The organism is Mycobacterium sp. BK086 (assembly GCA_004362315.1).
Classification (GTDB): Bacteria; Actinomycetota; Actinomycetes; order Mycobacteriales; family Mycobacteriaceae; genus Mycobacterium.
Genome location: SNWL01000005.1, coordinates 790,187 through 903,780 on the forward strand (window position 1 = coordinate 790,187; position 113,594 = coordinate 903,780).

Annotated in this window: 114 protein-coding genes, 1 tRNA gene and 1 rRNA gene (1 of these 116 cut by a window edge); 45 read left to right on the forward strand and 71 right to left on the reverse strand. The window is 66.1% G+C overall.

All coding sequences use genetic code 11. The annotated features are described in order from the left end of the window. The 5 genes in view from EV580_RS20340 to EV580_RS20360 are tightly spaced (at most 10 nt apart) and all read right to left on the reverse strand, a layout consistent with a single transcriptional unit that may run on beyond the window. On the reverse strand, positions 1-145 hold the 5' end (the start) of the coding sequence (locus EV580_RS20340; RefSeq protein ID WP_133692988.1) for an ABC transporter substrate-binding protein. 1,436 nt of this gene lie to the left of the window's left edge; 145 of the gene's 1,581 nt are visible here — the first part of the coding sequence; its start codon is at positions 143-145; its stop codon lies beyond the left edge, outside the window. Then, positions 142-783 carry a cysteine hydrolase family protein gene (locus tag EV580_RS20345; RefSeq protein WP_133692989.1) on the reverse strand — a complete coding sequence of 214 codons (642 nt, stop codon included), beginning with the start codon at positions 781-783 and terminating at the stop codon, positions 142-144. Before EV580_RS20345 ends, EV580_RS20340 begins: the two co-directional genes overlap by 4 nt. A gap of 5 nt (positions 784-788) precedes the next feature. Next, positions 789-1,793 carry an ABC transporter permease gene (locus EV580_RS20350; protein ID WP_133692990.1) on the reverse strand — a complete coding sequence of 335 codons (1,005 nt, stop codon included), beginning with the start codon at positions 1,791-1,793 and terminating at the stop codon, positions 789-791. Between the two features lie 10 nt (positions 1,794-1,803). Further along, entirely contained in the window at positions 1,804-2,673 is an 870-nt protein-coding gene (locus EV580_RS20355) for an ABC transporter permease (RefSeq protein ID WP_133692991.1), read from the reverse strand. Continuing rightward, positions 2,673-4,673, reverse strand: a complete 2,001-nt coding sequence (locus EV580_RS20360; protein ID WP_133692992.1) for a dipeptide ABC transporter ATP-binding protein — start codon at positions 4,671-4,673, stop codon at positions 2,673-2,675. The genes EV580_RS20355 and EV580_RS20360 overlap by 1 nt, the downstream gene beginning before the upstream one ends. 218 nt (positions 4,674-4,891) lie before the next feature. On the opposite strand from EV580_RS20360, the gene EV580_RS20365 reads away from it, so the two are divergent. The 6 genes from EV580_RS20365 to EV580_RS20390 all read left to right on the forward strand — a co-directional run bounded on the left by EV580_RS20365 (position 4,892) and on the right by EV580_RS20390 (position 10,433). Further along, positions 4,892-5,551: a TetR/AcrR family transcriptional regulator gene (locus EV580_RS20365; protein ID WP_133692993.1), complete on the forward strand. Its 660-nt coding sequence runs from the start codon at positions 4,892-4,894 to the stop codon at positions 5,549-5,551. A 9-nt stretch (positions 5,552-5,560) separates the two neighbouring features. Further along, positions 5,561-7,018 (forward strand): serine/threonine-protein kinase, encoded by a 1,458-nt coding sequence (locus EV580_RS20370; RefSeq protein ID WP_133692994.1) that lies wholly within the window; start codon positions 5,561-5,563, stop codon positions 7,016-7,018. A 149-nt stretch (positions 7,019-7,167) separates the two neighbouring features. Beyond that, the gene (locus EV580_RS20375) at positions 7,168-7,575 is read left to right on the forward strand and encodes a hypothetical protein (protein ID WP_133692995.1); all 408 of its coding nucleotides are present in this window, start codon (positions 7,168-7,170) and stop codon (positions 7,573-7,575) included. Between the two features lie 51 nt (positions 7,576-7,626). Continuing rightward, on the forward strand, positions 7,627-8,526 hold the full coding sequence (locus EV580_RS20380; RefSeq protein WP_133692996.1) for a metal-dependent hydrolase: 900 nt from the start codon (positions 7,627-7,629) through the stop codon (positions 8,524-8,526). After that, positions 8,523-9,629: a PDR/VanB family oxidoreductase gene (locus EV580_RS20385; protein ID WP_133692997.1), complete on the forward strand. Its 1,107-nt coding sequence runs from the start codon at positions 8,523-8,525 to the stop codon at positions 9,627-9,629. The genes EV580_RS20380 and EV580_RS20385 overlap by 4 nt, the downstream gene beginning before the upstream one ends. Then, positions 9,630-10,433: a hypothetical protein gene (locus EV580_RS20390; protein WP_133692998.1), complete on the forward strand. Its 804-nt coding sequence runs from the start codon at positions 9,630-9,632 to the stop codon at positions 10,431-10,433. It begins immediately after the preceding gene. On the opposite strand, the gene EV580_RS20395 is transcribed toward EV580_RS20390, so the two are convergent. From EV580_RS20395 to EV580_RS20430, 8 genes are all read right to left on the reverse strand, one after another. Beyond that, entirely contained in the window at positions 10,430-11,197 is a 768-nt protein-coding gene (locus EV580_RS20395; RefSeq protein ID WP_133692999.1) for an alpha/beta fold hydrolase, read from the reverse strand. The two genes, EV580_RS20390 and EV580_RS20395, sit on opposite strands and share 4 nt — an antisense overlap. A gap of 11 nt (positions 11,198-11,208) precedes the next feature. Continuing rightward, positions 11,209-11,766 (reverse strand): hypothetical protein, encoded by a 558-nt coding sequence (locus EV580_RS20400; RefSeq protein WP_133693000.1) that lies wholly within the window; start codon positions 11,764-11,766, stop codon positions 11,209-11,211. 62 nt (positions 11,767-11,828) lie between these two features. Beyond that, a complete protein-coding gene (locus EV580_RS20405; protein WP_286171699.1) occupies positions 11,829-12,392 on the reverse strand; it encodes a TetR-like C-terminal domain-containing protein in 564 nt (187 codons plus the stop codon). Between the two features lie 144 nt (positions 12,393-12,536). Beyond that, positions 12,537-14,249, reverse strand: coding sequence for a DUF3556 domain-containing protein (locus EV580_RS20410; protein WP_133693001.1), 1,713 nt, complete (start codon positions 14,247-14,249; stop codon positions 12,537-12,539). Between the two features lie 5 nt (positions 14,250-14,254). Beyond that, the gene (locus EV580_RS20415) at positions 14,255-15,388 is read right to left on the reverse strand and encodes an epoxide hydrolase family protein (protein WP_133693002.1); all 1,134 of its coding nucleotides are present in this window, start codon (positions 15,386-15,388) and stop codon (positions 14,255-14,257) included. 5 nt (positions 15,389-15,393) lie between these two features. Further along, a complete protein-coding gene (locus tag EV580_RS20420; RefSeq protein ID WP_133693003.1) occupies positions 15,394-16,518 on the reverse strand; it encodes an aromatic ring-hydroxylating oxygenase subunit alpha in 1,125 nt (374 codons plus the stop codon). Positions 16,519-16,526: 8 nt separating this feature from the next. Then, positions 16,527-17,426 carry an alpha/beta hydrolase gene (locus EV580_RS20425; RefSeq protein WP_133693004.1) on the reverse strand — a complete coding sequence of 300 codons (900 nt, stop codon included), beginning with the start codon at positions 17,424-17,426 and terminating at the stop codon, positions 16,527-16,529. Further along, the gene (locus tag EV580_RS20430; protein ID WP_133693005.1) at positions 17,419-19,194 is read right to left on the reverse strand and encodes an N-acyl-D-amino-acid deacylase family protein; all 1,776 of its coding nucleotides are present in this window, start codon (positions 19,192-19,194) and stop codon (positions 17,419-17,421) included. Before EV580_RS20430 ends, EV580_RS20425 begins: the two co-directional genes overlap by 8 nt. Positions 19,195-19,235: 41 nt before the next feature. On the opposite strand from EV580_RS20430, the gene EV580_RS20435 reads away from it, so the two are divergent. Continuing rightward, positions 19,236-20,135 carry an alpha/beta fold hydrolase gene (locus EV580_RS20435; protein WP_133693006.1) on the forward strand — a complete coding sequence of 300 codons (900 nt, stop codon included), beginning with the start codon at positions 19,236-19,238 and terminating at the stop codon, positions 20,133-20,135. 2 nt (positions 20,136-20,137) lie between these two features. Here EV580_RS20435 and EV580_RS20440 read toward each other — a convergent pair whose 3' ends face one another. Beyond that, a complete protein-coding gene (locus tag EV580_RS20440) occupies positions 20,138-22,078 on the reverse strand; it encodes a flavin-containing monooxygenase (protein ID WP_133693007.1) in 1,941 nt (646 codons plus the stop codon). 69 nt (positions 22,079-22,147) lie between these two features. Between EV580_RS20440 and EV580_RS20445 the strand changes: the two genes are divergently transcribed. The 4 genes from EV580_RS20445 (at position 22,148) to EV580_RS20460 (ending at position 26,014) form a co-directional block, all read left to right on the forward strand. Continuing rightward, positions 22,148-23,068, forward strand: coding sequence for a metal-dependent hydrolase (locus EV580_RS20445; RefSeq protein ID WP_133693008.1), 921 nt, complete (start codon positions 22,148-22,150; stop codon positions 23,066-23,068). A 27-nt stretch (positions 23,069-23,095) separates the two neighbouring features. Continuing rightward, positions 23,096-23,767, forward strand: coding sequence for a TetR/AcrR family transcriptional regulator (locus EV580_RS20450; protein ID WP_133693009.1), 672 nt, complete (start codon positions 23,096-23,098; stop codon positions 23,765-23,767). A 21-nt stretch (positions 23,768-23,788) separates the two neighbouring features. Continuing rightward, positions 23,789-24,643 carry a mycofactocin-coupled SDR family oxidoreductase gene (locus EV580_RS20455; RefSeq protein ID WP_133693010.1) on the forward strand — a complete coding sequence of 285 codons (855 nt, stop codon included), beginning with the start codon at positions 23,789-23,791 and terminating at the stop codon, positions 24,641-24,643. A gap of 96 nt (positions 24,644-24,739) precedes the next feature. After that, entirely contained in the window at positions 24,740-26,014 is a 1,275-nt protein-coding gene (locus tag EV580_RS20460) for an MFS transporter (protein WP_370629549.1), read from the forward strand. Here the strand turns inward: EV580_RS20460 and dtd are convergent. The 13 genes from dtd to EV580_RS20525 all read right to left on the reverse strand — a co-directional run bounded on the left by dtd (position 25,992) and on the right by EV580_RS20525 (position 41,041). After that, the gene (gene dtd, locus EV580_RS20465) at positions 25,992-26,423 is read right to left on the reverse strand and encodes a D-aminoacyl-tRNA deacylase (protein WP_133693012.1); all 432 of its coding nucleotides are present in this window, start codon (positions 26,421-26,423) and stop codon (positions 25,992-25,994) included. The genes EV580_RS20460 and dtd overlap by 23 nt on opposite strands. An 18-nt stretch (positions 26,424-26,441) precedes the next feature. Further along, positions 26,442-27,869 (reverse strand): aldehyde dehydrogenase family protein, encoded by a 1,428-nt coding sequence (locus EV580_RS20470; protein WP_133693013.1) that lies wholly within the window; start codon positions 27,867-27,869, stop codon positions 26,442-26,444. A gap of 27 nt (positions 27,870-27,896) precedes the next feature. After that, positions 27,897-29,612, reverse strand: coding sequence for a thiamine pyrophosphate-binding protein (locus EV580_RS20475; RefSeq protein ID WP_133693014.1), 1,716 nt, complete (start codon positions 29,610-29,612; stop codon positions 27,897-27,899). Positions 29,613-29,631: 19 nt separating this feature from the next. Further along, positions 29,632-30,594: an acyl-CoA dehydrogenase family protein gene (locus EV580_RS20480; protein ID WP_133693015.1), complete on the reverse strand. Its 963-nt coding sequence runs from the start codon at positions 30,592-30,594 to the stop codon at positions 29,632-29,634. Beyond that, complete coding sequence (locus EV580_RS20485; protein WP_133693016.1) at positions 30,594-31,760, reverse strand: acyl-CoA dehydrogenase family protein; 1,167 nt, start codon at positions 31,758-31,760, stop codon at positions 30,594-30,596. The genes EV580_RS20480 and EV580_RS20485 overlap by 1 nt, the downstream gene beginning before the upstream one ends. Further along, positions 31,757-32,674, reverse strand: coding sequence for a Gfo/Idh/MocA family protein (locus EV580_RS20490; RefSeq protein ID WP_133693017.1), 918 nt, complete (start codon positions 32,672-32,674; stop codon positions 31,757-31,759). Before EV580_RS20490 ends, EV580_RS20485 begins: the two co-directional genes overlap by 4 nt. Next, the gene (locus tag EV580_RS20495; RefSeq protein WP_133693018.1) at positions 32,671-33,588 is read right to left on the reverse strand and encodes an acyl-CoA dehydrogenase family protein; all 918 of its coding nucleotides are present in this window, start codon (positions 33,586-33,588) and stop codon (positions 32,671-32,673) included. The genes EV580_RS20490 and EV580_RS20495 overlap by 4 nt, the downstream gene beginning before the upstream one ends. Next, positions 33,585-34,742, reverse strand: a complete 1,158-nt coding sequence (locus EV580_RS20500) for an acyl-CoA dehydrogenase family protein (protein ID WP_133693019.1) — start codon at positions 34,740-34,742, stop codon at positions 33,585-33,587. The genes EV580_RS20495 and EV580_RS20500 overlap by 4 nt, the downstream gene beginning before the upstream one ends. Positions 34,743-34,796: 54 nt before the next feature. Next, complete coding sequence (locus tag EV580_RS20505) at positions 34,797-35,954, reverse strand: CaiB/BaiF CoA transferase family protein (RefSeq protein ID WP_133693020.1); 1,158 nt, start codon at positions 35,952-35,954, stop codon at positions 34,797-34,799. Continuing rightward, positions 35,951-36,865 (reverse strand): SDR family NAD(P)-dependent oxidoreductase, encoded by a 915-nt coding sequence (locus EV580_RS20510; RefSeq protein WP_133693021.1) that lies wholly within the window; start codon positions 36,863-36,865, stop codon positions 35,951-35,953. The genes EV580_RS20505 and EV580_RS20510 overlap by 4 nt, the downstream gene beginning before the upstream one ends. Beyond that, on the reverse strand, positions 36,866-38,716 hold the full coding sequence (locus EV580_RS20515) for a flavin-containing monooxygenase (protein WP_133693022.1): 1,851 nt from the start codon (positions 38,714-38,716) through the stop codon (positions 36,866-36,868). Positions 38,717-38,783: 67 nt separating this feature from the next. After that, positions 38,784-40,196 carry an aromatic ring-hydroxylating oxygenase subunit alpha gene (locus EV580_RS20520; RefSeq protein ID WP_133693023.1) on the reverse strand — a complete coding sequence of 471 codons (1,413 nt, stop codon included), beginning with the start codon at positions 40,194-40,196 and terminating at the stop codon, positions 38,784-38,786. Continuing rightward, on the reverse strand, positions 40,196-41,041 hold the full coding sequence (locus EV580_RS20525; RefSeq protein WP_133693024.1) for an SDR family NAD(P)-dependent oxidoreductase: 846 nt from the start codon (positions 41,039-41,041) through the stop codon (positions 40,196-40,198). The genes EV580_RS20520 and EV580_RS20525 overlap by 1 nt, the downstream gene beginning before the upstream one ends. A 154-nt stretch (positions 41,042-41,195) precedes the next feature. Between EV580_RS20525 and EV580_RS20530 the strand changes: the two genes are divergently transcribed. The 7 genes from EV580_RS20530 to EV580_RS20560 all read left to right on the forward strand — a co-directional run bounded on the left by EV580_RS20530 (position 41,196) and on the right by EV580_RS20560 (position 49,241). Continuing rightward, positions 41,196-42,809 carry an SMP-30/gluconolactonase/LRE family protein gene (locus tag EV580_RS20530; protein ID WP_133693025.1) on the forward strand — a complete coding sequence of 538 codons (1,614 nt, stop codon included), beginning with the start codon at positions 41,196-41,198 and terminating at the stop codon, positions 42,807-42,809. Next, on the forward strand, positions 42,806-43,546 hold the full coding sequence (locus EV580_RS20535) for a GntR family transcriptional regulator (RefSeq protein ID WP_133693026.1): 741 nt from the start codon (positions 42,806-42,808) through the stop codon (positions 43,544-43,546). The genes EV580_RS20530 and EV580_RS20535 overlap by 4 nt, the downstream gene beginning before the upstream one ends. Positions 43,547-43,552: 6 nt before the next feature. Beyond that, positions 43,553-45,118, forward strand: a complete 1,566-nt coding sequence (locus tag EV580_RS20540; protein ID WP_133693027.1) for an AMP-binding protein — start codon at positions 43,553-43,555, stop codon at positions 45,116-45,118. Then, positions 45,111-45,893 carry an SDR family NAD(P)-dependent oxidoreductase gene (locus EV580_RS20545; RefSeq protein ID WP_166654783.1) on the forward strand — a complete coding sequence of 261 codons (783 nt, stop codon included), beginning with the start codon at positions 45,111-45,113 and terminating at the stop codon, positions 45,891-45,893. The genes EV580_RS20540 and EV580_RS20545 overlap by 8 nt, the downstream gene beginning before the upstream one ends. After that, complete coding sequence (locus EV580_RS20550) at positions 45,878-47,359, forward strand: AMP-binding protein (protein ID WP_133693028.1); 1,482 nt, start codon at positions 45,878-45,880, stop codon at positions 47,357-47,359. Before EV580_RS20545 ends, EV580_RS20550 begins: the two co-directional genes overlap by 16 nt. Positions 47,360-47,388: 29 nt before the next feature. Next, positions 47,389-48,300 (forward strand): enoyl-CoA hydratase, encoded by a 912-nt coding sequence (locus EV580_RS20555; RefSeq protein ID WP_133693029.1) that lies wholly within the window; start codon positions 47,389-47,391, stop codon positions 48,298-48,300. A gap of 365 nt (positions 48,301-48,665) precedes the next feature. Beyond that, complete coding sequence (locus tag EV580_RS20560) at positions 48,666-49,241, forward strand: peptidoglycan endopeptidase (protein WP_133693030.1); 576 nt, start codon at positions 48,666-48,668, stop codon at positions 49,239-49,241. Positions 49,242-49,322: 81 nt separating this feature from the next. On the opposite strand, the gene fdxE is transcribed toward EV580_RS20560, so the two are convergent. Further along, positions 49,323-49,520 carry a ferredoxin FdxE gene (gene fdxE, locus EV580_RS20565; protein WP_133693031.1) on the reverse strand — a complete coding sequence of 66 codons (198 nt, stop codon included), beginning with the start codon at positions 49,518-49,520 and terminating at the stop codon, positions 49,323-49,325. Between the two features lie 22 nt (positions 49,521-49,542). After that, complete coding sequence (locus EV580_RS20570; protein WP_133693032.1) at positions 49,543-50,742, reverse strand: MCE family protein; 1,200 nt, start codon at positions 50,740-50,742, stop codon at positions 49,543-49,545. Positions 50,743-51,141: 399 nt separating this feature from the next. Here EV580_RS20570 and aceA point away from each other — a divergent pair, with 399 nt between their 5' ends. Continuing rightward, positions 51,142-53,445, forward strand: coding sequence for an isocitrate lyase ICL2 (gene aceA, locus EV580_RS20575; RefSeq protein WP_133693033.1), 2,304 nt, complete (start codon positions 51,142-51,144; stop codon positions 53,443-53,445). Positions 53,446-53,451: 6 nt separating this feature from the next. Here the strand turns inward: aceA and EV580_RS20580 are convergent, their stop codons facing one another. Beyond that, the gene (locus tag EV580_RS20580; RefSeq protein WP_133693034.1) at positions 53,452-54,234 is read right to left on the reverse strand and encodes an SDR family NAD(P)-dependent oxidoreductase; all 783 of its coding nucleotides are present in this window, start codon (positions 54,232-54,234) and stop codon (positions 53,452-53,454) included. Positions 54,235-54,289: 55 nt separating this feature from the next. After that, positions 54,290-54,910, reverse strand: coding sequence for a TetR/AcrR family transcriptional regulator (locus EV580_RS20585; protein ID WP_133693035.1), 621 nt, complete (start codon positions 54,908-54,910; stop codon positions 54,290-54,292). 59 nt (positions 54,911-54,969) lie between these two features. Here EV580_RS20585 and EV580_RS20590 point away from each other — a divergent pair, with 59 nt between their 5' ends. The 7 genes from EV580_RS20590 to EV580_RS20620 all read left to right on the forward strand — a co-directional run bounded on the left by EV580_RS20590 (position 54,970) and on the right by EV580_RS20620 (position 61,117). After that, a complete protein-coding gene (locus EV580_RS20590; protein ID WP_166654784.1) occupies positions 54,970-55,980 on the forward strand; it encodes an aromatic ring-hydroxylating dioxygenase subunit alpha in 1,011 nt (336 codons plus the stop codon). Then, a complete protein-coding gene (locus EV580_RS20595; protein WP_133693036.1) occupies positions 55,967-57,052 on the forward strand; it encodes an NAD(P)H-dependent amine dehydrogenase family protein in 1,086 nt (361 codons plus the stop codon). The genes EV580_RS20590 and EV580_RS20595 overlap by 14 nt, the downstream gene beginning before the upstream one ends. A 246-nt stretch (positions 57,053-57,298) precedes the next feature. Continuing rightward, the gene (locus EV580_RS20600; RefSeq protein WP_133693037.1) at positions 57,299-57,967 is read left to right on the forward strand and encodes a VldE C-terminal domain-containing protein; all 669 of its coding nucleotides are present in this window, start codon (positions 57,299-57,301) and stop codon (positions 57,965-57,967) included. After that, positions 57,960-58,454, forward strand: coding sequence for an Rv2253 family sensor-like surface protein (locus tag EV580_RS20605; protein ID WP_166654785.1), 495 nt, complete (start codon positions 57,960-57,962; stop codon positions 58,452-58,454). Before EV580_RS20600 ends, EV580_RS20605 begins: the two co-directional genes overlap by 8 nt. Positions 58,455-58,472: 18 nt before the next feature. After that, positions 58,473-59,888: an NCS2 family permease gene (locus tag EV580_RS20610; RefSeq protein ID WP_133693039.1), complete on the forward strand. Its 1,416-nt coding sequence runs from the start codon at positions 58,473-58,475 to the stop codon at positions 59,886-59,888. Between the two features lie 106 nt (positions 59,889-59,994). Then, positions 59,995-60,381, forward strand: a complete 387-nt coding sequence (locus EV580_RS20615) for a GNAT family N-acetyltransferase (RefSeq protein WP_133693040.1) — start codon at positions 59,995-59,997, stop codon at positions 60,379-60,381. Between the two features lie 46 nt (positions 60,382-60,427). Next, on the forward strand, positions 60,428-61,117 hold the full coding sequence (locus EV580_RS20620) for an esterase (protein WP_133693041.1): 690 nt from the start codon (positions 60,428-60,430) through the stop codon (positions 61,115-61,117). Here EV580_RS20620 and EV580_RS20625 read toward each other — a convergent pair. Together EV580_RS20625 and EV580_RS20630 are read right to left on the reverse strand one after the other, a co-directional pair. Next, positions 61,106-61,960 (reverse strand): class I SAM-dependent methyltransferase, encoded by an 855-nt coding sequence (locus tag EV580_RS20625; RefSeq protein ID WP_133693042.1) that lies wholly within the window; start codon positions 61,958-61,960, stop codon positions 61,106-61,108. The genes EV580_RS20620 and EV580_RS20625 overlap by 12 nt on opposite strands. 26 nt (positions 61,961-61,986) lie before the next feature. Further along, positions 61,987-62,172 carry a hypothetical protein gene (locus EV580_RS20630; protein WP_133693043.1) on the reverse strand — a complete coding sequence of 62 codons (186 nt, stop codon included), beginning with the start codon at positions 62,170-62,172 and terminating at the stop codon, positions 61,987-61,989. A 142-nt stretch (positions 62,173-62,314) separates the two neighbouring features. Here EV580_RS20630 and EV580_RS20635 point away from each other — a divergent pair, with 142 nt between their 5' ends. After that, positions 62,315-63,475, forward strand: a complete 1,161-nt coding sequence (locus tag EV580_RS20635; protein WP_166654786.1) for a phosphatase domain-containing protein — start codon at positions 62,315-62,317, stop codon at positions 63,473-63,475. 68 nt (positions 63,476-63,543) lie between these two features. Next, complete coding sequence (locus EV580_RS20640) at positions 63,544-64,671, forward strand: hypothetical protein (protein WP_133693045.1); 1,128 nt, start codon at positions 63,544-63,546, stop codon at positions 64,669-64,671. Here EV580_RS20640 and EV580_RS20645 read toward each other — a convergent pair whose 3' ends face one another. Beyond that, positions 64,672-66,330 carry an SLC13 family permease gene (locus EV580_RS20645; protein ID WP_133693046.1) on the reverse strand — a complete coding sequence of 553 codons (1,659 nt, stop codon included), beginning with the start codon at positions 66,328-66,330 and terminating at the stop codon, positions 64,672-64,674. It abuts the gene before it with no gap. Positions 66,331-66,405: 75 nt separating this feature from the next. Between EV580_RS20645 and EV580_RS20650 the strand changes: the two genes are divergently transcribed. The 5 genes from EV580_RS20650 (at position 66,406) to EV580_RS20670 (ending at position 70,331) form a co-directional block, all read left to right on the forward strand. Continuing rightward, on the forward strand, positions 66,406-66,960 hold the full coding sequence (locus tag EV580_RS20650) for a hypothetical protein (protein WP_133693047.1): 555 nt from the start codon (positions 66,406-66,408) through the stop codon (positions 66,958-66,960). After that, a complete protein-coding gene (locus EV580_RS20655) occupies positions 66,957-67,265 on the forward strand; it encodes a nuclear transport factor 2 family protein (protein ID WP_133693048.1) in 309 nt (102 codons plus the stop codon). Before EV580_RS20650 ends, EV580_RS20655 begins: the two co-directional genes overlap by 4 nt. Further along, positions 67,262-68,587, forward strand: coding sequence for a Dyp-type peroxidase (locus EV580_RS20660; protein WP_133693049.1), 1,326 nt, complete (start codon positions 67,262-67,264; stop codon positions 68,585-68,587). The genes EV580_RS20655 and EV580_RS20660 overlap by 4 nt, the downstream gene beginning before the upstream one ends. Before the next feature lie 8 nt (positions 68,588-68,595). Beyond that, a complete protein-coding gene (locus tag EV580_RS20665) occupies positions 68,596-69,597 on the forward strand; it encodes a hypothetical protein (protein WP_133693050.1) in 1,002 nt (333 codons plus the stop codon). Positions 69,598-69,686: 89 nt separating this feature from the next. Continuing rightward, positions 69,687-70,331 (forward strand): hypothetical protein, encoded by a 645-nt coding sequence (locus EV580_RS20670; protein ID WP_133693051.1) that lies wholly within the window; start codon positions 69,687-69,689, stop codon positions 70,329-70,331. Here the strand turns inward: EV580_RS20670 and EV580_RS20675 are convergent, their stop codons facing one another. The 4 genes from EV580_RS20675 to EV580_RS20690 all read right to left on the reverse strand — a co-directional run bounded on the left by EV580_RS20675 (position 70,332) and on the right by EV580_RS20690 (position 73,130). After that, on the reverse strand, positions 70,332-71,036 hold the full coding sequence (locus tag EV580_RS20675; RefSeq protein ID WP_133693052.1) for a zf-HC2 domain-containing protein: 705 nt from the start codon (positions 71,034-71,036) through the stop codon (positions 70,332-70,334). 4 nt (positions 71,037-71,040) lie between these two features. Next, positions 71,041-71,643, reverse strand: a complete 603-nt coding sequence (locus EV580_RS20680) for a TetR/AcrR family transcriptional regulator (RefSeq protein WP_286171702.1) — start codon at positions 71,641-71,643, stop codon at positions 71,041-71,043. A 140-nt stretch (positions 71,644-71,783) separates the two neighbouring features. Continuing rightward, positions 71,784-72,692, reverse strand: a complete 909-nt coding sequence (locus EV580_RS20685; RefSeq protein WP_133693054.1) for a cytochrome c biogenesis CcdA family protein — start codon at positions 72,690-72,692, stop codon at positions 71,784-71,786. 150 nt (positions 72,693-72,842) lie between these two features. Then, positions 72,843-73,130 carry a hypothetical protein gene (locus tag EV580_RS20690; protein ID WP_286171703.1) on the reverse strand — a complete coding sequence of 96 codons (288 nt, stop codon included), beginning with the start codon at positions 73,128-73,130 and terminating at the stop codon, positions 72,843-72,845. 135 nt (positions 73,131-73,265) lie between these two features. Between EV580_RS20690 and EV580_RS33800 the strand changes: the two genes are divergently transcribed. The 4 genes from EV580_RS33800 to EV580_RS20715 all read left to right on the forward strand — a co-directional run bounded on the left by EV580_RS33800 (position 73,266) and on the right by EV580_RS20715 (position 77,763). Continuing rightward, entirely contained in the window at positions 73,266-74,588 is a 1,323-nt protein-coding gene (locus tag EV580_RS33800) for a hypothetical protein (protein WP_166654787.1), read from the forward strand. An 88-nt stretch (positions 74,589-74,676) separates the two neighbouring features. Further along, complete coding sequence (locus tag EV580_RS20705; RefSeq protein WP_133693057.1) at positions 74,677-74,907, forward strand: hypothetical protein; 231 nt, start codon at positions 74,677-74,679, stop codon at positions 74,905-74,907. 28 nt (positions 74,908-74,935) lie between these two features. Beyond that, on the forward strand, positions 74,936-76,420 hold the full coding sequence (locus EV580_RS20710) for an APC family permease (protein ID WP_133693058.1): 1,485 nt from the start codon (positions 74,936-74,938) through the stop codon (positions 76,418-76,420). Further along, positions 76,417-77,763, forward strand: a complete 1,347-nt coding sequence (locus tag EV580_RS20715) for an FAD-binding oxidoreductase (RefSeq protein WP_133693059.1) — start codon at positions 76,417-76,419, stop codon at positions 77,761-77,763. The genes EV580_RS20710 and EV580_RS20715 overlap by 4 nt, the downstream gene beginning before the upstream one ends. Here the strand turns inward: EV580_RS20715 and EV580_RS20720 are convergent. The 3 genes from EV580_RS20720 to EV580_RS20730 all read right to left on the reverse strand — a co-directional run bounded on the left by EV580_RS20720 (position 77,750) and on the right by EV580_RS20730 (position 81,058). Next, positions 77,750-78,235 (reverse strand): pyridoxamine 5'-phosphate oxidase family protein, encoded by a 486-nt coding sequence (locus tag EV580_RS20720; RefSeq protein ID WP_133693060.1) that lies wholly within the window; start codon positions 78,233-78,235, stop codon positions 77,750-77,752. The genes EV580_RS20715 and EV580_RS20720 overlap by 14 nt on opposite strands. Beyond that, the gene (locus EV580_RS20725; protein WP_286171705.1) at positions 78,232-78,687 is read right to left on the reverse strand and encodes a DUF4232 domain-containing protein; all 456 of its coding nucleotides are present in this window, start codon (positions 78,685-78,687) and stop codon (positions 78,232-78,234) included. Before EV580_RS20725 ends, EV580_RS20720 begins: the two co-directional genes overlap by 4 nt. A gap of 136 nt (positions 78,688-78,823) precedes the next feature. Next, a complete protein-coding gene (locus EV580_RS20730; protein ID WP_183504965.1) occupies positions 78,824-81,058 on the reverse strand; it encodes a cadherin-like domain-containing protein in 2,235 nt (744 codons plus the stop codon). Between the two features lie 146 nt (positions 81,059-81,204). Between EV580_RS20730 and EV580_RS20735 the strand changes: the two genes are divergently transcribed. Both EV580_RS20735 and EV580_RS20740 read left to right on the forward strand, forming a co-directional pair. After that, positions 81,205-81,843, forward strand: a complete 639-nt coding sequence (locus EV580_RS20735; protein WP_133693063.1) for a TetR/AcrR family transcriptional regulator — start codon at positions 81,205-81,207, stop codon at positions 81,841-81,843. Between the two features lie 98 nt (positions 81,844-81,941). Then, a complete protein-coding gene (locus EV580_RS20740; RefSeq protein ID WP_166654788.1) occupies positions 81,942-83,030 on the forward strand; it encodes a methyltransferase in 1,089 nt (362 codons plus the stop codon). On the opposite strand, the gene EV580_RS20745 is transcribed toward EV580_RS20740, so the two are convergent. Genes EV580_RS20745 through EV580_RS20765 form a run of 5 tightly spaced genes read right to left on the reverse strand, consistent with a single transcriptional unit; the run spans position 83,027 to position 86,474 of the window. Then, positions 83,027-84,109 (reverse strand): NAD(P)H-dependent amine dehydrogenase family protein, encoded by a 1,083-nt coding sequence (locus EV580_RS20745; RefSeq protein WP_133693064.1) that lies wholly within the window; start codon positions 84,107-84,109, stop codon positions 83,027-83,029. The two genes, EV580_RS20740 and EV580_RS20745, sit on opposite strands and share 4 nt — an antisense overlap. A 9-nt stretch (positions 84,110-84,118) precedes the next feature. Further along, on the reverse strand, positions 84,119-84,397 hold the full coding sequence (locus EV580_RS20750) for a cytochrome C oxidase subunit IV family protein (RefSeq protein WP_133693065.1): 279 nt from the start codon (positions 84,395-84,397) through the stop codon (positions 84,119-84,121). Positions 84,398-84,400: 3 nt separating this feature from the next. After that, positions 84,401-85,000: a cytochrome c oxidase subunit 3 family protein gene (locus EV580_RS20755; protein ID WP_133693066.1), complete on the reverse strand. Its 600-nt coding sequence runs from the start codon at positions 84,998-85,000 to the stop codon at positions 84,401-84,403. Further along, entirely contained in the window at positions 84,997-85,773 is a 777-nt protein-coding gene (locus tag EV580_RS20760) for a hypothetical protein (protein WP_133693067.1), read from the reverse strand. Before EV580_RS20760 ends, EV580_RS20755 begins: the two co-directional genes overlap by 4 nt. Continuing rightward, positions 85,770-86,474, reverse strand: a complete 705-nt coding sequence (locus EV580_RS20765; RefSeq protein WP_183504959.1) for a hypothetical protein — start codon at positions 86,472-86,474, stop codon at positions 85,770-85,772. The genes EV580_RS20760 and EV580_RS20765 overlap by 4 nt, the downstream gene beginning before the upstream one ends. Before the next feature lie 116 nt (positions 86,475-86,590). On the opposite strand from EV580_RS20765, the gene EV580_RS20770 reads away from it, so the two are divergent. Beyond that, positions 86,591-87,229: a TetR/AcrR family transcriptional regulator gene (locus tag EV580_RS20770; RefSeq protein WP_166654789.1), complete on the forward strand. Its 639-nt coding sequence runs from the start codon at positions 86,591-86,593 to the stop codon at positions 87,227-87,229. Positions 87,230-87,276: 47 nt separating this feature from the next. Here EV580_RS20770 and EV580_RS20775 read toward each other — a convergent pair whose 3' ends face one another. Together EV580_RS20775 and EV580_RS20780 are read right to left on the reverse strand one after the other, a co-directional pair. Continuing rightward, the gene (locus EV580_RS20775; RefSeq protein ID WP_133693069.1) at positions 87,277-87,510 is read right to left on the reverse strand and encodes a hypothetical protein; all 234 of its coding nucleotides are present in this window, start codon (positions 87,508-87,510) and stop codon (positions 87,277-87,279) included. Between the two features lie 160 nt (positions 87,511-87,670). Further along, positions 87,671-88,600, reverse strand: coding sequence for a DUF389 domain-containing protein (locus EV580_RS20780; RefSeq protein WP_133693070.1), 930 nt, complete (start codon positions 88,598-88,600; stop codon positions 87,671-87,673). Between the two features lie 98 nt (positions 88,601-88,698). Between EV580_RS20780 and EV580_RS20785 the strand changes: the two genes are divergently transcribed. Next, positions 88,699-89,925: an HNH endonuclease signature motif containing protein gene (locus EV580_RS20785; protein WP_133693071.1), complete on the forward strand. Its 1,227-nt coding sequence runs from the start codon at positions 88,699-88,701 to the stop codon at positions 89,923-89,925. Between the two features lie 11 nt (positions 89,926-89,936). On the opposite strand, the gene EV580_RS20790 is transcribed toward EV580_RS20785, so the two are convergent. Beyond that, the gene (locus EV580_RS20790; protein ID WP_133693072.1) at positions 89,937-90,626 is read right to left on the reverse strand and encodes a maleylpyruvate isomerase family mycothiol-dependent enzyme; all 690 of its coding nucleotides are present in this window, start codon (positions 90,624-90,626) and stop codon (positions 89,937-89,939) included. 166 nt (positions 90,627-90,792) lie between these two features. On the opposite strand from EV580_RS20790, the gene asnB reads away from it, so the two are divergent. Both asnB and EV580_RS20800 read left to right on the forward strand, forming a co-directional pair. Next, a complete protein-coding gene (gene asnB, locus EV580_RS20795; RefSeq protein ID WP_133693073.1) occupies positions 90,793-92,709 on the forward strand; it encodes an asparagine synthase (glutamine-hydrolyzing) in 1,917 nt (638 codons plus the stop codon). A gap of 615 nt (positions 92,710-93,324) precedes the next feature. After that, complete coding sequence (locus tag EV580_RS20800) at positions 93,325-93,717, forward strand: CDGP domain-containing protein (RefSeq protein WP_166654790.1); 393 nt, start codon at positions 93,325-93,327, stop codon at positions 93,715-93,717. 159 nt (positions 93,718-93,876) lie between these two features. Here EV580_RS20800 and EV580_RS20805 read toward each other — a convergent pair. After that, a tRNA-Pro gene (locus EV580_RS20805) sits at positions 93,877-93,953 on the reverse strand. Between the two features lie 77 nt (positions 93,954-94,030). Then, on the reverse strand, positions 94,031-94,798 hold the full coding sequence (locus EV580_RS20810) for a sulfite exporter TauE/SafE family protein (protein WP_502703940.1): 768 nt from the start codon (positions 94,796-94,798) through the stop codon (positions 94,031-94,033). Between the two features lie 81 nt (positions 94,799-94,879). Here EV580_RS20810 and EV580_RS20815 point away from each other — a divergent pair, with 81 nt between their 5' ends. Continuing rightward, positions 94,880-95,563 (forward strand): nitroreductase family protein, encoded by a 684-nt coding sequence (locus EV580_RS20815; RefSeq protein ID WP_133693075.1) that lies wholly within the window; start codon positions 94,880-94,882, stop codon positions 95,561-95,563. On the opposite strand, the gene EV580_RS20820 is transcribed toward EV580_RS20815, so the two are convergent. The 12 genes from EV580_RS20820 to steA all read right to left on the reverse strand — a co-directional run bounded on the left by EV580_RS20820 (position 95,560) and on the right by steA (position 106,810). Further along, positions 95,560-95,862, reverse strand: coding sequence for a hypothetical protein (locus EV580_RS20820; RefSeq protein WP_133693076.1), 303 nt, complete (start codon positions 95,860-95,862; stop codon positions 95,560-95,562). The two genes, EV580_RS20815 and EV580_RS20820, sit on opposite strands and share 4 nt — an antisense overlap. Positions 95,863-95,912: 50 nt before the next feature. Then, a complete protein-coding gene (gene der, locus EV580_RS20825) occupies positions 95,913-97,319 on the reverse strand; it encodes a ribosome biogenesis GTPase Der (RefSeq protein WP_133693077.1) in 1,407 nt (468 codons plus the stop codon). After that, the gene (cmk, locus tag EV580_RS20830; RefSeq protein ID WP_133693078.1) at positions 97,316-97,996 is read right to left on the reverse strand and encodes a (d)CMP kinase; all 681 of its coding nucleotides are present in this window, start codon (positions 97,994-97,996) and stop codon (positions 97,316-97,318) included. The genes der and cmk overlap by 4 nt, the downstream gene beginning before the upstream one ends. Then, positions 97,993-98,736, reverse strand: coding sequence for a pseudouridine synthase (locus EV580_RS20835; RefSeq protein ID WP_133693079.1), 744 nt, complete (start codon positions 98,734-98,736; stop codon positions 97,993-97,995). Before EV580_RS20835 ends, cmk begins: the two co-directional genes overlap by 4 nt. Then, a complete protein-coding gene (gene scpB / locus EV580_RS20840) occupies positions 98,729-99,424 on the reverse strand; it encodes an SMC-Scp complex subunit ScpB (protein ID WP_133693080.1) in 696 nt (231 codons plus the stop codon). Before scpB ends, EV580_RS20835 begins: the two co-directional genes overlap by 8 nt. After that, entirely contained in the window at positions 99,421-100,242 is an 822-nt protein-coding gene (locus tag EV580_RS20845) for a segregation/condensation protein A (RefSeq protein WP_133693081.1), read from the reverse strand. Before EV580_RS20845 ends, scpB begins: the two co-directional genes overlap by 4 nt. Further along, positions 100,239-101,102 (reverse strand): ParA family protein, encoded by an 864-nt coding sequence (locus EV580_RS20850; protein ID WP_133693082.1) that lies wholly within the window; start codon positions 101,100-101,102, stop codon positions 100,239-100,241. The genes EV580_RS20845 and EV580_RS20850 overlap by 4 nt, the downstream gene beginning before the upstream one ends. Positions 101,103-101,196: 94 nt before the next feature. Beyond that, positions 101,197-102,141, reverse strand: coding sequence for a site-specific tyrosine recombinase XerD (gene xerD / locus EV580_RS20855; RefSeq protein WP_133693083.1), 945 nt, complete (start codon positions 102,139-102,141; stop codon positions 101,197-101,199). Then, positions 102,138-102,761, reverse strand: coding sequence for an NUDIX domain-containing protein (locus EV580_RS20860; RefSeq protein ID WP_133693084.1), 624 nt, complete (start codon positions 102,759-102,761; stop codon positions 102,138-102,140). The genes xerD and EV580_RS20860 overlap by 4 nt, the downstream gene beginning before the upstream one ends. Next, positions 102,754-104,502 carry a CTP synthase gene (gene pyrG, locus EV580_RS20865; protein ID WP_166654808.1) on the reverse strand — a complete coding sequence of 583 codons (1,749 nt, stop codon included), beginning with the start codon at positions 104,500-104,502 and terminating at the stop codon, positions 102,754-102,756. The genes EV580_RS20860 and pyrG overlap by 8 nt, the downstream gene beginning before the upstream one ends. A 156-nt stretch (positions 104,503-104,658) precedes the next feature. After that, the gene (locus EV580_RS20870) at positions 104,659-105,600 is read right to left on the reverse strand and encodes a copper transporter (RefSeq protein WP_133693086.1); all 942 of its coding nucleotides are present in this window, start codon (positions 105,598-105,600) and stop codon (positions 104,659-104,661) included. Between the two features lie 25 nt (positions 105,601-105,625). Continuing rightward, complete coding sequence (steA, locus tag EV580_RS20875) at positions 105,626-106,810, reverse strand: putative cytokinetic ring protein SteA (protein WP_133693087.1); 1,185 nt, start codon at positions 106,808-106,810, stop codon at positions 105,626-105,628. A gap of 136 nt (positions 106,811-106,946) precedes the next feature. On the opposite strand from steA, the gene EV580_RS20880 reads away from it, so the two are divergent. After that, positions 106,947-107,897, forward strand: a complete 951-nt coding sequence (locus EV580_RS20880) for a hypothetical protein (RefSeq protein ID WP_133693088.1) — start codon at positions 106,947-106,949, stop codon at positions 107,895-107,897. Here EV580_RS20880 and recN read toward each other — a convergent pair. From recN to rrf, 8 genes are all read right to left on the reverse strand, one after another. Then, complete coding sequence (recN, locus tag EV580_RS20885; protein ID WP_133693089.1) at positions 107,886-109,637, reverse strand: DNA repair protein RecN; 1,752 nt, start codon at positions 109,635-109,637, stop codon at positions 107,886-107,888. The genes EV580_RS20880 and recN overlap by 12 nt on opposite strands. 7 nt (positions 109,638-109,644) lie before the next feature. Beyond that, positions 109,645-110,523, reverse strand: a complete 879-nt coding sequence (locus EV580_RS20890) for an NAD kinase (protein ID WP_133693090.1) — start codon at positions 110,521-110,523, stop codon at positions 109,645-109,647. Continuing rightward, positions 110,520-111,329 carry a TlyA family RNA methyltransferase gene (locus tag EV580_RS20895; protein ID WP_133693091.1) on the reverse strand — a complete coding sequence of 270 codons (810 nt, stop codon included), beginning with the start codon at positions 111,327-111,329 and terminating at the stop codon, positions 110,520-110,522. The genes EV580_RS20890 and EV580_RS20895 overlap by 4 nt, the downstream gene beginning before the upstream one ends. A gap of 8 nt (positions 111,330-111,337) precedes the next feature. Next, a complete protein-coding gene (locus EV580_RS33805; protein WP_166654791.1) occupies positions 111,338-111,514 on the reverse strand; it encodes a hypothetical protein in 177 nt (58 codons plus the stop codon). 8 nt (positions 111,515-111,522) lie between these two features. Then, positions 111,523-112,548: an HAD-IIA family hydrolase gene (locus tag EV580_RS20900; RefSeq protein ID WP_133693092.1), complete on the reverse strand. Its 1,026-nt coding sequence runs from the start codon at positions 112,546-112,548 to the stop codon at positions 111,523-111,525. 1 nt (position 112,549) lies between these two features. Next, positions 112,550-113,239, reverse strand: coding sequence for a tetratricopeptide repeat protein (locus EV580_RS20905; RefSeq protein WP_370581629.1), 690 nt, complete (start codon positions 113,237-113,239; stop codon positions 112,550-112,552). After that, positions 113,236-113,376, reverse strand: a complete 141-nt coding sequence (locus EV580_RS34660; protein ID WP_221218217.1) for a hypothetical protein — start codon at positions 113,374-113,376, stop codon at positions 113,236-113,238. The genes EV580_RS20905 and EV580_RS34660 overlap by 4 nt, the downstream gene beginning before the upstream one ends. 131 nt (positions 113,377-113,507) lie before the next feature. Further along, positions 113,508-113,594 (reverse strand): 5S ribosomal RNA (rrf, locus tag EV580_RS20910); the annotation flags it as partial.

Below are 113,594 nucleotides of genomic sequence, written 5' to 3' on the forward strand. Positions count from 1 at the left end.
GATCCTGCAGGAACGACAGGTGCAGCACCTTGTCGGTCGGCGCGGCGTTGGGGGTGCCGCCACCGCCCGAGTTCGAGCCACCGCACGCGCTCACGGTGAGCACGGCGGTCGCGCCGAGCGCCAGGAGTGTGGTCAGTTTTCTCATCGGGCGGCACCTTCCAGGACGGGCGCCCCGAGTTCCTCGAAGGCGGCGATGATTTCGTCACCGGTGCGCATCGCACCGGACTGCAGGTATTCCATGGCATCCAGTGCGGCCTCGTGCCGGTACACCGACGACCCTCCGACACAGTCGGTCACCACCCGGACATAGAAGTCCCGCTGGTGTGCGTCGGCGAAGGTGTAGTGGACGCACACGTCGGTCAGGCCGCCGATCAGGATCAGTGTGTCGGCCTTCAGCCCGGACAACACGATCTCGAATTCCGTTCCGATGAAACCGGAATAGCGCCGCTTGACGATATGGAATTCGTGGTTGGGCCCGTTGAAGTCGGGCAACAGCCTCGGATGCAGCGGGGTGCCCGCCCGGCCGTCCACGCAGTGCTCCCCCTCATTTCCGTCCAGTTCACGACCGAAGTCGATTCCGCTGGGCCGGTGCACTTCCTGGAAGAACACGATGGGGATACCCGAGGCGCGGGCGGCGGCGATCAACCGCTCGGCCAACTCGATTCTGTCGTCATAGCCGGGCATGTGTTCGATGCCGACTTCGTCGGCGGGCATACCGCCGCTCTCTTGCATGTCGACGACGACCAGAACCGGATTGCCCACGATCAGTGGCTGTTTCGGCACCTAACTTATCCTCCTATTACTGCGATGCGGGGGTCTGCGGCGGCCTGCAGAAGATCCACGGCCGTATTGATGAAGACGTAGAGCGCGCCGAGCATCAGCGTCACACCGGCGATCGCCGGGAAGTCCGCCACCGGGATGCTCTGCGCGATGTACTGGCCGATACCCGGCCAGCCGAACACCTGCTCGATCACCAGCACGCCGGAGAACATCAGGCCCACCTGCAGGCCGGTCATGGACAGCGCCGAGCCGATGCAGTTGCGCAGCACGTGGCCGGCCACGATTCGGCTCTCCGACAAGCCTTTTGCCCGCGCGGTGCGCGCGTAGTCGCTGTCCATGTCGGTCAGCAGGCTCGAGCGCAGCACCCGGCCGATGGCCACCGCCGGGCCCAGCGCGATCACCAGGGCCGGCAGGATCAGGTGGTGCAGTGCGTCGGTGACGACATCGAGGCGGCCGCTGAGCAGACCGTCCACGGTCAGCAGGCCGGTGGGTCCGGTCGGCGGGTTACTGATTCCGGTGCGCCCGTTGGCGGGCACCCAGCCCAGCTTCTGGTAGAAGACGATCAGCCCGAGGATGCCGAGTAGGAACATCGGCGCCGAGGCCCCGGTGAACAGGATCGCCCGCAGCGCAGCCGATCCCCGCCACTTCAGGGTGGTGCTGAACGCCAGCAGGACGGCGAGCACCAGGGCGATCCCGATGCCGTAGAGCGCCAGTTCCAGGGTGGCCGGGAAGAAGCTGCCCAGATCGGATGCGACGGGGTGACGGGTGCGGTACGACGTCCCCAGATCGCCCTGCACGGCGCCGGTGAGGTAGTGCCAGAACTGGGTGAACATCGGGTCGTTGAGGCCCAGCGCTTCCCGGCGGGCAGCCACCGCGGAGGCCGATGACTGCGCACCCATCTGCGCCTTGACCGGATCCAGCGGCGAAATGTGTTGCAGCACAAACATCACCGCGGTGAGTGCGACCAGGATCGCCACCATGGCCGCCAGACGAGAGACGATGAATGTTCTCATCGAAGGCCTCCTAGCTCGTCTTCATCAGGTTGCGCAGGCTGTCACCCGCGATGTTTCCGATCACGGCCAGAACCAGAACGCCGAGACCCGGCATCACCGGAACCCACCACTGCTGCAGGAAATAGCTGAGGTTGCGGGCCGCGTCGGCGCCCAGTTCGGGAGCCGGTGCCGACTGGCCGAGTCCCAGGAACGACAGCGCGGCCAGCGTCAGGATCAGTGTTCCGAGGTCGAGGCTGGCGGCGACCAGCGCGTTGGGTACCGCGCCGGGCAGCAGGTGGCGCAGTGCCACCCGGATCGGTCCCACCCCGGCAAGCCGGGCCGCTTCGACGTGCGGGCGGGCAGCCAGCCGGACGATCTCGCCCCGAACCAGCCTGGCGTAGAACGGCCACCACACGATCGACACCGCGATGAGGGTGTGGATGAAACCGGGCCCGAGCGCGGCGACGACTGCGATGGCGAGGACGGGTGCCGGCAGCGACAGGAACCCGTCGGTGATCCGCATGAGCGTCGCATCCACCCAGCCGCCGGCGGCACCGGCGATCAGTCCGATCACGCCGCCGATCAACAGCCCGACGGCCACCACGACCAGCGCGGCGAACCAGCTGGACCGCACACCGAACAACACCCGGCTCAAGATGTCGCGACCGACGCTGTCGGTGCCGAGCAGGAAACCGTCCTTGCCCGGCGCCTGCAACGGCATGCCGACCGGCACCAGCGGATCGTGCGGCGCGAGGATCGGCACGGCGACCGCGATCAGCGTCACCAGCAGGATCAGGGACACCCCAAGCCAATTCAGGATCATGGCACGATCCTTGGGCAGTGCGGCCATCCGCTTCTCGCGGCTGCGTAACAGGGCCGGGGCAGGGATTGCGATGGCCATCAGCGCGCCTTTCGTTCGATACAGGCGACCTGGTGCGGGCTACCGGGAATGCCTTCGAGTCGCACGTCGAGTTCGGTGTCGCTGCACGTGTCGATCGCGATCGGGCACCTCGGATGGAACGCGCATCCCGTCGGCGGGGACAGCGGGCTGGCGGGTTCGCCGGACAGCACCCGGCAGTCGCGGCCCAGATCGGGGATCGCGTCGACCAGAGCCTGCGTGTAGGGGTGGGTCGGACGTCCGATGACGTCTTCGGCGGGGCCGATTTCGACGATGCGGCCCAGATACATCACCGCGATCCGGTCGGCGACGACTCGGGCCACCGACAGGTCGTGGGTCACGAACACCACCGACATGTCCAGTCCGCGGCGCAATTCGCCGATGAGGTTGAGCACCGAGGCGGCCAGCGATACGTCGAGCGCGCTGGTCGGTTCGTCGCACAGCAGCACCTGCGGCGGGATCACGGTGGCCCGGGCGAGCGACACCCGCTGCCGCTGACCGCCCGACAGCTGGCCGGCCCGCGACTTGACCACATCCTGGGGCAGACCCACCCGCTCGAGCACGGCCGCGACGGCATCCTTGCGCTCGGTGCGCGACATGTTCGTGCCGCGCAGCCGCTCACCGATCAGCTCGCCGACCGACAGCCACGGCGTCAGCGAGGCGCCGGCGTCCTGAAAGACCATCTGCGGGCGCTGGTTTCCGGCCAGCGCGACCTCACCGGTGGTCGGCTTTTCCAACCCGGCGATGATGCGCAGCAGTGTCGACTTGCCGGATCCGCTCTCCCCCACCAGCGCCACCGATTCGCCGTGCGCGACGGTCAGTGACACCCCACGCAGGGCCTGCAGTTTGCTCTGCTTCGCGCCCGAGCGGTCGAGCCAGCGGCGGCGCACGGTGAATGCCTTGGTGACGCTGCGGGCGTCGACGGCAGCCGGCTGTTCGGCGTCGATCTCGGCCCGGTCGGCGAACGCTTCGGTCTCGGCGGCGACGATGCCCGCCAGCTCGGCCCGCATCTGCTCGGGTTCGATGATGCACGCGCTCACCCGGTTCGTGGCGACGGGCACCGGATCCGGTGGCGTGGTGGAACATTCGGGGCGGGCCACCGCGCACCGCGGCACGAAGGCGCAGCCGGGCAGCGGGGCGGTCGGACTGGGCACCTGGCCGGCCATCGCGGCCAGTGGACGGTCGCGGGTGGTCTCCAGCGTCAGGCGTGACTGCAGCAGACCATGGGTGTACGGGTGTGCCGGGGTGGCCAAAACGTCTGCGGTCGGACCGATCTCGGCGATGCGCCCGGCGTAGAGCACCGCGATGCGGTCGGCGATCTGGGCCGCCACGCCGAGGTCGTGAGTGATCAGCACGATGCTGCAGCCGATCTCGCTGCGCAACCGCTGCAGCAACGCCAGCACCTGCGCCTGGACGGTGACATCGAGTGCGGTGGTCGGTTCGTCGGCGATGATCAGCTCGGGATTGCCGGCCACGGCGATTGCGATCATCACGCGCTGCCGCAGACCGCCGGACAATTCGTGCGGGTAGGCCCGCATCCGGCGTTCGGGGTCCGGAATACCCACGGCGGTCAGCAGTTTCAGCGCCTCTTCGCTGCTACCTGCGACCTCTTCGACCTGCTTGCCGATCCGCATGGTGGGGTTCAGCGAGGTCATCGGGTCCTGGAAGACCGCGCCGAGGTCCAGGCGCCGGACTTTGCGCAGCTGCTTGGCCGCGCCGGTGAGCATGTCGGTTCCGCAGACCGCCACACTGCCGCCGGTCTTGGCGCGTCCCAGCAGGCCGAGCATGCTGAAACCCAGCACGCTCTTGCCCGATCCGGACTCGCCGACGAGGCCGACGATCTCGCCGGGTGCGATGGTCAGCGACACCCCGCGCAGCGCGTGCACGTCCTTGCCATTGCGGCGGAACGTGACGCTCAGGTCATTCACCGCGGCGACCACGTCGCCGGCCGGCGCAGTCGCCGGGGCGTCAGGTCGTAGCGCAACACTTGCGGCGCTCGCCATGCAGAGTCTCCCCGAGGGTCGAAAATCACGAGGATGGCCTCACCGGTGAGCCATCAGCCTGTCGATTGACAGTTTTGCGGGCCTCGTGTCGCGATTGGTGTCGCTGGCGTAACCAATCCGTGGCGGCGCGTAACCGATAGGTATCCCGCGTTTCTGTCGTGTGACAGAAAATCCCCGGGTCTGTCTTTTCGCTGGTGATGTGGGTCAACATCGGATCCATGGAGACGACGCGGGCGGGCCGTCCGCGCTTGACCGAGCGGCGCAGGCCGGGCACGACCGCCCGGGAGGAGATCCTCGACGCCGCCGCGGAGCTGTTCACCACCCGCGGCTATGCCAGCACGTCCACCCGGGCGATCGCCGAAGCGGTCGGCATCCGGCAGGCCTCGCTGTACCACTACTTCAAGACCAAAGACGAGCTGCTGTCCGCGCTGCTGCATCAGACCGTCACGCCGACGCTGGTGTACCTCTCCGAGCTGCGGCAGGCCGAGCCACCCGCCGAGCTGAGCCTGCACGCGCTGGCCGCCTTCGACGGCGCCCAGCTGCTGACGTCGCGGTGGAATCTGGGCGCGCTGTATCTGCTGCCCGAGCTGCGCGAAGCACGGCTGGCGACGTTTTGGACCGAACGCGAACGCCTGCGGCTGGCCTACCTCGATCTGAGCCGCGCGATCCTGGCGACGACCGGGGTGGCCGCCGATGCCGCCGACCTGCCGTTTCGTCTGGTCGAGTCGCTGGTGAACATGTGGACACCACCCCCGCGGCCTGACCACACGGCGCTGGCCGGCCACGTTGCCGACGCCTGCCTGCGGGTACTCGGCGTCACCGACGACGCCTTGACCGCACTTCGCGCGTCCGGACCTGCGTGGGCAGGACATTTGTAGGATCAGGCCATGCCGCTGGCCGAAGGCGAGACATTCGCGGGTTACACGATCCTGCGTCTGCTCGGCGCGGGCGGGATGGGCGAGGTCTATCTCGCGGCGCACCCTCGGCTGCCCCGCCAGGATGCGCTCAAGGTGCTGCCCGCCTCGGTCAGCGGGGATGACGAATTCCGGGCCCGGTTCGAACGCGAAGCCGATATCGCCGCCACGCTGTGGCACCCGCACATCGTCGGCGTCCACGATCGTGGTGAGTCCGACGGCCAGCTGTGGATCGCGATGGATTACGTCGACGGCACCGATGCGGGCGAGCTGCTCAAGACCCATCCCACCGGGCTGCCACAGCGCGACGTGCTCAACATCGTCACCGCGGTCGGCGAGGCGCTGGATTATGCACACCAACGACATCTGCTGCACCGCGACGTCAAGCCCGCCAATATCCTGGTGGCCAGGCAGGAGCCGGATGGCGAACGAATCCTGTTGGCGGACTTCGGCATTGCCCGCTGGGACAATGACGCCAGCGGGTTGACACAGACCAATATGACGGTCGGCACGGTGTCGTATGCCGCCCCGGAACAATTGATGGGCCGTGAACTGGACGGCAGGGCCGACCAGTACGCACTCGCCGCCACCGCCTATCACCTACTCACCGGCAAGCCGCCGTTTCAGCACACCAACCCCGCGGTGGTGATCAGCCAGCACCTGTCGGCGTTGCCGCCGAGCCTGGCCGATCACCGGCCCGAACTGGCCGATCTGGACCCGGCCTTGCAAAAAGCGCTGGCGAAGGACCCCGCCGACCGCTTCGACCGCTGCGTCGATTTCGCCAGGGCCCTGTCGCACCACATCACCACACCGCTCTCGGGTGACGGGCTGTCCGACACCGACGCCACCCGGCTGACCCCGATCACCGACGCCGCACCGGGCGACGAACCCGGACCGGGAACGCACAAGTCGTGGCTGCGCCCGGCCATCCTGGTCCCGGTTCTGCTCGTGCTCCTGATCGCGGTGGCCGCGGCGTTCATCGCCGGACGCGACCGTGGTGAGACGGTCGCCACCCAGGACGACGTCCACACCACCACGACCGCGACGACTCCCGCGACCACCAGCGTCGTCGCCCCGCCGCCGCCGGTCACCACCACAACGACCACGACGACCACCAACACCCCGACCGACACCGTCACCGTGGCGCCGACCCCCACCGCGGTGATCGGGTCGGATTGCACCGAACCGGGCGCCACCGGCATCACCGCCGATGGGGCCACCGCGTTCTGCACGCAGCTGCAATACACCAACCGCTACCTGTGGTCGGTCCACCAGGACGTGATCCCGAACCCGGTGGTGACGACCTCGCCCACGGCTCCCATTTCGGCTCCGCCGACCGAGACCGAGTCCCCGGTGCGGGTCTGCATGCAGGAAACCGGGCACACCCGGCTGCGCTGCGCCGAGGAAATCCTGCGCGGCAACGCCCCGTAAACCCACCAAAACGTCGATCTCGGCGCGGGATGAAACGTCTGGGCAGGCCCGTGACGATAGACGTCGCAAGGGGCTGGTGGGACTTGCTCGAACGGCGCGCGTCCAGCGACCTGAGCTATGTTCGACCGGAGACACAGACGGAGGTTCGAGTGAAGAGGCTCATCCTGGTGGCCGCCGGAGCGCTTGCCGCGGGTTCGGCAGCAGCCGCCCTGAGCATGGGTTCCAGCAGCGCTGACCCCAATGCCGGCGGCACGATGAACATCCTCGGCGAGCCGTATTACAAGGCGGTCGCCATCCTGCACGCGCAGGGCGTTTCGACAGTCTTCGGCGGATCAGTCGGCAGCGACGTGCCCCAAGCCAAGTGCATCGTGCAGAGCCAGAAGTACCTGGCCAGCGGCAAGATGCAGCTCATGCTGAACTGCACCAAGGCCGCCCAGCCCGATGCCCCGCCGCCCAGCTCGGCAGGCAGCGCGCCGCCGATCCCGGCCGACGGCGGCAGCCGGCCGACGCCCGGCGCGCCCGGCACCGTTGTGGTGACGCCGACTCAGGTCGGCTGATCGCTCCCGTCCGATAAACTCGCGGCAGCTCACTGCCGGGAGGTTCCGCCCATGCTGCGCCCACGCCGTTTCGAACACGAGATCGATCCCGGCCGGGTGCAGATCCAGGCCCGCAAGGTCGATTTCGACGTCACCGCGGCCCCGCTGCACTGGATTCCCGGCCATCCCGTCGCGTCGAATGTGATCGGGCTGCTCAACGTCGTCCTTCCGGTGGCCGAACGCTGGTTCGTGGAGACGTACAACGAGGCACTCCCGCTGGTGAAAGATCCCCGGCTGGTCGAGGACATGCGTGGCTTCATCGGCCAGGAGGCCACCCACGCCGACGTCCACGAACAGGTGCTCCAAGACCTGATGGTCGCCCGCGGGGTGGACCCCCAACCGATCCTGCGTCAGCTCGACTACGTCTTCGCCCAGGTGCTCTCGCCGAGCACGTCCACCGATCCACGGCGCCGCCTGAACAATCTGTGCGACCGGCTGTGGCTGATCGCGGCGATCGAGCACTACACCGCGGTGCTCGGCGACTTCGCCCTCAACAGCGCCTGGGACGACTACGGCGCCGATCCAACCCTGGTCGACGTGTTCCGCTGGCACGGCAGCGAAGAGGTCGAGCACCGCAACGTCGCCCACGAAGTCGCGGTCTACTTCCATGACAGCTACCTCGACCGGATCCGTTCCATGGGCATGGCGGCCATGCTGATCGCCGGCTTCTTCAACCGCGGCGCCTGGTATCTGTGTCGCACCGATCCCACCCTCGACATGAGCTGGTGGCGGATGCAGAAGCTGCGGGCCGACGACTCCAAGCGCGGTCTGTTGCCCAAGTACCGCAAGCTGTTCGGCTCCACGACCCTGACCTACTTCCGGCCGAACTATTCGCCGGAAGACGTCGGTTCCACCGCGCAGGCCGTCGCCTACCTGGCCAGCTCGCCGGCCGCCCGCGCCGCGCACCTGTGAAACCGTTGTCCCGCTTGCGGTGGTCCCCGCCCAGCGCCTCGGGCCGGACCCGTCACGACGTTCCGCTGGCACTCACCGATGCGGCCATCTCCACCCTGTGGGCGATCAGCGGCGCGATCCGCAGGCCTGCGACTCCCCCGGGCCGTGACCACACGCTCACGCTGCAGATCGTCGAGCGTCAGGTGGTCGCCAGGGATCAGAACGTCGTCGCGCTGACGCTGGCCGCCCCGGACCGGCGACCGCTGCCGCCGTGGCATCCCGGTGCCCACCTCGACATCCACCTGCCCAGCGGACGGATTCGGCAGTATTCACTGTGCGGCGATCCGCACCTGCTCACCTCCTACCGAATTGCCGTGCGGCGCATCCCTTCTGGCGGTGGTGGCTCGATCGAGGTGCATGATGGCCTCGGGGTCGGGACGACGGTGACCAGCAGCGGCCCGCGAAATGCGTTCCCGCTCACGGTGCCCGGCTACGGATCGCCCACCCAGCGGCTGCGGTTCATCGCGGGCGGGATCGGCATCACCCCGATCCTGCCGATGCTTACCCTGGCCGACCGTCTCGGGGTGGACTGGTCGATGATCTACGCCGGACGCAGCGAGGAATCCATCCCGTTCCTCGACGAGGTGCGCCGGTTCGGCGATCGGATAGCGATCCGGACCGACGACGTGCACGGTGTGCCCACCGCCGCCGAATTGCTGGGCGACTGCCCCGACGGCGTCGCCGTGTACACCTGCGGCCCCGCGCCCATGCTGACCGCGATCCGGGCCGCGCTGGCCGGCCGCGACGATGTGGAACTGCATTTCGAGCGGTTCGCCGCCGCACCGGTGGTCGACGGTACGACCTTCACCGCGACGGTGGCCTCGACGGGCGCCGCCGTGACGGTCGGACCCCATGAGACCCTGCTGTCCGCGCTGCAGCGCGAGCAGGTGGCGGCGCCGTACTCCTGTCAGCAGGGCTTCTGCGGCACCTGCCGCACTCGTGTTATCAATGGTGTTGTGCAGCACAGGGATACGCTTCTGACCGAACCGGAACAAGCCGCCGGGATGATGCTCACCTGCGTCTCGCGGGCACCTGAGGGCGGTCATCTCGAGCTGGACCTCTAGATGGCGCGATCACTGGGCCTGGCCCGCTTCGATCTCCTGCGGCCGCTGGACATGCTCTCGTCGGTGTGGTCGTCGTCGGCGGTGAGTTCCGGGGCGGCGGTGGCCTACCGGACGCTGTTCATGACCGTCAAGCGACTCGTGGTCGGGCGAACGATGACCGTGCGGCTGGACGGCGGGGACATCACCCTGACCGTCACCGAATTCGACTCCCGGCTCGACGTGCGCAGGCTGGCCGTCGGCCAGCTCAACGATGTACGACTGGCCGCCACCGACATCCATTGGGACGAAAAGTATTTCGAGCACGCCTCGGTGGTGCTGCACAACGTCCATCTGCGTCCGGGTGTTCCGCCAGTGTTGGTGGCCGCACCGGTCGAGGTGAGCATGGACATTTCCACGCATGCCCTGGATGCGGTGTTCTCCGATGCGCTTCCCCGGCTGTCGGGCCAGGTGGACGACGACGGTGTCGCCCGGTTGCGCTGGGCGCGCAGGCCGGGGCTGGGCAGCGTCGAGGTCGAGGTCGAACTCGACGGGTCGACGCTGTGGCTGCATCCCCGAGCCGTCCAGACCCGCAGGCGCCGGTGGTTGCTGCCGGCCCGCACACCGGCCTACCCGGTGCGCTTGCCGGAGCTGGCCAGCGGCTTGACACTGACGAGCCTGTCGTTCGGGCCGGGCGCCCTGCATCTGACCGGCAGCCTGCCGGAATGGCAAGCCGAGGTGCCGAGGGGACGCATCGAGGACGTCCTGACCCAGCTCAGCGCCGTTGGCCTGCCACTGAATCTGACCGGTAAGCCCCGCCGCGATTAATCCGGTTGCAGCGGCGCCACCGGCTTGGTCGTGGTCGCGTGGACCAGCAGTTCGGCCAATTCGGCAGGGCGGGACAGGAATGGCGAATGCGACGCGTCGATGGTCAATTGCTCGACACCGAGACGCTCGGTGACAGTGTCGGCCAGCCAGCGCGGCATCGACTTGTCCTCGGTGCACCGGATGAAGCTGCGCGGTAAATCCGCGGCCCAGAATTGCGGGACAGACACCGGGGTGTCGTTGACCGCGCCGAACTTCTCCGGCCCCAGCCGCTCGAACGCCCAGCGCGCGGTCTCCTCGTCGCAGTCGTGGTAGAAGTAGCGCCAGGCACCCTGGAAATCGGCGAACGTCATCGCACCGGCCTCGTCGAAATGCAGGTAGCCCAACATCTCTCCGACGTCACCGTCGAATTCGCCGTCCTCGGTGTTGCGCATCGCCATCGCCTCGGGATAGGAGCGTCCTTCGCGCGGCAGTGCCGCGGCGAGGTACACGATGTGGCTGACGTCGTCGACGGCGGCGTCAGCGGCGACGGTCGCGTCAAAGCCGCCGCCGGAGTGCCCGACCAGCACGTCGCCGGGCTCGATCACCTCCAGGATCGCGTCGCGACGGCGCGGAATGGTCCACTCCTCCAACGGATCGTCGACACGGGCACCGTGCCCGGGGAGGTCCACCGCCACCGACTGGTGGCCCATCCGGTCGAGTTCGGCGATGGTGCGATCCCAGCACCAGCTCGCGTGAAATCCACCGTGGACGAAGACGAACCGCACCGTTGTCTCCCTCAGTCCCAGGCCGAGGCGACGGCCTCGGCGACGTCGATGACTTTTGCCTGTTGCGATGCCGGGCTGTCGATCTCGTCGGCGACATAGGCCGCGACGAAGCGGCGGATCTCGGCATCGACCCCGGCGACGAGGCGGATGATCTCACCGCGCATCGATTTCGACGTCACGTTGACGGCGATGTCCGAGGACCGTGGCTTGGCGACGTCGATCACCAGCAGCAGCGGTTCGGCCGCCCGCGCGGTGGCGCGCAGCGCGATATCGCCGTCCACGGTGAACCGCTGCTTGTCGACGCGCAGATCGACGATCAGCTCGATCACCAGCGGGATGCGCACGTTGAAGGTGATGGTGTCGCCCACGCTGCGCCGGGCAGTCGGCTGCTGGATCTTCACCTTGGCGGTGACCTTGGCCAGTCCCGCCGGCCCCTGAGCCATCGGGCCCATCTCGAATTCACCGCCGGCGATTTCGGCGAATGCCGCCGCGACACGCTCCTCGGTCACCGCGACCTCGAAGAATCGGCGACCGAATTCTTCATAGGTGACGAAGCTGTGCGTGTGCATAGAGGTCTACGTTCTCACGCCGGGGGTCGACGGCAGGGCGCGGACCGGTAACAAATGGACAATCAGCGTGCGGCGATGGCGTGCCAGACCAGATCGGCGACGGCCTCGCAGTAGCTCTCCTCGATCTGTTCCCTGGTGTAGAGCGCACGCACATTGATCGGCGCCAGCACCAGTTGCATCGCGGCGATCGTGTCGACGCCGGGCCGGATCTCGCCGCGCTCGGCGGCCCGGTCGAACACCGAGCGGATGGCGCTGAACCGCTTGAACCAGAACGTCATGCGGGTGTCGTTGGCGAAGGCTGCGCGGTCGTCCATCACCATCGCCCGTAACAGGCTTCTGCCCATGTCGGTGTTGACCTGGCGGGCCACCATGAGAGCCAGTTCCTGGAGGTCGCAGCGCAGCGAGCCGGTGTCCGGCGGCGTCAGGACATCATCGCTCCAGAACAACAGCGCGTCGAGGGCAAGCTTGCTGCCATCACCCCAATAGCGCCTGACCAATCCCTCGTCGATCTTGTGGCGGGCACACATCGTGGGGATGTCGAACCGCTCAAGGCCCCACCGGGTCAGTTCGTCGTAGGCAGCGGACAACACGGTACGGCGGACATCGTCGGGGACATCCGCGTCCACATACTCCGAATCGGCTCCGATTTCTCCACCCCCAATCCGTGCATCGTCCGCTCGCCAGTCAACCACTCGGATCCGCGCGATATGAAGGGATCGTGCTGCGATCTGGTACGCGCGTGTGCCAGGACTTGCCTGCGGCCGGCGGGACTAAACGTGCATCGGCACGTCGTCCTGCCACGGCTGGCGGACGACGAGATCGGCAATGTCGAACGTGCCGCGCTCGAATTCTCCGGTCGCGGCGTCGACGAGTCGGTACTGCTGACGTTGCCGGTGGATCGGCTGACCGTCGATCATGATGATGCGGAGCTCACCCGGCTCGAAATGGCAGCGCTTGTGAAGCGCCGCGACCAGGCTCTCGTTGTGCAGGTGCCCGTCGCCGAAACTCCAGCCCAACGCGTAGGCGGCGATCATCTCGCCTTCGACGATCGCGTAGTCGCCGTCCCGCCCGGCGGGCAGCACGCGGTTCAGCAAGGTCACCACCGCGCGGCCGTGCGCATACATCGCCCGAAATGCCAGGCCCCGGTACATGGCGATCTCGGCGTTCTCCGGGCCGACCAGCCCCTCCAGCTGCTTGTGTTGTAACGCGCCGAGGCCGATCCGCTGCGCATGGATCTTCGCCGTTGCGGATTCGGTCAGGCACCACGTCGAGATATCCCAGTTGCCCGCGTAGTAGCGCATCCCGGGCAGGAAGGACACTTTCGGCGGGGCGAGGTTGCCCAATGCGATTGCCACCACGATGACCGCCATCAGCGCCGCGATGGCCCACGGATGGGCGACGTCGCCGAGACCGACGCCCGCGTGGGCGACGAACAGCGAGCCGATCCCGAAGATCATGAACACGTTCCACTCCAGCGGCACACCCAACGGGATCGACGTGAGGATCACCAGATGGAAGATCACCATCACGGTCGCCGCGACGGCGGTGACGACGCCACCGCGGGAGAAGAACAGCACCACCGGAATGCCCATCTCGATGACGGTGCCGCCGTGCGCGAGCAACTGCGGAATAAGACTTGGCTGGATATCCTCCGGGAAGCCGCGATACAGCCTCTTACGCAACCCTTTCCAGCGGACGAGCGGGCTGTTGCCCATCATCGTCGCAACCACGTAGGGAAAGTGTTTGTTCAGTTTCGACGTCGCGGCACCGATCCAGATGGCTACCATCACCAGCTTCGCCCCGACGATCATGTCCGGACCGGGAAGCAGGAAGGTCACGGTCAAGGCGCCGTAGACTTCTCCGCGGCAGGCCAGGAAGATCAGCTTGTCCCGCAAGCCCAGCACCGCAAGTAATCCGATGATGAGGGCGATGTTCCACGTCGGCAGTACGCCAACCGAAGTGCCCAGCGCCGCAACGGGTCCGGTGCCGTCGGCGAGCAGCGCGTAAAGCGTCGCCGCCAGCAGTCCGGCGTAGAGCACGACTTCGAGGACCGTCCGGCGATCCCCCGCGGTCAGCGGAATCCGGTTCGGCCACGGCGGCAGGCGGATGGTGCCGGGGCGAAGCCAGTACAGCACCGAGCCCATCGGTGGCTTGATCTTTCCGGTCAGCGGCCCGAATCCGCAGCCCAGGCCCAGCACCTCGAACAGCAGCGACCACAACACGACCTTCTGGAAGACGATCGGCTCGCTCCACCACGACGTGATGCCGGTCCACCCGTCGATTCCCTTGGTGGACAAGGCAAAGCAGATTCCACCGAGGATGAACAGCCCGATCTTCACGATGTACACCAGGTAGAGGACGTCGGGATTTCCCATGCCTCGCTCGGCGATATGACGCACCAGTGGTTGAAGGCGTTCGGATCGGCTGCCCCGCTGCCAGGCCGGGTAGTCGATCTTCGGTGAGTCGGCTTTGAGAAATCCCATCGGGCTCAGAACACCTTGAGGTCCCGGAGCGTGTCGCCGTAGGTGTTGACGTCGGCGGCGAAGAGTTCCGGTTGTTCGAAGGCGGCGAAGTGGCCCCCTCGGTCCTGCACGCTGTGATGCACCAGGTTGTACCGGCGTTCCGCCCACACCCGAGGTGTCTGCAACAGCTCGAACGGATACACGGCGTACCCGGTCGGGACGTCGACGCGGCCGTGCCAGTCGCTGAGCGCCGAATTGCCCGCTCGGCTCGCTTCGCAGTAGAGCCGCGCCGCCGACGTCGCCGTGCCGGTGAGCCAGTACATCATCAGGTTGTCGATCAGCCGATCGGTGCGGATCGGCATGCCGTCGCGGATATCGCACCAGGCGTGAAACTTCTCCAGGATCCAGCCGGCCAGGCCCAGCGGCGAATCGTCCAGCCCGAAGCCCAGGGAGTGCGGCCGGGTCGACTGGATGTCCATGTACGCGGTTCCGTCCACGATCCGCTGGGCTGAGGAAACAACCGCTGCCAGTTCGGTTTCCGTCACGCCGTTCATGGTCTCGGCGGGGTCGCCATCGAACGGGGAGAACAGCATGTTGGTGTGGATGGCCGCCACCCGTGGCGCGTGGTGCTCGCCGAGATGGCGGACGACGAGTGCTCCCCAGTCACCGCCCTGTGCGAGGTAGCGGTCGTACCCGAGGTGAGCCATCACGTCGTCGACGGCTGCGGCGACCGTTGCGACATCGACGCCTCGTCGGGTGGTCGGACCCGAGAAGCCGTACCCGGGCATCGAGGCGACGACCATGTGGAAGCGTTCCCGCAGCAAGGGCAATACGTCGAGGAATTCGACGATGGAGCCCGGCCAGCCGTGCACGAGCACCATTGGGATCGCGTCGGCATTGTCGGACCGGACGTGCAGCAGGTGCACCCGCTGGCCGGCCGCGGTGGTGGTGTGTGAGCCCCACTGGTTGAGCTCGGCTTCGGTTGCCCGCCAGTCGTATCCGTCGCGCCAGCGGTCGATCACAGTCCGCAGGAAGGCCTGCTCGGTGCCGTAATCCCACCCGCTGTCCGGCAATTCGGCCGGGAATCGCGCGGAGTCGAGGCGGCGTTGCAGGTCGTCGAGGTCGGCTTGGGGAACCTCGATCGGAGACGATGTCAGCATGGCGGTCATCCTGCCAGCGCCTGGTTCCGGACCGATGCCAGATGATGCAACAGCGGCTCGTTTCGCCCGAACACGACATGGTCGACACCGGCCTCGAGCCCACGCTGGCATGCCGCCGCCATCGGGAAGTCCTGGCCGTCCAGCACCTGTGCGGCCCCGTCGATTCCCATCTTGTACCAGGCCCGCTCCTCGTCAGTGGTGATCTCCTTGGGCGCCCCGATGGAGAGATAGAGAACGGTCTCGCCAGGATTCTTGCCGGGGTAGGCCCGCAGCATTTGCGAGGTTCCCGGAGCTTCGATCAACACACAGCTCGGGAACAGCCCGTACACGACCGTGCCGAAGAACTGGTCGGGCCAGTCGGCCTCGGGTTGGTCGCGGAACTGCACGATGTCGCGGAATGGGAAGGACCAGCGAATGTGGCGAGCGTAGATGTCGATGACGGAGTTGTTGGACGCCAATGGATCAAGGGTATCGGCGTGGACGTAGGGAAAGTGGTAGCCCTCGAAGTTCACGTCGACGGCGAGTTTCCAATTGCAGGCAAGGTCGAAACGCCGGGTCTCGACATGGTGATTGTGATCAAAGCCGTATTCCGACAACGGCATTGCGATGTCGCCGAGAGCATCGGAGACGTCGACGTCACTGGAGAGCCCCACGACGAGCAGCCCTGCCTGATCGCTGACCGGCAGCGGGATCAGCCCGCGCTGCTCCAGGTCGGCTCCGGCGAACATTTTTCGCGCTGGTGTCCCGACCAGCCGGCCGTCCAGTCCGTAGCTCCACCCGTGATACGGGCAGCTGAACATTCGTGTCTTGCCGCAATCGGCCGCGACCTGCGCCCCGCGGTGGGCGCATCCGTTGACGAATGCGCGCAGCGTGCCGTCCTTGCCGCGGGCGACGAGCACGGGTACGCCCAGCACGTCTTTGGTGGTGTACTGCCCCGGCGCGGCAACCTCACCCGCCCAACCGATCACGTGCGGCACCCGGCGCAACATCTGCACATCGGCAGCGAAGCGGTCCGGGTCGACGTACGCCTCCCGGGGTTCACACCAGACGTCGTCGGCGACGTCCAGGGTGTCGTTCTCGAAGTGTTTGAGTACCCGGCGTGTCAGTTCCAGGGCTTCCTGTCGCGGCATGGGACACCTCACCTCGTCTCGACGAGAGCCGACCGGACGGCACGGCACTGGCTGGCGAAGAACCGTTGAGAGACAGCGGCATTCGATGCGATGAGATCGAACGCATGGAAGGCGCCGTCGGCGATCTGCTCGTGAACCTGAACGCCGGCCTGACGCAACCGGTCTGCGTACGCGCGGCATTCGTCGTAGAAGAGGTCGCGGCTGCCGACGCCGATCCATGCCGGCGCCAGGCCGGAGAGGTCGGCACGGCGTGCCGGTACGGCCTGCTGCGGGTCGGCACCGGCGAGGTACCACTGCCAGGCCAGCCGGTTGTCGCTCGCGGTCCACATCACCCGACGTGTCCGCTCCCCGGGTGTCCGGTCGTCGAGCATCGGATACACCATCATCTGCAAGGCGAGATCGATCTCGCCCCGGTCGTGGGCCAGCTGGGCCACCGCCGCGGTGAATCCCCCACCGGCGCTTGCTCCGCCGACGCCAATGCGTGCCGGGTCCACCCACGGCTGCGCCGCGATCCACTGCAGCGCGGCATAGCAGTCTTCCAGTGGCGTGGGGTACGGATGCTCCGGCGCGAGCCGATGCTCGACCGCCACCACGGCCACGTCGGTGAAGTTGACCAGCTTGCGGCAGAACCGGTCCTCTTGGGCGGCCGATCCCATGATCGTGCCGCCACCGTGGATCCACAACAATGCGGGGCCAGGAGCCGACTGACCGACAGGACGATGAACCCGCACTGTGACAGCCGGTTTCACGACCGCGACGTCGACATCGCGTACCTTCCCGACCCGGGCCGCGAAACCCATCAGGGCGCGGGGCAGCGTCAAACCCCGGTGCAGTGCGTACCCCTTCGGCAGTACGCGCGCGAATGTCCGGAGTTCCGGATCGAACTGGGCGTAGTCGAGATCACCCACCGGTCGTCGCACCCGCCGCAACCCGGGGTGCCGGAACCTTTCGCCCGGCGCGCAGGAAGCTGCCGGTGCGCTCGGTCCCCACCAATTCGGTCGGGACCCCGTTGCGGAAAACCGTTCGGCCGCCGACGAGAACCGCAGCAACGGTGTCGTCATTGCGATTCACCATGCGACTCAGCCCGCCGTACTGTTCGACGGATTCCTCGGCGTAGACACTCAGTGATTCGTCCAGGTGTGCCGGATCGATGACCGCGACGTCCGCACGGTCGCCGACACGCAGATGCCCCGCGTCCAGCGAATACCAGTCGGCCAGTTCGCCCGTCAGCCGGTGCACCGCATGCTCGACGGTCATGAATTCCGCTCCGGCCTGCGCGCTTTGATGAACATGCCGCAGCAGACACAACCCGCTGTTGTAGAACGCCATATTGCGCAGGTGGGCGCCGGCATCGGAGAAGCCGACCTGGACACCCGGATCGACGGCCAGTTTCTTCAGCACCTTGGGCCGATGGTTGGAGATGACCGTGCGCCACCGCAATGCGCGACCGTGCTCCAAGACGAGATCCAGGAACGCGTCGACGGGATGCAGGTCGCGGTCGAGGCCGATCTGGCCGAAGGTCTTACCCACCAGCGACCGGTCCGGGCACGACACGATGTCGGCATCGAAGAAGTCCTTGTGCCAGGCGCCGATCTTGAACTTGTTGTCGTAGTCCTTCCGGAACTGGCGCCGGTAGGCCTCGTCACGCATCAGCTCGTTGCGCTCGACCTCATCGCGCAGATGCAGCGCTGCCGCCCCGGCACCGAGCTCCTCGAAAATCACCAGGTCGATGCCGTCGCCGTAGACCTCGAACGGCACCGGCAGGTGTTGCCATCGGAAGTCACCGTCGAGCGCATTGATGAGGCGCGCCGCGCCGGTGAGGATCCGGTGCCCGATCGGATTCGACTTGGCGTCGGCGGCGGCCAGGAAGCTGATCTTCAACGGCCGGCGCAGCCCGCCGATCGACCGCGCGAGCTGTGCCGCCACCCGGGGCGGGTGCTGGATGTCGGGCCCGCTCTGCAGGACGCGCCCACGCTTGCGCACCAGCCGGGTGAGCCGACGCATCTCCTTGCGCTTGACGTACGTCGAAGGCAACGTGCGGGACCGGCAGACATCGCCATCGAGCCGGTCGAACAGCAGTTGTTGGGATGACAGCCCGATGAAGCCGGCATCGAGTGCCTCGATGAGCCAGTGCTCCATCTTGGTGAGCTCGGTCTTAGTCGGCTGGTCCGCTTTGGTGGTCGCGCGTTCGAGCCCCATCACCGCGGTGCGCATATCGGAATGACCAAGGAAGGCGGTGACATTGGGCCCGAGCGGACGGGACTCGAGGGCGCGAACGTATTCTTCGGCGCTCGACCAGTTCTTGTGTTGGTCGATGGCGGCGATGACGTAGTCACGCGGAATCGCCTCGACCCGGCCGAACAGGTCGCCGGCGTCGACGCCACCGACGTGAACCGTGGAGATCGAGCAGGATCCCACCACGACCGTGGTGACGCCGTGCCGCAGGGATTCCGGCAGAGCCGGCCCGTTGAGCAGTTCGACGTCGTAATGCGTGTGGATGTCGATCAGCCCGGGCATCACCCACTGGCCGGACGCGTCGATCTCCTCGGCACCCTCGATCGGCTCGTCGGTGACCGCGGCGATGTGCCCGTCGCGGATACCGATATTGCGGATCGCCGACGGGCCACCCGTTCCATCGAAGTAGCGGCCGTTCGTGATCACCACATCGAAGCCCATCGCGCTAACAATACACTTATTCATTATTGTATGGTCAAGAGATGGCCGAGCCTGAGTTGATCGAATTCGACCTCCCCCACTTGCGAATGAGCGCGCTGTCGTGGGGCCCGGCGGACGGCCGACTGGCGTTGTGCGTGCACGGATTTCCCGATAGCGCGTACGGCTGGCACGCCATCGCTCCCCTGCTGGCTGCCAACGGGTTTCGCGTCGTCGCGCCGTTCACCCGCGGGTACGCGCCGACCGGACCGGCACCGGACGGTGACTATCACCTCGGGGCGCTGATGAGCGATCTCGTTGACCTGCATGCCCACCTCGGAAGCCCCGGCGATGCCGTTCTGATCGGCCACGATTGGGGTGCCTTCACCGTCAACGGTCTCGCGGCCTATCCCGGCTCACCGTTCCGCGCACACATCGCGATGGCGATCCCGCCGATCCGGGCCTTCGACAACGTCAGTCGGGGGCTCGCGCAGAACCTGCGGATGACGGCGATCCAGCTGCGCCGGAGCTGGTATGTGCTGTTCTTCCAGCTGCCGTTCCTGCCGGAACGGGTGGTGCACCGGGTGATTCCGAGGCTGTGGAAGGACTGGTCACCGCCGGGAACCGACGTCGCAGACGGGGTCGGCTCGGCGCTCGCGGCGCTACCGTCGACCACACACCGGCGGGCGGCGGTGTCTTACTACCGCTCGATGGTCCGATTCACCCGCGCCGCAGCACAATACGCCGGGCTGCACCGGTTCCGGTTCAAGCTCCCCCACGTCCCGATCCTGGTGCTCCACGGCGAGCAGGACGGCGCCATCCAGCTGGGGTATCTCGACGGGGTGATCGACTCATTGCCGCCGGGCAGCCGAGTCCGCACCATTGCGGGGGCCGGCCATTTCCTTCAGCTCGATCAGCCTGCCGCGGTCGGTGCCGCCATTCTGGACTACCTGAACGTCAGCTGACCTCAGCGCAGGTCGTATTCGTCGGGATCCACACGATTGGTCCATCGCCAATAGTCGAAGATGCGGAAGCCATACAGCGTGGGCAGACCACCGGCAGCGTTCTTGTAGTAGCTGCTGGTGACCGCGGGGTGGCTGTAGACCATCTGGCTCAGCCGCTCCTGGGCACGTCGGTTGTAGTCGTCGCACACGCCCCTTCGCGGGGTCGCCGAGGCAAAGCCGCCGGCCATCACCATGTCGAGACAGCTCATGATGTAGCGCATTTGGCACTCCGAGTTGTAGATGATGCTCGCGCCGTTCACGGCGTTGGTGCCAGGGCCGTACATGCAGAAGAAGTTCGGGAATTCCGGCACCGTGATGCCGAGGTAGGCATACGCGGAATCGCCCCAGACCTCGTTGAGTTCCACGCCGTCGAGGCCACGCACATTGATCGGGCCGAGTTGATGATTCACGTCGAAGCCGGTGGCCCACACCAGGACATCAGCGGGGCGAAATACCCCATCGCCTGTCGTGACACCGTTCGGCATGATCTCCGTGATGCCATCGGTGATCAGCTCGACGTCATCGCGCTGCAACGTCGTGAGCCAGGTTCCGTTGTCCTGCAACGTGCGTTTGCCCATCGGCGGGTAGTTCGGCGTGACCTTGGCCAACAGCGTTTCATCCGAGCAGAACACCCGCATCCAGGCGATGAACATCTCGCGGATGGCGTGGTTGGACTCGTTGCACGACAGACCGCCGTTGTCCCACTCCGGGTCGATCTGCACCTGCTCGTCGAGCGCGTCGGCGATCGGCCACCACGACACGAATCGCAGCCACCGCCCGTAGTACGGAAGATGGCGGATGGCCCACCGGGCGCCATCCGGGATCGCATCGTGATAGATCGGGTTGGGCGCCATCCACTGTGGGGTGCGCTGGTAGACGTCGACGTGCTGGGTCGTGTCCGCGATCGCCGGCACCAATTGGAATCCGCTGGCGCCCGCGCCGATGACCGCCACCCGCTTACCCGCCAGCTCGACATCGTCGCGCCAGTCCGCGGTGTGGAACGACGGTCCACGAAAGGTACTGCCGCCCTTGATCTCCGGGATCACTGAGTTGCTGAATTGGCCAACGGCACAGATCAAGGCCCGCGCGGTGAGGACCTCGACCGCGTTGTCCGAGCCGCGGATGGTCACTCGCCAGGTCGCCGACTCGTCATCCCACACCGCGCCGGTGACAGCAGTGTTGAAGCGCACGTGCGGATCGATATCGTGCCGGGCGGCGACGTCCTGCAGGTAGCGCAGAATCTCCGGCTGCTCGGAGTAGTAGTGCGTCCAGTGGTCGGTCGGCTCGAACGAGTAGGCGTAGTACTGATTGGCGATGTCGACGCGGCACCCCGGATAGCGGTTGGCCAGCCAGGTTCCGCCGACCGCAGACCTCTTCTCGACGATCGTGAACGGCACCCCGGCGGCCTTGAGCTTGATCCCCGCCAGCAGTCCGGCCTCGCCGCATCCGATCACGACGACCGGGAAGTCGGCCCGTTCCTCGGCTGTCGAGGCCAGCGCCGGACCGCACCGATCGGCGTCGCTGAACCGCAGATCCGCCGCGACGTAGTCGACGAACTCCTCGCCCACCGCCCCCGCCGACATCACGTCGAGCATCACCCGCATCTGGTCGGCGTTCGGGACGAATGGGGACGGGCAGCCGCGATCCCGATAGTCGCGGATCACCTCGATCGCGCGATCGCGGACCTTCTGCTTGTCGGGCTCGCTCATCGCCCCTTGCAGGTCCATCGCGATGAGCATGAAGGGTTTCGGCAGTTCCTCGAGCAGCGACAAGTCGCCGGTCATGTGGACCATCGACATCAGCAGAGCCGGGACGCTCGCCTCGGCGACGGCGTCGCGGATCACGTCATCGGAATCGTCGAACGGCAGACCGAGGAGCGCGCTGCTGTCGGTGTGACCAACCATTCGTTAACCATACATAATCAACAAGGCGTATGGTCTAAGAATTCGACCCTCGACCCAAGGAGCTCGACGATGTCGAACCTGCAAGTACGACGTGTCCGATTCGATCTGGGCGGTGACGACGTGCCTTTCAACTGGAATCCGGAACGGCCGGCGTTCTCGATGCAGTGCAACCTGATCACCTTCTTCGCACCAGGCTTCGAGAAACTCATCGTCGATGCCACCCGCGAGGCGATCCCGCTGATCCGCGATCAACGGCAAGCCGACGAGGCGAACGACTACCTGCGCCAGGAGGCGCAGCACTCGGCCGCGCACATGAGTCACTTCCGCGCACTCATCCGGCGCTGGCCGGGCCTGCAGGAGACGATGGACGAGGTCATCGCGTCGTACGACCGGCTAACGGCCACAAAGCCTTTGGCGTGGCGGCTGGCCTATACCGCAGTCATCGAGAACACCTTCACGCCGTACTTCAAGGTGTTCCTCGACCACGAGGACAAGCTGTTCGCGCCGGGCGACGAGCGGGTCGCGTCACTGTTTCTCTGGCACTTCGTGGAGGAGATCGAGCATCGCAGCTCCGCGCTCATGGTCTACGACGCCGTGCACGGCGACTTCTGGTACCGGGTGAAGACGATCGGCGCCGTGGTCAAACACCTCAGTGAAGTCCTCTCGATCGTGTCCCGCGGATTCCAGAAGCATGTGCCGGAGGCCGACGGCGGCCACTACGGCCAGCTCCTGCCCGACACGATGAAACCTCGGGCCATGCGGGCGGCCGCACAGGCCGCTCGGCGGCTCACCGGCCCGGGACAGGCCACGTACGCGGGGGTGCCGAAGCGGGAGATGCTCGCGATGCTGACCGGTCTGGTCCGGTCGCAGGGGCCCAGCCATGACCCCGCCTTCGAAGACCTTCCGCCCTTTGCCGCGCGCTGGTTCGACAGATACGAACACGAGCCCAAGAGCGCGGCCCGCTGGTATTCGGTCGGTGCGCCGATATGATCACGCCATGTCTGAGGTAGGCGCATAGTGGCACGTCGCCATGGGTGGTCGGGCAACACACCGACCTCCGACGAGGAGGCGATCAGCCGAATTCTCGATGCGGCCGACGAGATCGTCGCCGAGCGCGGATCCGCGATGCGCATCGCCGATGTCGCCCGCACGCTGGGCGTGACGCGGCAGACGGTTTACCGCTACTTCCCCGGAACCGAAGCGCTCCTGCTCGCGACGGCCATGCGCTCCGGCAACGGCTTCCTCGAACAGTTGGCCAACCATGTGGGCGGTGAAACCGACGCCGTTACCGCGGTCGTCGAGGGGCTCGCGTTCGCGATCGAGAACCTGTCGAAGGATGACCGCATCGGTTTCATGCTGAGCCAGGGATCGCGCGGCGAGATGGCCCCGTCCTTGACCGCCGACACCGCGCTGGCCTTCAGTCGCTCGATGCTTCACCGGTACGACGTCGACTGGGACGCCAACGGTTTCGACGAGGAGTCGCTCAGCGAGCTCGCCGAGTTCCTGCTGAGGATCCTCTACTCGTTCCTCGTCGACAGCAACCAGGCCCCGCGCGCCGGGGCGAATCTGCGCGTGTTCCTGGCCCGTTGGGTCGGCCCGGCGGTCGTCTACCCGCGAATGACCGGGGCGATGGAATCGGTCGGCAACGCCGCGGCACCCCGACGTTCGGCACGCCGTTCCGCGTCGTAGGCGAACAGAGAGGAGCCGGCGATGAACCGTCTCAGCGGGAAAGTCGTGGCGATCACCGGTGCCGCGCGGGGCCAAGGACGCAGCCACGCGGTGCACGCGGCCGACGAGGGTGCCGACGTCATCGCCCTGGACATCTGCGCCGACATCGCCACGGCCGAATATCCCATGGCAACACCGGCCGATCTGGAAGAGACAAAAGATCTGGTGGAGAAATCCGGCCGACGGGTCGTGACCGCCCAGGTCGACGTGCGCGATCGCGTCGCGCTCAAGAAAGCCTTCGATGACGCGGTGTCCGAGCTCGGCGGCCTTGACGTCATCGTCGCCAATGCCGCGATCATGCCGCTGGGAGAACACATCTCGGCACAGGGATTCATCGACGCGTTCGACGTCGACTTCATCGGCGTGGTCAACACCGTTCACGTCGGATTGCCCCATCTCCACGCCGGCGGCTCCGTGATCGTCACCGGATCGGTCGCCGGGTTGATACCGCCGACCGGGATCGGCGGTGCCACGCTGAAGGGCCCCGGCGGGGCCGCGTACACCCTGTCCAAAACAATGATCAGGGACTACACCAAGGCGCTCGCCCTCACGCTCGGACCACAGCGCATCCGCGTCAACGCCGTGCATCCGACGAACGTCGACACCGACATGCTGCACAACGAGAACACCTACAAGACGTTTCGCCCCGACTTGCCGAATCCGACACGTTCCGACGCCGAGGTGACGTTCCCCTTCATGCAGGCGATCCCCGTTCCCTACGTGGATCCCGCCGACGTCTCGCATGCCGTGGTGTACCTGGCGTCGGACGAATCTCGCTATGTAACCGGCCAACAACTGTTCGTCGATGCGGGCGCGGGCCTGAAGATGGGGTTGTAGACGCCTCAGCCGGTTATGGTGCTGGTGACTTCGATTGCAGGAGAAGACACTTTGCCGACCGGTGATCACATAGCGAACACATCTCCCCTCCGTCGGGTGATCACGGGCGCGTCGATCGGCAACGCGGTCGAGTGGTACGACTTCGCCATCTACGGGTTTCTCGCCACGATCATCTCGGTGAAGTTCTTCCCGCCGGGCAACGAGACCGCCGCCCTGTTGAACACATTCGCGATCTTCGCCGCGGCGTTCTTCATGCGTCCGCTCGGCGGGTTCTTCTTCGGACCGCTGGGCGACCGCATCGGCAGGCAGCGAGTGCTGGCCATCGTGATCCTGTTGATGTCGGGCTCGACGCTGGCGATCGGCCTGCTGCCCACCTACGCTTCCGTCGGCGTGTTCTCCCCGCTGTTACTGCTGCTGTTGCGCTGCCTGCAGGGGTTCTCCGCCGGCGGCGAATATGGCGGCGGCGCATGCTATCTCGCCGAGTTCTCCTCCGATCGGCGGCGCGGCCTCGTGGTGGCGTTCCTGGTGTGGTCGGCGGTCCTGGGGTTCCTGCTCGGTTCGGTCACGGTGACGCTGCTGACCACCGTCCTCCCCGATGGCGCCATGGAGACCTACGGCTGGCGGATCCCGTTCCTGATCGCGGGCCCGCTCGGCCTCGTCGGCCTCTACATCCGGCTGCGACTCGACGACACCCCGGCCTTCGCCGAGCTGTCGGAGGCCGACGAGGTGGCCGCCTCGCCACTTCGGGAGGCCGTCACCAAGGCGTGGGTACCGATCCTTCAGGTGATCGGCCTGATGATCATCCACAATGTCGGCTTCTACGTGGTGTTCACCTATCTGCCAACGTATTTCATCAAGACGCTGCACTTCTCGAAGACGGCCTCGTTCGTCTCGATCACCACCGCGAGCGTGGTCGCGTTGCTTCTCATCCTGCCGCTGGGGGCGCTTTCGGACCGGATCGGGCGGCGACCGCTGCTGATCGGCGGCGCCGTCGGCTTCGCGGTGCTGTCGTACCCGGCATTCCTACTGCTGAACTCCGGATCGTTGGCCACCGCGATCCTGGCGCACTGCCTACTCGCGGCCATCGAGGCGGTGTTCGTCTCGGTGTCGCTGGTGGCCGCGGCCGAGCTGTTCGCCACCCGGGTGCGCTACAGCGGCCTGTCGATCGGCTACAACGTGTCGGTCGCCGTGTTCGGCGGTACGACGCCGTACGTGGTCACCCTGCTGGCCGCCCGCACCGGCAACGACTATGCCGCAGGCATTTACGTCGTCATCGCCGCGGTGGTGTCGCTGCTCGCGGTCCTCACCGTTCGCGAGACCGCCGCCAAACCGCTACAGACGCTGGGGGTTACAGCTCCAGCAGCACGGTGACCGGCCCGTCGTTGACGAGCTCGACCTGCATATCGGCCCCGAACACCCCGGTTTCGACGTGGGCGCCCAGCCCGCGCAGGGCATCGGCGAACACCCCGACCAGCGGTTCGGCGACGGCACCCGGTGCGGCCGCATTCCACGTCGGCCTGCGGCCCTTCATCGTGTTGGCGTACAGCGTGAACTGACTGACCACCAGGATCGGTGCGTTGACGTCGGCCGCCGACCGTTCGTCGTCGAGAATTCTTAACTGCCAGAGCTTTTCAGCCAACCGACGGGCGATGTCGCCGGTGTCGGAATGGGTGACACCGACCAGGGCCAGCAAGCCCTGGCTCGGCGGCCGGATTGCCCCGACCACCTCGCCACCCACCGACACCGACGCCGATGTGACCCGCTGCACCAGCACTCGCATGAGTGCCGATGGTAACGACTACTCCGCCGGTGCGAAGCCCAGGACGGACTTGGACTCGAGGAACTCGTCGAGCCCCTCCTCGCCCCACTCCCGGCCGTTACCGCTCTGCTTGTAGCCACCGAACGGCGCGCTGATGTCGAACGCGTGGTTGATGGTCACCGCACCGGCCCGGATCCGCCGCGCCAGCGCGCGAGCCTGGTCCAGGTCGGCGCCCGAGACATACCCGTACAGGCCGTAGTCGGTGTCGTTGCCGATTTCGATGGCCTGATCAAGGTCGTCGTAACCGAGGATGCACACCACCGGCCCGAAGATCTCCTCGCGGGCGATCGTCATGTCGTTGTTGACGTCGGCGAACACCGTCGGCTTGACGTAATAGCCGGTGGATAGGCCGTCGGGGCGGCCGGTGCCGCCCGCGACCACCGTCGCGCCCTCGTCGATGCCCTTCTGGATCAGCCCCTGGACCTTCTCGAACTGCGCCTTCGAGGCCACCGGCCCGATCGCCGACGTATCCGAGGCGTCCCCGACCTTGACACCCTCGGCGGTCGCGCGGGCCACCGTCACGGCCTCCTCGAGCCGGGTCTTGGGCACCAGCATCCGGGACGGGGCGTTACAGCTCTGGCCCGAGTTCACCATCATCACCGAGATACCGGCCGCAACGCTTTGGGCGAAGGCCTCGTCGTCCAGCACGATGTTCGGGCTCTTGCCGCCGAGCTCCTGGGCCACCCGCTTGACCGTCGGAGCGGCGTTACGGGCGACCTCGATACCGGCGCGCGTCGATCCGGTGAACGACACCATGTCGATGCCGGGATGGCTGGACAGTGCGGCACCCACTCCGGGCCCGTCGCCGAAGACCATGTTGTACACGCCCGCCGGCAGCCCCGCCGCGTCCACGACCTCGGTGAAGATCTGCCCCGAGAACGGTGCGACCTCCGACGGCTTGAGCACCATCGTGCAGCCCGCCGCCAGCGCCGGGAACACCTTGCAGGCGATCTGGTTGATCGGCCAGTTCCACGGCGTGATCAGCCCGCACACCCCGATCGGTTCCTTGACGACCATCGTGGCGCCGTGCGGCTCCTCGAAGGAGTAGTTCTTGAGCACGTCGATCGCGGTGGCCAGGTGAGCCAGGCCCATCATGACCTGCGGCCCCGCGGCCAGCCCCTCCGGCGCACCCATCTCCTCGTGCACCGCGGCCGCGAGATCGCCGGAGCGCTTCTGGTATTCGGCGAGCAGCGCCTGCAGCACGTCGAGGCGCTCTTCCCGCGTCGACTGCGACCAGGTGTTGAAGGCCTTGCGGGCGGCCTTGACGGCCTTGTCCACGTCGGCGTCGGAGCCCAGGGCGATCGTGCCGCCGACCTGTTCGAGGGTGGGGTTGTCGACGTCAAGGGTCTTCAGCTCGACCGGGTCAACCCACTGGCCATCGATATAGAACTTCAGATATTCACGCATGGAAGCATCCTGTCACTGGTCGGGTTTTCACTGAGTGCCTTCGGCGTACCAGGTCCTGAATCGGTCGTATTTCGGCATCTCCTCGGAGTTGGCCTTCGGGTCGATGCACACGTGCACCACACCGACTTTGCCACTGGCGTAGGCGCGCTTGATCGCCGGGCCGATCTCGTCTTCTTTCTCGACGTACTCGCCGTGGCATCCGAAGCCCTCGGCGATCTTGTCCATCCGGACGTCCTTGCTCCAGTGCACGCCGGGCTGCGGCGACGGCTGCTCGAAAGTGCGCTTGTAGACCCCGACTTCGAGGCCCCACTGGTGGTCCACGCCGACCACGCACACCAGCGGCAGGTTCTGGCGGGCCGCGGTCTCCAATTCGGCGATATGGAACAGGAAGGCCGAGTCACTGGTCAGCAACATGACCGGACGCGTGCCGCCCTCGGCCACCGAGGCGCCCACCGCGTACGGCAGCCCGGTGCCGAGGTGGCCGAAGTTCTGGTTCCAGATCACGTCTCGCGGCTTGGTCTGCGAATAGGTCCACTGGAAGATCACGGTCGCACCGCCGTCGCGGACCATGATCCCGTCCTCCGTGTACTCGTCGAACGCCTTGGTGGCTTCGACCACGTAGCGGGCCGGGTGCACCGGGGTACGGCCGCGCGGTGCCTCCTCGGCGACGCGGACCAGCTCGGCGGCGTCGGCCTTGATCAGGTTCTCCAGGTTGGCAGACGGGGCACGCGGGGTGTCGCGAAGTGCCTCGACCAGCTGCGGCACCACACCGCGCAGATCGCCCACCAGCGCGACGTCGACGGGCCGGTTGACACCGATCGCTGTCGGATCCTGTTCGACGTAGACCCACTTGCGGCTCGCGTTGTTGGCCGCCCAGTGCTGAGTCTTGCCGTAGTGCATGGGTTCCCCGAGTTCGGTACCCAGGGCGACGCACAAGTCCGATTCTTCGACGGCCTCGTTGGCCGCCGGTGAGAACAGGTATGGGAACGTTCGGTCCTGCAGGCCGGGGATGAACGACGTGCCGCCCGAGGTCTGGATCACCGGGCAGGCCATCAGTTCGGCCAGCTCCCTGACCTCCTGCTGGGTGCGGGAGGTGTGCACCCCGTGGCCGACGAGCAGCACCGGGCTCTTGGCCTCGCGGATCAGTGCCGCGGCCTCGGCCACCTCACGGCTGCCTGCTCCCTGATTGACCAGCCGGTAGGCGCTGGGCGGCGGTGCGTCGGCGACATCGAGCTCGGAGAGGATCACGTGCGACGGGAACTCGACGTAGGTCGGGCCCGGGGTGCCCGACATCGCCTTGCGGATGGCCTCGTGGATGATCTCGTCGGTCTGATCGGCGTACTCGATGGAGCTGCTGTACTTGACCGACGCCGCGAAAAGTGGTTCCTGCTGGACGAATTGGATGCGGCCACGGCGCACCCGGCGTTCGGTGACGCGGGCCCGCTGTCCGCCGAGGAAGATCACCGGCGAGTTCTCGACGAGTGCGCACTGGATCGCACCGGCGATATTGGCCATGCCCGGACCCAGCGTGCCGATGCACAGGCCGGGCTTGCCGGTCATCCGGGACGCCGCTTCGGCCATGAAACCCGCGCTCAGTTCGTGGTGCGGCGCCACCACCGACCAGCCACGGGCCTCGGCCTCGGTGAACATGTGCACGAAGTTCGGGTCCGGTATGCCGAACAAAGTATTGACACCCTCGGCCTCGAACAGGTCGAGAATGCGCTTGTAAACCGGTACACCCATGCGAAACTCCTTGATTCCTTTACAGATAACGTTGAGCGAGCTGTTGGCGATAGGTCGCGGGCGAGCCGAACAGCGAACGGTTCAGCGCGGCCCGCTTGAGGTAGACGTGGATGCCGCTCTCCCACGTGTAACCGATGCCGCCATGCAGTTGCATGGCCTTGCCTGCGACGTCGACGGCGGCGCCGCAGGCGTACGACTTCGCCATCGCCGCCTTGACACGCGCGTCGGGCCGGTCGTCGGTCACGGCGTGCACTGCGGCACGGACGAGTTGGCGCGATACCGAGATCGCGACGTAGGCGTCGGCACACGCGTGCTTGACGGCCTGGAAGGAGCCGATCGGTCTGCCGAACTGCTGGCGCACCTTGGTGTAGGCGACGGTCGCGGCGAGCATGGCCTGCGCCACGCCGAGGCTGTCGCACGCCACGGCAACAGCGGCGCGGTCGTGCAGCCGGCGGATCTGAGTCGGCGGATCCCCGTCGAACGCGTACGTTTCGACGACCTGGCCAGGTGTCACCACGGCCAGCCGTCGTGTCTCGTCCAGTACGGGCTGTGGTGCGACGGTGGCCTGCGTCTCCACCACCCGGTCGCCGTCGATGACGAGAATCCGGTCGGCGCCTTCGGCATCGGGCACGTAAGCGAGTGGTTCGAACGCGACCGCCACCCGAGCGCTGCCCGCGGCGATCTCGGACAGCAGCCGATCGCGGGTATCGCTGGACTGCAACGCATTAACTACACCGACGGCGAGTACGGCGCTGCCGAGAAAACTGTTTGCGCTGGCCGCCCGGCCCATCTCCTCGCAGAGCACGGCCACCTCGGCGAACGTCGCGCCGGCACCGCCGAACTCCTCGGGCACTTCGAGCCCGACCCACCCCGCGTCGGTGAGCACCGGCCAGGCTGCGGACCTGTCCTTGGCCAGCAGGTCGCCGGCCACCGAGCGGAGCTCGGCATGGAATTCGTCGAAAGCGCCTATCTCCGTGGCCATCACACCGCACTCGGCTCTCGCGGCAAACCGAGTCCGCGTTCGGCGATGATGGTGCGCTGGATCTCGCTGGCGCCGCCGGGGATCGTCCACTCCCACGAGCCGATGAAGTCCAGCATCCACGAGCCGGACTCCCAGCCGCTGGAGGCCGGTTTGGTGAGTTGGGTGTGGGCGGCCATGCCGCCGATCTCGGCTCCGAAATCGGTCATCCGTTGCAGTAATTCGCTGTAGAAGAGCTTGACCACCGAGGCGTCCGCGGGACCGACCGCACCGGTGTCGTGCTGCTGCACCAACTCCCGGCACAGCCCGCGCAGCCCGGCGATCTCGATCTCGAACTGTGCCAGCCGGTCGGCGACCCGCGCATCCTCGATCGGCCGGCAGGCCTGCACCAGCCAGCGGAAGCCCGCATTGCCCAGTCGTTCAGCCAGTTCCAGCATGGTCATGCCGCGCTCGGCGCCAAGGGTGGCCTGGGCGACCTGCCAGCCCTGGTTCTCCGGGCCGATCAGGTTCGCGGCCGGGATCTGCACGCCGTCGAGGAAGATCTCGCAGAAATGCGAGTCGCCGACGGCGTTGCGGATCGGGCGCACCTCCACACCGGGACTGGTCATGTCCAGCAGGAAGTACGAGATCCCCTGGCGCTTGGGGGCGTCCGGGTCGGTGCGGGCCAGCAGCAGGCACCAGTCCGCGTGCAATCCCCCACTGGCCCAGAGCTTCTGACCGTCGACGATGAACGTGTCGCCGTCTCGTCGCGCGGTGGTGCGCAGACTGGCGAGGTCGGATCCCGCCTCGGGTTCAGAGAATCCCTGTACCCAGATCTCGCCGTCGAGGATCGCGGGCAGGTGGCGCTTCCGTTGTTCGTCGGTGCCGGCGACCAGCAATGTGGACGCGGCATGGTGGATACCGACGAAGGCCAGCACCAGCCGCGGCGCGTCGTGGGCCGCCAGTTCGGAATACAGCACGATCTGCTCGTCGACTCCCATGCCGCCGCCCCACTCGGCGGGCCAGTGCGGCACCGCGAAACCAGCCGCATGCAGCTCGGCGAACCACGCCTTCTGGAACGCCGCGAATTCTGCCTCGCCGGCCCCCGTTTGGGTCGCGCGCCAGTCGGCGGGCACGTGGGTTTCACACCACGCGCGGACCGTCGCCCGGAAGTCGTCCAGGTTCGTCATGAGTTGGCCCGCAACTGGTCCATGGTGTGCGCCACCGCCACACCGTCGTCGAACGAGGGGGCGATCTGTGTGCCGGTCCGGATCGCGTCGATGACCTCGCCGAGGAACGACGACAGCGCAGGCGGCGGCGATCGCCGTGGTGCAGGAGGAAATAGAGAAGTCTGCGGATCCTCGCCGGGCCGATACACCACGAGCGACGTGTCGGCGGTCAGCTCGATGGAGCCGGCACTGCCCAGCAGCGTCGCACGCGGTGTGAGCGGAACCGCCCCGGCGAAGCCCGTGTCGTGTGCGGCCGTGCAGCCGTTGGCCATCGTGAACCAGGCCGAGTAGGCATCCTCGGCGGTGGCCTCGGGCGGCGACCCGTCGATACGCGTCACACCCCCGCAGTCGGCCACCTCACTGTCGAACAGCCACCGCGTGAAGTCGATCAGGTGCGACCCGTAGGCGCCGATCCAACCGCCACCGCGCTCGCGGTCGTTGATCCAGCCGTAGCTGCGCCCACGCATACCGCTTCCATAGAACGTCCAGTTCAAATGCGCTGGTGTGCCGATTGTTCCGTCGTCGGCGAGCGTTTTGAGCTTCGCCCACGCCTCGTTGTAGCGGAACTCGAAGTTCAGGAAGTGCAGTACCCCGGCGTCCCGTGCGCGGTCGCGCATCATCTCGGCCTCGGCCGCGTTGCGGCCGAACGGTTTGTCGCACAACACGGCGTGCCCGTGATCGATCGCCCCCAGCACGTGTTCGACATGCATGAACGGCGGCGAATGAACCGACACCAGGTCGACGTCCGACGCCAGAGCGGCTTCCACGGCCGCCTCGTCGCGGGGGCTGATCACCTCGACGTCGAGGCCGAGACTTTCGTACACCGGCGCGGCGGCGTGCTTACCGAACCCGGTGCCGAGCACCACGACCCTCATGCGAACAGTCCTGTCAGCCCGTGCCCACCGACACGGTGCGCCAACAACTCTCGGGTGGCCGACAGCCCCAGCGGCAGGCGGCGCAGCGGCTGGCTGTAGCGCGACAGCCAGGACAACGTCGTCTCATCGCAGAAGCCGACCGCGCCGTGCAGCTGATGGCACACCCGGAACACCACCTCGGCGGCCTCGATGGCGGCCAGCCGCAACGCCAGCGCATCGTCGAGAGCCTCAGGTCGACCGGTGGCGATGCTCCACAGCGCGTACTTGGCGAGGATGTCCACGCCACTGCGCTCCACCTCGGCGTCGGTCAGCTGAAACTGCACGCCCTGGAAACCCGACAGGGTCTGACCGAATTGCTTGCGCAGGCTGACATGGGCGATGGTCAACCCGATCGCGCGATCCAGCATGCCCAGCAGGGTCCAGGCACTCAGCACGAGTGGCAGCGCGATGTCGCCCGCACCGTTCTCGTCGATGTCGGCCAACTCCAGTTCGGTGACGAACGCCGGCCCGGCTACGCCCTGACCGGTCACCGTGCTGCGTTTCCCATCTAGAGTCACTGCCGCCCAACGTGATTGAACTCCGGCGATCGCCGCCGACGGGCGGGGTCCCGCCACGACGACCAGGCCACCGACGTCCAGGTCCGTCGGCGCCGACAACCGCTCCGCGACCGGATACGGCAACGCCCAGTACCCCGCGCTGCGGCACAGTGCCGCGGCCGCCTCCAGGCCGTCGGTATCGGTGCGCGGGTCGAGCTCCCACGCGCCCAGACCCGCCAGGACCGGGCCGACCAGTGACTCCCTGCTGTCGGGTTTGGCTTCGGCCTGCTGTACCAGCGTGTCGCCGCCCGCGGCGTCGAACGCACGAAGTGCCTCGCGGCCGAACTCAATCGCATCCTCGGAGATGTCCAGAATCACTTGACACCTGCCAGCATGCTGCGCGACAACAGGATTCGTTGCATCTCGATGCTGCCGGACGAGACCGTCGATGCCTGCGAGTATTTCCAGTGATCCTCGACCTCGTCGAGAAACCACTTCGCCCGCGGATCGTCGTGTGACACCGCGGCGGCGATGTCCATCAACACCTCGGCGCTGTCCTGATCCAGCTTGGTGACCGCGATCCGGTAGGCGGCGGCGTCGCCGGGGCGAACCTGCCCGGTGTTCTGGAGTTCCACGATGCGGTAGGCCATCAGCCGCGCACGACGGCAGTGCGTCAACATCCGCACCCACCGGCCACGCAGTTCGGCAGGCACTTGGTCCCACCGGTCGCCGAGCACCGCAGGCGCCGCCGTCAGCAGCCGCTCACATCGCGCGTAGCGGGCGATCCCGACCCGCTCGAACGAGGTCACCTCCTGCACGATCGACCAGCCGTCGTCGACGGTGCCGAGCACATCGGCTTCCGTGACCCGCAGATCGTCGAAGAACACCTCGTTGAGGTGATGCGGGCCCAACATGGCGCGGATCGGCCGTACCTGGATCGCCGGATTGTCCATCGGCACCAGGAAGATCGTCAGGCCCTGTTGTTTCTTCTCACCCTTGGTCGTCCGGGCCAGCAGGAAACACCACTGCGCCATGGTCGCGTAGGACGTCCAGATCTTCTGGCCACTCACCAGCCAGCCGTCGCCATCACGACGCGCGGCGGTCCGCAGTGACGCCAGGTCCGAACCGGCCTCCGGTTCGGAGAAGCCCTGGCACCAGATCACTTCGCCATGGGCGATGGGCGGGAGATGTTTGCGCTTCTGCTCGTCGGTGCCGTGTCGCATGATGATGGGCCCCACCCAGTTGACACCCATGTACTGGGCGCCGCGGGGTTCGTGGTGCGCCCACATCTCCTCGCGCACCACGGTCTGCTCCCATACCGAGACGCCACGACCACCGAACTCCTGCGGCCACGCCGGGCAGAGCAACTCGTGCTCGGCCAGTGTCCGGCAGAACTGTTGCGCCACTTCCAGATCGGCGGGGTCGTCGGTGAACGCCCCGAGGAAGGCTTCGGGGACATGGTCTTTCACCAGGCCGCGCAGCTGTGAGCGTAGTGCGTCCGCCGACTCCCCCATCTCAAAACTTAGGCTCATGCGGCGCTCCTCCTCATCGCTCGTGCCTCGCTCTGCATCGTCGCCGCCGCGGGCTCATGCGCTCTCCACCTCCGCCAGCCCCAACTCCGCCAACACCGCGGCGGTGTCGGCCCCGAGTTCAGGGGTCGGTCCGGCGATGCGTCCCGGCGTGCGCGAGAACCACGTCGGCACTCCCGGCATCCGGACCGGACCCTGCGGAGTATCGATCGTCTCGAAAAAGCCGACAGCATTGAGCTGTTCGCTGTCGAACAGTGCCTGCGGGGTGTTCAGCGGTGCCGCCGGGATCTCCAGCTCGACGAACAAGGTCAGCCACTCCTCGGTGGTGCGTTCGGTCATGGTCTGCGCGACCAGTGAGTACACGGTGTCGATCTCGGCGGCCCGGGCCGCCAAGGTGGCGTAGCGCTCGGTGTTCCAGGCGGGTTGTACCGCGGTGATGAAGCTCGCCCAGTGCCGGTCGTTGTAGATCAGCGCCGAGATGTAGCCGTCCTTGGTCCGATACGGCTTGCGGTTGGGGGCGACGGTGCGGTGGTACATCGCCGGCCCGAGCGGCGGGGAGAACATCGCGCCGTTGGCGTGCTCAACGAGCATGAACGAGGCCATCGTCTCGAACATCGCGACCTCGACTTCCTGGCCCTCGCCGGTGCGTTCGCGGTGAAACAGCGCCATCGTCGTCGCGTAAACCGCGGTCAGCCCGGCGACCTTGTCCGCCACGATCGTCGCGACATAGTTGGCCTCGCCGGTCAATTCGGCCTGCACGGCAGGCAGTCCGCATTCGGCCTGGATGGTGTCGTCGTAGGCGGGCCGGTCACGCTCCGGGCCGCGCCGTCCGTAGCCGTAGCAGTTGGTGTACACGATCGACGGGTTGAGGGCAGCGACCTCGTCGTACCCGAATCCGAGTTTGGTGATCGCCTTCGCACGCATCGAGTGGATGAACACGTCCGCTCCGGCGATCAGCGCGCGCAGTGCGGCCTTGCCCTCGTCGGAGCGGAGATCCAGGACCACACTGCGCTTTCCGCGGTTGACGTTGACGAACACCCCGCTCAGTCCGGGGGCGGGCCCCACCGAGACATAGCGGGTGTCATCGCCGGCCGGCGGCTCGACCTTGATGACGTCGGCACCCATGTCGGCCATGATCTGCGTGCAGTAGGGGCCCATCACCATAGCGGTCAGGTCGATCACGCGGACGCCCGCCAGCGGGCCGGTGCTGGTCATTCTGTGCCCTTTGCCATCGAGAAGCTGTGGCCGATATGAGCGCTGTGCCCGTCCGGCACCACCGGGAATTCCAGCGGATCGCTGATATCGCGGATCGCGTCGATGCGCTCGCCGATGTCCGCGACGGTCCACGCCGGCTGGTAGACGCCCGCCGATTCCACGACGGCGATCCTGGCGACCCGGCCCGCGATCGCGGTGATGATCTCCCCGGTGATGGAGCAGGATTCGTGAGCCAGCCACCCGACGGCCGGCGCGACGAGCTCGGCACCCATCGGCGGGTAGGCCGAGGTGTCCAGCCCTTCGGCCATCCGGGTCACCGCCGCGGGGACAATGACGTTACAGCGCACCCCGTGCTCGGCACCCTCCAGCGCGACGACGTTCGACAGCCCGGTGATCCCCGCCTTGGCGGCCGCGTAGTTGGCCACCGCGTGGTTGCCGTACAGCCCTCCGATGGAGGACGTCAGGACGATGCGACCGTAGCCGGCGTGGCACATCTCCGGGAATGCCGCCCGCACAACGTGAAACGCCCCACGCAGGTGCACGTCGAGTACCGCGTCGAAATCCTCGGTCGTCATCTCGGCCAACGGTGAGCTCCGCACGATCCCGGCGTTGTGGATCAGCACATCGATGCGGCCATAGTGCCGCGTTGCCGCCGCAATGATCGCCTGGCCGCCGACCGCGGTGGCCACCGACTCGGTCGAGACAATCGCTTCCCCGCCCGCCGCGGTGATCTCGTCGACCACCTGCTGGGCCGGACCGATGTCGTCACCCTCACCGGTCAGGGCCCCGCCGGGGTCGTTGACCACGACCTTGGCGCCGAGGCTGGCGAGCAGCAGCGCGTACTCGCGCCCGAGCCCGCGGCCGGCGCCGGTGACGACGGCGACGCGATCGTCGAATCGTGCCTGGGCCATCTAGTTTCCGAGTTCCAGGCCGTCGAGGTCGCCGTTGGCCCGCCATTCCGCGATCAGATCGTCGAAGGCGTAGAAGCCGGGCGAGTAGAAATCGCCGAGGAACGACCCGTTGTCTTTGGCCCCGCCTTGCCCTTCGTTGTTGTAATAGCCGGGCGTACAGGACAGTTCGAATGCCGAGTTGTCCATCCTGAGCTCGCTGATGGTCGCGACCCAGGCATCCTGGCCTCCCTGGCTTGGTTCGACCGTCGTCGCGCCGCGCTTCTGCGCCTCGGCGATGATGTAGGCGATGTGCTCGGCCTGCTGCTCGAACATCGCGGTGGTGTTAGCCGAGACGCCCCCCTGGATGAAGCCCATGAAGAACTGGTTGGGGAAGCCCCGGCTCGTCATGCCATGCAGGGTCTTGTAGTCGTCGTGCCAGTGGTCGAACAGCGACACCCCGTCACGGCCAACGATGGACTCGATCGCGAACCGGCGGCTGATCTCGGTCGAGATCTCGAAGCCGCTGGCGAAGATCACGCAGTCGACCTCGTATTCGACGCCGTCGGCGACGATCCCCTTCTCCGTCAGCCGCTCCACGCCCTTGGTCTCCGACACATCGACCAGCGTGACGTTCGGGCGGTTGAACGTGGCCAGGTAGTGCTCACTGGATGTCGGCCGCTTGCACATGAAGCGGTAGTACGGCTTGAGCGCCTCGGCCGTGGCCGGGTCCTCGACGATCTCGGCCACGAGGCGGCGCAGCCGCTCCATGATCTTGAAGTCCTCTTCCTCACGGAACGCCATGATCTGCTCGATGCCCACCGACGCGGGATCCGGGCTCGACGCGATCCGGGCGGTCAGATTGCGCCCGAGCTCGGTCCAGAAGTCGCATACCAGGTCCGGTTCGCCGAACACCACGCCGACGAACGGCGACCAGTTGTGGAAGTTGCGCTTGCGCTCTTCCTGCCAGCCCGGTTGCAGCGATGCCGCCCACGCCGGGTCGGTGGCCGGGTTTGTCCTGGCGTCGACCGACGACGGCGTGCGCTGGAAGACGAACAGTTCCTTGGCATCTCGGCCCAGGTGCGGCACCAATTGGATGCCGGTGGCACCGGTACCGACCAGGGCGACCCGTTTGTCGGCCAGCTTGTGCAAGCCACCGTCGGCGTCACCGCCGGTGTAGTCGTAATCCCAGCGCGCGGAGTGGAACACGTGCCCGGCAAAGTCTTTGATCCCGGGGATGCCGGGCAGCTTGGGCTTGTTGTAGGACCCTTGGGCCATCACCACGAACCGGGCGCGGATGTCGTCGCCGCGGTCGGTGGTGATCTGCCAGCGTTGCGTCTCGTCCTGCCAGCGCAATTCGCGCACCTGGGTGGAGAACAGCGCCCCGTCGTACAGCCCGAAGTGTTTCCCGATGTTGCGGCAGTGCTGAAAGATCTCAGCCCCGTCGGCGAACTTCTTCGACGGCATGAATCCGAGCTCTTCGAGCAGCGGGATGTAGCAGTACGCGTCGTTGTCGCACTGGATTCCGGGGAACCGGTTCCAGTACCAGACCCCGCCGAAGTCGCCGGCCATCTCGATGACGCGGATGCCCTCGACACCAGCCTTCTTCAGGTACGCGCCGGCCAGAAGTCCGGCGAAACCACCGCCGAGCACCACGACGTCGACGTCCTCGGCGATCGGATCACGAGGCGTCACAGTCGAGTAGGGATCGACCTCGTAGAAGTCCGCGTACTCGCCCTCGAGCTCCAGGTATTGCGCCGACCCCTCCGGACGCACCCGCTTCTCGCGCTCGACGCGATACTTCTCCCTGATCGCGTCGATGTCGATGTCCTGTGGGACATCCGTTGGCCCACAGAGATTTTCCGGGGTCACCATACGTTCTCCTAACCTGTGATTTCGGCGCGGTTTCGTTCGCTCAGCGACGGTTATCGCGCCGAAATCGCTAAATTTCGCGGGGTTCCCCGGTGCCCATGTACTTCGACAACTGGTAGTGCAGATTGACGGTGCTGCGCTCGCGGTACGGGTTGGGTAGCGTGCCCGGGAACCCGGCCGACTTCATTCCCTGCTGCACCGCGGCCATGTTCGAGAAGTCCTGCGGCAACACCGACCGCCAGTTCGGTGAATCCTTCGGTGTGTAAGCCCATTCCGTCTCCGGCTCTTGGCCTTTCGGGTAGAGCTCGAACACGGCCACTTCGAAGATGCACTTGTCGGGGTCGTAGCTCGGATCGGGGCGGGCCGAGTAACACAGCGCGCTGGTAAGCCCCTGTCCGATCTGGAAGTTGGGGAACAGCTGCCAGGCGGTGCCGCTCTGCCCCAGGATGTCGGGCGGGATGACGGGCCAGATCACTCCCCGCGCCTCGTCGTCGCGGCGGGCCGAAGCCAGCCAGTGCGCCAAGACCTGATCGGCGGGCGTGCCTTCGGGTAGTTCGTCGACCAGGCGCTTGGCGGCGTCCACCAGCGTCTGCGTGGTGGTCGCGTTGGTCTCCTCCATCGTGTAGACCTGCATCTCTGCCGTGGAGATACGTGGGTCACCGGTGCCGAGCCGGATCTTGGACTTGGTCTCGTCCAAGCCTTTTGGCGCGTCATAGCCGATGTTGCTGTGCCGGCCCTGCGCTTTGGCCCAGCCCTTGAACTCCCCGAACTTGTTGAACTCCGGGTGCGTGGTGAACACGTGGTAGGTCTCGTTGAAGGCCTCCATCGCGACCTTCCAGTTGCAGTCGAAGTACAACCACTTGCGCCACTTGTAGCGCATGTTCTCCAGACCGAACGGGTCGAGAATCTTGGACGCCGGGAAGAGGTAGTCGGCCAGCGGTTCGCAGTCGGGGTCCATGTTGATGAACAACCAGCCGCCCCAGGTGTCGACCTGGACCGGCGCCAAATGCGTGTTGCGCGCCGACAGCTTGCCCTTCCAGTCATCCTGCTCGCGAATGTGGATGCACGTCCCGTCCAAACCATATGTCCACCCGTGGAATCCGCAGACGAAGGACTTGCGGGCCCGGCCGATGGCGTTCTTGGCACCGTCCGGGTTGTCGATCAACCTTCGGCCTCGGTGCATGCACACGTTGTGGTGCGCCGCAAACTCGTCGGGACCCGTTCGCACCACGATGATCGAGTCGTCGAGGATGTCGTACGTCAGGTAACTGCCGATCTCGGGGAGCTCCTCGACGCGGCCGATCTGCTGCCATACCTTGCGCCACAATTTGTCTCGTTCGGCTCGGGCGTACTCCGGCGAGGTGTAGGCCTCCACCGGGATCGTCATCGAGTCAGACAGATCCTCGGCGATCTGCCCTGTCGAGTCGTCCGGATCCGCTTCTGTGTCGATCGCGGCGTCGAGATCCGATTCGGTATGGGCCATTAGATCCTCCTGATCGATTCGCGAAAGTTCTCGTCTTTCAGGAACAGCGACGTGTTGTCGGAACCCAGGTGGGTCCATTTCAGGTTCAGGCCGCCGTCGACGAGCAGCGTCTGCCCGGTGATGTAGCTCGACAGGTCGGACAGCAGGAACAGGATCGCGCCTGCCTGTTCTTCGGGTGTGCCCCGCCGGCCCATGGCGATCGCCGTTCGGTCCCGCTCGGGATCGTCGTCGACATACGTCGCCGACGCCGCGGTCTCGGTGACCCCGGGCGCGACGGCGTTGACCCGGATATCGTCCAGCGCCAGTTCCAGCGCCATGGTCCTGGTGGCCGCGACGATCGCCGCCTTGGCCGTGCCGTACGCGATGTGGAACGGGGCGGTGTTCATCCCGCTGATCGAGGAGACCGACACGATTGAGCCCGGCCCGCCCGCCGACCGGATCTCGGCGGCCACCGCCTGGCTCATGAAGAACATCGTCTCGAGGTTCGCCGTGAACAAGTCCCGCCAGTCGGCTCGGCTGACCCGGGTGGCCGGCATCCACGTCGAGGGCGCGGCACCGCCGGCGATGTTGACCAGGCCGTGCAGACGTCCGTCGGTGCGGCGCACCGCGTCAAGAACGGTGGCGATCCCGGCGTCGGTGGCGGCGTCGGCGGCGACCGGCACGATCGACAGCCCACTGTCAACCAGTGGCCCGACGTGTTGGTCGAGGTTGTCCCGCGAGCGGCTGACGGCGATGACAGTGGCCCCGGCGTGTGCCGCCATCTCGGTCACTGTCGTTCCGATGCCTCCGCCGCCGGCTCCCGACACCACCACGATGCGGCCGTCGAGTCTGAGGAGATCCGCCATGACCCACTTTCATTGCCAGTCTTGTCCGGACAAATAAATCGCTTCTGCCGACTGGAGAACATGATTCCGCAGCAGTTATAGCACCGTCAAGGGGGTCAACCGAGATAAGTCGCGCCTATTGTCTGGACTAAGTTCGCTTGGTACGGTCACGCCGATGAGCCAGCAGTCGCTATCGCAGCAGGATGGGCGCTTCACCCTCACCCATCCCCCGGTTCTGGCCGAGGGATGGCGCGTGGAGCGGCGCACCGCGCCGAGCCGATTGTTCGGTGCCAACGGTCTGCGCACCGGCCCCGACAGCCGGGTGTACATCGCCCAGGTGACCGGCAGTCAGATCAGCGCGTTGGACGTCACCACCGGCTTGGTCGACACCATCAGTGCCAAGGGCGGCGACATCATCGCCCCCGACGATGTCGCGTTCGACAGCGCCGGCAACCTCTACGCCACCGAGGTGATGGACGGCCGGGTCAGCGTCCGCTCCGCCGGTGGAGCCACCCGGGTGTTGCGCGACGACCTCCCGTGCGCCAACGGCATCACCGTCTACCGGGACCGGCTGTTCATCGGCGAATGCCGCGAGGGCGGCCGGCTGATGGAACTGGATACGGCCGGCGGCGGCCCGCCGCGGATTCTCTTGGAGAACGTGCCCTCGCCTAACGCCATGGAGGTCGGGCCGGACGGGCTGCTGTATTTCCCGGTGATGGGCGCCAACGAGATCTGGCGTATCGATCCCGAGGGCGGCAGTCACGAAGTGGTGGCGACCGGGCTCGGTGTTCCCGACGCGGTCAAGTTCGACAAAGACGGCTATCTCGTCTCCACCCAGGTGCACAGCGGTCAGGTGCTGCGGATCAATCCGCGCAACGGTGAACAGACGGTGTTGGCGAATCTCAATCCGGGACTGGACAATCTGACCTACGTGGGCGACCGGCTCTTCGTCTCGAATTTCACCGGCGAGATCACCGAGGTTCTCGACAACCAGCAGACCCGCGCGGTGCTGCCCGGCGGCTTGAACTGGCCGCTGGATCTCACGACCGGGCCCGACGGTGAGCTGTATGTTGCCGACGGCACCTACTTCTATCTCTTACGTGCGGACGGCACACTGCACACACTCGGAATGCTGTTCAGCCCCGGCTATCCCGGATTCGTGCGGGGTCTGACCGCGGCCGGCCCCGGCGAGTTCGTGGTGACGACCTCCGGTGGGCAGGTCGCACGGTTCCGGCCCGCCGAGGGTGAAAGTGATTTCCTCGCAGACGGATTGGACCAGCTCTACGGCGTCGCCATCGGACCGCGCGGCATCGTGGCCGTCGAGCAGGGCACCGGACGGCTGTTGTCAGTGGACGGCGGCCGCACCGAGGTACTGGCCACCGGGCTCGACACTCCGGTCGGCGTGGCCATCGGGCCGGACGGCAACCCGCTGGTCAGCGAGCGTGGCAGAGTGATCAGGGTGGTCGGCACCGACAAGGAACCCGTGGTCGACGGATTGGGTTGTCCGCAGGGAATTCTGGTGGCCGGCGACCTGCTCTACATCGTCGACGCGGACACCAAGTCGCTGATCGAGGTCGATCTGGCCGCCGGCACCCGCGCGACGATCGCTTCGGGCCTTCCGGTCGGGGCCCCGCCCGGGGTCACCCCCAAACCGCTGCGCGGCATGCCGCCGTTCTCCGGCCCGCAAGGACCGTTCGCTGGGATCACCGCCGGTCCGGACGGCACTCTGTACGTCTCGGCGGACTCCGAGGGCAGTGTGCTGGCTTTCAGCTCGGCTGGGCTGAGATGACGCACGCCGAGTCCGGCGACCATCGCTACATCCAGGTGGCGCGTACGCTGCGCAAGGAGATCGTCGACGGGGTCTATCCCGTCGGTTCCCAGCTCCCCACCGAACATGAACTGTGCCAGCGATTTTCGGTGAGCCGCTACACCGTCCGGGAGGCGCTGCGGCGCCTTCGGGAGGACAACCTGGTCTCGTCGCGGCCACGTGCGGGCACCATGGTGGTCCCACGGCCCTCGTCACACGCCTACGTCCAGGACGTCGTCTCGATCAACGACCTGCTGGCCTTCGCCACGGGTGCCCGCTTCGCCATCGAATCCATCACCATGGTCACCATCGACGACGAGCTGGCGCAGCGCACCGGGCTGACGATCGGCGACGAATGGCTGGCCGTGCGCGGGTTTCGCCGCGCCGAACCCGCCGATGCCCCGGTCTGTCGCACCGAGTACTACATCAATCGCGCGTTCGCGGCGGTCGGCCGGATGTTGCAGAACCACACCGGTCCGATCTTTCCCCTCATCGAGGACCTGTTCGGGCTCAGCATCGTCGAAGTGCGCCAGGAGATCTCCGCTGTCCAGGTGGGCGCGGAATTGGCGGATGGGCTCAAGGTCGAGCCGGGCACACCCGCGTTGGAGATGCAGCGCACGTATACGACGTCGGACGGCGAGATCGCGCAGGTGACTGTGAACACGCACCCGGGCGCCCGGTTCCGCCACTCGATGACGATGCGACGAGTGAAGGGCTGACCGGGCATGCGGACCGCGTTGCGGAATTCCGAACTGGCCACGCAGGCCTATGCCAGTGGGTTGTGGGTGCGTGAGACTCTGGCGGATGCGTTGGCCGCGGCCGCGCGGGACACCCCGCACCGGGAGGTCCTCGTAGACGGCCGCGTACGCGTCGACTGCGCCACGTTGTACGACCGGGCGAGTCGGCTTGCCGGTGCCATGCGGGCCGGCATGCCGACCGGCAGCGTGGTGTCGTTCATGCTCCCGAACTGGCACGAGGCGGCGATCGTCTATCACGCGGCGACACTGGCGGGCATGGTCGTCAACCCGATCCTGCCGTCACTGCGCGACCACGAGCTGGCCTTCATCCTTTCCGATGCCGACGTCCGAATGATCTTCATCCCCGCCGAATTCGGTGGCCACGACTATGCGGCGATGCTGCAGCGGGTCACCGCGGCCATGCCCTCGCCACCCGCCGTTGTCGTGGTCCGCGGTGCGGCGCTGCCGGGCCAGATCAGGTTCGACGCACTCGACGCCGAGGCTCCCACCACACCCCCGGCGGTGGACCCCGACGCGGTCCGGATGATCATGTATACCTCGGGCACCACCGGGCGTCCCAAAGGTGTTCTGCACAGTCAGAATTCGATACATGCTCTGATCCGTCAGCTCGGCCAGCACTGGCGCGTCGATCCGGGGTCGGTGTACCTGGTGCCCTCCCCGATCGCCCACATCGGCGGTTCGATCTACGCCTTCGAGTTCCCGATCCTGCTCGGCGCGGCCGCGGTGCTGATGGAGCGCTGGGATCCGGACGCGGCTGCCGAGATCATGGTCCGCGAGCGGTGTACCCACATGTCCGGAGCCACCCCGTTTTTGACGCATCTCCTGGCCGCCGCCCAGCGCGCCGGGACCCGGCTACCCGACCTGAGGGTGTTCATCTGCGGTGGTGCCTCGGTGCCACCCGCCCTGATCCGCAGTGCCGCCGACTATTTCGAGAACGCCGCGGTGACCCGGGTGTACGGCTCGACCGAGGTGCCCGTGATCTCCGTCGGAGCACCCGGCGATATCGACCACGCCGCCGACACCGATGGCCGGCCCGGAATCGCCGACGTGGTCATCGCCGAGGGCGAGATCCGTGCCCGCGGACCGCAGATGCTGCTGGGCTACCTGCATCCCGAGGACGAGGACGGCGCGTTCGACACCCAGGGCTACTTCCGCACCGGCGACCTCGGCCACTGGGTCGATGACCACTATCTCGTCGTCACCGGCCGGGCCAAGGACATCGTGATTCGCAATGGCGAGAACATCGCACCCAAGGAGGTCGAGGATGTTCTGCTCGGCCATCCCGACATCCACGAGATCGCGATCGTCGGAGTGCCGGATCCGCGCACCGGGGAACGCGCCTGCGCGGTGATCGTGACCGATCGCCAACCGGGGCTCGAGGTCGCCGATCTGCAAGCCTTCCTGCAGGCCACCGGTGTCGCGAAGTTCAAATGGCCCGAGCAGGTCGTCGTGTGGGACAGCTTGCCCAAGAACGACGCCGGCAAGGTTCTCAAACATCAGATTCGAGCGAGGTTGGTCGAGGCGGATGGGTGACATGCAAGTAGCGGTGGTGACCGGGGCCAGCAGCGGAATCGGATTCGCCTGTGCCACACAGCTCGCCGGGATGGGGATGGCCGTCGTCGGCACCGGACGGGACGCGGACCGGCTGGCCGGGCTGGCTGATGCGATCGGTGATCCCGAGCGGATCGCGACGGTGGCCGTCGACCTCACCGACGACGACGCTCCGCAGCGGATCGTCGACGCCGCGGTCTCCCGCTGGGGCCACATCGACTTCCTGGTCAACAACGCCGGCGTCGGTAGCCCCAAACCCCTGCACGAGACCGACGACGAGACACTGGATTACTTCCTCGGGATCATGCTGCGCGCGCCATTTCGGTTGGCGCGCGACGTTATTGGCCACATGCGGCCGGGATCGGCGATCATCAACATCACCTCCACGTTCGCGGTTGTCGGTGGCTTGCGCGGCGGCGCTTATTCGGCGGCCAAGGGCGGCCTGACGGCGCTGACCACGCACATCGCCTGCCAATACGGCGCGCACGGGATCCGGTGCAACGCGGTCGCTCCCGGGGTCACGGTGACGCCGATGGTCGAGAAGCGGCTCGAGGATCCCGGTTTCAAGAAGATGCAGACCGAAATGACACCGCACACTCGGCTCGGCCGGGTCGAGGACATCGCCGGTACCGTGGCGTTCCTGTGTTCGCCCGCAGGCAGTTTCATCAACGGGCAGACCATCGTTGTCGACGGCGGCTGGAGCACCACCAAATACCTTTCGGACTTCGCGCTGTCCTCGGAATGGGTGGCGCGGTGAACCTGTTCGCCACCCTCGATCAGGCCGCCGCCCGGTTCGGCGACAGCGGTGCGATCTTCCACGGCGAGCGTCAGCTGCACACCTGGCGCCAGCTTCGCCAGCGCGCGCTGCGACTGGCTGCCGCGCTGCGCCACACGTACGCACCGGGGCAGCGCATCGCGATCGCCAGCGAGAACCGGGCCGAGATCGTCGAACTGTTCTATGCGGTGTGGGCCGCCGAGTGCGTGGTCGTCCCGGTCAATTTCAAGCTTCATCCCCGCGAGATGGTGCAGATCCTCGAAGACTCGGGCGCGGCAACGGTATTCGCATCTCCGAAGATCGCCGGGGAGCTGGCGCCGCTATCCCCCGTCGTCGTGGAACTGATCGGCGGTCCGGATTACGAGCAGCTTTTCAACGCACCGCCCGCGCCGGTCCCGTCGACCGATCCGTCGACGCTCGCCTGGCTGTTCTACACCAGCGGCACGACCGGACGGTCCAAGGGCGCGATGCTGTCCCATCGCAATCTCACCGCGATGACCGTGGCGCATCTGGCCGACATCGACTCCCCCGACCAGAATTGCAGCCTGCTGCACGCCGCTCCGATGTCGCACGGCTCGGGGCTCTACATCGCGCCGTATGTCCTGCGCGGTGCCCGCCAGGTGGTGTCCGCATCGGGTTCCTTCGACCCCGACGAATTCCTCGACCTCTGCGATGTTCACCCCGGATCGTCAGCCTTCCTGGCGCCCACCATGATTCAGCGTCTCGTCGCGACCGGGCGCAACGCACCCGCCGCGCTGCGCACGATCGTCTACGGGGGCGGCCCGATGTACGTCGACGGCCTCAAGAAGGCGATGGCCGCGTTCGGCCCGATCTTTGCCCAGATCTACGGGCAGGGCGAAGCGCCGATGACGATCACCGGACTGCGCCGCGCCGACCATGAATCCGAGGACGACGCGATCCTCGGCTCGGTGGGCTGCGCGCGTTCCGGCGTCGAGGTGGCGGTGCTGGGCGAGGACGGTGCACGTGCCGAGGCGGGGCAGATCGGCGAGATCGTGTGCCGCGGCGACGTGGTGATGTCCGGGTACTGGAACAACGCCGACGCCACCCGCGACACCCTCAGGGACGGCTGGCTCTACACCGGCGATATGGGGTCGTTCGATCACCGGGGCTACCTCACGCTGCGGGACCGTTCCAAGGACGTGGTGATCAGCGGGGGAAGCAATATCTATCCGCGGGAGGTCGAGGAGGCACTCCTGGAGCACCAGGGCGTGGTCGAGGCCTGTGTGGTCGGCGCCCCGGACCCCGAGTGGGGCGAGGTGGTGGTGGCCTTCATCGTCGGCACCGCGGCCGGCGAGGCGCTCGATGCTCACCTGCTGGACCGGATCGCCCGCTTCAAGCGCCCCAAGCGCTATGTCTTCGTCGATGACCTGCCCAAGAACAGCTACGGCAAGGTCCTCAAGCGCGAGTTGCGCGCCCGGCTCGGGTAACGACATTCTCCTCTGCATAGAATGCCGCTATGTCCCAGGATTACACATTCCTCACCTACGAAGAGCTCGATGAAGGCCGCATCGCGCGCATCATGCTCAACCGGCCCGAGGCGCGCAACGCGCAGAACCGCGGCCTGCTGGTCGAGCTGAACGAAGCGTTTCTGCGGGCTGAGGCCGACGACAACGTGCGGGTGGTCATCCTGGGCGGCCACGGCCCGATGTTCTCCTCCGGCCACGACCTCGGGTCCGCAGTCTCGCGGGCCGAGTACACCCCCGGACCTGACCAGCACCCCAGCTTCCAGGGCCTGGGCGCCAACCGGGAGGGCGCCGAGAAGCTGATGCTGCAGGAGTGGCACCACTTCTTCGCCAACACCCGCCGCTGGCGTGACCTGCGCAAGATCACCATCGCGCAGGTGCACGGTGACGTCTACGCGGCGGCGCTGATGCTGATGTGGGCGTGCGACCTGATCGTGGCGGCCGAGGGCACCCGATTCGCCGACGTGGTGGGCACTCGGCTGGGTATGTGCGGTGTGGAGTACTTCGCCCACCCGTGGGAGTTCGGACCCCGCAAGACCAAGGAGCTGATGCTCACCGGTGACGCGATGGAGGTGGACGAGGCCTACCAGCTGGGCATGGTCTCGAAGGTCTTCCCGCAGGACGAGCTGGCCGACAAGACGCTGGCGTTCGCCCGCCGAATCGCCGAGGTGCCGACCATGGCGGCGCTGCTGGCCAAGGAAGCGGTCAACCAGACGCAGGACAACATGGGCTTCTACAACGCGCTGAACGCCTGCTTCACCCTGCACCAGCTCAACCACTCGCACTGGGCGCAGGTGCATGAGGAGGGCTGGCCGGTGGGCCTCGAGTCGGACGGTCTGCCGAACTGGAAGACCGCTCCGCCGATCGTGCCCGCCGTCAAGGACCAGGTTCGCGCCGAGGGCTGATCCACCCGTTCGCTTCGCGCCGGCTGTGCGGTTTCGACCGCGCGGCCGGCGTTTTTTGTGCAGGTGGCGGCGATCACGGCAAAGCACCGTTTTCGGCTCGCCTGAATCGTTCAAGTCATTACATACGCGTCACGGAGACGTTGTTGACGATTCGCGGGCTCAACGATCGCTGTGCGATCGCTGACAAAGTCAACTTGCCGAAACACCCTGGTATGGCGTTTAATTCGCAGAACGCGCAAAGGTGAAAGATCCGATGTTCTTCTGATTTCTTAGAGAAAATGTTGTGTGCGCCACACGTTTTCACGAAACGTGGTGCAAAGCACAGACTTTGGTACCCGCGCAAATTACTTGTTAGTTTCGGCCGCATGTTTGCAATCGCGACGTTGATGACTCTGATCAGTCAGGTGTCAGGCACGCCGTACATCCCCGGTGGGGACAGTCCGGCGGGCACCGACTGCTCAGGGCTGGCCTCCTGGGTGTCCAATGCGGCCACCGGCAGGCCGGTCTACGGCAGCCGTTTCCACACCGGCAATGAGGAAGCAGCGCTGCTCGCCCGCGGGTTCCACTACGGAACCGCCCCCAATTCCCTGGTGATCGGCTGGAACGGTGGCCACACCGCCGTCACGCTGCCCGACGGCACCCCGGTGTCCAGTGGCGAGGGTGGCGGCGTGCGGATCGGTGGCGGCGGCGCCTATCAGCCGCAGTTCACCCACCACATGTATCTGCCGATGCCCGCCGACGAGATGGCCGACCCGCTGGCCCCGCCGGCCCCGGACGCGCCGGATCTCCCGCCGCCGCCGGATGCCCCGGTGCTCGTCGACGCTGTGGTCGACGCGCCCCCGCCCGCGGATCAGTTGCCGCCGCCGCCCGCCGGTGACATCGTGCCTGCCGATGCCCAAATGGCACCGCCCACAGGCGATCCCGTCCCCCAGCCCGCTTAGTATCCCCCGAGACGGTCAGCCGCACTGCCACCCCCCGGCAGTGCGGCTGACTTATGCGTACTGTCAAAAGCCTTGCGGTGCTTACGTTTCCTCGTCGAGGATGAGCGCCTCCTCGGGACAGGCAGCCACGCCGTCGCGGGTGCGTTGTTCGTCACCGGGTTGGACCACGTGCTCCTCGAGGATCGAATAACCCATATCGTCGATCGGAAAGAGATCCGGTTCGACGGCATAGCACTGCGCATGGCCCACGCATCTGGACCGTTCGAGGCGAACTCGCATCGGTTCAGGTTAAGTGCGATCGTCAGGGATTGATCGTGTTTTCCCCGACCTGACGGCCCCAGACGTATTCGGTGAGCAGTGGCTGACCGAGTTCGAAGTGGTTGTAGGGCGCGATCGACGCGCCGTCGTCGACCACCAGGTAGGGCGCCGGCCAGAAGTTGCGGTCGATCGACTGCCAGCAGCCCGGCGCGCCGCCAGGACCGCCCTGGCCGTTGGTCCGTGGAAGGTTGTCGGGATAGACATAGGGATTGGGTGCGCCGAGGATCTCGGTCACCGTGTCGAGCGAGTACCCGTTGCCGCCGAAGGCCGCCAGTGCCGCCGGTGAGGCCTGGGCGATATTGCGCAGGCCGCAGAAGAGTTCGGGGCTGTACTTGTCGAGCAGCCGGGTACTGGTCACCAGATCCGCCATCGCGCGGACGAAATAGGGCTGCCCCCGCTCGAAGATGTCGGCACCGGTGTTGCCGAAGCCGATCGAGGCCAGCAAGGCGGCGTCGATGTCCTTCTGCTGGGCATTGAGCGAGTGCGCGGTGACCGTCAGGTTGTCGAGCGCGTTCCACAGGTCCGGGCTGGCCTTGGTGTAGACGTCGGCGAGATCGGACAGCCGCTGGATGTTCTGCCGGATCTGCGGCATCTGGGGGTTGACGTCGTCGAGCACGGCGTTGCCGTTGACGAGCGACTGGCCGAACTTGGAGCCCAGCCCGTTCAGCGCCTCGGCGGTCGCCGACAGCGTCACGTTGAGCTTCACCGGGTCGACCTTCTCGGCAATCGACGTGACCGTCTCGAAGAGAGTGTTGAACTCGGTGGTGACCGTGGATGCGTCGATCACATCGGAACTCGTCAGCCGGGTTGAGGCCGGGTTCTTCGGCGACGTGAGCGCGACGTACTTGTTGCCGAATACGGTGCTGGCCTTGATATCGGCGTCCACGTTGGACGGGATGTTGGACAGGAAACGGGGGTCGACCTCCAGCGTCACCTTCGCGATCATCTTTCCGTCGCGTTCGGCCGAGGCCACCTTGGTGACGCGGCCGATGATCACCCCGTTGTAGGTGACCTTCGAACCCGCGTCCATCACCAGACCCGCGCGGCTCGACACCATGGTCAGAGCGGTCCGTGGGGTCAGGTCTCCACGGAATTGCAGATAGATCAGCGTGCAGACGGCGACGATGAGGACAAGGAAGATCGCACCGGCGGTCTTCAACGGAGGACGGTCGCGCCAGCTCACCGCAGCGACTCCTATCCCCGACCCCGAGCGAAAGGGCGCCCGCCATACCGGCCCCGACCGGTGATGTGGACCACAGGAATGTACCCGATTTTGTACCCGCATCGGCGCAATTCGCCGCAGCGACTTTTGGCGAAATCCGGTTGCCGCCTCGTCAATTACCCATCGCCATCGCTTGAGTCACGGAAAAGCACTGGTGCACAGCACATTACGGAAACAGTTGCGACTGCCCGCCCGGGCGCATGCACACCCCGTGCAGGTGGGCTCGCTCAATTTGCTGGATTCACGACGCCTCCCGTGTGCTCCAAACCCACTCCAGCCGGAGGTGGAGTCGGGATAATTGACATCGCCGCCCGGGGGCAGCCGCCGGCGGGAACCGGCTCAGCGAGGAGCGTGAGATCCATGTCCATCATCGAAGCGGACGCAACCACCGAGTCCCCATTCGAGCGCGAGGTCGCCGAGACGCAGCGCTATATCGACAGTCCGCGGTTCGAGGGGATCACCCGGCTCTACACCGCACGACAGGTCGTCGAGCAGCGGGGCACGATTCCTGTCGACCACACCGTCGCCCGCGAGGCCTCCACCGCCTTCTACAAGCGCCTGCGTGAACTGTTCGCTGCCAAGAAGAGCATCACCACGTTCGGCCCGTACTCGCCGGGCCAGGCCGTGACGATGAAGCGGATGGGTATCGAGGGCATCTACCTCGGCGGCTGGGCGACGTCGGCCAAGGGCTCGACCACCGAAGACCCCGGCCCCGATCTCGCGAGCTATCCGTTGAGTCAGGTGCCCGACGAGGCGGCCGGCCTGGTGCGCGCGCTGCTGACCGCGGACCGCAATCAGCAGTACCTGCGCCTGCAGATGACCCCTGAACAGCGTGCGGCGCAACCCGCTGTCGACTACCGCCCGTTCATAATCGCCGACGCCGATACCGGCCACGGTGGAGATCCGCACGTGCGCAACCTGATTCGACGCTTCGTCGAGGCCGGTGTGGCCGGCTACCACATCGAGGACCAACGCCCCGGCACCAAGAAGTGTGGCCATCAGGGCGGCAAGGTGCTGGTGCCCTCTGACGAACAGCTCAAGCGGCTCAACACCGCTCGCTTCCAGCTCGACATCATGAACGTGCCGGGCATCATCGTCGCGCGCACCGACGCCGAGGCGGCCAACCTGATCGACACCCGCTCCGACGAACGCGATCAGCCGTTCCTGCTCGGAGCGACCAATCTCAAGGTCCCGCCGTACAAGTCGTGCTTCCTGGCCATGGTGCGCAAGTTCTACGAGAGCGGAGTCACCGAACTCAACGGGCATCTGCTCTATGCGCTGCCCGAGGGCGAGTATGCGGTGGCCGATGCGTGGCTACAGCGCCAGGGCATCTCCGATCTGATCGCCGCCCAGGCCGCCGCGTGGCGGGACGGCCAGGAGCATTCGCTGGACGCCCTGTTCGACAAGGTCGAGTCGAAGTTCGTCGACGCCTGGCAGGACGACGCCGGACTGGACACCTACGGCGACGCGGTGGCCGAACTTCTCAAGTTCCGCGAGGGTGAGGGCGAGCCGCACGAGATGAGCGCGGCGGACTGGCTCGCTTTCGCCAAGACGGCGTCGCTGTACGCCGCCCGCGAGAAGGCTCGCGAGCTCGGAGTCGACGCACCGTGGGATCCCGAACGCGCCAAGACTCCCGAGGGTTACTACCAGGTGCGCGGCGGCATTCCGTATGCGATCGCGAAATCCCTTGCCGCAGCGCCGTTTGCGGACCTGTTGTGGATGGAGACCAAGACCGCCGACCTGGCGGACGCGCGCGAGTTCGCCGAGGCTGTGCACGCGGTGTATCCGGACAAGATGCTGGCCTACAACCTCTCCCCCTCGTTCAACTGGGACACCACCGGCATGAGCGACGAAGAGATGCGCGCCTTCCCCGAAGAGCTCGCCAAGATGGGCTTCGTCTTCAACTTCATGACCTATGGCGGTCACCAGATCGACGGCGTCGCCGCCGAGGAGTTCGCCACCGCGCTGCGCCAGGACGGCATGCTGGCGCTGGCCCGCCTGCAGCGCAAGATGCGCCTGGTCGAATCGCCTTACCGCACACCGCAAACCCTGGTCGGCGGTCCGCGCAGCGACGCGGCGCTGGCGGCATCCTCGGGTCGCACCGCGACCACGAAGTCGATGGGCAAGGGTTCCACGCAGCACCAGCACCTGGTGCAGACCGAAGTGCCCAAGAAGCTGCTCGAAGAGTGGCTCGCGTTGTGGAACGAGCATTACCAGCTCGGCGAGAAGTTGCGGGTGACCCTGCGGCCGCGACGGGCCGGCGGCGAGGTGCTCGAACTCGGCATCTGGGGCACCCGGGACGACGGTGGCGAGGAGGAGCTGCTGGCCAACGTGCTCGTCGACCCGATCAAAGACCGGCACGGCCGCAGCATCCTCACGGTGCGCGACCAGAACACCTTCGCCGAGAAGCTGCGTCAGAAGCGACTGATGACGCTGATCCATCTGTGGATGGTGCACCGTTTCAAGGCCGATGCCGTCTACTACGTCACGCCGACCGAGGACAACATCTACCAGGCCGACAAGATGAAGGCGCACGGCATCTTCAGCGATGTGCACAAGGATGTCGGCGAGATCATCGTCGCCGACGTCAACCCCGACCGGATCGCCGAGCTGCTCGAGCCCGACCAGGCGGCCCTCAAGCGGCTGATCGCCAAAGAGGACTGAACCGGCTTACTTGCGCATCCCCCCACTAACGGTGAGGTCGTCGCCGGTGACAAACGACGATGCCGCACTGGCCAGATACAGTGCCGGGCCGACGATCTCATGGGTGTCGCCGATCCGGTTCTGCGAGTTGAGACTGGCCAGCCAGGCCAGGGAACCGGGCTGAAATTCTTCAGCCCGTTCCAGGATGTCGGTCATGAACGAGCCGGGACTGAGGATGTTGGCGCGAATGTTCCACTGCGCCCACACCTTTGACATCATCACCGTCAGGTGCCGCAACGCCGCCTTCGACGCCCCGTAGGCCACGGCCTCGGGGCTGCCGTCGTAGCCCTGAGTGCTACCGATGTTGATGATGGTGCCGCCACCGCCGTCACGCATGACCGGCGCCACGCATTGGCTCATCCGCAGCACGCCCTCGAGGTTGACGCTGAACACCTTGCGCCACAACTCGAGCGTGACGTCGTCGAGGAACTGCATTCCCGGATTGATGCCTGCGTTGTTGACCAGCACATCGATCCGGCCGAAATGGTCGACGACCCGCTCGACGCAGGCGGTGATGGCGTCCCAGTCCCCCATATGGCAGCCGATGCCGATGACGTCGCGGCCGGTAGACGTCCGAATCTCCTCGGCGGCAACGTCTGAGCGCTCCTGATCACGCCCGGTCACCACGATCGACGCACCCGCCCGGGCGAATCCCTCAGCCATCGCCCGGCCGAGGCCACGCGTCGAGCCCGTCACGATGGCAACCTTCCCGGCCAGGGAGAACAGCTCGCGCGGATCCTGATAGCTCATGCCAGCACCATACTGGAAGTATTACGGTAAGCCGCACCCATTGATGTTCTCGGCGCTAAGACGATCCCAGGTAGGCCACGATCGCGTTGGTCAGCCCTCGGCGGGCTTCGTCGAGATCGCCATAGCTGCCCAACTGTTTCTCCGAGGCGATACCGCGCATGGCACCCGGAATCAACCAGGCCATCTCACGGATCCGCTGCGGGTCGACGTGCAAGTCCGCGAACGCCTTCTGGCAGGTCTCCTGCCAGCCCTGACCCCAGGAGAACAGCTCGGCCGCAGTCTGCGGATACTGCTGCTCGAGGTCGGCGTGCTCCCGCGGCAGCGCGGCACGCAGGTTTTCGATGGCCCGGGAGTCCCGGTTCGTCAGCCCGTCGTACAGCGTGTCGATGATGCCCGCCACGCGATCGCGCAGGCTCGCCGAGGTGTCCGGCGGAGTGAAGATGTTGGCCCGTCGCTCGGCGGTGTAGCGCAGCACCGCCGCCCAGAACCCGTCGGTATCACCGAATTGGTATTGCACCGTCCCCCAGGTCGCGCCGGCTTCTTTCGCGATGCGATTGGCCGATACCGCACCGGGCTGGCCGGACGCCAGCGCGGTCAACGCGGCCTCGAGCAGGCTCTCGCGGGTGGCCGAACCGCGCCGGTTCGGCCGTCGTCGCGCACTGTCCGCTTCGGCCACCCCGGAAGCCTAACCCAGATTCATTGACACTTCTATGATCTGTTTCTAGACTCGCCAGCGTGGCGAAACCGTCCCTGTCGATGAAGCCCACCGGCTGGTTCCAGGTGGCGTGGTCCGACGAGATCGCGGTGGGCGACGTCCACCGGATGAAGTACTTCGACACCGACATGGTGGCGTGGCGTGCTCAGTCCGGCGCGCTCACCGTGATGGACGCCTACTGCGAACACCTCGGCGCTCATCTCGGCTACGGCGGCCAGGTTGTCGGCGAGGTCATCCAGTGCCCGTTCCACGGCTGGCAGTGGAACCATGAGGGCCGCAACGTCTGTATTCCCTACCAGGACAGGCCAAATCGCGGCCGCCGCATCCCCACTTATCCTGTGGTCGAACGCAATTCGTCGGTGTACATCTGGCACGACGTCGCAGGTCGCGACCCGTACTTCGAGGCGCCCGACATCTTCGCCGACTTCGGCGACGACAGGACGGCCGACGACTACTACCCGCAGGCCCGCTTGTATCGGCCGCAGCTCGAGCTGCATCCGCAGTACGTCCTCGAAAACGGGGTCGACTTCGCACATTTCAAGTTCGTGCACCAGACGCCGATCGTGCCGCTGTTCACTCGCCACGACTTCGACGAGCCGGTGTCCTATGTCGACTTCACGATCACCTTCGAAGGGGACGAGGGCCAGATCATCGACGACATCAACAGTGGCGTCGAGGCGATCAACGGTGGACTCGGCGTGGCGGTCACCAAGAGCTGGGGCATGGTGGACAACCGGACGATCTCGGCGGTCACGCCGGTCGACGAGAACACCTCCGACGTCCGCTTCATGGTCTACATCGGGCGGAAGCCGAGCGATGACAGCCCGAAAGCCGAAGCCAAGGCGCAGGCCTTCGGCCAGGACGTGATCGATCAGTTCGCCGCCGACATCCAGATCTGGCAGCACCAGCGCTATACCCACCGGCCCGCGCTGGCCACCACCGAGTTCGACGGCTTCACTGCAATTCGCAAGTGGGCCAGCCAGTTCTACGCATCCGAGAGCCAAGGAGAACCTGCCCATGTCAGCCAATAGCCCGATTCGGGTGTTCCAGGTGGCGACCGGAAACGTCGGCACCGAGATGATCAAGCGGATCGGCGCGCATCGCGGCCTGGAGCTCGTCGGCCTGCACTGCTACACCCCGGAGAAGGTCGGCCGCGATGCCGGCGAGATCGCCGGGATCGCGCCGAATGGTGTCACCGCAACGGGTTCCATTGACGAGATCATCGCCGCCAAGCCCGATGTGCTGACCTTCCACGGTGTCTTCCCCGATGAGGACCTCTACGTGAAGGTGCTCGAGGCGGGGATCAACATCGTCACCACCGCCGACTGGATCACCGGCTGGCACCGTGACACGAACCACCCGCACCACTCCGGCAAGAAGGTCTCCCAGCTTCTGGAGGAAGCGTGCGGTCGGGGTGGATCTTCGTTCTACGGCACCGGCATGAACCCCGGCGTCAACCAGATCCTCGGCGTGGTCTGCTCATCCGACGTCGCCGAGATCGAGAACATCACCACCATCGAGTCCGTCGACGTGTCCTGCCACCATTCGGCGGACACCTGGAAAGAGGTCGGCTACGGCCTGCCGGTCGACGACCCGGCACTGCCCGGCATGCTCGAGAAGTACACCCGGGTCTTCGCCGACAGCGTGCTGATGATGGCCGACTGCTTCGACCTCGAACTCGACGAGGTCAAGTTCACCTATGAGCTCGGCGCCTGCACCAAGGACGTCGACCTGGGGTGGTACCAGCTGCCCAAGGGCTCACTGGGCGGCAACTACCTCAAATACCAGGGCATGGTGGACGGCGTGCCGCGGGTCGAGACGCATCTGGAATGGCAGATGACCCCGCACACCGATCCGAGCTGGGACATCAAGGGCTGCTACATCACGCAGATCACCGGCGATCCGCAGGTCTACAACAAGCACATGATCTTCCCGAAGCCGGGCGTCGATCTGTCCGACGTGGCGTCGTTCGCCTCCATCGGCATGACCGTCACCGGGTTGCCGGCCCTCAACGCGATCCCCGCTGTGGTGGCCGCCCCGCCCGGATTGATCACGAGTGCGGACCTTCCGCTGCGCGGATTTGCGGGTCGTTTCAAGAAGTGAATGAGGCCCGCGCGAGCGAACTGTAATCCCGACGGTATCGGGATGGATTCGGTTAGATGAACAGAAGGTGAACACCCAGGTCAGTCCGTTCTTTCGGGCGTGATCGCAGTGCCGTCGGCGCCTCCGGTGGTCGCTCCGATAGCAACGATCGACACCGTGAACGGGGAACAAACGCCCGCCTCGCGGACGCCCGGAAGATAGCGAACGGAGTTCTACCAGCGGAATAGGCCAGGTAGAGTGCCGTCCGTGGGCAGACACCGGTTAGCCAAGCCGCGGCGCCGTTGGTCGGTCGCCGTGGCTGCGCTCGCCGCACTTCCGGTGGCCGGGATCCTCACCGCCAGCACCGGCGGGACGCCCGTCAAGGCGATCCCCGGAACCCTCGAATGTTGTGCCAAGCTCGTGGCCGCCAGTGCCCAGGATCTGGGCACCGTGCCGATCGGTGCGCACTACATCGCCATGACCCAGGCCGAGTTGGTGGCCAGCCGCAGCGCGGTCAACCGCACCACCCTGCACGCACTGCCCGCGGGTGTCGGCGTCGAGCAGGGTCTGCAGATCAAGACCATCCTGGCCGAACGTCTCGTCAGCGCGTACTTCCCCGAGATCCACAGCATCGGCGGCGTGCGCCCGGACTACTTGAAGTGGCATCCCAATGGCCAAGCCATCGACGTGATGATCCCGAACTATCAGAGCCCGGAAGGCAAGGAGTTGGGTGACCGCATCGCGGCCTTCGCTCTGGCCAACGCCGACCGGATTTCGCTGAATCACGTGATCTGGCGGCGCATCATGTACGACAAGGGCGGCAAGCCGTTCCTGATGGGCAATCTCGGTTCCGACGACGCCAACCACTACACTCACGTTCACATCGCCACCGACGGTGGCGGCTATCCCACCGGTGACGAAAGTTATTTTGGCTGATCCCAAGCACTTCGGCGCTGTAGCGCTGCTGATGAGTGCTGCGTTGGCAGCCGCGCCGGTCGCGCACGCCGACGAAGCATTCTGGGGCGGGTGGTACAAGATCACCTTCCACACCGACCAGAAGTCGGGCACGTCCGTCGCGGCCACTCAGCAGGAAACGCCGTACACCGCCGCGTACAAGATCACCACGAACTGTTCGTCGGACATCTGCACCGCGTCGGTTCTCGACGGGCCGACGCCCAAGGAGAACGCCACGCAGACAACCAGTTTCGTGTGGTCGGGTTCGCAATGGTCGCGGTCCAACAGCTGGCGGTGGGACTGCAACCTGCCGGACAGCACGATCACCTACGATCCAGCGCACTCGGTGACCACCTACAAGCCCCAGTCGGACGGCTCACTGGCCGGCACCTTCGAGACCACGATCGAGAGCGGCGCCTGCCAGGGCACGGTCGTCATCCCGGTGACAGCGGTCCCGTCTTCCTCCTGACCCTCTAGGGTGCGAAGGATGAATCGTCTCGATCGCTTCTTCGAGGTCACTGCCCGCGGGTCAACCATCGGTGCCGAGGTCCGCGGCGGACTGGTCACCTTCATCGCGATGGCCTACATCGTCGTCCTGAATCCGATCATTCTGTCCGGGGCCGCGGACGTGACGGGCAACAAGCTCGGCTTCGCACAAGTCTCGGCGACCACATCACTGGCGGCGGGCGTGATGACGATCCTGTTCGGGCTGTTCGCGCGAATGCCGTTCGCCTTCGCCGCGGGCCTGGGCATCAACTCGTTCCTGGCGACCACCGTGGTCGGGACCGTCAGCTGGCCCGAGGCGATGGGCCTGGTGGTGATCAACGGCCTCATCATCGTCGCGCTGGCCGTCACGGGGTTACGCAGGCTGGTCTTCGACGCCGTCCCCATGCAGCTCAAACTCGCGATCACCGCGGGCATCGGTTTGTTCATCATGTTCATCGGCCTCGTCGACTCCGGCTTCATCTCGTCGACCGGATTGCCTTCTCCCCCGGTCGGATTGGGCGGCGGCGGCCATGGGTCGATCAGCACCGTGCCCACCGTGGTGTTCGTGTTCACCCTGCTGGTCACCGGCATTCTGGTGGTACGCCGAGTTCGGGGCGGCATTCTGATCGGGCTGGTGGCAGGAACCGTCGTCGCGGTGATCATCGAGGCGGTCTGGCATCTGGGGTCTGCCGTCGAAAAGCCGGGTGGCTGGACGTTGTCGGTGCCGACGCTGTCGGGGTCGCCGTTCGCCCTTCCAGACCTATCCTTGGTGGGCGCCTTCAGTTTTGACAGCTTCGGGCGGATCGGCATCCTGGCCGCCACGATGCTGGTGTTCACCCTGGTGTTCGCCAACTTCTTCGACGCGATGGGAACGTTCACCGGGCTGTCGCGCGAAGCGGGCCTGGCCGACGAGAACGGCAACTTCCCGCGGCTGCGGTCGGCTCTCGTCGTCGAGGGCGCGGGCGCGGTGATCGGCGGCGCCGGTTCCGCATCGTCGAACACCGTCTTCATCGAGTCCGGCGCCGGTATCGAGGAAGGCGCCCGCACTGGACTGGCCAACCTCGTCACCGGCGCACTGTTCCTGGCTGCCATGTTCGTCGGGCCGCTGGCACAGATCGTGCCGACGGAGGTCGCGGCCGCGGCGCTGGTGATCGTCGGCACGATGATGTTCTCCCAGCTGCGCCACGTGGACATCTCGGAATTCTCGATCGCGCTTCCCGTTGTGCTGACCATCGCGGTCATGCCGTTCAGCTATTCGATCGCCAACGGCATCGGCGTCGGGTTCGTGACGTGGGTCGTGGTGCGCTCCGCCGCGGGCAAGGCTCGTGAGATCAGTCCACTGCTGTGGATCGTGGCTGCCGGCTTCGTTATGTACTTCGCGCGCAGCGGGATCGAGTCCCTCCTGGGCTCGCACTGACACCGAAAATTCGGATGCCCCGGGTGTGCACGGCCAACTACTGTCTGCCCGTGTGACACGGATAGCGGAAATCCCTGCGGGTCAAACGAAGTGCGCCGCAGCGGCGATGCTTACGCTTCGACCACGCTGGCAGACGGTCGAGGCACTGGTCGCGTTCATCGACACCGAGCTTCGGCCCGCTGGCTATCGACTGGCGGGTGTCTTCGATGATGACCCGGACACGGCTCCATCGGTGATCGGATTCCGTCGGGCGTGGTCGACTGCTTGGGGACACCACCTCTATGTCGACGACGTATCCACCCTCCCGGAAGCACGCGGTCGCGGACATGCCGATGCGCTGATGCGGTGGGTCACCGCGGAGGCTCAGCGGCTGGATTGTGAAGCGATCCATCTGGATTCCGGTGTCGGTGCCGATCGGGCCGCCGCCCATCGCCTGTATATGCGCAATCGCCTTCACATCACCGCGCATCATTTCGAGCGCTCACTGCGCTAGCGACTCGACAAAAAACTCACGCTCGACGATCAATTACGCTCTCGACATGCAGAAGCTCACGCTGGCGACAGTGATCACGGCGATCGCGGTCGCAGGTGTTCCCGGTAGCGCCGGGGCCGCACCAAAGGATTACTGCGCCGACTTCAAGGGCGTCAACGACGGTCAGAACTGCCAGATCCAGCAGTCCGATCCGGCCTACCAAGTCAGCATCAGCTTCCCCAGCACCTACCCGGATTTGAAGTCGGTCGCCGACTACGTCGGCCAGACCAGAGACGGCTTCCTCAACGTCGCGAAGAGCTCCAACCCGCTCAATGTGCCCTATGAGCTCGACATCACCGCGACCAGCTACAGCTCGGCGGTTCCGCCGCGCGCCACGCAATCCGTGGTGCTGCAGAACTACGAGAACATCGGCGGCGCTCATCCGACGACGTCGTTCAAGGCGTTCAACTGGGATCAGACCCAACGCAAGCCGATCAGCTACGACACGTTGTGGCAGCCGGGCTCCGACCCGCTGAAGGTGGTCTTTCCCATCGTCGTCGCCGAACTGCAGAAGCAGACCGGCCAGCCCGTCTTCGTCGACCCGACATTGGGCATGGACCCGGCGAGCTACCAGGATTTCGCGATCACCGACGACGGGGTGATCTTCTTCTTCAGCCAGGGCCAACTGCTTCCCGAGGCGGCCGGCGCCACCCAGGTGACGGTGCCGCGTTCCGCGATCGACCCGCTACTGGCCTGAGCCACCCGGCGGGGTCACACACGCGACCGCGCTCCACATCTTGTTGCCCGGGTTGCGGGGATTGGGCTGCGGCAAGAGCGCCGCGATCCGCAACAGCGGCGGCAGCCGACGAAACCGGCGGGCGGCCGTCAGCAGCGATTCCGCCTCGGCAACCGACCAGCCCAGGCCTTCGAAGAAAGCCAGCCCGTTGGCAGGCGCGAACTGGATCGGCGCGTTGCGCATCATGCCCTCGGTCTTGTCGTTCATCGTCGTCTTGATCCCGCCGGAGCCGAAGTCAAAAGTCCACCAAGCGATTTCAGGCCGCTGAAACGCCTCGGACAGACCGATGACGTCCGCCTCCGTCAGGTACATCAGCAGACCTTCGGTCAGCACGAAGGCTTTGGTGGCACCGGCCAACGCGTCGTCGAGGAACGCGTCCCGGGCAGCCGGGTCGGCGAGGTCGACGGCATGGCGGGACAACCGGCAGCGCGGGGTCTGGTCGGCCAGCAGCTGCTCTTTCTCGGCGACCAGCGGTGCCAGATCGGCCTCCACCCATTCCAGTTCGGGCGGGAGGTCGAGCCGGTAGGGACGGGTGTCCAGACCGGCGGCCAAGTTCAGCACCCGGTCGCACCCTTGACTGATCGCCTCGGCGATGAGGTCGTCGATGATCTTGGTGCGGGCGACCAGCCACCAGCCGTCACGGATGCTGCGGGGCGCGGCGGCGACGATCGCGTGGCCCTGCTGACCCGCGAGCCGTTCGGCCAACGGATCATGGAACAGGGCGTCGGGTCGCGCCGATTCCTTGGCGCGGTGCGCGGTCACCCAGCGGGCGGTGTCGGAGACGTTCGAGACGAGCGAGTCCATGCTTGGAAGCTTTCCAGACCGCCGGCTCAGAAGACCGGCAGGTGCGCGGCGGCCACCAGCGGCAGACGCCCGGCGCTGCGGTCGCGGCCTTCGTCCAGTGCTGCAACGCCCCACCAGGACGCGCCGTAGGACGCATCGATCGGGGTCAGCGGCGTCGCGCCACCGAAGCTGCGGCCGGCTCGCTCCAACCAGTGTGTGAGTCGAGTCTTCATGGCTGACCTCCTTGTTCGGGTTTTTGTCGTTGGGACTGACTCTCCTCGGTTGGGAACTCCGGCGGGATCGGGCGGCTGGTGGATATCGAGGAGGAATCGCGTGTCCGCCGATCGGGGGACGTTGTGCTGCCATGCTGGTCTCATGCCCCGACTCCCCCGCCGGATCGCGTCGGACCTGACCGCGAGGCTGCGCAGCCCCGAGACCGCCGCGGTGGTGGCGGGACTGGAGAGCAAGCTGACCGAGCGTCGCCGCGATTTCAAGGTGCAGTCCGGAGCGTTCCGCGGGGTACGGGTGGTCATCTACCACGGGTTCGTCGCCGACGATGTGGCCAAGGTGCGGGTGCGGGTGATGGAGACTCCGGAATTGCCCGGTGACAGCCGCATTCCGTACTGGGACGTCGCCCAGAGCAATGTGCGTCGCCATGCGGCGCTGTCCATCGTCGGCGCGGAGGTGGAGCTGAGGATCGGCAAGCACACCGGCACCGCGGTGACCGACAGCCACGGCTTCGCCAACTTCTCGCTGCCGGTCCCCAAGCTTCGGGTCGGCTGGCACGAGGCCGAGGCGGTCGCCGCCGGGATCGGCGACGACGAACCCGCGGTTGGCGCCGGATGGGTGGTCAAACCGTCACTGGCAGCACCGTTTCTGGTGATCTCCGATATCGACGACACGATCCTGCTCACCGGTCTGACCGAGGGCTTGACCATGGTGGCCCGGACCCTGCTGCGAGATGTGGAGCAGCGCAGCGCAATTCCCGGGATGTCGGCGCTGTACCGCGGACTGGCTCGCGGCGTTCCTGGCCGCACGGGCAAGCCCCGCCCGGAGCCGGCGTTCTTCTACGTGTCGACGGGCAGCTGGGCGTTCTATTCGATGCTCGAACAGTTCGTCGAGCTGCGCGCCTTCCCCAAGGGGCCGATGTTCCTCACCGACTGGGGACCGACCGAGCGGTACCTGAGGCGAAGCGGTGCCGAGCACAAACGCGCGGCCGTCCGACGGCTGTTCGAGTCCTATCCGGGAATGCGATTCGTTCTGATCGGCGACAGCGGCCAGCGCGATCCGCTGATCTATGAGGAGATGGCCCGCGAGTTCCCCGGCCGGGTACTGCTGGCCATGATCAGGCAGGTCGGCTCGGACGCCGACGAGCGCAACACCCAGTTGCGGGAGCACGCCGAAGCGCTTCGCGCCGAAGGCATACCCCTGCACTTGGTGGCCGATGCCGCGCAGGCCGCGGAACTGGCTCACGAGCTGGGGCTGTGCGGCGCCGACGCGGTGACGGAGGCCCGCGCCGAGGTCGACGATTCCTGACACAACTATTTGCTGAGCTGATAGTCTCTGCTGGCAGTTGTCAGGGACATCATTGCTCAGGAGGTGGGGTGCGGGCGTCGGGCTACGTCGGAGGTGCGGTGATCGCGCTCGGGATCGGTGCCGCGTTCTTCGTCGGCCACGGTGTCGCGTCGGCCGCCCCCGACACTGCCTCGGTCCACACTTCCGTCGCGGGCCCGGCCCGGGCGCACAAGCAGACGCACAAGCCGGCGAATCGACCGAGTGGACGCATCGTCCCTAAGACGGCCCGTCGCGAACTGTCCATCGCGGTGCATCTGCCGCCGATGCCGGTGCGCAACGGCCTGTCGTTCACCGTCTCCCCCGATTTCATGAAGGGATTCGCCACCGACTACGTCGACGCGGGAGGGGATCCCGCCGACAGTGCGCGATTCTTCTTCGGCGACCTTGCGGTGAAGAGCCTCGACGCCCTCGCCGAGCCGAGTATTCCGTCCCAACAGGCTCGCCTGCTGCTCGGGAATCTGGCGGCATCGGGCTACTTCGGGGGAATCTGGTTGCGGGACAACCTCAGTGGGACCACCGCAGGCGCAGCCACGATCGCGTCGGTGGGCATTCGCCTCTTCGACGCATTGTCAGCCGGCCTGACGGGCGCGTCGGCACGCGCGCCGGACTGGCTCGTCTCGACCGTCGCGCACGCGTCGGTGCCCGTGCTGCTGGCGCTCTACGGGTACAACCGGGGTTATCTGCAGGTGGTGCTGGAGCACCCGCCGGCCGGTGTGCCCTCGATGCAGGACACGTTGACCTGTCAGGGATTCCTGGACTGCAATTCGACCGCCTTCCCGCTGGAATTGGCCACCCGCTACGACAGTGTGCTTGGCGAGCTCGATCATCCGGACACCCCCGGCTGGGCGGAGATGGCGCTGTGGACCACCGTGCTCAACGGCGCGACGAGTGCGGGTCGATTCGTGTGGGAGGGAATCGCACGTTCGGGCTTCTCACCGGCCTCCTACACCGCACTCGTCGAATTGAGTTCGGCCTATCTGATGGTCAGCAAGGCGGCAGTGCTGTCCAGCATGGCCGCGTACGCCGACGGTGACGCCGCGACAGGTCGCAGCTCACTACGGCTGCAGGCCGGCCTGTGGATGTGGTCTGGTGCCTACTTTTCCGGGCTCGCCTCGGGCGCGGGTCGCGGCACGATCCCGACCATCACGGTGTCCTGACTACCGCGACATCAGCCAGGCAACGCCGAAGGCGGTGGCCACTGAGATGACAGTCAACGGAATACCGAAACGCACGAACGTCGACGTGCTGTAGCCGCCCGGCTTCATGACCATCAGATTGGACTGATGGCTGAACGGGTTGAGGAACGTGAACGAGATACACGTACCGATCAGCGTCAGGAGCGCAATGGCGTCCAGCCCGGTGGCGGCGGCGATGGTCAACGCCACCGGCGTCACAATTGCCGCGGCGGCGGCATTGGTGACCACGTTGGTGAGCACCGTGGTGACGACCGCGATCACGAGCAAGACCAGCGCGGTGCTCCCAGTGGACAGCGCCAAGATTGCCGACGAAATGTGGTCGCCCAGACCGCTGTTCACGACGATCACGCCCAAGCCGATCGAGCCGGCGATGATTGCCAGGATGTTCCAGTTCAGTGCCCGCACGGCCGAGCGAGGGGTGAGGACGCCGGTGAGCACCATCAAGGTGGCGCCGGTGACGGCGATCAACTCGATCGGGGCGACGTTGAACGCCGCGCTGGTGACGACCCCGACCAGGATGGCCAGCGCGATCCACGTCTTCGCGGTCTGCGGCGCCTTACCCGCAACCGTCTGCCACAGACCGACCAGCGGATGATCGGCCAGCACCGATGCGGAACTCGTTGTGACGAGACACATTTCGCCGGGCAGCGCCGGGGTGTCACGCAATCGTTTGGTGGACTGCGCGGCGACCACGTGAACGTCCTCTTCCTCCTCGAGGTCGCGCACGCTGGCCGATTCGTCGGTGGCGATCGACACCATGTAGAGCGCCTGCGCCGCGTGGCCGAAACGCGGACTGGCCCAGAGCATCCGAACGCCTGACTCGGTGGCGCGGTAGACCAGGATGTCGTCGGTCTGAACCAAGCTGTCCGGCCCGATGACGTCCCCCCAGCGCTGGATCTCCACCAACTCGAATTCGGGGGTGGCACGCACCCCGAGTTCAGCACAGGTGCGGCCCACCGCGTTAGCGCCGGCGGCAACGGGAATCTCGGCCCGCCAGTCCAGCTTTCGCGCGGTCTGCTCGGTACGGCCCCGCAGCATCAGCGGCGCGGCGATCAGCAACACGAGCCACCCGACGAGCGCGACCGGCACCGCGATCGGCACGAACGAGAACATCTTGACCTGGACACCGGCCGGTGCCGCGATACCGGCGATCAGCAGGTTGGAGCTGGTTCCGATCAGGGTCGCCGAGCCGGCCAGCGTGGTGGCGTGCGCGATGGGCAACAGCACCCCGCGGGCCGGGACGCCGGACTGCTGTTCGAGTTCCTTGGTGGCCGGGATCAGCATCGCCACGATGGGGGTGGTGTTGATCAGTGCCGAGACGATGCCGACCGGCGGGATGAGCCGGCGCAGTACCTGTCCGGTGCTCTGCACCCCGGCAAGCAGGCGATGGGTGACGCGGGTGATGACCCCGGTGTAGAGCACCCCCTTCGCGATCACGAGCATGGCCGCGATGGTGACGACCCCGCCGTTGCTCAAGCCGCTGAACAACTCTGCCGGAGTGGCGATGCCCGCCAGGCCGGCGACCACGAGCGCACAGATCAGTGCGAGCACCGCCGGCTGCCTGCCTGTCGTCATCACGATCAGGGTGACGACGACGATCACCGCGGCCAGGATTGTCATGGCGTTCATTCTGGTGCTTGGCGTGCGCCGGTGTTACGTTCCGTCCGTAATCACTGCGGTGATCGGGGGCAAGAAATGTCAGATCAGGATTGGTCGAAGCCTGCCGCGCGGGCCATTCCCGAGGAGGGCTACTTCGAGCTGGAGCGGGGACGCTACGGGCCGGTCTTTCCGCGCACGCCCGCGTGCTACGGCTTCTCTATCATCGCCAAGGTCAAAGAGGGCCGCGAGGAGACCGTCCGGGCCTACGGAAAGCAGATCGAGGAGGCGATTGCTGCCAGCCCCGATGTGCTGGCACCGCTTCGCCTGCACTATCTGCGGTGGGTGCTTTTCGACGTCGGCTCCGGGCTGCATTTTCAATACCAGGGCATCTTCGATACCGACTTCGACAAGTACACCGAGGACGCGGTGCAACTGTTCAGCCAGACCGGTATCACCACAGTCTTCACCAATCTCGAAGGCTTCCCGGAGGATTGGAAGGAGAATCCCGACGCCTTCGTGAAGTTCGTGCGTGATCATCAGTGCCCGAGCTTCCTCGAGTACGGCGAATACCCTTACGTCACCGCCGACGAGATCAAGAAGGCGTTACGGCTCAAGGACGCATTCTCGACGATGCTCGACCAGATGCAATGACCTCGACGGCACGCGGAGCCGTCCAGCGCTACATCGACGGCTTCAATGCGGGCGACGCCGACGCGATGGCCGCGGTCTTGGACGTCAGCGGGTCCATTCTCGACGGCATGGCACCCCCCGTATGGCAGGGTCCGGCTGCGGACCGGGATTGGTACCGCGATGTCTTGACCGAGGCCGAGAATCACGGCGCCGCAAACTATCTAGTGACCGTAACCCAGGTAGGCGCCGTGATCACGATGGCCCCGCGGCAACGGCCCGAGGGTTGGCGGATTGCGGCCAGGGCGTGGACGAAGGGCACCCAATGACTGCACTGGAGCTCGACGACATCCAGCACATCCTGCTGACGCGCACACCGGCCATCACCGGCCGCTACGAGTTCCTGACCTTCGACACCCCGGCGGGCGGACGCGCCTGGCTGACCGAACTGCTCGACAAGGTGCAGTCGGCCGCCGACGTGCGGGCGACGATGGACAGCTCCGATCGCTGGGTCACGCTGGCGTTCACGTGGACTGGGCTGCGGGCACTCGGGGTGCCCGAGGATTCGCTGGCGTCGTTCCCGGACGCATTTCGGGAAGGCATGCCGGCGCGGGCGGAGATCCTGGGCGATACCGGGGCCGCGGCGCCGGAGAAGTGGGTCGGCGGACTGGCCGGCGACGATCTGCATGCGATCGCCATCCTGTTCTCCCGCACTGACGATCAGTGCGCGCGCTCGATCGACGAGCATGACAAACTGCTCGCCAGGACCCACGGTGTGCGCAGCCTGTCGTATCTGGACCTCAACGCAACCCCGCCGTTCAACTACGCCCACGACCACTTCGGTTTCCGGGACCGGTTGTCGCAGCCGGTGATGAAGGGCGCGGGTGAAGATCCGACGCCGGGCTCGGGAGACCCGCTGGAACCGGGTGAGTTCATCCTCGGCTATCCCGACGAGAACGGCCCGGTGATCAACCTTCCCCGGCCGGAAGTGCTGTCGCGCAACGGAAGCTACATGGCCTACCGGCGGCTGGAAGAACATGTCGCGGTGTTCCGCGACTATCTACGTGCCAATGCCGACACTCCCGAGGGTGCGGAGCTGCTGGCCGCGAAATTCATGGGCCGTTGGCGCAGCGGCGCACCGCTGGTGCTGGCGCCTGACAAGGACGATCCCGAGTTGGGTGCCGATCCGATGCGCAACAACGACTACAACTACAAGGAGATGGACCCGTTCGGCTACGCATGTCCGCTGGGGTCACATGCCCGCAGGCTCAATCCGCGCGACACCGCGCACTACATGAACCGTCGCAGGATGATCCGGCGCGGTGCCACCTACGGCCCCGCGCTCCCCGACAACGCGCCCGACGACGGTGTCGAACGCGGTATCGCGGCGTTTATCATCTGCGCGGACCTGGTGCGTCAGTTCGAATTCGCCCAGAACGTCTGGATCAACGACAAGACCTTCCACGAACTTGGCAACGAACATGACCCGATCTGCGGAACACAGGACGGCACACTCGATTTCACCGTACCGAAGCGACCCATCCGCAAGGTCCACAAAGGTATTCCGGCATTCACGACACTCACCGGCGGGGCGTACTTCTTCTTGCCGGGGCTCAACGCGTTGCGATATCTCGCGACGCTCGGCACGTAAGGATCACGATGCGCGCACGCACCTACAACCAGAGCCACGTCGCACGCAACCATGACGGGCGCCGGCGGGTCAGCATCTACTGGACGTGGAGCTATCCGTGGGAGTCTCAACGTGATCCAGCCGGAATCTACAACCGGTTCTCGACGATGACCGAAGTGCGCAATGTCGCCTGGCCCGCCTATGAGACGCCCGAGTACGCCGCCGAGAACTTCCTGCAGGGCATCGCCGGAACGCTGGAGCTGTTTCACCGATCCACACTGTCGTTCCAGGAACTCACCGAAGAGGCCACCGGCCACCCCGTCGCGGTGTTCCAGCGCATCGACCAGGCCGGCTACCGCCTACCGATCGACGAACGCGTCCTGGCCGACACCGACACGCTGATGGTGTTCGGACTGGACCATCTGCTCTCCGAACAGGAGGCCGCGCCGGAAGAGATCGCCGCCATTGAAGATTGGCTGACACGCGAAGGCACCTGCCTGCTGCTCGCTCCGCATCACGATGTGGGATTCACCGAGGACTTCGCCCAGCGCCAAGTCGAATATGAACATCATGGCGACCGGCTGGTCCCCCGGCAGCAGCGCTTCGGTCAGTACACCCGCTCGCTCATGAAGGCGCTACAGGTGCCCGTGCACAACACCTGGGGACTGCGGCCCGCAGTAGTCGAAGGGACGCGGGAGATCGCACCGCTCACCGGTTTTCGCGATCTGGACTCGGCACGGCTGCTCGATAACGTGACGACGTTCAACTTCCACCCACATCTTCCGCACTACGAACTCACCGCACCCGAGAGTGCGAACGTTCGCGTGCTGGGCCGCCAGAAGGTCGACCCGAACCGCCCGCATCCGTTCACGCAGGCGGGTGAGACGGAGTTCAACGCGCTGATCTGGATGCCGCCGTCGGGCCCGCGGGCAGGTGACATTGTGCTGATCGACTCGACGCACTTCACGACGCTGTTCGGCGGCACCGACAGCTTGCGCAACCTATGGCACAACCTGGTCACGATGGGCTAGTGAGCAATTGACAGGAATTTCACAGCTCCGCTGGTACCGTGCGGTCTGAGCCGCCAAGCCACGCGCGGCCGGATGAGGAGATCAACGTCATGAAATCTGCTCGCTCGATCGTCCCCGTCACCGCCGCCGCACTGGCACTCGGACTGGTCGTCGCCGGCTGCGGCAAAGATGATTCGAAATCCGAGTCGTCGTCGGCCAGCTCGACCTCGGCGACCTCTGCGGCGGCATCGGCCACCAGCACCGAAACCAGCGCCGCGCCTGCGTCGAAGGACTACACGACGCTGCTGATGAAGCCCGAAGACATTCCGCCTACCCCGGACGGCCCGTTCGTCGCTGCCGAGGATCCGAAGCTGAGCACGACTCCCCCGCCAACCGACGTGTCCCGCATCTACACGTCCGGGCCCAACGTCATCAACGCGTCGGTCGTGATCAATGACAGCGCCGCCGCCGCCGCGACGTGGCTCGGCGGTGTCGCCGCGAGCCTGCCGACGCATCAGACCGGGACGCCTGTGCCCGTGCCGTCGGTGACACCCGACGCGATGCTGACCACCGGAACCGATCCGGAGAACAAGCACGCGTCGTCCGCTCTGCTGTTCACGGTCGACAACTACTCGTCGATGATCCTGTTCGTCAGCCCAGACGGTGACCTCAACCCGGTGCCGCAGGATTACGTGGAGTCCGTGGGCAAGGCTCAGGTCGCCGCGATCCAGGCAGCTGCACCCGCCCTGAAGTAGTCAGAGAGCCCGCTCCAGGAGCACGGCGCCCGCATCGGCAGTGACGATCTGGACCGACGCGATCTGGTCGATCGGCATCGAGGTGCTGGCGCCCAGTGACGCCGGTGTACCGGAGTGTGCGGTCCACGTCGCCAACTGAACGTGGCTGCCGTCGCGCCCCACCGCCACCATGGCCAGCTTGCCGTCGGCGTCGTCGGCGTAGACGCAGTTCATGTCGACGCGGGTGCCCCACGCCCGGCTGCTGAGTGTGACTGTGGCAGTGAGCGGTACGGGTTTGGTGGGTGTCATGGCGAGTGCCGCCGGCTGATCCTGCACCGGTGCCATCGCCATCGGGTTGGATTCGATGGCCACGAAGACGCCGATCGCCACCGCGGCGGCGGTTGTCAGCGTCCACGTCACCGCACGGGAGCGACGCCGATGCGAATTCACCTTGGCCAGAACCTGATCCCGTAGCGGCGGCAGTGCCGCGGACGCCGGTGTGCCGTGGTCGTCGATGGTGTCGACATAGCCGCGCTCGATCTGCGAGAGCAGCGCCGGCATGCCACTCAGCTCACCGACGGACTCGGCGCACTGCGGACAGGAACGCAGATGGGACTCGAATTCGCGCCGTTCCGAACACGACAACGAACCCAGCACGTACGCCGCGTCCCAGAGCGCGTACTCGTGGGTCCCGCCGGGCGACGGCGAGCCGTCGAGCGTCGTCATCACGTCACCTCGAGGCCATTCCTTCGATCATCCGGGTGATCAGCATGAGGACGAAGCGATCGAAGTCGCCCCGAAAGCGCGGCGCGTCGGTCACGAACGGGCGCTGCATCGACATGCCGAGGAGCACGATCTCCATCAGCCGCACCGACTCGTCGATCAGGTCCTCGGGCGCATCGGCTCCCGTGATGGATCCCAGCAACCCGGCGAACTGCTGGCGCTGCCGGTCGCGAAAATCGAGGTACGCGGTTCGGAGGAACTCGTTGTGGTTGGCCGCCGCGCCGAACTCGACGACGAAAGTGACCGTGTCGAGGTTGTCGATGAACAGCGTGTAGAGCAGACCGGCCGCATCGGCCAAACCGTCGGGCACGGTCGTGGCTTGCGTCAACTGAGCTTCGGCCGTCGCGAACAGCTTCGTCGCCACATCGTTGATGGCGGCGTCGAACAGCTTCTCTTTGGTCTCGTAGTGGTAGTGGAGCAGCGTCTGGGACACCTTGGCGGTGGTCGCGATCAGCCGCATCGAGGATTTCTCATAGCCGTGGGCACGGAAGCACTCGACTGTGGCTTGCAGGATGCGCTGACGCGCGTCGACGGGCGTGACCTCAGGCACCCCGACACGGTCGTCCGCCGAAACCGATGGTGTCAACGTCAACACTCCTTGTTCCACGATGACTTTCTCCTGATCAGACAGTCAGTGTCCCCTAGTGAGACACGTGTGACGGCAGGAATCGGTTCAGTTGCCCGTTCGGACTACGAAGAAGACGCGCTGAGTTCGCCGGCGTGCAGCTTCAGCACCCGGCGGACCTTGGCCGTGCGGCGCAACGTCCTGCCCCAAGCCACCCCGAACGCGCTGAGCACCAGCACCGACAACGCCACAAGCCACGGATAGCCACCATGCCCGTGGACCCACATGACCAAGGCGCTCTGAATACGCCCGGCGGCTGAGATCACCGGATCGTCGGGCGCGGTGGCGCCGTTGAAGATGCGGATCTCATAGACCCCGTAGTAGGCGACATACAGTCCGACGAACAGGACCAGCGCGCCGCCGATCCTGTTGGTGTACGGCAGGATTCGGCGCATCCGATACATCCCGACCGGGTTGGCGAATGCTGCGGCAATGGCAAGCACACCGACGATCAGCGACATTCCCGCCGCGTAGACGAGATAGGTCAGCAGACCGTCGACGATGAGACCGCTACGGAAGCTGGCCGCGGTGACCGCCAGGAACGGCCCGATGGTGCACGACAGTGACGCGATCGCATAGCCGATCCCGTAGCCGAACATCGAGCCACCGCGCACCGTCGGCGCCCACCGGCCGCTGCGGACGACCGGATTGAGTCCCGGAAGGTGACGGCCGGCCAACGACCAGACCCCCAGGCCGACAAGCACGACGCCGATCAGCACCGTGACGTACGGCAGATACTGCTGGACGGCCGACGCCGCGGACACGGTGAGCAATCCAAAGGCACCGAACACCGTCATGAAGCCCAAGACCATCTCGATGGTGGCAACGACAGCGCGGCGTAGTGCGCTGAGCTCACCGGTAGCGTCACCGCGCACGACCAGAGTCATATAGACGGGCAGCATCGCGAAGCCGCACGGATTGAGTACTGCTACCAATCCGGCTCCGAAAGCAAGTCCGATCAGACTCTGTTCCACGGGGTGCGCCGCGCTAGCTCATTCGGGTCACTCTGTCGGTCTCCGCATCGCAAACCCCTGTCTCTCGGCGGCCCGGGAACGTCGTCTGGGTAAGACACGAACCAGAGCGCTCCCGGGTTCAACCAAAAGTCAGCGGATTTTCGCGGCGCGCTAGTCGGCGTCGAGGTACTGACTCACCCGAGCCAGCGCCTCGTCGAAGACCTCGACTTTTTCGCCGCGCTTCTCGTTGGCGGGCTGGGCGGCTCCGCGGGCACCTTCGGCCTCGACCCGGGCGGCTCCCTCGCGACGCAACAGGCTGAAGTTCTTCTCACGTGCTTGCCTGAGCCGATTCTGCAGCTCCTTGAGCTGCTTGGCGTCCATCCGCGCCAGAGCTTCAGGATGGCTTTCGGCGATCAACGAGTCTTCCTGCGGGGTCAGATTCACGTGGTGGTTGCTCACCATGAATTCATAACCCGTCCCGGCCGCGGCTATGCACCGAATCGCCGACCGTTCACGTGGCCGAAGTCGGCCATCGGTTCAAGATGGCCGGGCCAGGCGATGCGGGCGAAGACGGTGCACTCGTAGTTTTCGCTCATGACTGCACGCAGCACGTCGCCATTCCCCTGTGTTCGGGGCGCGATCGCCGGGCTCGCCATCATCGGGAGCGGCTATCTCTTGGCCGCGACGAACGCCGCGGTGGCGGTCGGCGCACCGGAAAGTGCTTCGGGCCCTTGCGATTTCGACGTGGCACGATGCGATGGCCCTGGACCCATTGCTGCCTCCCCCGCCGTCGCGGGCAGCCCGATCATGCTCATCGGCAACGGGACCGTCGACCATCCCGACGGCGGGCTGTTGGTCGGCAACGGATACAGCCCCGATCCGGACACCTGCGGCACGGCGTGCGACGCCGGCAACGGCGGGTGGTTCGCCGGCAATGGTGGCAACGGCGCGAACGGCGGTAGGGGCGGTGACGCCGGCCTGTTCGGCGCCGGCGGTAGAGGTGGCAGCGGGACGACTCAACACATCGACGGTGGATCGGGCGGACACGGCGGCGCACTGGCCGGCAGCGGCGGCGACGGGGGAAGCGGTGCCGCGGGCGGCGGCAACGGCGGCGCCGGCGGATCGGCCGGCTTGTTCGGCGGTGACGGCGGCAGTGGTGGATCGGGCGGCGGCGGATCGGCGGGCGCCAACGGGGGCAACGGCGGTGGCGGGGGCGACGCGGGCCTGTTCGGCGGCCGCGGAGGCAGCGGTGGCGACGGCGGCAATGGATCTGTGAGCAACGGCGGCGCGGGTGGCGACGGTGGCCGCGGCGGCCTGATGACCGACGGCGGAGCCGGTGGCGGTGGTGGAAATGGGGGCGCGAATGCCGCCGGCGGGGCGGGCGGTCGGGGCGGAGATGGTGGTGTGCTCACCGGCAACGGCGGGCACGGAGGTACCGGTGGGAATGCCGGCAGTGGTGGCGGTTTCCGCGGCGGCCGCGGCGCCGACGGCGGTAACGGTGGCGTGTTGGGAGTCGGCGGGGCCGGCGGCGACGGCGGTGTCGGGGGTGGGGGCACAGGAAAGGGTGGCACCGGCGGTGACGGCGGCACTGGTGGCCGCGGAGGAATTTCCGGCGTTAGCGGCGGATTCGGCGGCCGGGGTGGCAGCGTCACGATCGGCACCGGTGGTCAGGGCGGCGCCGCCGGCTACGGCGGCGCCGGCGCCATCTTCGGTGGTCACGGCGGCGACGGCGGCAGAGGTGGGAACAGCAACTCCGGCTCGGGAGGCAACGGCGGCACCGGCGCCAACGGCGGCACGGGCGTGGGCGGAACCGTCGCGGGTAGCGGTGCACACGCGGGCAGCCCTCCGGTCGGGGGCACCGGGGGCAACGGTGGTCTCGGCGGTCGGGGCGGCCGCCCGGGAGACAGCCCGCTGTAGATCTACATCATTTGACCCATCGGTGAGCTCGGAGAACACATAGTTCGACCGAAGTTGTGGACGTGACCGGGGCCATAGGTTCATTCGCATGAACACCCTCACTGGCATCAAGAAGCTCGCAGCCTACGGCGCACTCCTCGGCGGCATCAGCGCCGCCGCGCTGGGTATCGGAACCGGGTTGGCACATGCCGACTCGCCGACCAACGCCGCCCCGGCGACCCACCAGTCGGCCCCGCGGCACGACGGCGACCAAGACGTCGTTCGGCGCGGCACCGTCATCCCGATTCACGGCGACGACTCCACGCATCGCGGCCAGTGAACGCCCACCACAACCTAAGGTCAGAGAAATGACGGAAGCTCTTGCAGCCAACCAGGCCGCTGACGAATTCTGCGAAGACTGCGGCTACGAGCCGGAACTCAAGCGAACGCTGAATGGCTTTCAGGTGTTTGCCATTTCGTTCGCTTCGCTCTCCGTCGCGGTCGGCATCTTCGCCACCTACGACGACGTCCTGCGCGACTCCGGCCCCGTCGGAATCTGGTTGTTCCCCATCGTCGCGATCGGCCAGATCCTGGTCGCCTTGGTCTACGCACAGTTCGCGGCACGCATTCCGCTGAGCGGATCGTCCTATGCGTGGGCGTCCCGACTGGCCAGCCCCAAGATCGGGTGGGCGTTCGGCTGGCTTGCCGTCATCAGCGCACTCGCCAGCCCGGTCACGATCGACAACGCCTTGGCCAGTCAATGCCTGATGCCACTGCTGAATATGGAACCGAATGAGACGACCGCCCGGATCATCACGGTGATCCTCCTGGCCATTCAGGCGGTGCTCGCCATCGCCGCCACCCGCATCGTGGGGTGGGTCAACTCGCTGTCGGTGGGCGTGGAACTGGGCATCCTGCTCGTGATCGGCATCGCGCTGACGGTCGCGATCGTGGTGACCGGAACCGGCACACCGGCCAACCTGTTCTCCCGAGGCATCACCGAGGGTGACCCCAACTTCCTCGCCATCGGCGGTGGCCTGATGGCCGCATCGATCATGGGCCTGTCCACCCTCGTCGGTTTCGAAACGGCGTCGAATATGGCTGAAGAGGCGAAGAATCCGACCCGCAGCGTGCCGCGCGCGATCATCGGGTCCGTGACGGCGGCATCGGTCCTGGGCATGCTGTTCGTGATCATCTTGACCATCTCGATCACCGACATGGCCAAGGCGTCCAACTCCGAGTCGCCGGTCGCCGAGATCATGAACGAACGATTCGGCCCCGCGTTCGAGCGGCCACTGCTCGCCGCGATCACGCTCGCGTTCTTCGGAGCGGCTCTGGTCAGCATGGTGTCGGGGGCCCGGTACATCTATGCGATGTCGCGGGATGGACGCTTCCCTGCCTACAAGGTCATGCGCCGGGTGAATCCGAAGACCCGCACACCGATCCCGGCCACGCTGCTGGTGCTCGCGGTCGGCGTCATCCTGATGGCTCTCATGCCGGGTGATGCACTGCTGCAACTGATCTTGGCCGGCGCCATTGTCACCATGATCCCGTATCTACTGACGATCATTCTGTACCTGGCGACGCGTCACAAGCTCGACCGCAAGCCGGGCGGTTTCGACCTCGGGCGCTGGGAGTGGCCCGTCGCGATCGGAGCGCTTGTCTGGGTGGTCATTTCACTGTTCGTAGTCATCGCGTCATCCACGACACCGGCGCCGATCGTGATCGCCGTCGGGCTCTCCGCGGTGGGCGCGCTCTACTTCGCCTACATGTGGAAGTTCGACCGCGAAGTGCTCGAGAACGAACCCGGCGACCCCAACATGTTCGACGAAGAGAAGGTGGAGCAATCGTGAACGCCGTACTCACCGGCCGGGTGGTTCGTCCCGGCGACGCCGACTACCCCGATGCGAGCAGGGGCTGGAATCACTTCTTCACGCACAAGCCTTCGGCTGTCGTGTTCGCCGAGAGCACCCAGGATGTCGTCAACGCGCTGACCTGGGCCCGTCAAAGCGGACTCCCGTTCCGGGTGCGCAGCGGCGGCCACGCGCTGGAAGGCTGGTCGGGTCTCGACGACGGCGTGGTGATCGACGTCAGTGGGTTGAAGTCGGTGGTGATCGACGCGGCGGCGCAGACCGCGACCGTAGGCGCAGGGCTCAAGCAGTTGGAGGCGGTCACCGCCTTGGGTGCGGCCGGCTTCGCGGCACCCACTGGCACCGAAGGAACCGTCGGGCTCACCGGCGCGACGCTGGGCGGTGGCTTTGGCCTGCTCACCCGGCTCTACGGCATGGCATCGGACAATCTGCTCGCGGCCGAGGTCGTTCTCGCATCAGGCGAAGTAGTGGTCGCCGACGAGACCAACAACCCCGATCTGCTCTGGGCGTTGCGCGGTGCGGGCAATGGCAACTTCGGCATCGTCAGCTCGCTGACGTATCGGATTCGCCCACTGACACAGGCGATTTTCGTGGTGGCGACGTGGACCGGGCTCGAAGACCTCGAAGCGGTCTTCGAGCTGTGGCAGCACTCTGCCCCCTATGTCGACAATCGCCTGACCAGCCAGCTCGAGATCGAGCGGGACACGTTCGCGATGCACGCTGTCCTCGCCTCCGGGACGGAAGCCGAAGCGTTGCAGCTTCTTTCACCAATGCTGTCCATCGGAGACCCGGACGTGGTGGTGCAGGACGCGGGGTGGGCTCAGATCTACGCGGGCTTCCAGATTCCCATCGAAAACGAGCCGGCGAACTGGAAGTTCACCTCGCAGTTCATGACCGAGCAGCTGCCGCCCGAGGCGATCCACACCATCGCCACGTTCGTGGCGAAGGCACCGCCGGGCTGCAACTACTTCACCAATGCCCTCGCCGGCGCGGTACTCTCCAGCGAGCCGGCGGGTGGGTCGGCGTACGCGCACCGAAAAGCGCTGTACTACGCCGAACCCGGCGCCGGCTGGGGTGTCCGCGGCGGGCAGCCCGCATCCGAGGAGGAAACGCAGAGGTATCTGACGTGGGTCGCGGAGTTCACCGAAGCAATGCAGCCCTACGCCAACGGCGCCTATGTGAACGTACCCAATGCCGGTGTGCCGGAATGGGAATGCGACTACTGGGGCGCCAACGTCGAACGGTTGCGGGAGATCAAGGCGGCATACGACCCCGACAATGTCTTCTCCTACGAACAGAGCATTCGGCCGGTCAGCTCCCGTTGATCAGTTCCGCCAGGAATGCCGGCAACCGCCCCGCTCCGAAGTCGTAGAACCGCGCCCACACCGGTTCGATCGAGATTCGGACCATCTGTGGGTAGGTCGCCTGGACGTTCTTCTCGAACTCGGCGAGTTCCTCGCCGTCCATCGAGTTCCGCGCCGACGCGAGGTACTCCTCGGTGACGCCGTCGACGGTCTCCAGCGTGGCGAGGCCCCGGATCAGCAACGCTCGCGCCTCTTCCGGCGTTGAGCCGCCGTCGATGGTCAAGGCCACCTGAGGACGGGACGCCAGTGCGCGAGCCTTCGGAGACGTGGGTGCCGTGGAGACGACGATGCGCTCGCCGGTCCAGTGGAACCCGACCGGGATCACGCGCGGAAAGCCGTCATGTCCGTTGTAGGCCAGTCTGGCCATCGCACCGGAGAGCAATTCCTGGGCACCCGGCTCACCAAGCTCGCGAGCCAATTCCTCGGCGTTCATTCAGTCGCGGGCTGAAACGGTCCGATGTAGGTCCCGGGGTGGGTAGCCCCGTCCTGCCGGGCGAGCGGAACGCCGCCGGCGATCCAGGGCGTCTCCATCCGGCCCGGCCCGTTCGGCAGGGTCACCGCGATGGTGTTGGGCACCCAGCCTTCTGCGTCGGCAAGGAAAGTCAACCGGCTGGTCGCTGACGCGCCGGGCGCCAGCGCGACGGGCTGCGGATCGCCCGCCTGTTGCGGGAGCTGATAGTCCGGACCCCACATCGGGTCGTCGGGACCGATGAGATCGACGCCTGGATAGCCCATCAGCTCGCAGGACTGCGCGGAGATGTTCGTGACGATCACATCGAAATGGATCTGGCTCTGGTCGCCCGGCGAAGCGGGCGCACTGGTACTCAGGCTCAGCGTGTCGATGGCGCACGACGGCAGCGCGAACGCGCAGGGACTGGCGAGCACTGGAACGATGAGAGCCGTGGCGGCCGCTGCGACAGAGTATTTCGAGAACATCTCTTCGACCCTTCCTCGTCCGCAACCCTTTCGACGTCGGCATGAACCTTAGCGCGGCGCGCCGTCGGGTATGAGGCGATCGACGTCAGCCCGCTGCGACACCGGTCGGCGGTTCATCCACCTCCGGCGGGACCGGAACAACGATCGTGATGGCCGTGCTGCCACCATGCCCGTCCGAGGCCCAGATGGTGAAGCTGTCGTGCGTGACGGCGAAGGGGGCGCCGAGCGCGGCCGCGAGGTGACGTTGGTCGGCCGTCGGGTTGTAGGTGAACGTTCCATCGTCGTACACGTCGACCACGCCGCCGCCCACGCTCGCCCCACTCGTGCTGTAACTCAACGCGTCCAGGTCGGGATCAGTGACACCGGTGACGGAACCGGTCACCACTCCTACGATGTCGTCGATTTGTAGGCCCGTTATTGCACCACCAGCGGGGTTGCCGTTGACGGGGCTGACGGGCACGGTGATCGTCGCGGTGGCGACACCACCGTAGGCGTCGCTGGCGTTGACGGTGAAACTGTCGATCGTCGCGGCCTCGGGGGCGTTGATCGCGGCCGCCGCATGGCGGATCTGAGTGGAGGGCAGATACGTGAATGAACCGTCGGTGTTGATGGTGACAACTCCTCCGAGGGCGCTCGTCGCGGTCCCGGTGAAGGTCACACTGTCCTGGTTGGGGTCGGCGGCTTGGATCTGGCCGCTTACCGATCCGTCCGCCTCGGATGTGCCACCGGTATAGCCGGAAATAGCCGGTGGCTTGTTGGTCGCGGCGATGTCGACGGTCACCACGGTTGTAACTGTGTCAGCTCCACTGAGACCGAATCGCCTTGCCAGGGAATGGATTACGGCTTGGAGCCGACCCAGCGGCCCGGGGAGACGATACTGCCCGCCATTGTCCACCACGACCGTGAAAGTGACCGTTCCGCCCAAGTGCCCGGTGTGCGAGTCCGGCGTGACCGTGAAGGTCCCGTCGGGGTTCACGTGCACGCGTGCGTTCTCGGGTTGGTTCACGGTGTACGTCAACCTGCCGCCCGAGCCGTGGAGGTCGCCGGTGACGACACCGCTGAGAGGATCTTGGGACTGCTGAACCGGCGCGACAGCAGGAGTCTCGTTGAACAGCGTGTAGCCCACGACGCGGCGGACCCAGCTCAGCACCCGCCCAGGAGAAGGTGACGCTTGGCGCGCCGCGCCCCTCGGGTCGCTGAAAACCGCCGGACGGGGCGGATTCGCCCTGCGTGACTTCGCAGATGCCGTCGAGTGCTGGCCCGGCGCAGCGGGTCCGGTATTCGCACCCGCGGCGCTCTCGCTCTTGCCGGAGCGCGCCGTATCGGCGTGCGCCACCGACGATCCGGCGGCCAACGCCGCACCGATACCGAGCGTGATCGCGCCTACCCCAAGCCAGGCTGCGACAGTCCTGAATGCCGCGATCCCGAAAAGTGTTGATCCACATATCACCCACCAGATCAGGACGGTGATCGCGCTGCCGGCACCTGCACCGTCGAAGAACGCCGAAGACCGTAGCAGGCTTGCGGTTGCCCCTTGGGGTAGGTATTGGCCGAATGCTCCCCAACCACTTGGCAACATCTCTGGCGCGCTGGCCAACCCGGACAGCGGGTTGCCCAGCAGCAATCCCAGTGCCGACCCCGCGATGAGCCCGATACGCCCGAACAGGGAGCCAAGACCGAACGTGGTCAGACCGGCGGCACTGATGCCCAACAGAAGTCCCGAGGCAACACCCCAGAAGTTCGCGTCGATCGCACCCACGACGCCGAGTGCCAGCGTGACAAATACCGCCGCAATAACCGAAAACAGCAACAGTGCAGCCAGTTTCACCCAGCGATTGCGCGGCGGGAGAAGTATCAGCACTATCGCGGGCAGCAGCCCGGCGACCGTGATCGGTAGACCGGCCGCAACCAGCCCAGACCCGCGCGAGTCTTTCGCCGTCGGCGGCGCCAGGTCCTCCAGGTGCAGAGCCACGCCCATGCTTTTGGCCATGTCATTACCGACCTGCGTAAGCGACTGAGCCACAGCGGGACTGGCTCCACTTGCTATCAGGAGGACGGGGCCGGTCGGGCCGAATGAAATCCCGCCGTACTGGTCGCGATTACGAATCGCGGCGTGAAGTGCGTCGACGTCTGCGTAAGTCGTCACCCGGAACACTCCAGGTGCCCTCTGCTGCAACACCGAAATCATTTGCCCACCAGCGGAACCCGCCACGCCGATGGGTACGTCGTGCGGCTTGCTGCGAGCCGCAGGAAGTGCGAACGCGATGGTGAGGATCCCGATCGCCAGCGCGAGGAGGACAGCGGCTCCGATCGCCCGCATCGCCATCACGCCGCCGCGTGCCGTGGGCGGTGCAGCTGCATGTCGAACGCCGTCGGCACTTTTTTCAACCGTCGGTGAAATCATTTCAGGAGCGTAAGCGACCGTGTCAAATATTTCAATGGTTGTTTAAATGATATTCTCGATACATGCCCTCACGTGCAGCGATGGACAAGAGACGGGGTCGACGCCTTGGTGAACCGGTCTCCCGGGATGTTGTGCTGCGCGCCGCCAAGCGCGAGTTCGCCAAGCACGGATACGACAAGACGACGCTGCGAGCGATCGCCGAAGAAGCGCGCGTAGACGCGTCGATGGTGCTGTATCTGTTCGGCTCAAAGGCCGAACTGTTCCGGGAATCGATGAAGCTGGTTCTCGACCCTCAACTCTTCACGGCCCAACTGGCGGCAGGTGCCGACGGCGAACTGGGATTTCGCATTGTGCGCGCCTACCTCACCATCTGGGAACAGCCCGATACCGCGGCCAGCATGGTGTCGATGCTGCAATCCGCGACGTCGAACAGCGATGCTCACCAGGCATTTCGGGAATTTCTGCAGAACTACGTCATGACCGCGGTGGCCGAAGCACTCGGCGGTGGCGACGACGCGCGATTACGTGCGATGCTTGCCGCGACCAACCTCGTTGGTACGGCGATGCTTCGATACGTCATGCAAGTGCCACCGTTGTCCACGTTGGACGTCGAACAGGTGGTCACCCTGATAGGGCCATCCGTCCAGCGATATCTCAGCGCTCCGGCAGAGGACCTTGGACTAGACACGCCGTCGCACTGAGTTCTTCTCCCCCCCTTAGGTTTTGCCGAGCAATAATTCGAAACCCTTCTGCAAGTTGCCCCTTGCGCTCGATCTCGCGCGGCGTTACGGTCCGTCACGTGACGTCGACCAGAGTGCCACCGCCGAGGGTCTCCCGAGCGATCGAGCGGACCCGGCATCATTTGTTCCGGCTCCACCAACGCGCCGCGCCGCCGGCAGCGGCGATGATGGAGCTGATCATGGGCGCGTGGATTGCCCAAACAATCTCTGCTGCAGCCGATTTAGGTATCGCCGATGTTCTTGCCGACGGTCCCGCTTCGGGCGAAGAACTAGCACGGCAGCTCAATGCGGATGCGGACGCGTTGCGGCGCATGCTCCGGGCACTGATCGGGGTCGGCATCTTTCGGCAACGGCGTGACGGCCGTTTCGAGCTGACCCCGCTCGCGGACACGTTGCGTACCGACTCCCCCATGTCGATGGCCGGCATGGCCCGATGGGTTGGCTCGCCGCAGCATCGTGAGCACTGGAGCCACCTGGGCGACGCGATACGATCCGGAACCGCGACGGTTCCCGGATTGCGAGGCAAACCGATATTCGAGTACCTCGCCGACGAGCCCGAACTCGCCGAAATTTTCAACGCTGCCATGACAGGTGTGTCCGACTTCGCGATCGCACCAGTGATCGCCGCCTATGATTTCAGCTGCTTCAGCACGATCGCCGACATCGGCGGCGGCCATGGCCGACTGCTCGCTGCAATCCTCGAATCAGCCTCGCAAACAAAGGGGGTGCTCTTCGATCTCCCACAGGTCGTGGCGAAAGCGCCAGCGCTGCTTCGAAAACATCAGGTCGAAAGGCGCGTTCAGATCGTGGGCGGGTCGTTCTTCGATTCCGCACCGGCCGGCGCTGACGCTTATGTGCTCAAGCACGTGATCCACGATTGGCCCGATGAGGACGCTGTACGGATTCTTCGGACAGTGCGCGCCGCGGCCCACCCAGGCGCCCGAATCCTGTTGGTCGAGTTCGTGATACCCGAACATGCCAGAAATTTTCACGGCAAATGGGTTGACCTTGAGATGCTCGTCGTCGCTGATGCTCGCGAGCGCACCGCTTCCGAATACAGCAGATTGCTCAGTCAGGCCGCCTTCAGGCTCGATCGAATTGTGAGCACGGTCGGGCCGATCAGCATCATCGAGGGCACCGCGCTCTAGCTGTGCCGCGTCAGGCCGGGAAGGGGCAGCACGCCCAGATCGAGGTGCGTCTTGAGACCAGGCGGGGCAGCACACACTGCGGGAATCACGTTGACCGCGGACATCGCGGTCCAGGCGTAGCCGGGATGCGCGATGTCGCCGTTCTCGTCGGGCTCGCCTTGCAGGGTGATCTCGGTCGACGGATCCCCCTTGATGACAACGCGATATTTGTTGGTACCCCAGACCCATCGCGGTTCGATCACGTCATCGCCCATCGTATAGAGCGCGTGAAACTGCACCAGCGGCCTGCCGCCACATAGAGCCGTCCACGTGTGATGCTGCGCGGCAACGGTTCCCGCAGAAATTACCCCGCGAAGGTCCGGAACGTCGCTGTCGGGCGTTCCGGCGTAGACGATGTCGGCCGTGGCGACCGCGACCTCGACCTCGGAGGTCATGTCGTCGATGGACTCCCCCAGCGCCTGCGCGACCATCGTCATGGACTGCGCGAAGTACGGCAGCGACGATCCCAGAAGGCTGGGCTGCGAAGCGAATACGTCTGGGTCGAGGCCGAAGCCCATGAGCTGGATGTATTTGGAGGGATAGTCGCTGAAGTTGACGACCTCGGACACCTGCACCTGATCGACGCGACTGACCAGCCGGGCCGCGATCAAGGCAAGCAAGTCCCCGGCGAAGCCCGGATGAATTCCGCCCGCATGGTATGACACGCCGCCGTCGATGCAGGCCCGCCCGATCCGCTCCGCATCGGCGGCGGTGATATCGGTCGGGTAGTACACCCCCGCGGTGGTGACGACGTTCTTGCCCGATCGCAGCAGCCGGCATACCACATCCGTGTCGGGCCAGATCGGCGTGTAGAACACGCAATCCGCTTCCGTCGCAACAATCGCCTCGATGTCGTCGGTCGCCAGCACGCCCGCGGGTTCACAGCCGGCGATGTCACCGGCGTCCCTGCCCACTTTGTCGGCGTCGTAGACCAGCACGCCGACCAGTTCGTAGGCCGGGCTGTGCACGAAGTGCCGCAGCGCCGCCTTACCCACGCTCCCGGTGGCCCACTGAATCACCCGGTACGGTCGCTCGCCCACGCATCTCTCCTATAGATAGACAAAGTAGAACCCCAGCAAGAGCGCGAAAAGGCCGACCAGCCAACTGATCGTGGTGACCTTCAGCCACACCGGGGCTCGGCGCACTTCCATGAAGTGCCAGATGACCAGTTGCGTCTTCGCCGCGGCGATCAGCAGCACGACGACCGTCACCGTCGGGTTGAGCACATGCGCGGCGCCACCGTCGCGTGCGGTCAGCCAGGACACAGCGGTGACCAGCGTCAGTACCGCCCACACGATGATCAGCGGATTACGCAGGTAGGACGTCACAGTTCACCTCATCAGGTAGAGCAGCGCGAACAGGACAAGCCACAGAACGTCGACCATGTGCCAGTAGGTCGCACCCGTCTCCACGAACGAAATCCTGGGCGCCGCGGGACCCCGCAGGTTCCGGATGACGAAGCCGAGGATCACCACGCCCAGCAGAACGTGACACAGATGCATGCCCGTCATCACGAAGTAGTACATGAAGAACAGGCTGGTTCCCGGCGTCAATCCCGCCATGATCTCGGGAACGTATTCGAACACCTTGAACACCGGGAAGGCGATGCCGAAGCCCAGCGCTATGCCGAAGAACCGCACCGCATCCGGGACCCTGCCCGTCCGGGCCGCCGATGTCCCGAGCGCCACAAAGAGCGAACTGGTGAGCAGGACGACGGTGTTGATCGCGCCGATGTCGAGGTTCAGCCGCGCCTGGCCCTGCAGGAACAGGTCATGGTCTTGCCCGCGGTAGTACATGTAGGCGACGAAGTAGACGCCGAAGATGAGCAGGTCGCCGATGACGAAGAACCACATACTGGGCTCGCCGGGAATGTGATTGCGCACCTTGTTGTCTGGCTGCGGGGTGTTGACACTATCCGCGACGTCGGTCACGCGGTCGCCTTCAGCCGGGGGTCGGTCGTCGCCGAATCGGCGTCGGGCCAGGCGTTCTCGAGTTCCTCGTCAGGCTGCTTCTTGATGGATCGGTAGATGCAGACGTAGACGATGATCTGCCACGACACATAGAGCACCATCGCGAACCAGAAGGTCATCAGACCGTTCCACGCGAAGGGGCCCGATTTGGCGATCCACACCGGTGCCGCGATGAGTTCGGTGACGTACTGCCAGATGGTGTAGTAGCCAAGCCATTTCGGCAGGATATTGTTCTGGTCGAGCAGGATCGCCAGCCCGAACGACATCCACATGACGCAGAAACAACCCAGCGAGCCGATATAGGCCAGGTAGCCGAAGTCGTAGAGCATCTCCAGCGTTGACGCCGAGTATCCGGATCGGAACGCGCCGAGGCCGAAGCAGAACATCGGGAACAGCATGCCGACGATCGCGCCGGTCATGGAGCCGACCATGATCGAGTAGCGGAAGACCGGACTGACCGACATCCGTTTGACCTGAATCAGATAGACGGCGTTCGAGACCGGCGCCAAGCCGAACGACAGCGTCAAGATGGCGCAGGCGATCAGCAGATTGTGCGACTGCATGAAGTCGACGATCTGTGACGTGGAGGCACTCGGTGACCGCGGCGGCATCATCCAGCTCAGCGGGACGAAGACGATGCCGAAGAGGTTGAAGAAGAACGGGACGCTCCAAAAGGCAATCCACTGATCGAGTTTCCGGTTCTTGCGCGGCGCGGTCGCGATGCCGTCGCTCACGCGAGAACCTCCCGTTCGGCCCCCTGCTTGTTGACGATTCGAAGCAGAACCACGAACGTCACCGCGATGAACGTGGCGAGCACGACGAGCCGCAGGGTGTAGGACACGGCCCCGTTCCACGCCAGCGGGCCGGACTTGTACAGAACCGAGAACGCGCTGGGCGCCAGCAGCACGGCGATCACGATGCTGAAATGCGCCATCCAGCGCGGGAAGATCGGATCGGGGCGGGCGTCGAGATAGATGCTCACCGCAAGACAGAGGTTCTGCACGATGATGGTGCCGACCGGCGCGATGAAGAAGAACCAGGCCATATCGTTCAGGAGGCTGATGAGCTCGGGATTGCGGTCGGGCCGGAAGGCAGCCACCCCCCAGCAGTAGTCGGCGAGGATGAATGCCGTGGTGCCGATGCCGACGCAGATGATGTAGGCGTAGGTGAAGACGCTGCTCGAGGTGGCGATGCGGGAGATCTGTACGGCGGTGACGGCGAACAGCGGAACCAGCGATCCGGCGATCAGGTTGCAGAGGATCACGACGCCCAGGATGCCGGTGTTGTTGTCCCGGAAGAACGTTGCGACCTCATCGGGGGTGAGCGTCGGCGACAGGGGCGGAGAGAAGATCGGGAACAGCAGATACGCGAGCACCAGCAGTGCCGCCGCAGGTGGGGTCGTCCAGAGCAGTATTCGTTGGCCTCGGGTGTTCATCGACACCATCCAGGTCTAACACTTTCACTGTCAGATGACAATGAAATCGGCATAAAGCCAGGAAATCACTCAGGTGGAACTGGAATTTCACTGACATCCTTCAGTGAAGGCCAGAATTGCGGCACAATGGTCGTGTGCAAGAGAGCCCAACAGGCCGCGAAGCCCAACGACGCAGAACGCGTGCCCGCGTGCTCGGTGCCGCCATCGAGGAGTTCCAGCGCGCCGGTACCAGCTCTGCCGACATCAATGCGATTGTGGAGGCGGCGGGTGTCTCGCGCAGCACGTTCTACTTCCACTTCCCGACCAAGGAGCACGTGCTTCTCGAGCTGATTCGCGGCGACGAGGATCGTCTGGCCGAGGAGCTCAGCCGATTCCTCGACGCACCGCATGATTTCGCCGAGGTACTGCCCGAGATCGTGCGACTCGTGCTGGCGCTCGAAGAGCAATGGGGCATAGCACTTTTCCGCGACACCACCAGCCTTTACTTCTCGCCGACGCTGCCGCAAGAGGAAAACTGGCTACAGCACCCGACTTTCGTGCTGCTGGCTGCCGAGATCGAGCGGGCGCGCCATCGCGGCGAACTCTACGACGATGTCGACGCCTACCACAGTGCGGCCTTCTTTCTCGTCGGTCTGTATGCGTTGCTGACCACGAACCGGGAATCGAATGCCGAACGCCACGAGGTCTTGCGGAAGTTCGTGAAAAGCAGCCTGCGCAGTATGCAGCCGATGCCGATGCCCGCTAAACAACACTGAGGCCCCCTCCCGTCTGCATTCGGGAGACGGCCTCAGTGAGGCTTGTGTTATCGCTCGTCGAAGGCGGGCGAGGTGTTCTGGAGCTTGCCCCACTTCTTGCCGCCGTGATTCGCAATCGCGGGCGGTGCGTAGACCTTCGGGGTGGCGATGAAACTGGAACGCACGCGCTGATCACCCGATGCCATGCTGTCCGCACTGGCCATGCCGGCCAGTCCGAGGGCGGCGCCACCGAGGATGCCTGCCGAGATGAAGGGCAGTGCAAGGCGGGCGGTGATGTTCACGTCAATCTCCTGTTTCACAGTGTTCTTGGTGTCTGGCGCCGTTGTGGCGATGCCATAAGACTGCCTGCCAGCAGGGGGGTTGTCTGTCCGCCGGCCGGAGGGGGACGCGGCTGAATCGGATGTCCCCCGATCGGTGGACACGTGACGCCTATCCCTCACGTCAGTTCTGCGCTGACCGGGGAATGAGCGATTTGCGGGGGCGCAACAGCAGCACCGCGACTCCTGCAATCACAATGCCAACCAGATTCACCAGAAGCTGAAGGGCGGAGCGTCCCGCGACCGACCAGTCCCCCAATACCGCTGCAACAACGGCGAATCCGGCGGCGGGCACCGTCGTCACCGAGATAAAAACACCGACCAGCACACCCGATTTTGATGAGATCAGTGAGAGCATCCCAGCCGCACCGGCCAGCAGGGCGACGATGAACGACGCGGGCCCGACCCGGTAGATGAAGTCGACCTGATGGACGTTGGTGACGTCCTCGATGCTGATCCAGCCGATCGCCGCCGCTCCCATCGTGACGAACGCGGTGACCGCCATCGCGAAGGGAAGTCCGACGAGCAGAGCCAGCGCGGCCCGGCGGGCAAGCTGCGCACGCCGCTGAACCAGTGCCACCGATAGCGCGGCCAGGGGCCCGAACTCGGGACCGACCACCATGGCGCCGACAATGGTGACCGATGAATCGGTGGCAACACCGATGGCAGCGAGCAGACACGCCAGCGTCATGAACATGACAAACGTCATCGTCAGCGTCGCGTCTTCGCGAGTCCGGGCGATCAACTCGTCCCAGACCAGGGCATCAGCCCCCTCGCCCTCGGCCTCCTCCTCGGCGCGGTGCGCTGTCGTCGACAGGACCGTTTCGAGATTGTGCAGGGTTATCGCACCCTCATGTTGGACGTCGAGTTCCTTGAGCTTGCGGATCACGCCGTTGACGGATTCACGGGCCACGTCGGCGGTGATTTCGTCGCCCTCGGGCACGAGTGCGGCGCCCGGGAACAGCAGCAGATTGCCCACGCCCGGCTCCGCGCGCAGTACATCGAGGACCTGTTCGCGCAGACGCTTCGGTGCGATCACCCGCAAGTGCAGCATGCAGTCGAATTATGCTCAAAGCGTCTCTGCCGCACTGACAAACTCGCCGATATCAGCGGCTGAGAAAACTTGTCGTACCTCGCTGTCATGATGTCGTTATGTCCTCGACCACAGCGCAGCCGGTGAAGCGTATTGAGGTGTTGTTCGAGGAGTTGTCGGAGTTGGCTGGTCAGCGTAATGCGATTGATGGGCGCATTGTGGAGATCGTGGCCGAGATCGATCACGACGGGATCTGGGGCAATACCGGGGCGCGGTCGGTGTCGGCGTTGGTGGCCTGGAAGCTGGGTACGTCGTCGACGAATGCCGACACCATTGCCACGATCGCGCACCGGCTCGATGAATTCCCGCGCTGCACAGAAGGGATGCGGCAGGGTCGGCTCTCGGCTGATCAGGTCGGTGTCATCGCCGCCCGTGCCGCCGACGGTTCTGATGAGCACTATGCGGAGCTGGCGTCGGTCGCCACGGTCAGCCAGCTGCGTAAAGCGGTGAAGTTGGAGCCGCGTCCTGGCCCCGATCGCCGGCCCGAACCGAAACGCAGGATCACCAAAACCTCGGGTGAGGACACGACGACCTGGACCATCACCCTGCCCCACGTCGAAGCGGCGCCCTTCGACGCCGCGTTGCAATCCCATCACGACGCACTGGTCGCGGAGTGGAAACGCGAGCACGGCGCCGACTCCTCGGAGGTCGCGCCACCCATGCCGAATACCACCGATGCGTTCATGAGCTTGGTCGAGGCCGGCTGGGATGCCGACGTCGCGCGCCGTCCGCACGGGCAGCGCACCACCGTCGTCGTGCACGTCGATGTCGAAAAGCGCACCGGGGAACTGCATCTGGGTCCGCTGCTCACCGACGCCGATCGCCAATACTTGACCTGTGATGCCACCTGCGAGGTCTGGTTCCAACGCGACGGTCAACCCCTCGGTGCCGGCCGCAGCACCCGCACCGTCAATCGGCGGCTGCGTCGCGCGCTGGAACACCGCGACGCCACCTGCGCGGTCCCCGGGTGTAGCGCCACCCGCGGACTGCATGCCCACCACATTCAGCACTGGGAAGACGGCGGCCCCACCAACCTCACCAATCTTGTCCTGCTGTGCCCCTATCACCACCGGGCCCATCACCGCGGCGACATCACCATCACCGGACCCGCCGAGCACCTCACGGTCACCGACTGCGATGGCGACCCACTCACGCCAGGATCGCTAGCCCGCCCGCCCAACCACTCCCCGCCCGACGTCCCGCCGTGTCCCGGCCCGATCGGCGAACGCGCGCAATGGAAGTGGTATCACCCCTTCGAACCACAACCACCGCCGTCAACCAACTAGCCCGGTTCGGGTCAGAATTGCACGCGCTTCAGAAAGCGTTGCAGCACAGCCACGTTCCTGTCGACGTGCACATGGTCGAGCGAGCGGCGGCGCCATAGGAAGAGCAGCAGGTCAGAAATCGGCGCGCTCACTGTCGCGTCAACCTGCCCATCCGCCGGGATGAGACTCGAGGCTCCTTCTCCGATTCGGACGGTCCACTGATCGCCGGTGTCGTCGGCGCGAAAGCGGATGGTGTGGGCTGCACCGTCGAGGTCGGGTGAGAGGCCGGGCAGTACTTCGTCGAGGAACTCGTCGACCCCGTCGACGGCGATGTCCCGATCTATCGGCTCATCGGCCCCGATCGCATTCGTGGCATCCCAGCAATGCACGGCACTCTCTTGGGCCACGCGACGCCTGACGAAACGCACCGTCTTTCGCCGTCCCCACGTCCACGCCGGCGTCTCCGGGTCTAGACCGTCGAGGACTGTTGCGGTCAGGACCACGCCGGTGCGATACCAGGCCAACAAGGCATCGTCGGCAGGCCGCTCGGGCTCACTCCACTCCTTCGGGCCCGACAGCTCCCCGCACGCCACCTTCCGCCAGAACATCTGCACGATGCCCACATGCCACACCAGATCCGCAAGCCGCCAACCCGGACAGCTGGGAACTGCGCAGTCGAGTCGCCCCTCGGCAGCACTGGCGATGCGATCGGCGGGATTCATACCGCGGCCATCATAGGAAAAGATCCGTGTGGATGGACCTCACGCCGAATACGGGGTGCACCCTGATTGACAGCCACTTGACAGCAAACCGGCGGAATCGTGACCGAAATCCCGGCGTTGGCCCAAAGAGGTAGCTGGGCGACAACGATGTCGAAGGAGACGACGCATGTGCGGGATTTTCGCCACCATGACGCGCCAGGGGCTCGCTCCGGATCGACGAGATGCAGCCCTGAAACTCCTGGAGCATCGCGGCCCCGACGGCACGGGTACCTGGACTTCGCATGACGGCCAGTGGACGCTCGGCCACACCCGGTTGTCGATCATCGGCCTGAACAACGGCACCCAGCCCATGACCAGTCCCGACGGCGCTGTCCACATGGTGGTCAACGGTGAGTTCTACGGCTACCGCGAGATCCGGGAACGCCTGCGCGCGAACGGCTATCGCTTCACCACTGACAGCGACAGCGAGATCGCATTGCATCTATATCACGAACTCGGAATGGAAGCGCCGCAACATCTTCGGGGTGAGTTCGCAGTGATCATCGCCGACGAACGCCAGCGCGCGATGTTCGCGATCCGCGACCGCTTCGGGGTCAAACCGCTCTACTACGCCGTGGTCAATGGCGAGGTGTTCTTCGCCTCGGAGATCAAAGCCCTTTTAGCACTTGGGGTGCCGGCCAGGTGGGACCTTGAAGGTGCCATCGGCGGGATCGGCAGATCGCACGAGAAGACGGATTTCGCCGGGATCAGCACGGTGCCGCCGGGCTGCTATGCGATCGCCCGCGACGGCGCAGTCCGCATCTATCCGTACTGGGATTGGGAGATCCCGACGGCCGAGGAGATGCGGACCGACCGTCGCACTGAAGCCGAGGTCGTGGCCGATTTCCGGGAAGCGCTGCGTGATTCCGTGCGGCAACGTCTGGTCGCCGACGTGGAGGTCGCGTCGTATCTGAGCGGGGGCATCGACTCGTGCGCGGTGCTCGGGCTGGCGCAGCAGGAGACGGCCCGCCCGATTCGCGCGTTCACGCTGACGTTTGAGAATCCCCTGTACGACGAGGCCAGGATCGCCGAAGCGCAGGCCAAACACGTTGGCGCGACATATCACCCGATCCCGATCACCGGCCGGGAGATCGCCGAGGCGTTCGGAGACGCGATCTGGCATGCCGAGACACAGATGTTCAACGGCCACGGGGTGGCCAAGTATCTGCTGAGCCGTGCCGTGCGCGCGGCGGGTATCAAGGTGGTGTTCACCGGCGAGGGTTCCGACGAAATGCTGGGCGGCTATCCGTATTTCCGCGTCGATGCACTGAACGACGATGCGACGCTGAGCGCCGCCGAGCGTTCAGCGCAGCTCGATGAGATGCTCGGCACCAATGCGGCGACACGGGCATTCATGCTGCCGGAGCAAGTGAGTAGCCCCGAGATGCAGGCCATCGAACGTAGGCTCGGATGGTTGCCGGCAACGCTCAATATCAGTGCAGCCCAGACCAATAGCGTGGCCCCGCTGTTCCGCGACGACCTGCCGGCATGGGCTCTGGGGTATCAGCCGCTGGTGTCCGCACTGGATCGGTTACCGCTGGCCCAGCAGATCGCCGGGCGTGATCGTCTGAACCAGATGCTGTACGTCAATGCCAAGACCGTGATGCCGAACTTCATTCTGAACTATCTGGCAGATCGGATGGAGATGGCGCACTCCATCGAGGGGCGGGTGCCGTTCCTGGACCACCACGTCGCCGAAGCGGCCGCCCGGGTGCCGGTGGGCATGAAGGTCAAGGGGATTCGCGAGAAGCACGTGCTACGGGAGGCGACGAAGGACGTGCTGATCCCCGAGGTGTATGACCGCCAGAAGCATCCGTTCACGACTCCCCCGACGCGCAACCCCGACGATCCGATGCTGGGCTTCTACCGGGATACGTTCGCATCGCAGGCGGCCAAGGATCAACCGATCTACGACATGAAGAAGGTCACGGCGGCGCTCGACAGCCTGCTCGATGTTCCCGACGATCAGCGCATCGCGGTCGAGGGTGGTCTGCAGCGCGCCGCGAGTGTTGTGGTGATGCATCAGCAGTTCTCGATGGCCTGACTGCATCGTGCAACAGCACGCCATTGAGACACACGTTCGCCCGATGCTGCGTCTTGAGACCTGGCCGTACCGTTTCTCCATACGTCACAAAGCCCGCAGCCGCCGCCGCTGTCAGGTTGGAGTCCTCTGCCTTGGCAACGGCACGGCGGCCCCGGATACGTCGACAGATACCGATTGCATCAGGCTCGCCCAATCCGACTGACCGCCGGCAATCGAGGCATCGGTGGTGGCGTATGTTCCCGATCTTTCAGCCATAACTGCAATTGTTATTTCGGCAATTTCGCACCAGAGCCGGGTTGAGCTTTCACGCGTATCTAACAACTCCCGCCTTTGCTCCTTTCAGATTCGTGATTCAAGAGCCTGACGGGCATCGGCTGAGATGGGCGGTACGCAAACACTGGGTGTGCTCGCCAAAAGGCTTCCGCCGTTGGCGCAAGTCACCATTCCGTTTGTGGAACCTGCCTCCACATGGGCGCTTTCAAGCCCGAACAAATTCAAAATCGTAGCCTCATGAATACCATTAGTAACTTTTGACTCAGTATTAACTTGACCTCCCGCCGAGAGCAATTCCAGGGTAACTTTCTTCGAAGTATTTCCAGCTCAGCGGGGGTAGTTATGAAAGCAAAATTAGCTGTCATTGCCATGTTGGGTGCCGCTGCGAGCATCACATGGATGCCGCAGGCAAACGCCGATGTTCAACCAGGCTGCCAAAACGATCGTTGGGGATTCCTCGGCACTCAAACGCGAACTATCTGCGACGGGCCGCAATCGCCCGACGGCAGTTGGGTGCGGTATCGCATTGTCTGGATTCCGGCACATAACGTGCCGATCAGCACGAGCTGCGGCTCCTACAGTTGCACCACGAGCGGCGGCTACTTCCAGGACGAGCAGGTCTTCGAAAAGGTGAAATATCCGGTTACACCCGACACCGTCGTGCCAGGTGAACCCGGCTGGCTGCCACCGACCTACACCGATGCAGGCGGTTTCACCCCGGTGAATTTCAACTAACGGCGTCCCAATAGGACCGCTATGCGGCGGGCGCTTGTTTGCACATGCCCGCTCGCAGACGCTGCGTAGCCCAACGGGCATAGGGCATACCCACCGCGGGGTCACAACTCCCCGCCCATGAAAAAACTCGCTCGGCTTACGCCGGCGAGTTTCTTTTCATGGTCGGGCTGACAGGATTTGAACCTGCGACCACTTGACCCCCAGTCAAGTGCGCTACCAAGCTGCGCCACAGCCCGTTGCCCCCGACTGACGTCGGCAGCAGCGTCGAAAGCCTACCGCAGGCCCCGGTGCGGACCCGAATCGGCCACACCTGTCACACCGTCAACAGCCGATACAGCCCGATGAGCCCCACCACCACGATCACCGCGCGCAGCACGTTCGGGGACAGCCGCCGTCCGTAGTGCGCGCCCAGCCACCCACCGATCAGCGATCCGGCGGCGATCAGCCCGGCCGCCTCCCAGCTCACCCGGTCGAACGCCACCACCGTGTAGCCGACCGCCGCGACAATGTTCACCAGCAGCGACAGCAGGTTCTTGGCCGCATTCATCCGCTGCATGTCCTCGGGCAGCAGCGCCCCCATCACCCCGATCAGCAGGATCCCTTGCGCCGCGGTGAAGTAGCCGCCGTAGATCCCGACCGCGAACGTGCCCAACACCAGCGCCGCCATCCGCTTCGGCGACACATGCTCGGCCGACCGCCCGGCCGCCTCGGCACGTGCCCGCGCGTACGCCTGAATCCGCGGCCCGATCACCACCAACACCAGCGCGCCGATCAGCAGCACCGGCACGATCTGGGTGAACACCTTCTCCGGCAGATGCAGCAGCAGAAACGCCCCGATCGCCGCCCCGATCAGCGAGGCCGGGATCTGCCAGCGCAGCCGATCCCCTTGCCCGCCGAGTTCCTTGCGATACCCCCAGGTCCCCGACACCCCGCCGGCCACCAGGCCGATCGCGTTCGACATCGTTGCCGTCACCGGCGGGAAGCCCAGCGCCACCAGCGTCGGAAACGTGATCAGCGTGCCCGACCCGACCAGAGCGTTGATCGCGCCAGCCCCCATCCCGGCCAAGGCGATCACGATCATGTGGGTAACAGACACCACGAAACCCTACCGAGACAGCCTGATTGCTCCGCACAGGCCGGAAGACCAATAACCTCAAACCCTATGAGCGACATTCCGACCACCGACGAGGCGCTGGCCGCCCTGAGCATGCCCCTGCTCGACGCGATGATGACCCAACGTGCCATCCGCCGCGTGAAACCCGACCCGGTCGACGACGCGATCGTCGTCAAATGCATCGAACTCGCGCTGCGAGCCCCCACCGGATCCAACGGCCAAAACTGGGAATTCATCGTCGTCAGGGATCAGCGCGTCAAGGACAAGCTGGGCAAGCGCTACCGCCAGGGCTGGTCGCTTTACGGCGCCATGGGTGAGCGGATGGCCGCCGGCGACGAGTCGATGCTGAAGATCCTGAAGTCGGTCAAATGGCAGGTCGAGCACTTCAGCGAGATCCCGGTGCTGGTCATCCCCTGCCTGCGCGGCGGAATGCGACTGCCCTATGTGCCGACGCCGTTCGTCGGCGAGTCGTCGTTCTTCGGGTCGATCTATCCCAGCGTGCAGAACCTGCTGCTCGCAGCCCGCGCGATGGGCCTTGGTGCATCGCTGATCACCATGCCGTTGTGGAGCGTGACATCGGCGCGCAAGACGCTCGGCCTACCGCTGTCGGTGACCCCGGTCTGCGTGGTTCCCCTCGGTTGGCCGAAGGGGCGCTACGGCCCGACCACCCGCAAGCCGGTCGAAGACGTCGTGCACCTCGACTCGTACGGAAAGCGGTGGCTCAAGGCCTAGCGGTGTCCGCCGCTGCCCGGTCCGCCACCGGCCGGGCCGCCGCCGTGATCGCCACCGTTCCAGCCGGGTTCGGCCACCTCGGCTTCGGTCAGCACGTCACTGGTGTCGGGAATGACTGACGGCGCGCAGTTCATCGAGAAGCTGTCCTCGGTGTCGGTCTCCTGGCAAGCCAGCACCCGCGGCGCAGCGCCGTCGAACGCACCGCTGAACGCGGCGACCGCGGGCGCCGCGGCGATCATCAAGCCGGCGATCCCATAAACCAGACGCCGGGTGGGAAGCGAAGACGCAGCAAACTCCATAGCTGGCAATCTACTGGGCGGAAGCCGTGAAATCGCGGCAAACCCGCCGATTAACGCGGCTTGAGCTTGCGTTTTTCCCGGACCCGGACGTTGATCCGGATCGGACTGCCCTCGAAACCGAACGTCTCACGTAGCCGGCGCTCCAGGAATCGCCGATAACCGGCCTCCAGAAAACCGCTGGTGAACAGCACAAACGTCGGCGGACGCGAGGTGGCCTGGGTGGCGAACAGGATGCGCGGCTGCTTTCCGCCGCGCACCGGCGGCGGCGTGGCCGCGACGACTTCCTTGATCCACGTATTCAACTGGCCGGTGGAGATGCGGGCGTCCCAGGATGCCAGCGAGGTCTCCATCGCGGGCACCAGCTTCTGCACCGCGCGCCCGCTCTTCGCCGAGATGTTCACCCGCGGCGCCCACTGCAGCTGGGCCAGCTCGCGGTCGATCTCCCGGTCCAGCAGGTAGCGCCGGTCCTCGTCGACGAGATCCCATTTGTTGAATGCCAGCACCAGCGCCCGGCCCGCCTCGATCACCATCGAAAGCACCCGCTGGTCCTGTTCGGTCAGTGGCTGCGACGCGTCGATCAACACGACCACCACCTCGGCGGCGTCGATCGCGCTGTGCGTGCGCACCGAGGCGTAGAACTCATGGCCGCTGGCTTGCCCGACCCGCCGGCGTAATCCTGCGGTATCGACGAAACGCCATGTCTTGCCGCCCAATTCGATCAGCGAGTCGACGGGGTCCACTGTGGTGCCCGCGACATCGTGCACCACCGAGCGCTCGGCACCCACCAGCCGGTTCAGCAGCGAGCTCTTGCCGACATTCGGCTTGCCCACCAGCGCCACGCGCCGCGGGCCACCCGGTCCAGGCGTGACCTCGGACGCCGCGGGCAGCGCGGCAATCAGCTCGTCGAGCAGATCGGCGACCCCGCGACCGTGCATGGCGCTGATCGGGTGCGGCTCCCCCAACCCTAGCGACCACAGTGCCGCGGCATCGGCCTCGCCCTTCTCGTTGTCAACCTTGTTGGCCGCCAAGAACACTGGCTTGCCCGACCGGCGCAGGATTCGCGCGGCCGCCTCGTCGCCGGACGTGGCTCCGACGGTGGCGTCCACCACCAGGATGATCGCGTCCGCGGTCTGCATCGCCACCGAGGCCTGGTCGGCCACCAGCTGTTGCAGACCTTTGGCGTCGGGCTCCCACCCGCCGGTGTCCTGCACGACGAACCGCCGCCCGATCCAGGACGCGTCGTAGGACACTCGGTCGCGGGTCACCCCCGGCAGGTCTTGGACGACGGCTTCGCGCCGGCCCAGGATCCGGTTCACCAACGTCGACTTGCCGACGTTGGGGCGTCCGACAATCGCGACGACCGGTGGCGGCGCGAACGCTTCACCGTCCTCGCCCTCGAATCCGTCGTCGGTGAGTTCCCAGTCGCTTTCGTCGGACCAGGTGCCGTCTTCGCTCATCGCACTGCCCCACTTCGCTGTTCGACCAACTGCAGCAGGTGGGCCACCACTTCGGCTTCGGTCATGTCACTGGTATCGACGATCACCGCGTCGTCGGCCGGGCGCAGTGGCGACACCGCACGGGTGGAATCCAGGTGATCGCGGCGCCGCACATCGGCCAGGACGGTCTCGTATTCGTCGGGCAGTCCGGCAGCGACGTTCTGGTCGTTGCGTCGCCGGGCTCGGGTCTCGGCCGAGGCGGTCAGGAAGATCTTCACGTCCGCGTCCGGCAGCACGACAGTGCCGATATCGCGGCCCTCGACAACGACATTGTCTGGGCCCGAGGCCAATTCCTGCTGCAATGCCACCAGTCGGGCACGAACCTGCGGGACCGCCGACACCGCCGACACGGCGCGAGTCACCTCGTCACCGCGAATCTCGTCCGAAACATCTTCGCCGCCGAGGTAAGCGCGATTGGAGTTCGGGTCGTAGCCGACCGACAGCGGCACATCGGCAACGGCCGCAATCGCCTCCGGATCGGTCAGGTCGATGTCCGCGCGCAGCATAGACAGCGTCACGATGCGGTACATCGCCCCGGTGTCCAAGTAGTGGGCGTTCAGTGCGCGCGCCAATCCCCTTGATACCGAGGATTTTCCAGTCCCGGCCGGCCCGTCGACCGCGACGACTACACCCCTCACAGACCTACCGCCTTGTACAAATCCCCAACTTCCTTGCGGGTCAGCGCGCGGATGCTGCCCGGCCGCTGCTCACCGAGAGCCACCTCACCGATATTGGTGCGAACCAGCCCCTCCACCGGGAAGCCCGCCGCCGCCAGCAGTCGGCGCACGATGTGCTTGCGGCCCTCGTGCAGTGTCACTCGCACCAACGTCTTGCCCGGCACCGCGTCGACCACCGCGAAGTCGTCGACCGCGGCCGGGCCGTCGTCCAGCTCGATACCTGCCCGCAGCGTCTTACCCAAACCCCTTGGCACGGAGCCGGTTACCGTCGCCAGGTAGGTCTTGGGCACCTCGAACGACGGATGCATCAGCCGATGCGCCAGCTCGCCGTCGTTGGTCAGCAGCAGCAGACCCTCGGTGTCGGCGTCCAGCCGCCCGACATGAAACAGGTTCTTGTTGCCGCGCACCCGATGCTCCACCAGATCGCCGACACACGGCCGGCCGCGGTCGTCCGACATCGTCGAATGCATCCCGAGGGGCTTGTTGATCGCCAGATACATCATCGTGTCGTCCACGATGATCCGCGTTCCGTCGACCCGAATATCGCTGCGGGACGGATCAACTCGAGTACCCAGCTCGGTGACGATCCGCCCGTCGACCTCGACCCGACCGTCGGTGATCATCCGTTCGGCCACCCGTCGCGAGGCGACTCCCGCCTGCGACAGGACCTTCTGCAGCCGCACTCCTTCTGGCTCAGGCATCGGTGTCCACATCAAAGGCGATCTTCTGATCGGCAGCGCCGCCACCGGAGAGCTTGGCGAAACGCGGTTCGTCGTCCAGGTTTTCACTGATGTCATCGATTACATCGACGTCGGGCAGCAGCGGCGCGATATCGGGAAGATCGGTCAGCGACGACAGTCCGAGGCGCTCGAGGAACAGCTCGGTGGTCGCGAATGTCGTTGCGCCGGTGTCCTCGTCGGTGCCGGCCTCGGTGATCAGCCCGCGGGCCACCAACGTCCGGATCACCGCGTCGACGTTGACACCGCGCACCGCGCTGACCCGCGCCCGGGTGACCGGCTGCCGATAGGCCACCACGGCCAGCGTCTCGAGTGCTGCCCGGGTGAGCTTGGAGCGCGACCCGTCCAGCAGCAGCCGCTCCACGTACGGCGCCAGCCGCGCGCGGGTGTACATCCGCCAGCCGCCACCGGCTTCGCGCAGGTCGATACCGCTGTCGCGGGCCGCCAATTCGGAGGCCATCACTTCGAGCTTGGCCGTGATGCGATACACCGGCTGCTCGGTCACCGACGCCAGGGTCTCGGCGTTGACCGGGGTATCGACCACCAGCAGCAGCGCCTCCAGCACACGACCCAGTTCGTCGTCGTCCAGATCTGCGTGGGCGACGTCGATATCCAGGTCCACGTCGGATACTTCGCCTACGTCATCGGTCATGGTTGGTTCTGCTCTTCTTCCCACTCGGCTTTGACCAGCTCATCGTCTACCTGCCGGTCCCCGGTCCACGAAACCTGGAGCACACCAAGCGGTTCTAACTGCTCAAATGCTACCGTCCTGGCCCGGTACAGTTCGAGCAGCGCCAGGAAGCGCCCGACGATCTGGATCGGCTCGTCACAGTCGGCGACCAGCTCCTTGAACGACGCCCACTGCCCCACCCCGCGTGCCGAGAGGAACTCCAGCAGCCGCTCGGCCTGCTCGGGCACCGAGACGCCTGGGTTGTGCAGATGGTCGGTGCGCACGGCAGGCACCGGTCTTGGGGTGAACGCGGCGGCCGCGATCTCGGCGAAGCTGACGGCGTCGACACCCAGCATGACCTCGGGAAGCAGGTCGGAAAACCGGTCCTCCAGCGCAACGGCGCGCGGGTAGCTCCGCAGCGCCGCCGCCTCCAGTTCCGCGAACATCTCGGCGACATGCTTGAACGCGCGGTACTGCAGCAGCCGCGCGAACAACAGATCGCGCACCTCCAGCAGCGCGAGATCTTCCTCGTCCTGCACCTCGCCGGCAGGCAGCAACCGGGCGGCTTTGAGATCGAGAAGAGTGGCGGCAATCACCAAAAACGTGGTGGTTTCATCGAGCTCGAGCTCGGGCCCGATCTCTTTGGTGTAGGCGATGAACTCGTCGGTCACCTGATGCAGCGCGACCTCGGTCACATCGAGGCGGTGGGCGAAGATCAGCTGCAACAGCAGATCGAACGGACCCTCGAAGTTGGTCAGCCTGACTCGGAAGCCCTTTTCGGGCGCCGGCTGTTCGGTCACTTGCCGAAGCGGTCGATGACCTCACGGGCCAGCGATCGATAGGCCTGTGCGCCAGCGGATTTCGGTGCCCACGTGGTGATGGGCTCGCCGGCGACACTGGTCTCGGGGAAGCGCACGGTACGGGTGATGACGGTGTCGAACACCAGGTCGCCGAAACGTTCCAGGACGCGGGCCATCACCTCACGGGCGTTGACCGTGCGGTTGTCGTAGCGGGTGATCAGAATGCCGCTGATCGCCAGCCGTGGGTTGAGCCGCTCGCGCACCTTGTCGACGGTGTCGGTCAGCAGGGCCAGACCGCGCAGCGAGAAGTACTCGCATTCGGTCGGGATGACCACCCCGTCGGAGCAGGCCAGCGCGTTGACGGTGAGCAGGCCCAGCGACGGCTGGCAGTCGATGAGCACGTAGTCGTAGCGGTCGAGCACCGGATGCAGCGCGCGGGCCAGGGTCTGCTCGCGGCCGACCTCGTTGACCAGCTGGATCTCGGCGGCCGACAGGTCGATATTGCTGGGTACCAGGTCCAGGTTCTTGACCCGGGTGTTGATCAGCACCTCATCGATGCTCACCCGCGGTTCGATCATCAGGTTGTGCACGGTGTGCGCCAGCTCGTAGTGCGGCACGCCGAGGCCCGCCGACAGCGCGCCCTGCGGATCGAGGTCGACCAGAAGCACCCGGCGGCCGTACTCGGCCAGCGCGGCGCCCAGGTTGATCGTGGAGGTGGTCTTGCCCACGCCACCCTTCTGATTACACATCGAGATGACCGTGGCCGGCCCGTGCGAGGTCAGCGGCTGTGGTTCGGGAATGTGTCGGGGTGGGCGGCCGGTGAGACCGATAGCGGCGTCGTCTGAAGCCTCGTCGGTCACGCCGTGCCCCCCGTCATCAGGCGATTCGGCGGCGTGGCGAACATCCGCGAAAGTCTAACGGTGTGTCGGCGCTCCGAATGGCAGACCCGCGACTTCATGCGCGCGGATGTGCGCCGGCCCAGACCTCGCGCAGCGCGTGCACGGTGACCAGGGTGTAGATCTGCGTCGTGGTGACCGACGCGTGTCCGAGCAGCTCCTGGACCACGCGGACGTCGGCCCCGCCGTCCAGGAGGTGGGTGGCGAACGAATGCCTCAGCGTGTGCGGCGACACCGCCGCCGAGATACCGGCTCGTTCGGCTGCGTCCTGCAAGACCTGCCACGCACTCTGCCGAGACAGCTGCCCGCCGCGCGCGTTGAGGAAGATCTTCGGCGTGCCGCGGCCCCGGCGCGCCAGCTCGGGGCGGCCCCGCACCAGGTAGGCGTCCAGCGCCGCGATCGCCGGCCTGCCGACGGGCACCAGGCGCTGCTTGCCGCCCTTGCCGCGCAACAGCACCGACCGGGCCTCGGTGTCGACATCGTCGACGTCCAGGCCAACCGCCTCGGAGATGCGGGCGCCCGTCGAATACAGCAGCTCCAGCATCGCGCGGTTGCGCAACGTCAGCGGTCCGTCGGACGGGCTGTCTCCGCCGGCTCCCTCGAGCAGGGCCAGGACTTCGTCCAGGGTCAGGCTCTTGGGCAGCCGCCGACTCGGGGTGGGCGGCTTGACCGCCCTGGCGACGTCGACGCCGATGATGCCTTCGGCAGCCGCGAAGCGGTGAAACCCGCGAACCGCGATCAGCGCCCGCGCCGCCGAGACCGCCGACAGCGGAACCGCTCCGGAGTCCGGGTCGCCGCGGCGCAGCGCCACGAGGAAGTCGCTGACGTCGTTTTCGGTGACGTTGGCCAGATCGCCGATGCCGCGCAGGCTCAGGTGCTCGACGTAGCGTCGTAGATCGCGCCGATACGAGCTGATCGTGTTGGCCGCCACCCCGCGCTCGATCGTCAGGTGGTCGAGGTAGCCCTGCAGCTGCCCGTCGAGCGCGGGCCGGAAGGTCGTCATGAGCGGGTTTTCCCCGCGGCGAACGCCACTGGGCGGTCGCGCCACGGAGCATCAAGCGGCCGGGTCGGCTTACCTTCGAAGATCACCGCACGGGCAGCCAGAATGCCCGCCGCCGCATGGGAATTCACGATCTCACCGGCCAACACCCGTTGTGCGGCCTCCTCGATGTCGAACCACTCCACTTTCATGTCGGCTTCTTCGTCATGCCCAGCGGGCCGGCCGACATCGGTCAGCCCGCGAGCCAGATACACCCGCAAGGCTTCGTCGCTGAACCCGGCCGAGGACACCAGATCGAGCAAGACACTCCAGTGCTCAGCGGTGAATCCGGTTTCCTCGCGTAATTCGCGCGCCGCTCCCACCGCCGGGTCCTCCCCCGGTTCGTCGAGCAATCCGGCCGGAAGCTCCCACAATCGGCGGCCGACTGCGTGACGGTACTGGTAGACCATCGCCACCCGGTTCTCGTCGTCGACGGCGACCACAACGACAGCACCGTAATGCTCGACGACTTCACGCTTGGCGACATTGCCGCCGGGCATTCGGACCTGATCGACCCGCAGGGCGAGAATGTTTCCGCGATAGGCGGTTTCAGAGGAGACGGTCTCGAAATCGTGCTCAGCCACGAGACGAGTGCTCTGGAACCTGCTCGGCGTGCACCGCATGTTCCTTGCCGTTGGAGTGCTGTTCGGGGATCTCCACCGGCAACCGTTCGCCAGCTCGGTAATCGATCGCCGCACCGATGAATGAGACGAACAGCGGATGCGGACGCGTCGGCCGGCTCTTCAGCTCGGGGTGGGCCTGCGTGCCGACCAGGAACGGATGGACCTCGCGCGGATATTCGACGAACTCGACCAGGTGACCGTCGGGCGAGGTCCCCGAGAACCGCAGTCCGCTCTCGGCGATCTGGTCACGGTAGGTGTTGTTGACCTCGTAACGGTGCCGGTGCCGCTCGGAGACATGGGTCGAGTCGTAGGCCTCGGCCACAATCGATCCCGCCTCCAGCGTCGCGGGATAGGCACCCAGTCGCATCGTGCCGCCGAGGTCGGCGTCACCGGCCACCGCGTCGCGCTGGTCGGCCATCGTCGAGATCACCGGATCCGGTGTGTCCTCGTCGAATTCGGCGGAGTTGGCCTCGGTCAGCCCCACCGACCGGGCCGCCTCGATCACGATGCACTGCAGCCCGAGGCACAGGCCGAGCACCGGCAGGCCACGCTGACGGGCGTGGCGGATCGCGCCGATCTTGCCCTCGATGCCGCGGATGCCGAACCCGCCCGGGATCAGCACGCCGTGCACATCGCCGAGTGCGGTGGCCGCACCGCTGTCGGTCTCGCAGTCGTCGGAGGCCACCCAGCGCATCTCGACCTTGGCGCGATGGGCGAAACCGCCGGCGCGCAGCGCTTCGGCCACCGACAGGTAGGCATCGGAGAGGTCGACGTACTTGCCCACCAACGCGATTCGCACGGTTTCCTTGGGCTCGTGCACCCGGCCCAACAGGTCGTTCCACTGCGTCCAGTCGACGTCACGGAACGGCAGATTGAGCCGGCGCACCACGTAGGCGTCGAGTTCCTCGCGGTGCAGCACCTTCGGAATGTCGTAGATCGATGGGGCGTCCGGCGTGGAGATCACGCCGTCGATGTCGACGTCGCACATCAGCGCGATCTTGTTCTTGAGCGGCTCGGGCACATCGCGGTCGCACCGCAGGATCAGCGCGTCGGGACTGATACCGATGCTGCGCAGCGCGGCCACCGAGTGCTGGGTGGGCTTGGTCTTCAGCTCGCCCGACGGCGCGAGGTAGGGCACCAGGGAGACGTGCAGGAAGAAGCAGTTCTCCCGGCCGACCTCGTGACGGACCTGGCGAGCGGCCTCCAAGAACGGCAGCGACTCGATGTCGCCGACCGTGCCGCCGATCTCGGTGATCACCACATCCGGGCGGCTGCCCGATGCGTCGGGTTCGGCCATGGCCAGGATGCGGCGCTTGATCTCGTCGGTGATGTGCGGGATCACCTGCACGGTGTCACCCAGGTACTCGCCGCGGCGCTCCTTGGCGATCACCGCCGAATACACCTGACCGGTGGTCACATTGGCCGAGCCGGAGAGGTTGCGGTCCAGGAAGCGCTCGTAGTGGCCGACGTCGAGGTCGGTTTCGGCGCCATCCTCGGTGACGAAGACCTCGCCGTGCTGGAACGGGTTCATCGTTCCCGGGTCGACGTTGAGGTACGGGTCCAGCTTCTGCATGGTCACCTGCAGACCGCGCGCGGTCAGCAACTGACCGAGACTGCTTGCGGTGAGCCCCTTGCCGAGGGACGAAACAACTCCACCGCTGACGAAGAGATGCTTGGTAGCGGTCTGCGGATGCTTACGCAGTGGTGGCAAGAGCGGCCTCCGTGACGACGGGCAGGGGATCGCTGTGAACTAGCTGGGGCCTGCCGACCCACGGAATCTCACCCTAACACCGACGCCGACAAGGTGGCGCTAACACGCCAGTGGGCTGCGTTACTTCGGGGTTACTCCCCGGCCGGGTTACTGCGGCAGCGTGATCGACGTCGCACCGGGCCCGATGCCGTACTTCCCGGCCGGCACGCCGTTGATCAAGCTCTGCAGGGCCAGCACGGTTGTGATGCGGCCGGACTCGACGTTGATGTCGTCGACGGTCGTGACATCGGCGGCCATGCCGGCGTCGGCGCGGGCCACCGCCACCGCCGAGGTTCCGGCGGCCGATCCGTCGCGGCCGGCCAGCACGGTCCCCGCGCCGTGCGGGGCCATGGCCGCGGCGAAGCGGGCGACGGTGGAGCCCTGGTTGCCGGCATCGTCGCCGAGCGCTCCCCCGGTGACGATCACCGCGGTGTTGGCCGCGCCGACGTGATCGCCCTGGTAGGTCACGAAGCCGGTCTCGCGCAGCGCGGCCAGCACGGTGTCGCGCTGCCCGTCGTCGGCGGGTTTGATCTCCGGCTTGCGGTTGATCAGCAGTGTGATGCCCAGCAGGTCTCCGGCTTGGGAACCCTGGTCGACCATCGTCGTGCTCAGCTGCGCCCCGGCGGGAACGATCGAGGAGTTGACCACCGAGCGCAGCTTCTCCGCCGAGTTGGCGTCGACGAACTGCTGAGTCAGTGCGATCGTCCCGGTGACCGTGCCGCCGGCCTGGCCGACGATCCGGCTCATCGCCGACATGTCATCGTTGTCGGCGTCGGGTGTGCGGATCAGCACGACCGACTTGCCGGCCAGTACGTCGCGCACCATCCGGCCCGCCATCTGAGTGTCGAAATCATCAGCGGCAGCCAGCTTTTCGTTCACCGCGTTGCGCTGGTCGGTGAGCGTGGTGATCTGCTTGTTCAGATCCTGCTTCTCGGCGCGCAGCCCCGACAGCAACGTGTCGGACAGCACGCCTGAGCCCAAGAACACCCCGACGGCCAGCGCAAGGAACACCGCTGCCAGCGAAATGGCATGGTGGCGTAGCGTAATCACAGCGGTGAGCCTTTCTGCCCGTCGCCTAGGTCACCCAGCTCTGCACCCACAGCGAGAAGCGGTTCCAGTAAGTCACGATCCAGTCGATGACGAAGGTGTCAGCGCGCGAAACCCACAGTGCGGCAATGATTGCGAGCAGCACCGCCAGGATCAGCATGGCGATCGCGCCGCCGGAGATGTGGTTGCGGTACAGCGTGGCAACGGCTTTCGCGTCGACGAGCTTCTCGCCCACCTTGAGCCGGGTGAGGAAGGTCGACGGGTTGCTCTGCTGTCGAGACCGGTCGAAGAACTCTTCGATGCTGGCCGAATGGCCCGCGGTGACGATCAGCGCGGCGCCGTGGTGGTCGACCAACAACAGCGCCAGGTCGGCGGCCGAGCCGGCGGCCGGGAACGTCATCGCTCCGATGCCCAGATCCTGAATGCGCTCCAGGCCGTTGGCGTGTCCGTCGGAGTCCGCAGGCAGGACCACCTGCGCACCGCTCTTGAGCACGTCGGCGCTCATCTGGTCGGGGTTGCCGACGATCAGCTGCGGGCGGTAGCCGCACTTCTGCAGGACGTCGGCGCCGCCCTCCACACCGACCAGCACCGGCTGGTACTCCTTGATGAACGGTTTGAGCGCCTTGAGGTCTTCGGCGGCACCCGGCCCGTCGGACACCACCACGACGTGGCGTCGGTAGACGTCGACGTCGATGTCGGGGATGCCGATCCCGTCGATCAGCAGCGGGCTCTCGCTCCGGATGAACTCGATGGTGTTGCCGGCGAACGCCTCCAAATGCGCGACGAGTCCGGTCTTGGCGTCCTGCATGAGATCGGCGATCTCTTCGTCGCTGCGCTCCACACCGTGGGCCAGGCGGCGATCGCCCGCATACACACCGCCGTTGTGCAGCCGGATCTTCGCGCCGTCCTTGATCTTCTTGAAGACCTCGTCACTGGCACTGTCGATCAACGTGATGTTGTTGGCCACCAACACCTCCGGGCCGAGGTTCGGGTAGCGGCCCGAAATCGACGGAGAGGCGTTGACCACGCCGGCGACGTTGGCGTCGACCAGCGCGTCGGCGGTCATCCGGTCCAGGTCGAGGATGTCGAGCACCACGATGTCGCCCGGGCCGATGCGGCGCAGCAGGCGGTCGATGTCGCGGTCGACGCGGGCCGTACCCGTGACGCCTGGTCGTGCACCGGTGTTTCGCGAGAGGAGCGCTGACATCTTCATGGGCCGATTCTGTCGGCGACGCGACGGATATCCGCGGAGGCGCGCCGTAACACCAGCCACACAAGTCACATTTTGTCACAGCAGTAACACGATTTGATCGCGGAAAAATGGCGGTTCCGGCAGGTACCGTCAGCTGATGTCCTGGAGGGGCGGGCTACTCGTTGCATGTGGGGTCGGTGCGGCGCTCATCGGCGGCGCCGGCCTCGCGAGCGCCGACTCGTCCGGCACGGGCTCGTCGCCCAAAGACTCGGCACACTCGGTGGCGCATTCGCGCCCGGCGTCGCACCGCGCGGTCAAGAAGCCGGCTCGGCTCGGCACGATGCGGTCAACTCCCCCAATGCTTTCCGCCCGCCGCGAACCCGGCTCCGGTCTGGCCGGGCCCGCCCCGCGGCCACCTGTGCAGCCGCCGGGAACCGACCCGGTCGCGGCCGTCACGCGGTGGTTCGACGACCTGCACTACTACCTGACCGGCGCCCCGGAGACACATCCCACTCCTGCCGACACCACCGCGACTGTGTACGGCGACATCGGCAAATGGATGCTCGAACGCGACGGCTCGCTCGCCGACTGGCCCAGCCCCGCCTACCCCTTCAAGACCCTCTACCAGCCGATCAACGTCATCGTCGTCGACCGGACGTCGACCACCGCCGCCGAGTCGGCACAGAAGATCAACGCCGCGATGGCCGCCGCGGGCTTCCCGGCCCAGCAGATCCACTCCACGGGCTATCAGGGCCTCATCGACGGCGTCCTGTACGGCCAGCAGCCCGCCGGGCCGCAGGAGGCGTTCTCGAATGCGCACTGGTTGTTGATCAACGACCACGGCCGGCTCTTCGGGCCTTCGCCAGATGCCGCCGACAGCGGCTTCGTGTGGACGGCGTCATTCAGCCGCGAGCAGCCCGGCCTGTCGAACCTGAATCCCACCCACATCTACGTGTCGTTCGACAAAGCCCGCGACGCCGTACGCGCCGGGCTGGTCGGCAGTGGCGCGATCGATCTGGGTCTGGTGGCGTTGGACAACAAACTCTCCGGGCGCACGATCACCACCGGCGACCATGACGGCTACGCCGTCGTGATCTCACTCGGCTGAGTCCGCCTGCGCGGCTTCCAGCAGTTCGCGGGCATGCGCACGGCCGGTGTCGGATTCCCCGAGCCCGGCCAGCATGCGGGCCAACTCGGCTACCCGTTGTTCGGTGTCGAGGCGGCGAACCTCGCTGGTCCCCTTACCTGAGCTGTCGACCACGAGGTGACTGTCGGCGTAGGCGGCGACCTGCGGCAGATGGGTGACGACGATGACCTGATGACTGCGGGCCAGCCGTGCCAGCCGGCGACCGATCTGGACCGCGGCCCGGCCACCGACTCCGGCGTCGACCTCGTCGAACACCATCGTGGTGCCCTCGGCCGATGCTGCCAACACCACCTCCAGTGCGAGCATGACGCGCGACAGCTCACCGCCGGAGGCGCTCTTGTTCAACGGCAGCACGTCGCTGCCGCGGTGCGCGGTGAAGCCGAACTCGACCAGGTCGATGCCTTCGCCGCCGGCGTGCACGGTCTCACCGGACGGCAACCGCAGCGGCGCGCTGTCGTCTTCGCGCGCCGGCATCAGCGATACGGTCACCGTGAAGTCGGCGTGCGTCATGGCCAGCCCGGTGAGCTCGGCGGTGATCGCCTTCGCCAGCCCCTTGGCGGCCTTGGCCCGCACCTTGGACACCTCCAGCGCGGCGGTGGCCACCTGCCCGGCGAGCTCGTCGACCCGGCGGGCCAGCCCGGCCAGTGCGTCCTCGGAGACGTCCAGTTGTGCGAGGCGTTCCCGCGACTCCTTGGCCCAGGCCAGCACACCGTCGACGTCGGCGGCGTACTTGCGGGTCAGGCTGCGCAGTTCGGCCTGGCGGGCGAGTTTGGTTTCCAAAGCACTCGCGTCGTCGGGCAGGTCACCGAGGAAATCGCCGAGTTCGCGGGCGACATCACCGACGACGGTCAGGGCGTCGGCAAGCTGACGGGCCAGGGCACCAAGCGCCGGGTCGTCGGTCGATTGCAGCAGTGACACCGCACGGCCCAAAGTGTCTGTCGCAGAATGGGGTTCACCGTCGGCGAGCTCGTCGATCGACAGGTTGGCCCGCGCACCGGCGACCGCCTCACGCAGGGCGTCGAGTTCCGACAGCCGACGAATGTCGGCGACCAGCGACTCGTCCTCGCCGGGCGCGGGGTCGACTCCGTCGATCTCGGTGAGGGCGAACTTCAGCCGGTCGGCCTCCTGGGCCAGTTCGCGGGCACGGTTGGTCCGGTCGACGAGATCGCGGCGGGCCACCAGCCACTGATCGCGCACCTTCGTGTAGCGCTCGAGCTTGGCGTCGACATCGGCGAACCGGTCCAGCGCGCCGCGCTGCTCCTCGGGGCGCATGAGCCGCAACTGGTCGTTCTGCCCGTGCAGGGTCAGCAGCCCGGTGGTGAACGTGGTCAGCGACTTGGCCGGCACACTGCGCCCACCAAGGTAGGCCCGCGACGGTCCCTCCTTGCTGACGGTGCGCAGCGCGATGATGCTGCCGTCGTCGTCGCGGTCGGCGCCGGACGAATCGAGGATCTCGTCGATCTGGGCCGCGGTTGCGTCGTCGAGTTCCGCGGTGGCGAACCGGCCTTCGACGACGGCCCGCTCGGCACCCGAACGCACGCGGGTGGCATCGGCACGGGCCCCGCCCAGCAGATGAAGTCCGGTCACCACCATGGTCTTGCCGGTGCCCGTCTCGCCGGTCAGCACGGTCAGGCCGCGGTCGAACTCCGCGGTCGCGGCGCTGATGGCGCCCAGTGATTCGATCCGGATCTCAGCCAGCATCCGCGACTCACTGCCCCCGCCAGCCGGTGACCGGCAGGCGGAATTTGCGCACCAAGCGGTCGGTGAACGGTGCACTGTCCAGTCGCACCCACTTCAGCGGTGTCGTGCATTTGGTGACCTCGAGGCGACCACCGGCAGGCACCCGCATCTCGCGGCGGCCGTCGCAGAACACCAGCGCCTCGTGGCTGTCGTCCTCGATCTCGATGGCGATCAGGGCGGTCGGGCTGGTGACCATCGGTCGGGCGAACAACGCGTGAGCGTTGTTGGGCACCACCAGGATTGCCTCCAGGTCCGGCCACACCACCGGGCCGCCTGCCGAGAACGCATAGGCCGTGGATCCGGTCGGGCTGGAGACCAGGACGCCGTCGCAGCCGAACGCAGACACCGGGCGGCCGTCGATCTCCAGGACGACGCCGATGACCCCCAGCCGGGCGCCCTTCTCCAGGCTGGCCTCATTGAGCGCCCAGCCGTGCGAGACGACCTTGTCGTTGGCGCGGACGGTGATGTCGAGCGTCATTCGGTTCTCGACGCGATAGTCGCGGGCGACGACGTGTTCGAGGACGGTGTCGATGACCTCGGCTTCGGCCTCGGCCAAGAAGCCAATGCGGCCCAGGTTGATTCCCAGCACCGGGATTTCAGCGTTGCGTGCCAATTCAGCGGCACGCAGGAAGGTGCCGTCGCCGCCGAGCACCAGCACGAGCTCGCAGCCGATGGCCGCGTTGGCGTCGTCGTCGACGACCTCGGCATCCGAGCCGAGTGTCTCGGCGGAGAGCACCCGCAGTCCGATCCCGTTGTCGCCCAGCACTTTCTCGACCCGGCGAGCCGTCTCGGTGGCCTCGTCGCGGCCAGTGTGCACGACGAGCAGGATCAACCGCTCAGAAGTCATTGCGGTCCTTCCGCGACGGCGCCGCGTACCGCGGCGTCCAATTCGTCTCCGTGTAGCCCGCGCTCGGTCTTGGCGCGCAGCCACAGGAAGTATTCGACATTGCCCGACGGCCCGGGCAGCGGGCTCGCGGTCGCGCCGACGGTCTGCCAGCCCAGCTCGCCGGCGCGGGCGGCGACGGCCAGCACTGCGGCGGCGCGCAGCTCCGGATCGGAGACGACGCCGCCGGCGCCGACCTGCTCCCGCCCCACCTCGAACTGTGGCTTCACCATGGGAACGATATCGGCGTCCACCGACGCGCTCGCGGTCAGTGCGGGCAGCACCGTGGCCAGCGAGATGAACGACAGGTCGGCGACCACCACCTGAACAGGACCGCCGATGGCCTCCGCGGTGAGGTCGCGCACGTTGGTGCGCTCGATGACCACCACTCGTTCGTCGGAACGCAACGACCAGGCCAGCTGCCCGTAGCCGACGTCGACAGCCACCACTTCGGACGCGCCGCGGTCCAGCAGCACCTCAGTGAAGCCACCGGTCGAGGCGCCCGCGTCGAGGCACCGGCGGCCCGTCACGTCGATACCGAAGGCGTCCAGCGCACCGATCAGCTTGTGGGCGCCGCGGGACACCCAGGTGCGCTCGTCGCTGGCTTCGACAGTGAGATTCGCGGTGACCGCGACCGCGGTCGCGGGCTTGACTGCCCGCATACCGTCGATGCTGACCTTGCCGGCGCCGATGAGTTCGGCGGCCTGCTGCCGCGACCGCGCCAATCCTCGCCGGACCAGCTCAGCGTCAACCCGGGCACGCCGCGTCATACGCGAACTCAGCCCTTCTCCACCGATTCCAGCGCGTCGACCAGGATCTGGTGCGCTTCCTCGAGCTGGCGTCCGACCGCGTCGATATCGACACCGGTGACGTCGGCGCTGTCCGGGTCGACGCTGGGCAGCTGAGCCAGTACAGCGTCGATATCGGTGCGGATCTGTTCGGGGTCGGTACTCATATCGCCATTCACGCTAGCCGATCAGACGCCGTCAGCAGGGACCAGCGCTGTAGCGCGGCGCGTGCGGTGTCGTCGCCGGCATGCACGGCGATGCGACGCCCGTCTGACGACGCCGTCCACACCGCCCGCGCGGTGGCCCGGACCACCGAGAGCCCGTCGAGCCCGGGATCGCCGCCGGCCGCGGCGACGGTGACCGCACCGTCGCCGACCTCGATGCGCCAGGCCGGCTGCTCGACGACTGCAAGCGCCTCGGCCGCGGTGTGCAGATCCCGCAGGTCGGCAGCGATATACGTGGGGCGCTGATCCGGAACGGCATGGACCGCCTCGGCCGCGGTGCTGACTCCGCACAGCACCATGAGGCTCGGCAGATCCGCGGCGTTCGCACCCTCGATATCGGTGTCCAGGCGATCGCCCACCACGAGCGGCGTATCAAATGAGCCACGTGCCAAGGCATCTCGCATCAACGTGGGAGCGGGTTTGCCGGCCACCTGCGGCTCGGCGTCGGTCGCGGCGCGCAGTGCTGCGACCATCGATCCGTTTCCCGGCAGCAGCCCACGCTCGGTGGGCAACGTGCGGTCGACATTGGCGGCTACCCACAGTGCGCCGGCCCGGATCGCCAGGGCCGCTTCGGCCAGGTTGGGCCAGCCCGTGGTCGTGGAGTGTCCCTGCACGACGGCGACGGGCTCGTCGTCGAATGTGCGCACCGGCACCAGGCCGACGGCCTCGATTTCGCCGGCCAGTGCGTCGGTTCCGACGATCAGCACCTTCGAGCCAGGTGCGAGCTGATCGGCGAGCAGGTGTGCCGCACTCTGGGCGCTGGTCACCACATCGTCGGCGTGTGCGACGAACCCGAGCTCACGAAGGTGAGCGGCCACGTCGTCGGCGGCACGGGAGGCATTGTTGGTGACGAACAGTTTGCGGATGTGCGCCGCTTCGAGGGCACCAATAGCTCCCTCGGTAGGCTCATGGCCGCGGAACACGGTGCCGTCGAGATCGAGCAGCAGGCAATCATGCTGCTGCGCAAGGGTTGTCACGTCAGGCCAACTCGCTGACCCGGTCTTCGGCGTCGGTGACACCGTCGATGTCAGCCGCGGCCGCATTGATGAACCACTGCAACGCCTCGTCTCCGCGATCGAGCGCCAACAGTGTCTCGGCATAGGCGTAGAACAGTCGCGCAGCCGTGGAGCCGGTGCGCGACGGGTCCGGCTGCGGGCTGGTGAGCACGGCCAAGGCCTGTTCGAGCTGGCCGAGATCGGCGCGGGCGCCGGCGGCCACGATCCGCAGCTCGTCGGCATCGTCGCCGGTGAGCTGCGCGGCCTCGGGGCTGCGGGCCAGCTCGATGGCACGCTCGGGGCGGCCCACACCGCGTTCGCAGTCCGCGATCAGCGGGAGGAGCTGCGACTTGCTGCCCATCCGGCGCGCGGCGCGGAACTCCGAGAGCGCCTGCGCCCAGTCGCCACACTGATAGGCGGCAATACCGACCGCTTCCCGCACGGCCGCGATCCGCCCGGAACGAGCACGGGCGGCCTGTGCGTGTTCGAGGGCGGCCTGCGGATCATCGTCGAGCAATTCGCCCGCCGCGACCAGATGGCGGGCCACCGTGTCGGCGGTCGACTTATCCAAAGTCGTGAGTTCGCCCCGTATTTCGGGCGACAGCTGTTTGGCTTCGATGGTCGACGGGATGATCGGACCGCTGGGCCGCGCGTCACCATCGCCGTCGGTCACGTGCTGAGGTTGGGCCTGACGGGCTCGCCCGGGACCCGAGCGGCGCGGGGCGCCGCCGCCGCGGCGATCGCGGCCCGGGGCACCCGCTCCCGCGGGACGACGCGGTGGACGCCCGCTGGAATTACCTTGCCTGTCATCGACCACCCGTAAAGGATACGGGTAGCGGTCAGACCGTCACAATTGGAGACATTTGAATTGCCGCAATGGAATTGAAGAATGAGAAATGGAAACGCCCCCCGATTTCTCGGGGGGCGTTTCACTAAATTGTGTTCGGCGGTGTCCTACTTTTCCACCCGTGTTGGGTAGTATCATCGGCGCTGGCAGGCTTAGCTTCCGGGTTCGGGATGGGTCCGGG

What these genes read in the sequence shown, in the direction of transcription:
- EV580_RS20350 (WP_133692990.1), bottom strand. Translation starts at nt 1,793, where the DNA reads ATGAGAACATTCATCGTCTCTCGTCTGGCGGCCATGGTGGCGATCCTG.
- EV580_RS20355 (WP_133692991.1), bottom strand. Translation starts at nt 2,673, where the DNA reads ATGGCCATCGCAATCCCTGCCCCGGCCCTGTTACGCAGCCGCGAGAAG.
- EV580_RS20360 (WP_133692992.1), bottom strand. Translation starts at nt 4,673, where the DNA reads ATGGCGAGCGCCGCAAGTGTTGCGCTACGACCTGACGCCCCGGCGACT.
- EV580_RS20365 (WP_133692993.1), top strand. Translation starts at nt 4,892, where the DNA reads ATGGAGACGACGCGGGCGGGCCGTCCGCGCTTGACCGAGCGGCGCAGG.
- EV580_RS20370 (WP_133692994.1), top strand. Translation starts at nt 5,561, where the DNA reads ATGCCGCTGGCCGAAGGCGAGACATTCGCGGGTTACACGATCCTGCGT.
- EV580_RS20380 (WP_133692996.1), top strand. Translation starts at nt 7,627, where the DNA reads ATGCTGCGCCCACGCCGTTTCGAACACGAGATCGATCCCGGCCGGGTG.
- EV580_RS20390 (WP_133692998.1), top strand. Translation starts at nt 9,630, where the DNA reads ATGGCGCGATCACTGGGCCTGGCCCGCTTCGATCTCCTGCGGCCGCTG.
- EV580_RS20400 (WP_133693000.1), bottom strand. Translation starts at nt 11,766, where the DNA reads ATGCACACGCACAGCTTCGTCACCTATGAAGAATTCGGTCGCCGATTC.
- EV580_RS20410 (WP_133693001.1), bottom strand. Translation starts at nt 14,249, where the DNA reads ATGGGATTTCTCAAAGCCGACTCACCGAAGATCGACTACCCGGCCTGG.
- EV580_RS20415 (WP_133693002.1), bottom strand. Translation starts at nt 15,388, where the DNA reads ATGCTGACATCGTCTCCGATCGAGGTTCCCCAAGCCGACCTCGACGAC.
- EV580_RS20420 (WP_133693003.1), bottom strand. Translation starts at nt 16,518, where the DNA reads ATGCCGCGACAGGAAGCCCTGGAACTGACACGCCGGGTACTCAAACAC.
- EV580_RS20430 (WP_133693005.1), bottom strand. Translation starts at nt 19,194, where the DNA reads ATGGGCTTCGATGTGGTGATCACGAACGGCCGCTACTTCGATGGAACG.
- EV580_RS20435 (WP_133693006.1), top strand. Translation starts at nt 19,236, where the DNA reads ATGGCCGAGCCTGAGTTGATCGAATTCGACCTCCCCCACTTGCGAATG.
- EV580_RS20440 (WP_133693007.1), bottom strand. Translation starts at nt 22,078, where the DNA reads ATGGTTGGTCACACCGACAGCAGCGCGCTCCTCGGTCTGCCGTTCGAC.
- EV580_RS20445 (WP_133693008.1), top strand. Translation starts at nt 22,148, where the DNA reads ATGTCGAACCTGCAAGTACGACGTGTCCGATTCGATCTGGGCGGTGAC.
- EV580_RS20455 (WP_133693010.1), top strand. Translation starts at nt 23,789, where the DNA reads ATGAACCGTCTCAGCGGGAAAGTCGTGGCGATCACCGGTGCCGCGCGG.
- dtd (WP_133693012.1), bottom strand. Translation starts at nt 26,423, where the DNA reads ATGCGAGTGCTGGTGCAGCGGGTCACATCGGCGTCGGTGTCGGTGGGT.
- EV580_RS20470 (WP_133693013.1), bottom strand. Translation starts at nt 27,869, where the DNA reads ATGCGTGAATATCTGAAGTTCTATATCGATGGCCAGTGGGTTGACCCG.
- EV580_RS20475 (WP_133693014.1), bottom strand. Translation starts at nt 29,612, where the DNA reads ATGGGTGTACCGGTTTACAAGCGCATTCTCGACCTGTTCGAGGCCGAG.
- EV580_RS20480 (WP_133693015.1), bottom strand. Translation starts at nt 30,594, where the DNA reads ATGGCCACGGAGATAGGCGCTTTCGACGAATTCCATGCCGAGCTCCGC.
- EV580_RS20485 (WP_133693016.1), bottom strand. Translation starts at nt 31,760, where the DNA reads ATGACGAACCTGGACGACTTCCGGGCGACGGTCCGCGCGTGGTGTGAA.
- EV580_RS20490 (WP_133693017.1), bottom strand. Translation starts at nt 32,674, where the DNA reads ATGAGGGTCGTGGTGCTCGGCACCGGGTTCGGTAAGCACGCCGCCGCG.
- EV580_RS20500 (WP_133693019.1), bottom strand. Translation starts at nt 34,742, where the DNA reads ATGAGCCTAAGTTTTGAGATGGGGGAGTCGGCGGACGCACTACGCTCA.
- EV580_RS20505 (WP_133693020.1), bottom strand. Translation starts at nt 35,954, where the DNA reads ATGACCAGCACCGGCCCGCTGGCGGGCGTCCGCGTGATCGACCTGACC.
- EV580_RS20510 (WP_133693021.1), bottom strand. Translation starts at nt 36,865, where the DNA reads ATGGCCCAGGCACGATTCGACGATCGCGTCGCCGTCGTCACCGGCGCC.
- EV580_RS20515 (WP_133693022.1), bottom strand. Translation starts at nt 38,716, where the DNA reads ATGGTGACCCCGGAAAATCTCTGTGGGCCAACGGATGTCCCACAGGAC.
- EV580_RS20520 (WP_133693023.1), bottom strand. Translation starts at nt 40,196, where the DNA reads ATGGCCCATACCGAATCGGATCTCGACGCCGCGATCGACACAGAAGCG.
- EV580_RS20525 (WP_133693024.1), bottom strand. Translation starts at nt 41,041, where the DNA reads ATGGCGGATCTCCTCAGACTCGACGGCCGCATCGTGGTGGTGTCGGGA.
- EV580_RS20530 (WP_133693025.1), top strand. Translation starts at nt 41,196, where the DNA reads ATGAGCCAGCAGTCGCTATCGCAGCAGGATGGGCGCTTCACCCTCACC.
- EV580_RS20535 (WP_133693026.1), top strand. Translation starts at nt 42,806, where the DNA reads ATGACGCACGCCGAGTCCGGCGACCATCGCTACATCCAGGTGGCGCGT.
- EV580_RS20540 (WP_133693027.1), top strand. Translation starts at nt 43,553, where the DNA reads ATGCGGACCGCGTTGCGGAATTCCGAACTGGCCACGCAGGCCTATGCC.
- EV580_RS20545 (WP_166654783.1), top strand. Translation starts at nt 45,111, where the DNA reads ATGGGTGACATGCAAGTAGCGGTGGTGACCGGGGCCAGCAGCGGAATC.
- EV580_RS20550 (WP_133693028.1), top strand. Translation starts at nt 45,878, where the DNA reads ATGGGTGGCGCGGTGAACCTGTTCGCCACCCTCGATCAGGCCGCCGCC.
- EV580_RS20555 (WP_133693029.1), top strand. Translation starts at nt 47,389, where the DNA reads ATGTCCCAGGATTACACATTCCTCACCTACGAAGAGCTCGATGAAGGC.
- EV580_RS20560 (WP_133693030.1), top strand. Translation starts at nt 48,666, where the DNA reads ATGTTTGCAATCGCGACGTTGATGACTCTGATCAGTCAGGTGTCAGGC.
- fdxE (WP_133693031.1), bottom strand. Translation starts at nt 49,520, where the DNA reads ATGCGAGTTCGCCTCGAACGGTCCAGATGCGTGGGCCATGCGCAGTGC.
- aceA (WP_133693033.1), top strand. Translation starts at nt 51,142, where the DNA reads ATGTCCATCATCGAAGCGGACGCAACCACCGAGTCCCCATTCGAGCGC.
- EV580_RS20580 (WP_133693034.1), bottom strand. Translation starts at nt 54,234, where the DNA reads ATGAGCTATCAGGATCCGCGCGAGCTGTTCTCCCTGGCCGGGAAGGTT.
- EV580_RS20595 (WP_133693036.1), top strand. Translation starts at nt 55,967, where the DNA reads ATGTCAGCCAATAGCCCGATTCGGGTGTTCCAGGTGGCGACCGGAAAC.
- EV580_RS20610 (WP_133693039.1), top strand. Translation starts at nt 58,473, where the DNA reads ATGAATCGTCTCGATCGCTTCTTCGAGGTCACTGCCCGCGGGTCAACC.
- EV580_RS20615 (WP_133693040.1), top strand. Translation starts at nt 59,995, where the DNA reads ATGCTTACGCTTCGACCACGCTGGCAGACGGTCGAGGCACTGGTCGCG.
- EV580_RS20620 (WP_133693041.1), top strand. Translation starts at nt 60,428, where the DNA reads ATGCAGAAGCTCACGCTGGCGACAGTGATCACGGCGATCGCGGTCGCA.
- EV580_RS20625 (WP_133693042.1), bottom strand. Translation starts at nt 61,960, where the DNA reads ATGGACTCGCTCGTCTCGAACGTCTCCGACACCGCCCGCTGGGTGACC.
- EV580_RS20630 (WP_133693043.1), bottom strand. Translation starts at nt 62,172, where the DNA reads ATGAAGACTCGACTCACACACTGGTTGGAGCGAGCCGGCCGCAGCTTC.
- EV580_RS20635 (WP_166654786.1), top strand. Translation starts at nt 62,315, where the DNA reads ATGCCCCGACTCCCCCGCCGGATCGCGTCGGACCTGACCGCGAGGCTG.
- EV580_RS20645 (WP_133693046.1), bottom strand. Translation starts at nt 66,330, where the DNA reads ATGACAATCCTGGCCGCGGTGATCGTCGTCGTCACCCTGATCGTGATG.
- EV580_RS20650 (WP_133693047.1), top strand. Translation starts at nt 66,406, where the DNA reads ATGTCAGATCAGGATTGGTCGAAGCCTGCCGCGCGGGCCATTCCCGAG.
- EV580_RS20655 (WP_133693048.1), top strand. Translation starts at nt 66,957, where the DNA reads ATGACCTCGACGGCACGCGGAGCCGTCCAGCGCTACATCGACGGCTTC.
- EV580_RS20660 (WP_133693049.1), top strand. Translation starts at nt 67,262, where the DNA reads ATGACTGCACTGGAGCTCGACGACATCCAGCACATCCTGCTGACGCGC.
- EV580_RS20665 (WP_133693050.1), top strand. Translation starts at nt 68,596, where the DNA reads ATGCGCGCACGCACCTACAACCAGAGCCACGTCGCACGCAACCATGAC.
- EV580_RS20670 (WP_133693051.1), top strand. Translation starts at nt 69,687, where the DNA reads ATGAAATCTGCTCGCTCGATCGTCCCCGTCACCGCCGCCGCACTGGCA.
- EV580_RS20675 (WP_133693052.1), bottom strand. Translation starts at nt 71,036, where the DNA reads ATGACGACGCTCGACGGCTCGCCGTCGCCCGGCGGGACCCACGAGTAC.
- EV580_RS33800 (WP_166654787.1), top strand. Translation starts at nt 73,266, where the DNA reads ATGACTGCACGCAGCACGTCGCCATTCCCCTGTGTTCGGGGCGCGATC.
- EV580_RS20705 (WP_133693057.1), top strand. Translation starts at nt 74,677, where the DNA reads ATGAACACCCTCACTGGCATCAAGAAGCTCGCAGCCTACGGCGCACTC.
- EV580_RS20710 (WP_133693058.1), top strand. Translation starts at nt 74,936, where the DNA reads ATGACGGAAGCTCTTGCAGCCAACCAGGCCGCTGACGAATTCTGCGAA.
- EV580_RS20720 (WP_133693060.1), bottom strand. Translation starts at nt 78,235, where the DNA reads ATGAACGCCGAGGAATTGGCTCGCGAGCTTGGTGAGCCGGGTGCCCAG.
- EV580_RS20730 (WP_183504965.1), bottom strand. Translation starts at nt 81,058, where the DNA reads ATGCGGGCGATCGGAGCCGCTGTCCTCCTCGCGCTGGCGATCGGGATC.
- EV580_RS20735 (WP_133693063.1), top strand. Translation starts at nt 81,205, where the DNA reads ATGCCCTCACGTGCAGCGATGGACAAGAGACGGGGTCGACGCCTTGGT.
- EV580_RS20765 (WP_183504959.1), bottom strand. Translation starts at nt 86,474, where the DNA reads ATGAACACCCGAGGCCAACGAATACTGCTCTGGACGACCCCACCTGCG.
- EV580_RS20780 (WP_133693070.1), bottom strand. Translation starts at nt 88,600, where the DNA reads ATGCTGCACTTGCGGGTGATCGCACCGAAGCGTCTGCGCGAACAGGTC.
- EV580_RS20785 (WP_133693071.1), top strand. Translation starts at nt 88,699, where the DNA reads ATGTCCTCGACCACAGCGCAGCCGGTGAAGCGTATTGAGGTGTTGTTC.
- EV580_RS20790 (WP_133693072.1), bottom strand. Translation starts at nt 90,626, where the DNA reads ATGAATCCCGCCGATCGCATCGCCAGTGCTGCCGAGGGGCGACTCGAC.
- asnB (WP_133693073.1), top strand. Translation starts at nt 90,793, where the DNA reads ATGTGCGGGATTTTCGCCACCATGACGCGCCAGGGGCTCGCTCCGGAT.
- EV580_RS20800 (WP_166654790.1), top strand. Translation starts at nt 93,325, where the DNA reads ATGAAAGCAAAATTAGCTGTCATTGCCATGTTGGGTGCCGCTGCGAGC.
- EV580_RS20810 (WP_502703940.1), bottom strand. Translation starts at nt 94,798, where the DNA reads ATGATCGTGATCGCCTTGGCCGGGATGGGGGCTGGCGCGATCAACGCT.
- EV580_RS20815 (WP_133693075.1), top strand. Translation starts at nt 94,880, where the DNA reads ATGAGCGACATTCCGACCACCGACGAGGCGCTGGCCGCCCTGAGCATG.
- EV580_RS20820 (WP_133693076.1), bottom strand. Translation starts at nt 95,862, where the DNA reads ATGGAGTTTGCTGCGTCTTCGCTTCCCACCCGGCGTCTGGTTTATGGG.
- der (WP_133693077.1), bottom strand. Translation starts at nt 97,319, where the DNA reads ATGAGCGAAGACGGCACCTGGTCCGACGAAAGCGACTGGGAACTCACC.
- EV580_RS20835 (WP_133693079.1), bottom strand. Translation starts at nt 98,736, where the DNA reads ATGCCTGAGCCAGAAGGAGTGCGGCTGCAGAAGGTCCTGTCGCAGGCG.
- scpB (WP_133693080.1), bottom strand. Translation starts at nt 99,424, where the DNA reads ATGACCGATGACGTAGGCGAAGTATCCGACGTGGACCTGGATATCGAC.
- xerD (WP_133693083.1), bottom strand. Translation starts at nt 102,141, where the DNA reads ATGACGACCTTCCGGCCCGCGCTCGACGGGCAGCTGCAGGGCTACCTC.
- steA (WP_133693087.1), bottom strand. Translation starts at nt 106,810, where the DNA reads ATGAAGATGTCAGCGCTCCTCTCGCGAAACACCGGTGCACGACCAGGC.
- EV580_RS20880 (WP_133693088.1), top strand. Translation starts at nt 106,947, where the DNA reads ATGTCCTGGAGGGGCGGGCTACTCGTTGCATGTGGGGTCGGTGCGGCG.
- recN (WP_133693089.1), bottom strand. Translation starts at nt 109,637, where the DNA reads ATGCTGGCTGAGATCCGGATCGAATCACTGGGCGCCATCAGCGCCGCG.
- EV580_RS20890 (WP_133693090.1), bottom strand. Translation starts at nt 110,523, where the DNA reads ATGACTTCTGAGCGGTTGATCCTGCTCGTCGTGCACACTGGCCGCGAC.
- EV580_RS20895 (WP_133693091.1), bottom strand. Translation starts at nt 111,329, where the DNA reads ATGACGCGGCGTGCCCGGGTTGACGCTGAGCTGGTCCGGCGAGGATTG.
- EV580_RS33805 (WP_166654791.1), bottom strand. Translation starts at nt 111,514, where the DNA reads ATGAGTACCGACCCCGAACAGATCCGCACCGATATCGACGCTGTACTG.
- EV580_RS34660 (WP_221218217.1), bottom strand. Translation starts at nt 113,376, where the DNA reads ATGACAGGCAAGGTAATTCCAGCGGGCGTCCACCGCGTCGTCCCGCGG.